Origin of the sequence: Lachnoclostridium phytofermentans ISDg, from assembly GCF_000018685.1 — a bacterium.
Classification (GTDB): Bacteria; Bacillota; Clostridia; order Lachnospirales; family Lachnospiraceae; genus Lachnoclostridium; species Lachnoclostridium phytofermentans.
The window spans coordinates 3843264-3958606 of record NC_010001.1; the positions used below are offsets into that span (position 1 = coordinate 3843264).

Here is a 115343-nt window from a genome sequence, read left to right on the forward strand (position 1 = left end):
AAGGAATTTAAAATTTCGGATTGCAAACACACTAACCACACGACTTTTATCTTTATTCACCGTTAACTTAAGCTTACCTTCAAGATAATTCGTGCTTGTCTCCAAAAGTCTCTTTGCGGCTCTCTCGCTCTTTGCTAACAGAACAATATCATCTGCATAACGTACAAACGGAACACCTCTCTTTTGGAACTCTTGGTCAAACTCATTGAGATAAACATTTGCCAATAGTGGTGACAGATTTCCGCCTTGTGGCGAACCTTCCTCTGTGTCCATGACTATACCGTTTTCCATGACACCGCTCTTAAGATACCTCTTTATCCATTGTATTACCCTTTCATCCTTCACATTTCTTCGAAGTATGTTCAGTAACAACTCATGATTTAAGGTATCGAAGTACTTTGAAAGGTCTAGTGATACCGCATAGCGATAACCCTCTTGTGCATACTCTTTTACCTTAATTATAGCCTCTTTCGCACTTCTTCCCGGGCGATAACCGTAAAAAGTAGTGTGCACATAAGTGCACATATTTACAAAACAAAAAATCCCTTGAAAAATCAAGGGATAAAGTAAGCACGAGACGGGATTCGAACCCGCGACCCTCGCCTTGGCAAGGCGATACTCCACCACTGAGCCACTCGTGCATTTCATATTCTATGTATTCGGTATTTGCCGAATGCAAGATATATAATACTATAGGTTTGTGGTTTTGTCAATGCTCTTTTCGAACTTTTTCATCTACCACTTTGTGGAATTTAATTGTGTAATTAAATTCCACCCCTAATAATCCTATAGACGAATTCTATCAATGCTAACAGTTAATTACTTATTCAAATTTCAGAAAAATATATACTATTATTAATTACTCCAATTGCTCTTTTAACAACCTAAAATCACTTCGATCAAAATCGATTAATCCTTCATCTTTTAACTTACTTAATTCATTTGACATGGCACTACGGTCAACACATAAGTAGTCTGCTAATTCCTGACGGTTAAATGGTACTTTAAATATTTTACTATTACTCTTAGCTGCCTGTTCCGATAAGTAAGATAATAGTTTCTCTCTTGTAGAGCGTTTTGTCATATGTTCCATCTTCTGTGTTAATAATACATTTTTTACAGCAAGAATTTTCATCATATTATGAATTAAGCTAGTATGAAAATAACAGGAACTAGAGCATGTCGTTACTATACGACGATAATCAAGAAACATTACAGTACAGTCTGTAATGGCTACAACCTGGAATGGTAACCGCTGTGCCCCTGCACAGGCAAAGGCCTCAGCAAACATATCACCAACCTCAAGATTTGATAAAATATTACGATTTCCCATAATATCTTCACGAATGATCTGTCCTCTACCAGTCAATATAATTCCAAGTTGAGAGATGACCTCTCCTGCTCTTAAAATAGTCTCATTTTTTAAAAATTTCTTTTTACTTGCTTGAAGGCAACCAAGCATACCTCCGATGTCATTCTGTTCAATTCCTTCAAATAAAGAAATATTAGTTAATAATTCGATATAGGAACTAACATCCATTGGAACAACATCTTTTATTCTGTCCTTATTCTCCATCAAAAACCTGTCCCCTTTCTGGTTAATAATCTAACTTTATATTTCTCTTTCATGTCGACTTTATATTTTCTCATTCATGTCGAGTTGACACAGCAAGATATCCTTACTACAATAATACAATAAGAATAACTTATAATTGTTGTTTTTACAACAGACATTTTTATTTTGTTAACTTATATTATATACATAACATATTTCAAGTTTACGTATAACGATTTATAGCATATATTTTGGGAGGAATATTATGATTAGAACAATCATTAGAATTGATGAAGATGCTTGCAACGGATGTGGATTATGTGCTAATGCCTGTAAAGAAGGCGCTATCGCTATTATAAATGGAAAGGCAAAGTTAATACGTGATGATTATTGTGATGGTCTTGGAAACTGTCTGCCAGTATGCCCTACCGGAGCTATAACATTTGAGGAAAGAGATACTTTAGCTTTTGATGAAGAAGCAGTGCAGAAACATATGGATACCTTATCAATGGGTAATAACCAATTAGAAAATGAGACTTCAAAAGAAGCAAAGCCATGTGGATGTCCTTCTAGTGCAGCAAAAGTTCTATCCCATAACACTGCAATGGATCATGATATCGAAATAGAGAGTAATTTACGCCAATGGCCAGTTCAAATTAAATTAGTTCCCGTAAATGCACCTTACTTTGAGCAAGCAAATCTATTAATTGCAGCAGACTGTACAGCTTATGCTTATGGAAATTTCCATAACAAGTTTATGAAGAATCGTATCACTTTGATTGGATGCCCAAAGCTTGATGGGGTAGATTATACCGAAAAACTTACTGCAATACTTGAAAATAATAATATTAAGAGTGTTCATGTAGTTCGTATGGAAGTTCCTTGCTGCAGAGGTATTGAAATGGCTGTAAAACAAGCTCTACAAGCAAGCGGAAAGTTTATTCCATGGCAAATAACTGTAATTGGAACAGACGGATCCATTTTAGAAGATTAATCAAATTTATTAGAATATTAAGATAAAACTTTCTTTCTCCTACAAGACAACAAGCTGTTATCAATCTCATTTCCTTTGATAACAGCTTGTTGTTTATACTTTTCTAAATACTTCTTCATAATAAATAGACCATGTGTCCCTAAGCCCAATATTATACACTTGAGCTTTGGTTCTATTTTGACTGTCCTCTTACTCCAACGGAGCTTTTATTAATTACTTGATTATTTCGTCCTTTACTATTACTATTCTTTCCATTGGCTCCTGTAAAGGAATTCGCATTTTTTGACTTAAATATCTGACTTAAATCCACTTGATTTTTATTCTTACTTCCCATACAAATACCTCCTCATATAGCTCATATTCATATAATTATAGAATAAATGGCTTCACCAATCTAGGTTCTCAGGTTCTATCTTCAGACGAAGAGACTTTATCTTGGCGAATACACTTCTCTCTGCCGTACCCACAGGGTGAGTGCGTATCCCTGATGGTTTTAATGTATAGCTAATTGCAGAGCAACTTCGCATATATTAAAAAAGCACTTCTGAAAATTACAGAAATGCTGTCGTTCCTCTTACATTCACTAATCCATCATCCCTTGTTAAGAATGGTTTATAGCAAAATGATATCCACTTGTGAACAACAAACATTCTGAGTCAATATATGTACGATTTTTTATCATGTTGTTCACCCCTTTCGACAAACGAGAAAAAGTACGCTTCACGAGCTTGTCCTTAATAATGTCATTTTTTACTACTATACTACCTTCATTTTTTGATGTCAAGTGTTTCTTCCTTGTCAAAAGAATTCCCTTTGAAATACAGGAAATTATGGTATAATGTCGATAGACATTATACTAGCCATGCAAAGTGAGCGCACAAAAATACCGCAAATTGAGTACACATAATAAGCGCAAAGCGCTGCTTACTATATGAGCTTACGAATATGGTATAATAGTAAATAAAAATAAGAAAGTAGAATTCATTCCGATAAAATAAAGAAGTATTCTGCGTTATTTACCAATCTACAAGATATTATGAAATCTTAGGAGGACCAAACATGAAACTCGGATTTATTGGCTGTGGCAATATGGCAACAGCTATGATTAGTGGCATGATAAATAATCATATCGTAGAGGCTACCGATATTATCGCATCAGACGCCTCATTACAATCACTTAAAAATGCGGAAGAAAAATTAGGTATTCTTACTACCTCAGATAACCTAACTGTAGCAACAAGTGTAGATGTACTTTTTCTTTCTGTGAAACCTCAATTTTATGAGACTGTGATCAAAGAAATTGCACAAGATATAAAGAAAAGTACCATTATAGTTACTATCGCAGCTGGACAAAGTTTAAAAAGGGTAGAGTCTTTATTTGAACGTACCTTAAAATTAATCCGTACTATGCCAAACACCCCTGCATTAGTTTCCGAAGGTATTACAGCAGTATGTCGAAATGATCAGGTGACGGAAGAAGAATTTACCCTTGTTATGAACCTTTTACGTGGTTTTGGTATTGCTGAAGAGGTTCCAGAACACCTAATGGACGCTGTAGTTGCAGTAAGCGGTAGTTCACCTGCATATGTCTTTATCTTAATAGAAGCAATGGCAGATGCTGCTGTTGCTGAAGGTATGCCAAGAGATAAAGCTTATCGTTTTGCTGCTCAGGCCGTACTCGGAAGTGCAAAGATGGTTCTTGAAACAGGTATGCATCCAGGCGCTCTAAAAGATATGGTATGTTCTCCTGGAGGAACTACAATTGATGCTGTCCAAAGTTTAGAAAAGACTGGATTCCGAAGCAGTATCATGGAGGCAATGAAAGTCTGCGCTGAGAAGTCTAGGAAATTATCCTAGTACAAGATATAATAACAATACCCCTCCATTTGCTACTAGGCTTTTATCTTTCAGCTTAGTCGTAAATGGAGGGGTTTGTTAAATGAAGACTTTCATCATATCACACAAGTTTCAAAATCGATAGGAATAAATCCAAATACGGTTTTTTTATATGAATACTAACAATTAAAACTTAGTCCCGACTACTCTACAAAAAGAGAAAATCCCATCATCTGCAAGAAGCATCTCAACATCCCCACTTCTCCTCAACATCCCAGCATCTTTTAATGTTTTATCCCATAATAGCCAATTTTCATATCCATTCGGCATCGTATCTGCTACCTCAACCTTTAATTGGTCAGAATGTTCCCATAATTTGCGCCACCATTCTGGTGTATGGTGCGTATACAGATAAGGTTCCCAATATGGCTTTATTGACTCCGGGATTTCATCATGGAATTCTTTCAATACAGACGGAACAACAATACCTATTTGCCCATTCGGTTTTAGATAAGATAAGATTTCTTCCAGATACATTTCATTCGTCCCAAAATAATGGTAAGCATCTAAACTCACAATAGCATCAAAGAATCCTCTAGCAAAAGGAAGTTTCATTGCATCCGCATGGATTGGAGTTACAAGATCTTCTACTTCCATTTCTTTTATACGAAGGAAATTATCTGTGGTATGAATCCATAAATCTGTAGCATACACATTAACCCCGAATTCTTTTGCTAAGAACACCGAACTTAACCCTTTTCCACAGCCCAAGTCAAGTACTTTCATTCCTTTACTAAACTGCATTTTCTCAGATAAAAACTCAGCTAACCACATAGCGTTAGGACCCATTTCATTTTCGCTGACCCATTCAATATCATAGGCAGACGATCGTGGAAATTGTTCTAAACTTAGCATTTGTTGCACTCTTGCTATCGTTTCATTCATAGATACCTCCATTCTAGGATGAAATAATCATCTTTCGGTTTATTCAAAGGAGACGTTATAATCTTTCATGAACTCAAAAAGCACACCAAGGCTTTGTGCCGGTGTGCTTTTTCCTAATTCATGCTGTGTTACAAATTCGTTACCAGTATTCACAATTTATAGTCAAAGCGGATATTCGCAATGCGGTGCAATACTAGTACAATTTATATCACTTATTTTTAAATGTTCCGGACATTTGTTTAAGAATATTATAATACATCCTCCTAATATGTCCACTTATTTTTACCTTTTTTTGGCGTTATTCTTAAAGAAAATTTTTATTCTCCGTCGACTACAACACCTTTTTGTAGAATTATGTTAGCATATAGGGCTTTTTCCCCAGTTGCAATAATGGCATAAGCTTTTTTCGCTTCTTCGTAAAATGCAAACCTTTCAATCGAACCAATCGCTTTTTCTCCTCGTTCGTCGAACTGGCCAACAATTTTCTTATATTCCTCCCAAATTGGAGTCTCCACCGTATCACCCGGAACTTTTTCCATTAGTAAAGCCGGTTTATCAACGTAGGTATCTAGAGGAAATACAGTTAAAATAGCACTTAAGAGACTTGGGACATCATGGCCATCGCATCGTATTACAATCGCATCTTTCCCAACGGATTGTGCAGGAAAATTACCATCCGCTATCACAATTCTGTCACTGTGTCCCATTTCACATAACACTTTTAATAATTCTGGAGATAAAATTTTAGGTATTTTATTTAACATAACTGCCCTCCAATTATTCTCGTAGTGAACACTAACACTTCTTATGAAATTTTTTTCTTATTATCATTATGTTCTTCTAACAACACATCTATTTAATGATGATACACCTATTCTTTTAATGAATATGTACCACCAATCGATATTACAATTACTTACAGAGAGTTAAAAATCTCTGATATACCTCCGACCACTTATCTATCTCTTGTGGCTCATAACATATCATATCTTCGGAGTTTCGAATACATTCTCTGGCTTTTGTTAAGTCACTTATTTCACCTAACGCAATCAATTGAAGCGCAACATTTCCATAAACAGTTGCTTCCGTTGGTCCTGCAACTACCTTCTTGTTACACGCATTTGCAGTCAACTGACAAAGCATACGGCTCTTTGTACCACCACCAACCAGATAAATCGTGTCATAGTTTTTCTGTGTGCAATCCTCAATTTGCTCCATCACATAACGATATTTCATTGCCAAACTTTCGTTGATACAACGAACAAATTCACCAATTTCTTTTGGGATGCTTTGATTTGTTCTCTTACAGTAATCACAGATTCTCTCAGGTATATTGCCAGGAGCAACAAATTCAGGTGCATCTGGATCAATAAAAGCTTGAAATGGAATCGCTTTCTGTGCTTCTTTCTCAAGCTCAGAAAAAGTATAATTTAATCCTTCTCTTTCCCACTGTCTTCTGCTTTCTTGAATCAACCAAAGTCCAATAATATTTTTTAAGAAAGAAATCTTCCCACCATAACCGCCTTCATTAGTCATGTTATACTGTTTAGACTTTTCAGAAATTATCGGTTCTGAAAGTTCTGTCCCGAATAAAGACCAAGTACCACAGCTGATGAATAAGAAATCTTCCTCGATAGCAGGAACGGCCACCATAGCGCACTGTGTATCGTGACCGGCAACTGCTACCACACTGGCAGGCTTGATCATTAATTCTTCTAGAATTTCTGGCCGAATCGGAGAAAGAACTGTTCCTGGTTCTATAACTTCTGTTAAAATGTCTTCTGGTAATCCTAGCGAATGAATTATTTCCTTTGACCAAACCTTCTCCCTAGCATCAAGCATCTGGGTGGTAGAGGCAATTGTATATTCGCTTGCTTTCACACCGGTTAAGAAATAATTCAGTAAATCAGGCATTAATAGAAGTGATTTCGCTTGTGACAATAACTTTTGTCTTGAATTTTTAAGAGAAAGCAATTGAAATACAGTATTAATCTCCATAAACTGATTTCCACTCAGTTCATAAAACCTTTCTTTATCGTATTTAGAAAACGCAAGTTCAAACATTCCTTCCGTTCTTTTATCGCGATAATGTACCGGATTTTCTAACAAGTTTCCATCTTCATCTAAAAGTCCAAAATCAACACCCCAAGTATCGACTCCAACGCTGTAAAAGTCAACCTGGGATGCTTTTTGAAGTCCAATTTTTATGTCATGCATCAAACGTAATACGTCCCAATATAACGTCTGATTTAACTGCACCGGCTCATTTAAAAACCGGTGCAGTTCCTCTAACTTAATTCGTTTACCATCAAAACTTCCGAGTATCGCTCTTCCGCTAGAGGCTCCAAGGTCAATGGCTAAGACATTTTTCCCTGTTTCCATGAATTAGCGATACATTGGACCATAAGTTGCGCAAGCTCTATAGTCCTGTCCTTCCTTATCCATTCCAAAAGCATTCCATGCAGCTGGGCGGAAAATCTTCTCCTCTGGGACATTATGCATTGCTACTGGAATTCTTAACATGGAACAAAGAGTAATTAAATCTGCTCCGATGTGTCCATAACTAATCGCGCCATGATTAGCACCCCAATTGTTCATAACATCATAAGCTGTCGTAAATGCACCTTCCCCTGTTGTTCTTGGAGCAAACCAAGTACATGGCCATGTATAATCTGTTCTCTTCCATAGAGTATCTGATACTTCGTCTGGAAGTTTCACTGTGTAACCTTCTGCAATCTGTAACATTGGACCAAGTCCTTTAACAAGATTTAATCTTATCATGGTACAAGGCATCTGCGCTGTAGTTAAGAATCTTGAAGAGTATCCGCCACCACGGAAATATCCATTATCAGCAGCATTCCATGTAGTTGCATTTAAGATTGCTTCTTGATCTTCTTCATTTACGTCATACCAAGGTTTCATCACGCCATTACCAGAAGCATCTTTTGCTTCACCACAAGCATCAAGGCAAGCAGCACCAGAGTTAATTAAGTGAATGATTCCACCAGATTCTTTCGCTACTCCCTCAAGGTCATAACCAGTTGCTTTCTTTACTGCCTCTGGGCTCCAGTAAGTACGAACATCGGCAAAAATTTGTGCTGTATTCGTTAATAGTTTACTAAATAGCATACCAAGACCGTTTAATACGTCATTTTCTGTTGCTAAAATATAAGGCTCTCTTGCACCATTCCAGTCAAAAGAGGTGTTAAGTAATGCTTCTGGGAAATCGCAGTTTGGATAGAAGTCAGTCCATTGACGCTGTCCCTGGAAACCTGCTGCTATTGCATTATGTCCGGACATCTCCTCTTCACAGCCTTCTGGCAGATTAGCATTACCGTTCATTAAATCCTTAATAATACACATCATCTTCACAACGAACTCCCAGTCTTTATCTTTCTGTTCTGGATTTTTTTGAACTTCACTTGGATTCTTATCAAATCCTTCCTTACATTTCTCCTTCGTCCATGCAAGTGCCTTTTCATATTCTTCTTTATCGTAAATCTCCTCTGTCATACGGCGGATAATCTCTACCTCATCGACAGACTCAACTCGCATTCCAAGGTACTCTTCAATAAATGCTGGGTCAATAATAGAACCACCAATACCCATACAGATAGAACCAATCTGAAGATAGGATTTTCCTCTCATGGTTGCTGCTGCTACTGCGGAACGTCCAAAACGAAGTAATTTTTCTTTAACATCCTCTGGAATTTCTTTGTTGTCCGCATCCTGAACATCATGGCCATAGATCCCAAAGGCAGGAAGACCTTTTTGAGCATGGGTTGCTAATACCGATGCAAGATAAACAGCACCTGGACGCTCCGTTCCATTAAATCCCCAAACACCTTTGATTGTCATTGGATCCATATCCATTGTCTCTGCACCATAACACCAGCAAGGTGTAACAGTTAAAGTGATATCAACTCCTGCTTTTTTAAATTGTTCAGCACAAGCTGCAGTCTCTCCTGCTCGTCCGATGGTGGTATCCGAAATAATAACTTTTACCGGTTCTCCATTCGAATAACGAAGATTCTCCTCAAATAATTTAGCTGCTGCTTTTGCCATTCCCATTGTCTGTTCCTCTAAGGATTCTCTCACCTTAAGATATCCTCTTCTACCATCAATGGTTGGTCTGATTCCGATAATCGGATACTCCCCAATTAATCTGTTTTTTGCCATATGTAACTTCCTCCTTTTTTATGATTTAAAATTTTTGTTTATGTATTTTAGTAGGCCATGCCTGCTTAGTAGTAGGCCGGAAGTTTGTGCCGAGGACGACGCAGGCACAAACTTCTAGTGTGAAGTCTTAGAATTTCTTAGGCGGCGTCTTTTGGCGCCTTAGAAATTCTCTTCACACTACCCTCATTATAATATTTTACGCAGAAGTAATCTTGTGTTATAATGGCATAAAAATATAACAATATTCACAGGAAGGGTTCTTATGCAGGACATCAGATATCATGAGTGCAGGCAACGAGGCACCGTAGATTTTCCAATAGAATATCACTATGTGGACCATACACATCCGCAGTATGAGATGCCTTTCCATTGGCATATCGAATATGAAATTATTCGGATTTTGGATGGAGAGTTTAGGCTGTTTCTTGAGGGAACAGAATATCTACTTAAAAAGGACGATGTTGCCTTTATTAAAGATGGTAAACTACACGGAGGTTCACCAAAAGACTGTACCTATGAATGTATTGTATTTGATTTTAATATCTTACGACAGAGAAGTTTTCTAACCGATACATTCCTTAGAAAAATAGCGCACCAAAAGATTAGTATTTATCCAGTACATAATAAGACATGCATTACATCTCCTTTAATTACGATGTTTGATGCAATCCGATCAGAAGAAGAAGGATATGAACTATCTATATTAGGTTCTTTGTTATTATTTTTTGCAGCCTTACAGAAAAACGAATATTACAGTAAGGAAGAGGAATACGATCTAAAATCTCAAAAAGCCATTGAGCAGTTAAAAGCCTCTTTAGAACTCATTGTGACCGATTATGCAAAGCCACTAACCTTACAGGAGCTATCGAGGGAATGTGGACTCTCCCCAAAATACTTCTGTCGATTTTTTCAGGAGTATACCAATCGAACTCCAATCGATTATCTGAATTATTATCGGATTGAACAAGCTTGCTATCAGATTAGTCAATCAGAAGATACGCTAACCGATATTGCATTTCGTTGTGGGTTTAATGACTTTAGTTACTTTATAAAAACATTTAAAAAATACAAAGGAATTACACCGAAAAAATATCAGATGATGTGGAAGGAATAAAGTATTTGCTTTACAGTTTAGCGGACTTAAGACATAAAAATAACCCCTTTCATTAGACATTGTCTTTTGGTCTAACAAAAGGGGTTCACTTCAAAATAGGGTTTCAAGACGAGAATTTTTGAATTCTTTATTCATGAAATTAATCATATTTTGTATTATCATAAGCTTCAGTCGTATCCAAAACTATTATTATTTCAGATTCAACTACCCTAATGGTATAGCAATAAGAAATTTGATGATGTTTTTTTATCACTTCCATCCACATCAAATGTCCAACATTCTTTCCAAAAGGATTCCTTATTATTTAGCTCTTCTTCAGAAATACGTTGCTCTATCTTAAGGCCATCATTAAAATCAGCGATACGGTTATAGTGTTTTTCTAAATCCACTTTCTGTGAGTAAATCCAGTCCCATATCCGTTGTGCATCATCCAAATTAGAATACGAAATAACATAGTCTATGGATGATAATTTAGCATCCTCATCTTCCGTCTTGTAAAGTAAGTTAAGGTATTCTGTCTGTAGGTCATTGTTAATCCGAATTTTCCCATTAGCTACCATTACTAGTTTACCTAAACTAGAATGTTCTTTAAACTTCTTTGATTCCGTACCTAGGACTTGATTCACTTCGCTCCTGGTTTTATCTAAAAGCGTCATGACTTCTGGTAAATTTGTTAGCTTAGTAAAAGATGAGCCCTTACATCCACTTAATGTTATTAACAATGAACTCAATAGCAATACAATACATGTAATTTTTTTCTTCATTACATCCTCCCTTATTCCCACAACGTTATACTTCATTTTATTACTACCACTGTAATATGTGATGTCACCGTTACTAGATCAAAATTTCATGGTTACAGATAATGATGATTTCTAAGTAATCAATATCGGAATTATGTATTGAAATGTTAGTAATTCTATCTTATTTACCGCAAATTGAGAAAATTGCTATAAGAATAAAACACATACACATGCACCCGAAAATTGTATTAACAGCGGTATCTTCATCTTTTTTGACTTTTTTTATTATTGTAACAGTATTAATATAGAGTACTATTGCTGCTAGTATACCTAAGTAAGCATAAACTGCTAAACCCATTATTAATCTCCCCTTCTGAATTTATATATCGTTTTGTATTATATATCTTATTAAATATAAAATCTAAATGCTTCTAGTGATTCACTTTGAATTCAATAATCTATTTTATAACTCTAGATAATGTTATTTTAATATTAGATAATGTCATTTTAATAATATAAGCAAAGGTAATTAGAAAATCCCAGCACTTTGGGGTAAAGAATAGTATATTAACTACCTTATATTTAAGCATATCATAGTTACATAAAATGTCAATATATTCATTTTTTTACTAATGAAAGAAAGTTATTTCTTTCATAAACTGCAAAAAAATATTAGCGGGTTTTATCCCACTAATATTTTTTTGTAAACCCTGTTAGTACAATATATTAATATAACTCCCTCCCCTTTTTATCCCCTATCGCTGTCTTCCTATAAAAATAAGAACAAATCACGTCTCTCCATTCCTTCGAATGTTCCAGCTGTTCCTGTAATCTATGCAATACCCTGTGATATGGTACTTCTTCCAACTTTCCTTTTAGTTCTTCCCATAACTTAACCATCTCTTCCACATCCTCTACTCCCTCAAAATGAGAATCATAGATATGTTGGATTAAGGTCTTACCTGTCTTTAACTGATAGGTATATGGAATGCGATGGAAGAATAAAAGCAACTCTTCTGGGCATGTTTCAGGTGTTCCATAGAGCTCTTGGTTTGGCTGATGATACTGTGTTGTGTATCCTGTTCCATTCTTGGTTCGGTCTACACCAATTGCTGTATGGTCTGCTTTATGATAGGTTCCCCAACGGTCGTATTCATACCCGTCAACATTAGGTCCGTAATGATGAGAAGGATTTACCATCCATCCAATACCAAGCGGAGAAGTATATTTCTCATATGCTGGCCAGGACATCATTAGGATTTTGGATATATAATCTATAACATGCTCCTTCATGCCAAATGTTAAGGTGATCCATTCTTTTGCTATCTCCTCTGATGTTAAATCAGGATCAAAACTCAGTCTACCATATCCATAGAGATTCGCTGCTGCCAAGTCATGACCAGTCCAGTTATCATCATTCCCTGTATTTGCAACTGCTGCCATTCCAGCGTTTTTATTGCCATAAGTGTTGCCACTAACGATATCGAATACCGTATCATTTTCTTCTTTACAATAAGTTCTAAACTTTAAGATTTCTTTAAACATCGGAATCAAGTAACAAACATGTCTTTGCTGACCTGTGTATTCCTGTGCTATCTGAACCTCAAGCATCAGATTTGTCTTCTTCATACCACCGAATAAAGGTGATATTGGTTCTCTAACCTGAAAATCCATCGGACCGTTTTTCACCTGTAGAATTACATTCTCTGCAAAATCACCATCTAATGATTGGAAGTTATCAAAGCTTGCTCTTGCTCTGTCGGTTTTCATATCTCTCCAATCCTGTTTGCAGTTATACACAAAACATCTCCAGATAATCAAACCTCCATAAGGTTTTACTGCCTCAGCTAACATATTGGCACCTTCTGCATGGGTTCTTTGATAAGTAAATGGCCCTGGTCTTCCTTCTGAATCCGCCTTAACTAAAAATCCGCCAAAGGATGGTATTTCTTTAAATAATAATTGCACTTCTTTCTTCCACCAAAGACGTACTTCCTCGTCGAGTGGGTCAGCAGAAGTTAAACCACCAAGTTCCATTGGAGCCGCAAAATTTAAAGAAAGATAAAGCTTAATTCCATAAGAAGCAAAAATTTCACCGATTTGTTTTAATTTATCTATGTAGCGATTTGTTATTAAATTAGTTGCTGTACCACGGACATTTACATTGTTTATCACAACTGCGTTTATACCAACGGAGGAAACAAGTCTTGCATAGGCCTTAGTACGTTCATTTACAATAACTTCACCATGTTCAAAAAAGAAAGAATTACCAGAATAACCTCTTTCAATACTACCGTCCATATTATCCCAATGATTTAACATTCGAAGAGGATTCTTTGGAAAGATAGTTCTATTGAAGGAATGCACATCTGCTCCAAGAATGGTGCTACGAATCAAATCAAAAGTTCCATAGAGAATACCATTTGAGGTGTAAGCCTCTATCAATAGCATCTCGTCTGCTAACGAAATACGATATCCCTCATTTTCTAGATCTTTATTATCACCAATCTGAAAATGAATCCCTTTTCTCGTTTTATCAACATCTGATTTCATATCACAAAGGCTGCTTTCGATATCGATTGAAAATAGCTCTTTTGCTGCTGTTGTTAATTCTAAGACCGCACTTTTTACAATAGAGTCGTCTTTATTGTATGTAACGACTGTAAAATAATCTCGCATCGCAAGATTATCACTCTTATAGTAATTTAACCAAGCTTTTTCAAACCCCATTGTTCCATCTCCTTTTTTTATATTAAAAGTTAATACTACTTCTTCTTCCATTCTTAATAAACCTTCTTTGTAAGCAGTTTCTTTGTACCAAGGTCGACGCAGGCACAAACTTCTGTGTGTAAGAAGTTTGTTCTTTCACACAGAACCCTAAACTCATTATCCTATACACATTATATATTTCGATTACTTATAAACCAACTATACTTCATGAACCATTAGCAAACTTCTTAATTTTTGCTCTATTTTCCTCAAATAATGCTATTATTTAATATGTTAAAATTTTTCTAATCAAATAATGCTATTACTATCCAATTTCTCTTTACAATATTTTTAGAATGCACTATACTTAATATATTAAATTGCACGATTTTTTCTTATATCAGAACTAATATTTGTACATAACTAATAGATTTTTTTCTATTTTACTTATCGCAACATATGATTAATTGAAGTTTATTAATATAATTAAGGAGGAGCATCTATGATAGCTATACTAAACGGAACCAGAGAAACAGTTTCATATGATGAGAATATCGGTATTCGACTTTATTTAAATGAAGAATACGAAGATTACCCGATTCATTGGCATACTGCTGCAGAAATTATTATGCCAATTGAAAATACATATGAGGTTGTTGTAAATAATATACGCCACGAATTAGAGGTAGGCGATATTATACTGCTACCTTCCGGTGAGCTTCACCAACTCTATGCTCCAACTAAGGGGAAACGTATTATCTTCCAATTTGATTATTCCTTACTTTATAACTTAACTGGATTTGACTCCGTATTTCATATGTTCCATCCATGTACCCTCATTACAAATGAGACAATGCCTGATATTCATGATAATCTTCATAGCCTTATGCTTAGAATTATGGATGAATATTTTGGAGACTCCCCATTAAAAGAGGCGGCAATCTATTCTATGCTCGTAAATTTCTTTGTTATCTTAGGTCGGAATTATATTACCTCAGAAAAGAAATTTCCGAATACAAAGAGTCCGAAGCGACATGAATATATCGATAAATTTCTCATGGTATGTACCCATATTAATGAACATTGTACCGAACCTATTAACGTGGATGATCTGGCACAATTAGCTGGCTTTAGCAAGTACCATTTTATGCGTTTGTTTAAAGAGTTTTCAGGTATCTCTTACTACGATTATTTAAATAAGCAACGAATCATGCATGCAGAAAAATTACTTATTGACCCTAACCTAACCATCACTGAAATTGCGATGCATTCTGGCTTTAACAGTCTAGCAACTTTCAACCGAATATTTAAGGAACAGAAGCAATGTACTCCAAGCGAATACAAGCGCCTTCATGGGCCAAATATCATACGTTTTAATGCTTCTCAAGCATAAAGTAATTTTATTTTTTACTTCCAATTGTAAAATAAACCGATATTATCAATTCATACTTCCAAGTATAAGTAACACATCATAATTTGCACAGGCTTTTAAATTATTATAAGAACTACATGTTTCGTATAGGATGTTACATTGTGGATGCAATGAAGATGAAATAAAATGAATCATAGAAATACATTGAAGTGATTTTAAAGGAATTCTAAAAAAATAATTATTTTACTACATAGAAAGGCGGAAGAAAATGAGCAGTCAAGTACATAACAATCGAAGATTAATGAATGATGGCTGGAGTTTTTCCAAACATCAGCTAGGCGCTACCTTACAACAAGTGTTAGATGCAAAAACAGAATGGCATCCCGTTGATTTGCCCCACGACTGGTTAATTTATAATACCCACGATTTGTATGAAACAGGAGAAGGTTGGTACAGACGTACGTTATCCATGGAACACCTGAAAAATAAGGAGCGATATATATTACGTTTCGAGGGCGTGTATATGAACTCGACCCTCTATGTCAATGGAAGGTTTGCTGGAGAGTGGAAATACGGTTACTCAACATTTGAATTCGATATAACCGAGTTTTTAACAGAAGGTGGCAATGAAATTGTGATGCAAGTTATCTACGAGTCACCGAACTCGAGATGGTATTCCGGTGCAGGTATTTATCGTAATGTCTGGTTCCATACCTATCCTGAAGTACATATTAACCCAGATGGAATTTATATTTCAACAGAAAAAGTGGATGAGGATTTTTACGTTTTCCTATCAACCGAAGTTTCCTCTTTACCGATCAGTATGGAACCTGAGCTTACAATACCAGAGGATTTTCATGGATTAGACAAGGATTCCACATCTACACTCGAACTTCGCCATACTGTATGGTCGCCAAGTCATGAATTAGTTTGCACCCATACTGTCGATGTTACAAGTGAGGTAGTAAAGAATGCCTTTTATGTACAAGATAGTAAACTACATATTATTTCACCTCTTCTTTGGGAGCTTTCGTCACCAAATTTATATCAAGTGCAAACTGATATTATCAAAGATAATATTATAATACAGTCCGTAACACAAAACATTGGTTTTCGCACCATAGAATACACCTGCGAAGAAGGCTTTTTCCTTAATGGTAAACATGTAAAGCTATATGGAGTATGTCAACACCACGACCTTGGTAGCCTTGGTGCTGCTATTAATCGTACTGCCCTTCGTAGACAACTAACGATTTTAAAAGAAATGGGTGTGAATGCTATTCGTACTTCACACAATATGCCAGCAGTAGAGTTAATGGAACTTGCAGATGAGATGGGATTTTTGATTAATTCGGAAGCCTTTGATATCTGGGAGCGTTCAAAAACAACCTATGATTATGCTCGTTTCTTCCCAAAATGGGCAGATAAAGATGTCGCTAGCTGGATTCGTAGAGACCGCAACCACCCTTCTCTCATCATGTGGAGTATTGGAAATGAAATCTATGATACACATGCAGACGAGCGTGGTCAGGAAGTTACTAGAATGTTATTAAGCTTTGTTCGAAAACATGATTCTCGCATCAATGCTCCTGTAACCATCGGCTCCAATTACATGGCATGGGAAAATGCTCAGAAGTGTGCTGATATCGTAAAACTAGCTGGATATAACTATGCAGAACGACTCTACGGGGAGCATCATGAATTACATCCAGATTGGATGATATACGGAAGTGAAACGGCATCTACCTTACAAAGCCGTGGAATCTATCATTTCCCATATTCAAAGGCAATCCTTGCAGACGATGATGAGCAATGCTCTTCCCTTGGTAATACGACTTCAAGCTGGGGAGCACGAAGCACAGAATACTGTATTACGAAAGACCGTGATGCCACATTTAGTGCCGGACAATTCATCTGGACTGGTTGGGACTACATCGGAGAGCCAACTCCATATTTTACGAAAAACTCTTATTTCGGTCAGGTAGATACCGCTGGTTTTAAGAAAGATACATTCTATATCTATCAGGCAGAGTGGACGGATTATAAAAAATCACCAATGGTACATTTATTCCCATACTGGGATTTCTCCAAAGATCAGGTGATTGACTTAAGGGTATGCTCCAATGCCCCAAGAGTGGAATTGTTTTTTAATGAAAACTCCCTAGGAACCTATGATATTGACCACAAACATGGTACACAGCTATGTGGCCATTGGCAGTTACCATATGAAGAAGGTACCTTAAAAGCGGTTGCATATGATGAATACGGAAATATTATAGCAACAGATACCCGTACCTCCTTTGGTGATGCCGCTAATATTAAATTATCACCGGATAAAACCACCATGCTTGTGAATTGCCAAGACCTTATTTTTGTTGAAATTAGCATGGAAGATTGTAATGGCAATCCAGTAGAAAATGCAAATAATCGTGTTACCGTAGAAGTTACGGGTGCTGGTCGTCTAATTGGACTAGATAATGGTGATAGTACCGATTATGATCAATATAAGGGAATCAGCCGAAGATTGTTCAGTGGAAAATTACTTGCAGTTATAGCATCAACCTTAACACCAGGTGAAATTACAATGAAGGTTACCTCAGAAACTTTACCAGCAAAGACTCTCTCCTTTACTTCCATTCCATGTGAGTATCCAGAAGGTCTTAGCGATAATATGAGGAATACGGATCACATCATTTATCCAGTACTGAATCCGAAAGTTATAATTCCTACTACGGATGAAGCCGAGATTCCGATTCGTAAACTCGAAATAGTTACACCGAATGGGACTACTCTTTCTAAAGATTTAAGTACAATTGAGGCATATGTAATCACTCATCCAGCAAATGCTACCTATCAAGATATCGATTGGAGAATAACCAATGGATCGGGTATAGATTCCAATCTAGCCAGATTAGAGAAGGATGGTACCAAGGTAAAGGTAATTGCCCTTGGTAGCGGTAAAGCTTATCTTCGTTGTACCTGTAGGAATGGTGCAGATAAGGTACGTATGATTTCTGAAATAGAGCTTAACTTCCATGACCTTGGAGAAGCTACCATGAATCCGTATGAATTTATATATGGTGGTTTATACTCTTGGTCCAATACAAACCTTACCAACGGAATTGAGCGCGGTATCTCCTCTCTGCTACCAATGGATACTTACATTTGTTTTAAAAATGTAGACTTTGGCTCCTATGGATCTGACGAGATTACTGTTCCAATCTACTGTCTTGATACTGAGCTTCCAACTTTTGAGATTTGGGAAGGTATCCCACATGAAGAAGGAAGTGAATTACTAGCAGACTGTTCATTTAGTAAAAAGCCAATATGGAATCACCATCAACCGGAAACCTATCGATTAAAGCGTAGAGTAAAAGGTATCGTAACAATTTCCTTCGTTGTATTTAAACGATTAAGCGTTCAAGGATTTCAGTTTACCAATCCACAAAAAGGATTTGCAAAATTATTCGCTACTGATTGTGACCTCATATATGGAGATACCTTTACAAAGAAAGCTCCTCGCATTGAAGGAATCGGGAATAACGTATCCTTGGAATTTTCAGAGATGGATTTCGGAGAACAGGGCATTACGAAACTCTCTATCTGTGGTCATTCTCCGATTGAGAAGAACACCATTCATGTAAAGTTTATTTCAGAAGAAGGTAGTATGCTCTATAATAGCATTGAAGAACTTGCAGAATTTACTTTTACGAATGAGTACGAAGTAAAAGAGTTTGAATTCTCTAAGAAGACAGGTAAATATACTGTTACCTTTATATTCCTACCGGGCAGTAATTTTGACTTTGAGTGGTTTAAGTTTGAATAAACTCTTGATGGCAAATTATAAAAAAATGTAGGAACATTAAATGATAATAAGCGGGGATAATGTTCTATGTAAGTGTGAGTGTTATTGTAAAACGATAGTAAGCGAGGACAATATTTTATGGAAAACGAGAATATCATAAAAAGATTACGACATATCAGCTATTTAGATATAGTATTATTGCTTATTGCCGGTTTCATAATAAAATCTTACCATAGCTATGTAATAGGTTTTCTAATTATAGCCTTCAGTTGTTTTAATCAGTGGAAATATTACAGATGCCCTCATTGTAAAGAATCACTCGATCTTCGCCTGAAATTAACCAAAGACACACACTGTCCTTCCTGCGGACATATTATCTCTCGCAAGAATTAATCATTAAGATAAACAGATATTGCTATGTTTAAAACATAAAAAATCTAACGTTATGTTTTGATTATTTTTTATTCTATCTCATTTAACAAAATCCATGAAACTTATTAAAGGCTTACCATTGCCTTAATGCGTTTCATGGATTTTTGTATCTTGATTTTAACGCTGTATCGTTCATCATTTTATTTTTCAAAAAACAGTATGCCTAACGTATTCGGACCACAATGGGAAGATACTACTCCACCTGCTCTGGTTATCAATATCTCCTTAAAGTAGTTCAGTTCCTTAAGAAACTGATATGTTTCTTGTTCAATCAATTGATTAATACCAGAGTGAGTTATAAACACGCGAGTCGGGTCTGCCTTAAGTAGTTGCTCCTTTAAATCATTAGCATAATTTAATATAACAGACTTTGGTTTGCCTCGATACTTTTTCTCTACACCCATCTTTCCGCTTTTCACAACTATCATTGGCTTTAAGCGTAGTGTATTGCCTAAAAGTGCAGTCACAGCACTACATCTTCCTCCACGATGAAGATAGGTTAATGTATCAACAACAAAGGATGCCCTAACCTTATCTGTATCTTCCTCAATTTTCTTAACAATCTCCTCTGCCATAAATCCCTTTCTCGCTAAATCTGCTGCAAGTAATACCAAAAGACCTATTCCAGTAGACAAACTCTTAGAATTGATAACAAAAAGCCTCTGATATTCCTGCTCCTGCGCTATCATTCTGACAACCTGACAGGTTACAGACATTTCTTCTGAAATACCGAAAAATATGATATCAAGCTTCTTCTCCATATATGGTTTTAAAATATCTAAGGCAACCCCTATTTCAGGTGCCGCTGTCTTTGGAGTTTCCCCTTCCTGATCTGACCATTCATAGATTTCTTGTGGAGTTATTTCCTTTCCATCTTGAAAACTTTTCATTCCCAATACAATATTAAGAGGAATAATAGTAATATCATATTTCTTTAACAATTCTTCCGATAAATCACAGGTACTATCTGCAAAAATTTTAATTTCACCCATCACTCTTCTCCTTATCTTCTATGTAAATTATGACCATTGTTCTTATGAAACAACCAAAAAAGAATGGATTTTTTCAATTATATGGTAACATAGCACTTTGAGTCAGAAAAATCAATCCCTTCTTACTACTACTAAACATCCTATTGTCATGAATAAAAGTGGATACAAACCATAGATTTATTCATAAGCTGTATCTTCAGCTTAAATCACAGGTTATATCCACATAACATTTATTCTATATTCAATTATAAATTGAAATTGACTTTACCATTTTTCCTATTATTTATTCCATTAATCCTAATTCCTGTAAAGAAGGCTGTACCTCCTCAAGCCAATACGCAGAACCATTCTCTGTTCGATTTATAAAGCGAAAGTTATACAATTCTCTTCTAATTAATGCTGCATCTTTAAAACAACAAACAGAGTTAATTATCTCATTCATTTCTTTTTCTTTGTATTCTCTTCCACTCTCAAACTCTTTTGAAATCCAAAACAGAGCTGCATTCTTAAGTTTTCTTTTTGCTGGATATTCAATTAGATGGTTTTCTTTATTCATTAAATTTTTTAATAATACGAGCACCTTTTCCTCTTGCTGTTTATAGTCCACGACTTAAACTCCTTTTCTTTTTATTTCTTAAAATCGTTTCGGTAAATTTATATATACTTCTTAATCTAGTCATCTTTTACCCTTCCGGCCCTATCTTTTCACACTTTGTAACTCTGCTTCACTTCAAATTCTGCTTTTATACATCAGACTATATTCTTTGAATTATAGAATTATAGATTTTAAATAAGTTTTATTCGTAATCTATAGTTGCAACTCCCACCAAATCAATGTGCATCGGGGCTTCATTAACACCGCCAAACATATGATTTGCACCAATTGCTATATGAACAGTTCCTTCCATCTTTTCATCTAAAACTGTGCATCCAGTAAGTCCTTTGATCTTTGGATTCAATCCGATACCAAACTCACAGACCACACAACCATTCTCAGGCAATTCCATCAAATAATTCTTAATCATATCATGACTACTATCCACAATCTTGCCTTCTTTTATAGTAAGTGTTACTTGTTCACATGCTGGTAAATCATCTAAGTAAAGAATCTCAAAATACATGGTTCCTTCTGTTTTATCCTCCAATGGAGCTATATAAATTTCACCGCATGGCAAATCCCCGTCCCCTGCATCGATATGCCAATCTCGATTCTCATATTCAAGTGTTAAGATCTCTTTCTCACCAGTATATAAGATAGCCTTTTTCGTTTTCTTTAGTTGCTCTATCTTCTCTTCTCCATGGAGGCGAATATTATCATAATCGACATCATAGGCATTTGTCATTTGTTCTATAAAGACCTGTGGTACCATGTTGAATTCTTTCGCATTTTCCTCGGTTGGAATTCTTAATTGAGTAAAGCGTTTCGCCTTCATTAATGTACCAAATAAACCAGACATATATCTGCGATAATTTTGCATTGCTTGTTCACTTAAACCGCTTCCAATTACTACTGGCTGATAGGCAAACAAATCAATCACTGCGTCAAATTCTTTAAAGATCTGAAAATAGCGTTCGTTAAAACAACAATCCTTTGCCCCAGAAAATAATTCACGGTTCACAGTTCTTGACTGAGTTACTTCAAAAGGTGTCGCTCCTAAAGCTGCTACTTGTGTTGCGAAATCATGTAAAATTTGTTTGTCCTTATCTTCTCCCCAAAAGTGTAGTAGGATTAACTCCCCCTCTTTTACTCCAGTCGCTTTCAATAATTTCTTTATTAATTTTTTCTCCATTCTCTTTCTCCTTCATATCATAGAAACATTATGTACTACGATGATACATGAATAACATACGTTATAATATTGGTCAAATTGCATCGTCTTATTTGTTATTATAGTAATCTATTTAATATATGTCAATATTGATTTTATATTTATCTAATTATATTTTAAATTTTCATTTTCTATAAAAATAATATTGACAAGGAAAATATATCAAGTTATGATATATCCATAATAGATATATCAAGTATGGATATATCGGAGAGGTGGAGATATGTCAAAAAATAATACCTTCGATACAGAACAATTAACTGATTCCGCGTACTATATTCTTTTAGCATTAGTCGAAGAACGACATGGATATGCAATTATGCAGTATATTAGTAATCTATCCTCGAACGAAGTTATCATTGGTCCTGCGACACTTTATACATTATTAAAGAAAATGAATACAAATGAATTAATTGAACAAATGGATAGTGATGATCCACGTCAAAAGAAATATAAGATTACTACTATGGGATTTGATTTACTAACAAAAGAGATTAATCGTCGTAAAAAAATGGTAGAACATGGTTTACAAGTTTTGAAAGAATTGGAGAGGTGATAGAATATGAAAAATACGAAAAAAGTATTATGTGGTGGGCTTGCTTTTTCTGACAAAGAAGATATGGAAAAATTAAATCGATATGCTAAAGAAGGTTGGATATTCAAAGAAATGAAGGGCTTGTACTATATACTATATAAAGAAGAGCCTCAAGATCTTATCTTTGACTATGACATCGCAACCGTAAGTGAAGAAGAACTTGATGATTATAATCAAATATTTACTAATGCAGGTTGGACACCACTTAAGCATAGCTATGATTATCACTTCTTTTCAGCTAAAAGTGGAACTCCAACAATTCATACGGATAAAAATTTGTTAGATCAAAAATATAAACCGATTGCAAAATGGTCGCTGGGTGTTTTTTTAGTTAGTTCTGGTATCACAATTGCAGGATTTCGTTTAGGATGGTTAAACCCTTCACACATGCCATACACTATTCTGCTATTGCTAAGCGGAGGATGTGCTGGTGGCAGTGGCGTAGGCTTTTTAGGATGTCATTTTAGGAGTAAGGGAAAACGCCTTTCTTTTAAAAATTTTACCTCTCATAATTAGGTATAAATCTATCCATAGAATAAACGCATTGATGTAAGTAAATTTAAATAAAATATATTCTTTAGTAATGCTAGAGAATTTATATTATAGTAGAACCAGTAATTTGTGTTTTCTAAAGGCGATAGAAAGCAAATCAATCATTCTTTCTATCGCCTTTTATATAAATTCAGAATTCATTTTTCAAAACTATCTAAATTATAACTATACTTAGAAAATAAATTGTATCAGAAGCATATAAACAATGGTACCTCCGCTTATACTTAATAATACATTGCTCTTTAAACGATGTAAAATCAGTATGACTCCAATTGCAATTAACTCTGGTAACCCGTGACTGCCTTTAATTATATTAACACCTTTCAGACAGTATACAACCAAAAGCCCCATCATTGCAGTTGGAAGCGCTCTTCCTAAAAATTGTATGTATTCTGGTATCTTCTTGTGTTCAGGAAATAATAGAAACGGAAGAAATCTCGTAATGATCGTTCCAAGTGCAACTGCCAGAATAATTCCTATCGTTTGAAGTGGGGTTAAATACATAACTTTTTCCTCCCCCCACTTAAACAAAGTACAATTAGTATCATAGCTGGAATTACCATTTGATTAGCTCCAAAGATAAGTATACTAAGTATGGAGCAAACAATACCGATAATGCCCATGATACGATTCTCTTTTTTCTTCCATTGCTCTATAAATAACACAACAAACAATGCAGTTAATACAAAATCTAAACCTTCTGTATTAAACGAAATAAAGTTTCCCGCAAGTCCGCCAAGTAAAGTACCAAATACCCAATAAAGATAATTTAGTAAAGAGATTGCAAAGTAAAAATACTTCCGCTCCACCCCTTCTGGTGGTTCAATCCCGTAAGTGATAGAAAACGTTTCATCGCAAAGTACATAGATTAGAAAATAACGAATCTTTCCAAGTCCACGATACTTGTTTAGCATGGAAATACCATAGAATAAATGCCTGGCATTTACCATAATACTAAGTAAAAATGCCTGTACGGGTTGAAAAACTGTTGTCAATAAGGTGATGGCAACAAACTGCATACTACCACAAAATGCTACCGCGCTCATCAAAACTGACCATACTGGCCCATAACCCTTTGTTTTCATTAAAACCCCATACGCCATACCTAAAAACAAGAAACCTGTTAAAATAGGTATTGTATGAGGAAATGCTTCCTTGAATGCTTTTTTCATTATGTTATCCTACTTATAATCCTCTACATCAAATTCTCGGTTCTTAAAATAGTACTTTCGATCTTCCTCTGTAATCTGACGTATCACACGACACGGATTCCCCACAGCAATCGAATTATCCGGTATGTCCTTCGTTACCACACTGCCAGAACCAATCACAACATTGTTACCGATATGAACATCTGGGTTTATAACAACATTTCCTCCTACCCAAACATTGTCCCCAATGGATACCGCGATACCGTATTCATATCCAGAATTTCTTGAATCCGGATGTATGGGATGTCCAGCAGTATAGATTGCTACATTCGGAGCAAACATCACATTATTTCCTATAGTCACCCTACCAACATCAAGAATAACGCAATTAAAGTTAGCATAAAAATTCTCTCCAACTTCAATATTGTAACCATAATCACAACGAAACGGTGCTTCAATATAGAAGTCCTTTCCCGTCTTTCCTAAAATTTCTCCCAATAATTTTTGCTGCTTATCATTTTCAGATGGTAAGCAATGATTAAACTCATGGATTTTCATTCTACAATTCAATCTCTCCTCACTTAAGCCATCCATCCAAGCTTTATAAGGAAGCCCTGCTAACATACGCTCTTTTTGATTCATAATAACTCCTATCTTACATGTTTTATTTTCGTAAAAGTGCAAGTTTTATTTTTAAGTACAGGCTTTACTATTCCTTCTCCCGCAAGTAAATACCAAAATTAGAATACCTCTTTAGCGAATTACAGTCAAGTTTTATAAAATCCCACGTCTCCTCATAATCACCCTTTACTGCTAAATCATCCTCTTGAAATAATCTCGCAAACTCCTCTGGTTTGTTATAATAGCGATTCTCAAATTCCTCCGCCAACCGTTCCTTTTCTTCACGTGTTAGATTTGGATTATTATGAAGAACATGGTCCATATTGGAAGAAAAGTAATACACATGATAAGGAATCGTTCTCCAAACCTTTGCAATCGATAACATTCTCTCAATGACATCTGACTTTTGTTCGTTACGATCTTTGATATTCTTAGGATCTGGTGTTAATATCTCTTCTTGCTCATATTTTATATGAGAAGAACCTTCCTCCTTAGTAGCCTCTTTGATATGCTCCTCTGGTATAAATGCACCATCCGTATCAATGATATGAACAACCTCGCAGAAATCTTTCGGTTTAAAGATACTCCCACTAAAATTTTTTACAATACCACCAATGCGTTCATTAATATTTTTCGGGCTGGTCCCGTATCGTGATGTAATATCTCCATGAGTCAATGCAAAGTGTACCGATGCTCCCTCAAGCAGTTCACTTAGACAAATGGAGAGACTTGTTTTATCATGGATTCCTTCTACAATAAATAATATGATTTTTTTACTTTGCATCGCTATCACCTGCCATCTTAAATGCTCTTCTTATCACATAAGGATTCGTCATCTCATAGATACATTCCTTCTGTCCTCCAAGAATGATGTCATGAAAATAAAAATCTCTTAAATTCTGATTCGCCCTTACATTTTGAAGCCTTAGATAGCGATGTTTTTCATTTGTTGTAGTAAATAAAATGTTTTTCTTATTCAGTACTTCAAGAGGTCGTAAATTATGAGAAGTAAAAATAAGTTGCCCTTTTCCTGACTCCTCAAAAATTTTCAATATCTCTCCCAGTAAGAACTCAAAAATTCCACTGTCAAGCTCATCAATTGCAACCGTTACCGATGCATCCCTATAAGCTAATATCACTGTGTAGAGAATAGAAATTAGTTTCTTGATACCATCGGATTCGTATTGAAGTAAGATTTCATTCTTCCCTCTTCTTGCAAGCAATTGAGTCTCTATCAGCTTTTCTCCATTCTCCCCTTTTTGTTCCCCTAACTCTACCAAACGAATGCTAAGACCTGGTACTAATTCTCCAAGTACTACATTAACTAACTCAATCTTTTGTTGAATTATTGGTGTTAAATCTTTTGGTAGCAAGGATGTTCCGTTTAGTTTTAAACTTCCATATAGCATTGATACTGATTTTTTATCTTCGAAGACAAAAGAAAATGGTAGTGCAATATTAGCATTGATCACACCGCTCTGGACATTGCTGATAATATGCAGCTGGTACATTGCATAGTAATTGAGAAGATGAATTATGGTGTGAAATTCATTGTTATCTGACTCAGTTACTGATAATATTTCTTTTGAAAAAAAATAAGAAATACTATTCTTATATGACTTACTTAGTAATTCCTCTATATCTTCTTTCTTCATTTCTTTTAAATAATCTGCAAGGAAATTGTTAGGGGAGACCTTTATATTAGGTACATCAACGTTATCAGATATCTCTGAAATCTTTACTGTTTTTGATTTTTCATATCGGTTTGATTGAAGCTTTGAAATAGTAAATCTTTCATTGGTTATAACTATACTTCTCTCGACTTGATTATCCTTGGATGCTTCTGACAGAGTGCTTAAGTTCTCTTTTTGTGATGAAGCTATTTCTTTCGTTAAATTAACTTCTTTTGTTAAAGTTACTTCATAAAGAACCTTATATTTTTCCTGTTCTTCTGTTATCACACTAAATTCAAACGAGCAGACTGCTGCCTGCTCGCCGCATTTTATCATATTACTAAAATTCATTGGTAATGCAGTACCGCTCATCAATCCCTTTAACAAAGATAATGCACAAATGAGTGTTGTTTTTCCAGAACCATTCTGACCATAAACACCAAGAACATCCGCCTTCCTTTCATAGATATCCTCCCATAGATTACAAGAAAAACGAATGTTTCCCAAAGCAACATTCTTTAAGTTTTGTATATTTATCTTTTGTAATCGAATGATTGATTTTGACATACTACATACCTCTCGTTATTTTCATCGCTAATGGTATATTAACTATTTAATACGATTTTATTCACGCTATTTACGAGAGCTAATGCGCTTGCTTTCATAACATCTCTTTCAATTGCTTTTCCGAAATAAAATTTTCCGTTATATTGTATCTGCACAACCACTTTTCCTAAGGATTCTTTTTCTGCACCAATATTTTGAATACGATAATCGATAAGATGAATTGGCATATCGACTGCTTTTAAAATCGCTGCATATAATGCTGAGATTGCACCATTTCCAGCTTCACTAACCACAGCCTCTTGCTTATTTCTTACTAATTTCACGGTTGCAGACGGTAGATTCATATTTACATTTATCTGAAAATCTTCTAGCATCCATAACTTCTTTTCTCCATTCTTTTGTACTCTTTCATCTCCGTCTAGTAAATCAATGACATCATTATCATAGACTTCCTTTTTCTCGTCTGCTATTTTTAAGAAATTAGCATGAATCTCATTTAATACCTCTGGTGCAATTTCATAACCAAGTTTTTTAGAGATATATTCAAATGCATGTTTTCCAGAACGAGCGGTAAGTACAATATCCATAGGAGGAGCACCGATATCCGAAGGTTCAAATATCTCATACACCTCCTTTGACTTTAAAAGACCATCCTGATGAATTCCGGAAGAATGCGCAAAGGCATTTTCCCCTACCAACGCTTTATTTACTTGAACGTCAAGGCCCATGGTACGACTTACGATTCGGGAGGTTTCATAAATAGCGGAATGATTGATGTCGGTATAACCGTCATAATATTCTGGATGAAGTTTTATCCCCATAACAACTTCTTCTAAGGAGGTATTGCCTGCTCTTTCTCCTATTCCATTAATCGTGCACTCCACTTTATTTGCACCATTTCGTACAGCTGCTAAAGTATTTGCTGTTGCAAGTCCAGAGTCATTATGGCAATGTACACTTAATAATACATGTGGTGCTACATTCTGAAGACGATCATAGATTTGATGGATTAAACCGCCGAATAACTCGGGAACTGCAAAACCTACCGTATCTGGTATATTTACGCAGGTAGCACCAGCCTTTACTACTGCCTCAATTGTTCTCCACATATACTCTAAGTCAGAACGACTCGCATCCTCTAGAGAGTATTCCACCTGTGAAGTATAGCGTTTTGCATATGTAACTGCATCTACCCCCATCTGTAAGATATCCTCTGGGTTCTTATTAAATTTTTTTGTGATATGAACATTAGAGGATCCTAACACAATATGAATCATTGGATTTGCTGCTTCTTTTAAGCTTTCATACATACGGTCAATATCAGATTTTACTGCCCTTCCTAAAGCAACCACGGAAGAATCCTTTATTTGTCTACTAATTTCTCGGACTGCCTCAAAATCACCTTGTGAGGAGGACGGAAATCCTGCTTCCATATAGTCTACTCTTAGCTTCTCTAATTGTTTTGCAATATACATCTTTTCTTCAAAATTAAGTTTTGCTCCTGGTACCTGTTCTCCATCTCGTAAGGTTGTGTCAAATACATAGATTTTTCGCATATTTACCCCTTTCTGCGCTCTTACGCAACGAAACATTCGTGCTATACTATAGCATGCCTACTTGTCTTAAGGTTAAAAAATCCCCCAATCGTCTTAAGATTAAGAGACGAATTGGGGGATTTCCGCGGTACCACTCTTTTTCATGCCAAAAGCATGCACTTTATCGATACATTCCATAAAAAAACTTCTGCCTCCAAAGAGACAGAAGTTACTCTGCTATACCACTCTTACGTGTTCCTTCGATACATCATTTATGGTCAATATCTATCCCTTATAACGGTGGGATTCCGGCTTAACCTACTGTAATTTTTCAGTCAGCTACTCCAAGGCGAGTTCACCCTATTTTGATTCTTGCTTCGCACCAACCAGCAAGTCTCTGAAAATCCTAGTACGGTTACTATTCCTTTTCCAAGTATTTTTCATATAAATTTTCATCATTCTACCAAAGTTTTTACACTCTGTCAAGCTAAATCGTTAAATTATTTTAATTAATGGTTCTGCTTTGCTTTGGCACTTAAAATAAAAGTAATTATAACGCAAATAGCCATAAGTATTGCAGAAACAACTTATTCCGGCTGTTTTGGTATTCCATCAAATCCTTCCTGTAAATCAGCGTCGGTTGGAATATAATCCGTCATTTCTCCGTTATGAAAACGCTCATAAGCAACCATATCAAAATATCCAGTACCAGTTAATCCAAATACAATCGTCTTTTCTTCCCCTGTTTCCTTACACTTTAATGCCTCATCGATTGCTACACGAATTGCATGACTACTCTCTGGCGCAGGTAAGATTCCTTCAATCCTAGCAAATTGTTCCGCTGCCTCAAATACTGCGGTCTGCTCTACTGCACGTGCTTCCATAAGACCATCTTCGTAAAGCTGGGATAATACGGAACTCATACCATGATAGCGAAGTCCTCCTGCGTGATTAGCAGATGGAATAAAGTTGCTTCCTAACGTGTACATCTTAGCAAGAGGGCAAACCATACCAGTATCACAAAAATCATAGGCAAATTTTCCTCTAGTTAAACTTGGGCAGGATGCTGGCTCGACCGCAATAAACTGATACTTCTTCTCACCACGCAATACTTCGCCCATAAAAGGTGAGATAAGACCGCCTAAATTCGAACCACCACCAGCACAACCAATAATAATATCTGGGGTGATACCATATTTATCAAGAGCTGACTTCGTTTCTAAGCCAATGATTGACTGGTGTAATAAAACTTGAGACAAAACACTGCCAAGTACATAACGATAACCTGGTGTTGATACTGCGGTTTCGACCGCTTCGGAGATTGCACAACCTAAACTTCCTGTGGTTCCAGGATGTGCTTCTAATATTCTTTTTCCTACTTCAGTAGACAACGATGGAGACGGGGTAACCTGAGCTCCATAAGTTCTCATAACTTCTCTACGGAAAGGTTTCTGCTCATAAGATACCTTAACCATAAATACTTTACAGTCTAAGCCAAAATAGGAACACGCCATTGAAAGGGCCGTCCCCCACTGACCAGCACCGGTTTCTGTTGTAACACCATGTAGACCTTGCTTTTTTGCATAATATGCTTGCGCAATTGCAGAGTTTAATTTGTGGCTGCCACTGGTATTATTTCCTTCGAATTTATAATAAATCTTAGCGGGAGTTTGTAACTTTTCTTCTAAACAATATGCTCGTACTAGCGGTGCTGGGCGATACATCTTATAAAAGTTTAGTATTTCTTCTGGGATATCAATATAAGCATTGGTATCATCCAGCTCCTGTTTTACAAGTTCATCGCAAAATACTTGCTTTAATTCATCAAATGTCATCGGCTTTAATGTTTGTGGATTTAACAATGGTGCTGGTTTGTTCTTCATATCTGCACGCACGTTATACCATTTTGTTGGCATCTCGCTTTCTTCAAGATAGATTTTGTAAGGTATTTCTTGCTTCATCATAATCCTTTCTCCTTTCAATCATCTGTAGAGCGAAAGATTTTCACTCTTTTTAATTGGTTCGTTATGTTTGCACTACAATCATAACCTTAATACTACGTATTATCTTTCATAAAAGCCAATGCACGGAGCAGTAATGAGGTAATTGACGAAACATAACTCTTGGGAAAAGGTACAAAAAAAATACCCTTATCCCATACAAATAAATCTGCAGGGACAAAAGTATCGAACTTCTGCGGTGCCACCCAGCTTGACGTTAAACGTCCACTCTATGCATACAAACATATGCTTATCTTTGATAACGGAGGTTATCTCCGGCTCACCTACTAAATTTCAGTTTGCCCTCCAAAGCCCATTCCTTTTAGCCTTTACCTACCACAATCTCACCATCTGTAGCTCTCTTTAAAGCAAGTTTCTAAAAGTACTTACTCTTCGTCAACGGTTTTAAATAAACTTACCACTTATTTCCATCCATGTCAATAGTTTTTATTTAAAGCGATGGCATCCACTTTACCTTCCTTAGATAAATCAATAATACAATCGCACTGCATGTCCATGTGATTGGATATGCCCAGTATACAATACGAATATCGTTTACATATCTTAAGGCTACTGTCATATAAATAACTCGTAAAATACACCAAAAACAAATCATTGTAATCATTGGTACTACAGATTTACCAGCACCTCGTAAAACACCAGCAATTCCGTGTGAGAGCGCTACTAGAAAATAAGCTGGTACGATATTTCGTGCCATTTCGCTTCCATAAGCAATCACCTCTGGATCTCGATTGAATAGAGCAATTAGATAAGGTGCAAAAATAAAGATAACTACACCTATTAATTCAGCAGTAACCATTCCTGCAAATAACGAAAAAATTGTTCCTTTTTTTACACGTTCGTGCTTTTTAGCACCAATATTTTGACTTACAAATGTTGTCACTGCCAGTGCAAAACTACTTGCTGGTAATAAAGCAAAACCATCTATTTTCCAATAGGCTCCACAACCTGCAATCGCTAATTCACCAAAAGAATTGATATTCGACTGAACGATAACATTTGATAGAGAAACGATAGAATTTTGTAGACCACCCGGTAATCCTATCCCGATAATTTGCTTTAATTCAAATTTATGAATTCTTAATTTTTTTAACTTTAATTGATATACAGATGTCTCCGAAATTAAGTTATAAAAAGTAAGAATACAGCTCACTGTCTGTGCAATTACTGTTGCAATTGCAGCACCTGCTATCCCCCAATGAAAGATGGCGATAAATATTAAATCTAATATAACATTTATAATTGTAGAAATAATTAGATAATAAAGAGGACGTTTGGAATCTCCAACCGCGCGAAATATTCCGCTTCCGATATTATACATAACTGTAGATGCTATTCCTGCAAAGAATATTCGAAAATACAAGACAGAATTTTGCATAACGCTATCTGGTGTACCCATCCAAACTAAAATATAAGGTGACAATACGATTCCAAGAATTGTTAATACAATACTACCGATGATTCCGAAAGTCACCATTGTATGAACTGCGCGCTCTACCCCGTCCTCATCCTTTGCACCATAGTACTTAGATATCACGACTCCTGCTCCAACTGATATACCCATAAAGGCACTTACTAATAGATTAATAACAGAACTGGAAGAACCTACTGCTGCTAGTGCGCTACTACCAAGAAAATTACCTACTATAATTGAGTCTGCAGCATTATACATCTGTTGAAATACATTACCTAATAGCAAAGGTATCGTAAATAAAATAATTTGCTTCCATATGGGGCCCTCAGTCAATGATACTTGATTCTTACTGTCGCTTAACATTTTTATTCTCTCCTTGTTTTTCTTTCGTAGTAGCATGGTATCAGCAAAGAGAAACATAAGGTCATAAATATGCCCTTATGTTTCTACATTTTTTTCTATCATTATTAATTTGATTTATGTTTTAATTTCATAATCTTTTACTACTATGCTACACACTGCTCTTATGCTATCTTTTTATTATAGACCTATTAAAAATAGAAAGCAACCTCTCGGATGTAGAACATTGTTTACATTTCATTAAGAACATTACTAATGATAGCAATGTATTATAGGGCAATACGTACTCTTTGTTTTGTACGTATCTTTACGAAAATCTTTTTAAAAACACTTTGTACTTATGTTAGCTATTATTATAAAAATCAGAGTACGAGAACTTTAAAAAAGTTTTGTGAATTGTGTTGACAAATAAAACAATATCTGGTATGATATCTCTTGTCTTCAGTAAGACACAATAAAATATCAGTTGCACGAGTGGCTCAGTGGTGGAGTATCGCCTTGCCAAGGCGAGGGTCGCGGGTTCGAATCCCGTCTCGTGCTTCATTGAAAAGTATCGCTAATCCTTATAAATCAAGGGTTAGCGATTTTTTGTTGCTTGAAAACTTGTGTGCGGGATGTGTGCAACATCCTTTTACATACGGAGACTACTATAATGCCTTGTCCATGTAGACACGATTCTTTTCGATTTCGTTGTAATTATGGATATAGCTTTTCGTTGTATCTATATCTTCATGGCCCATATACACACTGATTTCCCCTAAAGGCATGCCTTCTGCATACAACCGGCTAGCAAAAACCTTGGCTAGTACACACGCTTCCAGCTTCTACGAATGAGGAGCCAGCGCAGTCCTTTCCTTAAGCCATTCGTCTACATACTGCCTGCATTCGGAAAGCATCCTACATCCGTAACGCTCCTTACACCATTTAACAAAGTAGCAGGCATGTTTTTGATAATCTTGAAAGGTACTCCAGATATAAATCTTATGTATGTAATACGTTCTTGATAACTTAGCATTGCCTTAGAATCCTTATTCCGCTGTTACGAGCCATTTTTATCACGTCCTTTGATGAAAAAAAGACATGATAACCGTTTACTCGTAAATGGTACTAGTAAACGTTATCATGTCTTTTCGGAGAGGTGTACACTTTTGTAATGTGTAGAGAATACACTTTTCCCTATAGGAATATACACTTTTTCCCATAGTAGATTGACTTTCTAAATTAGGAAAAGTATAATTAAGCTAATTAAATTGGAGCGAATAAAATTCGCTATAGCTTTCAAGTGCGAACTGAAGAAAATATATATAATCTTCGGAACTAACTTCTAAATACTACAACCTACAAATTCTTGCAAAAATTATCGGGTATTAGTAAAAAAACTATATTATACTTATCTTGAAAGGAGAAGCATATGGATACGCTTGAGAATATGAAAAATGCGATTAATTATATTGAAGATAATCTTGAAGCTGAAATTGATTACGTAAAGGTTGCCCAAATAGCATTATGTTCCCAATATCACTTTCAACGCATGTTTGCTTTTCTTATCGGCGTACCGCTATCCGAGTATATACGCCGTCGCCGATTAACGCTTGCTGCCTTTGATTTGCAGAATAGTAATGAAAAAATTATCAATCTTGCTTTGAAGTATGGCTATAACTCGCCTGACTCGTTTTCTCGGGCATTTATGGCAATGCATGAAGTTACACCCTCAAAAGCAAGAGAAAAGGGCATATCGCTAAAAGCGTATCCTCGTGTAACGTTCTCCTTATCAATAAAAGGAGTGGTTGAGATGAACTACAGAATTGAGCAAAAAAATTCATTTACTGTTGTAGGTGTAAAACAGAGGTTTTCACATATTAATGGTTTAGGTGAAAGTATTGGTAAAATGTGGAGCGAGACACCACAAGAAACTATTTCACAAATTGCTGGACTTGGAAACGGGTTAGTAGGCGTGTACAGTGGAATGTATGAAGATAATACAACTGATTACTATATTGCCGCGATAACTGAAAGCGATTCCCCAGAAACTTTGTGCAAGCTTGAAATACCATCTCTTACATGGGCAATATTTGAAATAATCGGCCCTATGCCTACTGCAATGGCAGAAATATGGGGACGAATTTTTTCCGAATGGTTTCCTACATCTGGATATGAGCATGCAGAAGCACCAGAAGTAGAATGGTACTCAAACGGTGACTTGAGTTCGTCTGATTATAAAAGCGAAATATGGATACCCGTTATTAAAAAGTAATGTTCTGTGTCTAATAAGCATTATGCTAAGTAATTATGTGTTACATAATATTTCGCTAATGCAAATCAAAAGCAATAACTTCTAGAATAAAAAAGCACACATCCCATATAACAAGAATGTGTGCAACCATGTGTGCAGATAATAACAGAAGCCGCAAACCTCCTATTTATCAGTATTTGTGTGTGCGGGGATTTGTTCGAATCCCGTCTCGTGCTTACTTTTAAAATGATGGAAGCCTAGTAAATTGAACTGACCCCTGTCAAGTAGACAAGTAAAATAATTAAAAATGTATTAGATAATGCGATCACATTTGTGGTCGCATTTCTTATGCGATTCGTTCCTTTTTCTTTGCTTCTAATTCTGCTTTATAAGCAAGAATTCTTTTGTTTTCTGGTATTGGATATTTAACTGGAAACTCTGAGTTGATAGCCGCCTTCCGAACTTCCATTGGTGCTAAGTTACTAAAGCGTTCCTGATATCGTCCATTGTTATAGTATTCTATATATTCAGCGATTGCCTGACAAAGTTCGTTTTCATCAGCGAAATCTGATATATAATACATTTCAGATTTGATAATTCCCCAAAGACCTTCTGTTGGACCATTATCAATACAGCAACTAACACGAGACATAGATTGAGTCATTCCTTGATTCAAAAGTTTCTTCTGAAAAACTTTGTTTGTATTTTGAAATCCTCTATCACTATGAAAGAGGGGTGTGACATCTGGATTAGATTTAAGTGCTAAGTCATATGTATCAAAAACAAGCTTGTTATCATTGTGGTTGCTTAGTACATATGACACTACTGACTTATCATAAAAATCTAGAATGGCACTTAAATGTACTTTCCTATTACTCATAGGCACTTTGAATTCTGTAACATCTGTTCCCCATTTCTCATTAGGTTTTGAAGCCTCAAATTCCCTATGTAAAATATTTTCAGCAGTTGTTTCTGGTGTTGAATAACGATACGGTTTTCGCTGCTTTCTAATTACAGATTTGATGCCATATACACGCATAATACGTTGTATTCTACCTTTACTATAATGCTTGTTTTTATCTCGGTTAATGTAATTACGCATTCTACGATAGCCTAAAGTATGTTTGAACTTTTCATCGTATTCCTTGATCCATAGAGCTATCTTTTCGTTTTCAATCTCTTCTTTTGGCTGTTCACGATTCAACCACTTATAGTATCCTGTACGTGAAACATTTAATTGCTGACACATCCAGCTTATATCCCAATCTTTTTCTGTTTTGAAAAACTGAATAGTAAGATATTTAGGCTCCATTTTTCCCTTGGCTAGAATCGCCTCCTTTCGAATTCCTTCACTTTTTTTAACAGTTCTACAATCATATCTCTTTCTTCAAGCTGGCGTTTCAGACGTTTGTTTTCCCTCCGAAGTTTCTCTAGCTCATCAACTTCTTCATCAGATTTGTGATGACCACGTTTATCTGCCAAGCCCTCTTCACCACTAGCATTGTATTTGCGAACCCAGCTATAGACTTGACTATAAGAAACATCATATTGTTCAGCAGTATTCTTATAATCACATCCATGTTCGATACAGTATGCAACGATTTCCTTACGTTCTTCAATTGTTACTTTTCTTCTTGCTTCAGCCATATAGACCTCCTGTTTCGGATTATAATCCTTTAGTTCCATATCGCTATTATACACTGAAATCCATCTTGCTAAAGAAGAAACCGCACAAATATTATATTTAGCCATGAGTTCTGGGAGCGAGCCATTTCCAGCAATATATTCCTCGACAACCATGGTTTTAAATTCTTTTGTATAACTTTTATTCCCGCTAGTTGAAATAAACGCTTCTGCTCCTTGATTTTGAAATAATAGAACCCATTTACGTACAGTTTCTTTACTAGCAATTTTCAGTTCTGTACATATCTCTTGTAGGTTCTTTGATCCAGTTAAATAATCTTCAACAGCCTTTAATTTTTGAGCTGGTGAAGAAGGTGATTTAGACATAATAAAATCCCTCCAAAGTAGTTTTGGTTATTTACCATGTCTACTTTAGAGGGATCATATCAAATTGCTAGACTTCCTTATTTTTTGCTTTGCTATATCTTTAATTACACGTGATTACACTAACTACATAGTTTTTCTGTATACTCTTTGAAAGCTTCTTCCTCAATTCTCGGTTTTTCCTCTGTAAGAAATGCTTGAGTGATTCTGATTTCTTTTTCTGTGTCTTTGAAAATATCTTACCTGTTATCTTGATACGTTCAAATGGACTTTCTTTTATATAATCTTTATCTACAGCTAATTTACAAGAGACTTCAAACACGCTTCTCTCACATTCAATTTATTTTTCACCTAAAATCATGCCTTTTTCGATTTTTCTGCCGTTTACAAAATCTTTTGCGGACATTATTTTCCCGCCCTCTAACTGTAATTCTAAAATTATTATTGTATATCCTATTGCAAATACCTCTATGTTATTTCTGATATCTATAACTTCACCGCTTTTTTTATCTTTAATTGCAGACACATCTTTGTAATCCGAATAAATCGCTTTTAATATTTTCAACTTTTTGCCATTAAGCCACGTAAAAGCGGCCGGTGACGGTGAAAGTCCTCGAATTTTGTCATATATAACTTTTGCCGGTATATTCCAGTCAATTTCACACATATCATCATCTATTTTTTTTGCGTAAAAAGTGTCGCTTTCCGGCTGTTTTTCACGTTTTACCGTACCGTTTTGTATTTGATTTATAGCTTCAATCAATAATTTACCGCCGATTTCTGCCAATCTGTCATGAAGTTCGCCGAATGTTTCATGTTTGCCGATTCCGGTTGATTCTTTCAATATCATATCACCTGTGTCAATTCCCTCGTCCATGTACATAATAGTGATACCTGTGACTTTTTCACCGTTCATGATTGCGGCATTTATTGGCGAAGCTCCGCGATATTTCGGCAGAAGTGACCCATGAACATCCACACACCCATATTGGGGAAAATCTAATATATATTTCGGGATTAATTTGCCATATGCCGCAACTATGATAATATCCGGTGCAATTTCTTTTATCAGATCAAAAAATTCTGCACTTTTCAAAGTCTGCGGCTGGTATACAGGAATATTTTCACTCAACGCATATTCTTTCACCGGAGGCGGGGTCAAAGTCATCTTACGCCCGACAGGTTTATCCGGCTGGGTGACAATGCCAATGACTTCGCACTTGTTTTTTATCAGATATTCAAGAGAAACCCTCGCAAATTCAGGAGTACCCATAAACAATATTTTCATGAATATCCTCCTTTCCGTTTTCTTCATTTTTCTCATTTCATTCGTAAAATATAAATAACCTACACTACAACTTCAAATTTGTCGTTCGTAATTGCTAACGATCATGTACTATCGCTTGATTAAACAAAATATACTCTAACCTATGAATCATATCACTTATAAATAATAACATCAATATTTCAAACAAAAATTTTCCAAAAAAAGTTGTAAACAGGCTGTAGACACTTTGTGGACAGTGTATTTTCCTCCTTATTATATAGTGATTACGGAAAGGGGTAAAGTTCTAATCCCATCTCGTGCTTAACTTAAAAGTATCGCAAATTCTTATAAATCAAGGGTTTGCGATTTTTTTTGCTTGAAAAACACGTGTGCAGGATATGTGCAACATCCTTTTACGGACTCAAACCATTATAGTTCTTTGTTCATAAAGGAGCGGTTCTGCTCGATTTCATGGTAATTATAGATATAACCCCGAATAGTTTCCCCATAGTGGATTGACTTTCTAAATTAAGGAAATTATAATTAGTTAAACTATTAGGAGTAAATAACATAATCTATAGTTTTCAAAGGTGAACTGCAGATTATTTATATTTTGAGCAGGAGGAAAAATAATGCTAAGAACAATGTTTCAGATGTATCTCAAGAATAGTGTTGAAGCAGTCGAAATGTATCAAAAGGCTTTTGATGCTAAGTTATTATATGAGAGTAAGAACGAAGATGGAAGCTATCTTCATGCTGAATTAGACGCTTGTGGGCAAGTATTAGCTATATCAGAGGCACTTGATGAGAGGAAAATCGGTAATACTATGCAATTTTGCTTCCACTTTGGTGAAGGCAATGAAGAAATTGTAAAGAGAGCATATGAAGTTTTAAAAGATGGTGCAAAAATTAATCAACCATTGGGACCATGTTTTTTTAGTTCTTGTATGTTTGGTATTGTAGATAAATTTGGAGTTGATTGGTGTATTTTTGTTTAACGAATCTACGTACAAATTATATATCCATATTACTAAGTTCGTTGGTGTTATATATTACGAATCAAAATTTTTTATATAATGGAGAGATAGGATTATGAAAGATACTAAAGTATTAGCTCAAAATAAGACAAGTTGGGATTTCATAGCCGATGAATGGTTTGGATCAACTTCACTACCTACATACGGTCCAACTTTACCTAATGAAGGTACATTGAATTTGTTTGATTCATTAGATAATAAAAAAGTTTTAGAGATTGGTTGCGGCAGTGGACATTCTTTGCTATATACAGCTAAACAGGGGGCTAAAGAGTTATGGGGTTTAGATTTATCTTCAAAACAGATAGAGAATGCTGAAAAACTGCTATCAGAAAATAACGTAATTGCAAATTTATTTGTGTCACCTATGGAAGATAACCCAGGAATACCAGAAAATTACTTTGATTTTGTTTACTCGATATATGCATTTGGGTGGACTACCGATTTAAAACAATCCATAGATTTAGTTCATAAATACTTAAAGAAATCTGGTGTTTTTATATTGTCTTGGGATAATCCATTGATGCAATGTATAGAAGCTGAAGGGAATAAGTATACAATTTTCAGGTCGTATTTGGATGAAGCTACGATTGATTTATCAAAGGGTAATCAAGCTATGAAAATAAAGAACTGGAAATTATCTTCATATATCAATGAACTGGCATCTGCAGGATTTAAAATTGACAAGTTGATTGAAGAAACTGATAAGGATATTCTTGCCCAGGAATATGATTTTACACTAAAATACTATTCAAAGCATAAAGCTAAATTAATTAATACATCGTTTATTATCAAAGCAATTAAATTATAATCGACAAACAGGAAGTTGTAGTATAGATTATTTATATTTTAGGAGGTATTAGCGTTATGGATGATGAATTAAAAATCAAAATGTACTCATTTACGGTGGATTGCAAAGACCCTCATGAATTAGCAAAATTTTATGCAGCGTTGCTCAAGTGGGAAATAATGTTTATCAATGAAGAATGGGCATGTGTATACGCCCCAGGAACCAATCAGGGGACATATCCTTGTATATTGTTTCAACAAAATCCTGAGTATAAACCTCCTGTGTGGCCGGAAGAGCCTGAAGCTCAACAGCAAATGGCACATATAGACTTCGCCGTTAATGATTTAGAAAAAGCAGTTCAATATGCAATCCATTGTGGAGCTACAATCGCAGATGAGCAATTTTCTAATAATTGGAGAGTTATGCTTGACCCCGCCGGACACCCTTTTTGCTTATGCCAAATGAAATCAATTGTCGAGAGTGCCGATTTTGCGTTGTTATAGAAAATCATAAATTGGTTATGTAGACTAAATGCGGCACAAAAAGTCGAGTGAATATAATTCTAATAATATATTATATCAATAGGGGAAGAGAATGGATTGGATTAAAAAATTTAATGAGGTTATAAAATATATAGAAGATAATCTTAAAGGTGAAATTTCATATGACACTATATCCCAAATTGCAGGATGTTCCATTTATAATTTTCAAAGAATGTTTTCATATATTGCTGACAAGCCACTATCGGAATACATTAGAAACAGACGTTTAACACTGGCAGCCTTTGATATTATGAACAGCAAAGACCGAATCATTGATATTTCATTTAAATATGGATATGAGTCTCAAGATGCCTTTTCTCGTGCTTTTCGAAGTTTTCATGGTGTCTTGCCTTCCGCTGCAAGAAATGAAACCGTCCAATTAAAATCCTGTCCAAAACTCTCCTTCCAAATCAATATTAAAGGAGAGAATTATATGAATTATCAAATTGTACAGTTTCCTGCATTCAAGGTAGTGGGAATAACTAACCGTATAAACACTTCAGAAGCATTTAAAATTGTACCGCAGATTTGGGAGAACGCTTGGAAAGATGGAACAATGAACCGCTTTATTGAACTTTTAAAAAAAACAGATTATCGTCCTGCTGGCTTTTTAGGCATATGTGCAGATGGAAAATGGGGAAACTCAGAAGAAATGGATTATATTCTTGCTATCACAAACCATGTAGATGTTCCAGAATGCAACTATGTTTCTCCTCCTGATGGGATGAAAGAATTCTGCTATCCAGCATCTACTTGGGTTGTCTTTGATGCTGATGGGGAACTTCCAAGTGCTGTTCAGAAAATTCATAAGCAGTTTTATTCAGAGTGGTTACCCAATTCAGGATATGAACTAGCAGATCTTCCTGTTATTGAATCTTATATGCAAAACAATCATCAAGAAGTTTGGATAGGAATTAACAAAAATAAATGAGAAAGAAGGTAATTATCATATACTCATTTAAATCAACGTTATTTAAAGAATGTAATCGAGTGTATATAAATATACCTTTTAATGTTTGGGATGTTTGTGGACAAAAGGGACAAATACCAGTTGAGGTAGAAATTTCAGGATTGGCTTTTGAATGCAAATTAGTACCTAAAGGTAATGGTAGCTATTATATTCCAATCCTAAAAGAAGTGTATAAGAGTATAGACTTTTTTAAAGAAATAGAAGTGCATTTTAAAGTGATTAGCGGACTTAGCAGAATAAGTTCTAATAGTCCATATAGTAAAGAAAATCCTATTAGAATTATAGACAGTATTAACTATTTAAGGCAACCTCAAAAATGGATACTGCGAACAAACGTGCCTTGCCATGCTTGCCGGAATTTCTGTTAATGAAGTAATAGAAATAATAAAAAGTAGAAAATGGCAGGCAAGTTTAAGCAAAGTAATTGAAACGTTAGACTATTTTGGATTTTTACATAAGAAACCCATTTATACAAAAGGTAGAAATATTAATATGCCAAAGTGCTGTATTGTGAATTTAGAGGCGAAAAGAAAAGTCACCTTATGATTTATTATGATGGGACTTACTATGACCCAACCTCTGGCGTTTTGCAGAACTTTGAGTTTGAGAATATCATTTGCTATATAGAGGTTGGTACATAAAATAAAATGTTAAACTAATACATAATCCAAGAAATAAAAAATACTCATATCCCGTCTCATGCTTACGAAATCTCTTGATTTTCATAATAGTTCTGCTCTTGCCTTTGGTTTTATTCCGTGGAAGGATATAGATGATATTTTTATTGCTAGTGTTATGGGTAATCAGTTTATAGAACTTGTTCTTAATAATGAAGATCTCGCGATGCTTTTCAATAGGAATTTATAGGAGGTATGCTTGTGGAAGGAGTAGAAAGAAATAAAGTAAGATTGCTTTCGCATAATAAAGAGTGGGAAAACGAGTTCCTTCAAGTAAAAAGCCAGATTGAAACAATCTGGAACAATAACATTCTTGATATACAGCATGTTGGAAGTACAGCAATATCTAATATCTGTGCTAAACCGATATTAGATATTGCTGTTCGTGTGCAGTCAATAAAAGACATGGATGTAGATTCGATGAGATCAATAGGGTACGATTATTGCGGTCCTCAGTTAGGACAGGATACATATCACCTATATGTATTACGAGGTGCTAGATTGTAAGCCATCTCATCTCGAAATGTCCGCAATTTGGATAAACGACTTGAACCCTTGGAAGTATCCAACGCCTTGTCAATATCATTACAGCGATGCTTGGACTGAGCATTATAAAAATATGTTGAGTGGTAATATAAAAGAAAGTTTCATAGTTGACGAAGATTTTTGTGATGCGGATATAGCTTGTCATGCTCATCTCACAAATCAAAGTGGTATTTGTGTTTATGGAAAACCTATTAAAGATGTATTTCCAGCTATACCTGACAAAGATTTTTGGAATTCTATTAGTAGTGATATTGTTGAATATGATTTTCACTCATATAATCCAAGATATTTTGCGAGTAATATCTTAATTTTAGGACGTATTCTATCATTCAAAATTGAAAAACGTATTTTGTCTAAATATGAAGGTGGAATATGGACGCTTAATTATGTGCCTGAAAAGTTTCAATACATTATTGATAATGCTATGAAAGAATGGTATTCAGAAGAAACAGGTCTAGAATATAAAAAAGAAGACTTAGACGAACTTAGGCATTTGTTAATAAACGAAATACAGGACTGTTGAACATATCAAGTAATCAACTTGTAGAATTTGAAAAATAGAGAGAATACATCCCATGTGTGCAAGGCGTTATGCAAAAAACAACAGACGCCACATCTCTCCTATTTATCATTATTTTTGTACGAATATTTGTCTCACACCTACGAGATCCCTTGATTTTCAAGGGATTTTTGTTGTTTGGATATATACATCATATATGCACCGCATAATTGCACTTACTTTTTCTTATTTTTTGTCACTCATTTTCAAAGCTTCTTTCATAAATTTAGGTTCTCTATTTACTATCTATAAGCTGTAGTAGTTACACAAGAAAGACAAGTGTACACAATACTCAGCATAAGTGTACACCATACTCTGCAAATTATGTTTACTTGTCCAGTTTATTAATATATAATCATTAATATTAATTACATATTTTAACAGTATATGGAGGTTCTAAAAATGAAAAAATCTTCAATTATCTTTTTAATTTTCATCTTTTTGTTAACTGCATGTTCACAAAATGTAACAAGAGTTTCTTTGAATAACCTATCTGACAATTATGGCCTTGATGATGCAAAGTCCGATAACTGTGTTATCTTTGAAGATGGAGCTATAACATCTGGTCAGTCTGTATGGGACTCTTTTATTAAAAAAACAATAAATAGTAAACCCGCAACTGTCCGTTTAGGATTTTATTATACACTAGGTGACCCTTCGCAATACTCAGAGGAGTATTATGAAAAAATAAAAGATGATTATCCTATTCTTTATATCGATGATTTAAGCTTTGATGGGAAAAAATATATTATTGAGTCAATTGAGGATGATGAACTGATTTCAAAAGAATATAAATATTTATTAAAATATAATGGTAAACCTAACAGTTTAAATGCTTTGTTTTCCGAGTATACCTATTATGTTTTAGTCAATGATAATACTCTTACTTGGGCTGATATTGAACATGGAATGCTCAGCTCTCAATCTGGTGATTCGATTGACCATTATCTAGTATATTCAGACCTTGTAATGAAATGATTCATTTTCATAATACTGTTGAAATCCCTTTCTTTATTTTCAGTATAGGATTTTGGTTCGAATCCCGTAGCACGCTTACTTATTAAGTGGAGAAAACCTAGAATTTATCTGGATTTTCTCTTTTTTTATAATCAAAAATCATATATGTAAGTACATTTTGGAAAGTATAGATAATACACTTTTTGATTGACTGGATTATATTGATAGTGGTAAAATTTACCTAATCACTTTAATTAGAGAAATAAGCTAAATCAGAATTTCAATGAAAGGAATGATTATTATACAAAAGGTGCGTTTAATATCTTGGGGCATTTTAATTATACTGATTCTTGTAATTTTATCAAAGGTAGATATTGGTGTTAATAGTGATTTTAATAATTCGTTTTTTGTGATAACAAAAAATGAAGTTACAAATGTTTCTAATTATTATGAACTCAATGATAAAGGGAAACGCAGAAAAGCAGAAAAGTTTGAACCTGATAAGATGGAAGAATTCACTATTAATAATTGTTATAAATCATATATAAGCGGCAATAAAGTATTAAACAAATTAACTTTAGATACTTGCGTAATCAAAGATGATACAGGAAATTCCATAGAAATTGCGGAAGAATTCAGAAAAATAATTGAAAAAGTTTCTGATTTAAAGCATAGCATTATTAAGAATAAAATATTAAAAATAAATAATGAATATTATGTTGTTGTTGAGCTTAATGTAAAAAAGCTGATAACGAATGCGGAAGTTGTGGTTGTGAATTTGACCCACTATACAAGAGAGCATTGGTATTATTACGAGGCATTTAGGGGGAATGATTCAGTATGAATACTGTGAAAGAACAAGCAGATAAGCTTTTATATGACTTAGGATTATTTAATGAATTGAAAAAGTATGGAACACCACATATTATTGGAAGTTATGCCATGAACGTTATGGCATGTAATGATTTGGATATTGATGTTACTAACGATGATATGGATATAGAAAAATTATATTAATTGACATCAGTTATATTGAAGAATTATAAACCTATTTGGTATGAAGCTAAACAAGAATGGACAAGTGATGGAAAACAAGTATGGTTTCATGGATTTGAAACTATGATTTTGGGTGATTTGTGGAATGTAGATATATGGTTTTTTGATAAGGATACGATTTCTAATGCAGAAAGTTTTTGTGACAATGTCAAAAAGCAAATAGATTCGGATGAAAACAAACGAAATGCTATTATTCAAATTAAAAAAGGACTTATTGAGAAAGAATTATATTCTTTTGACAAATATACGAGCATGGATGTGTATAAAGCTGTTCTACAGGATGATATTTTATCACTGGATGAATTTTTGATTCGTAGTAAATACTTGGGAGGTCAATAAGTTATGAATGAGCTAATAAAGCCAAAAGCATTAAAATCAGGGGATACTATCGCTCTCATTTCTATCTCTGGCGGTAGAGGTGGGGATGCTGATATGATTGCCCGATTTGAAGAAGGAAAAAGACGTTTAGAAAGTTTATACAAAGTAAATGTTATCGCTACTCCTAATGCACTACAGGGTAATGACAATATATATCAACATCCTGAAGCACGTGGGGCCGATTTGATGTGGGCGTTAAAAAACAAAGATATCAATGGAATTATATGTATTATGGGAGGTGATGACTCCTATCGTGTATTCCCTTTTATTGATATTAATGTAATACATGATAATCCAAAAGTTTTTATGGGATATTCTGATATAGCATCATGGACTACATTATTTGCAGTCGCTGGTGTTATGTCATATTACGGTCCAAATCTTCTTACACCAATTGCTCAACCTATAAAACTTGATGATTATACAATGGAGGCCATTAAAAAATGCTTATTTAGCACGGATACAATTGGAGAAATTAAGCCATGCGATTCCTATACCAAAATTGAATGGAGAAATGTAACCGAAGATGAAATTTCATGGACCAAGAATACCGGCTATAAGTTACTTCAAGGTAGGGGAAAAGTTCAAGGACGATTATTTGGTGGTTGCGGAGGTCCTATAAGGCAGATTATGGGTACTGAATACTTCCCTACACCAGAATTTTTCAATGATTGCATTCTATTTTTTGAGGTTGGTTCACCATATGGCAGTTTATTGGCTGGTCTGCATGATCTCCGTGAATTGGATGCAGCTGGACTTTTTAAAAATGCAAATGGACTGATCACAGGTCATTTGAATGAAGAAGAAGAAAAAATGTTACTAAAATTTCTTAAATATGAAGCTAATAGAGAAGATCTTGTAGTATTGGAGAATGTTGATTTTGCACATCGTACACCAATGACAGTAATCCCAGTTGGAGCAATGGCAGAAATTGATTGCGATAGGATATCTTTTAGCATTATAGAATCGGGTGTATGCTAATTTCTATTATAGTATGTGGAGATATATGAGGAACACGTTTGTCTTAAGTATACAAAGATTTTCTAGGTTAATTATTATTACTATTTTTAAAATAGTGATAAAAATTAGAAATTAAATAGAAAGTATTAAGTACTAATGGAGAACAAAGATGAAAATTGAGACAAATGACTTAATTATCCGCAATTATGAATTAAAAGATGAGAATGATTTATGTGAATACATGTTACAGCGAGTAAATGCTGAATTTGAGGGATATCCAGATTTTACTTGTGAGAAAGCGAAAGAAGAGATTGAATATAGAATGCAAAGCGATGAATTCTATGCTATTGAGTTAAAAAATGACCGTAAGGTTATTGGAAATATCTATCTAGGGAAAAGGGATTTTAATACAAGAGAACTCGGCTATGTATTAAATGAGAACTATCAGCATAGGGGCTATGGTAGTGATGCCAGCAAAGCAATGATTGAATATATGTTTAATCAAGGCGTTCATAGAATTTATGCAGAATGTGCTCCTCAGAATACACCTTCCTGGAAGTTGATGGAAAAGATTGGAATGAAGCGTGAGGCGTATTTTAGAAAAAACGTTTCTTTTCATAAAGATAAGAACGGTAACCCTATCTATTGGGATACATATGTTTATGCAATATTAAATCCAGATGAAGAAATATAAAGGAAGGATATTAAAATGGCAGAACAATTGTTAAAAAGATTAAATGTTAAAAAGAAAGAATTAGAGTGGCTATATGTACCAGATGTGCAATATTATGAATATGAAAATTGTAAACGGTATTTGCAGTTAATTATACCTTATAAACAACACTGGGAAGAAAATAAAAAATATCCTTTGATTCTATTTATACCAGGTTCAGCGTGGCACAGACAGGAAATGTATAATAGCATACCTGCTCGTGCTGAATTGGCTAAAAGAGGTTTTGCAGTAGCTGAGGTGCAATATAGAGAATCAGAGCTAGATATTTTTCCTGCACAAGTAATTGATGCTAAGAACGCTATTCGTTTTATTCCTTCATTAGCAGAACAATTCCACATTGACACAGATAATATTTTTATAAGTGGAGATTCCTCAGGAGGTCATATTGCACTTTTAACAGGGTTAACGGCTGCTTTTGGAGAACTTGATTTAGACGTGGAAAATAATAATTCTTGTGAGGTCAAGGGAATTATTAGCTATTGCGCGCCAACTGATATGTTTCTTTCAGAAGGAATGGGACCAATAGAGGATTTACTTGGGACAGATAAAGTGACAAATGTCCCCGATCTCGCGAAAAGCGCTTCCTGTGCAACATATCTTTCGAGTGAAAGAGATATTCCTCCCATATTGATGTTTCATGGTTTAGAGGATGGTCTGGTTTCTATAAATCATAGTCGTAATTTCTTTGATAAGTTAAAACAGTTTGATAAAGAGGTAGAATACTATGAATTAGAAAATGAAGATCATTGCTGTCCTACTTTTTGGGGAAATGATGTATTAGATATAGTAGAAAAATTCGTGAAACGAAACTGTAAATAAACACTTTATTTGAAGATTTTAATAAAACGAAACAAGTCATCTTCAATACCCCACACTTAATTTAAAAGTCGCTAATCCTAGTAGTCAGGGTTAGCGACTTTGTTTCTAAAAACAAGTGGTAAATCCGTTTGCCTTTATCTCACATGACATATAGGTTTCGTGCTATGAATTTTATGGTAATTTTTGTTTAATATTTTCTATCGATATGCTACTATTAATAATAGGATCAACAAATTGTATTTTTAAGAGAGGCAAATAATCTTATTAAGGAGAAGCTTAATGAAAACTATATTAGAGGAAGATAGATTCCGCATTATATCAGATGAAAACAAAGCGTTTATTTTAGCATTTAATGATGAGATTACAAAGCTTGGGTACGATTTTGGTGGTAATATTGGAAGCGGCTTTTGTTGGGGTAAATACATGATTATTTATTCAAAAAGTGGAGTTAAGAGTAAACAAGTTGCCTCTAGAATATACATAAGAGAAAACAGTATTGTTCTTCGACTTTTCTTAAATAAAATTGATAAGCATCGTGAATACATTGAAAATTCAAAGGATTATATTAAAAATGCTTTTATCAATGATTATGGCAAATGTAATCATTGTCATAATGAAAAAGATGGAATATGCAAATTCAGAAAGTCTTATAGCTTAGATAATAAATTTATTGAAAAATGCAATGGTATTACCTTCGAATTTTGGGAACCAAACCTAGATAAATTATCAGACTATATTGACTTACTAAAAGAATTTTACCCTGTAAGGCGAACACGCTCCATATCTTAATACAGGATTGTAAAATAGTTATCACAGCTGTGAACAGAGGAACTCTTAGGGTATTCAAACTAAGATATTTTGCATTAAGCTGTACATACACTTCTAATATAAGAGTATGTACAGCTTGTAATTATACCATTTAATGCCCGTGATTCTGTTCGATTTAAATGGAGGAAATAATATGGTTATTTTAATTTCAGGTAGCTCTCATACCGGAAAGACCGCACTTGCTCAAAAATTATTAAAGAAATACGAATTCCCGTATTTATCACAAGATCATTTAAAAATGGGACTAATCAGAAGTGGATTTAGCACATTAACACCAGAAGATGATATCGATGATATCATCCATGTTCTTTGGCCCATAACCAGAGAAATAATTAAAACATGTATCGAAAATAAACAAAATTTAATCATTGAAGGATGCTATATTCCGTTTGATTATAAAAATGATTTTAAAGACGATTATTTAAAATATATTAAATATAATTGTCTTATATTTAGTTCAAAGTATATCAAAGAACACTACGAAGATATTATGAAACATGCAAGTACAATAGAATATAGAGATGAAAATGATGCAAAATATTGTACAAAAGAAATGCTGCTTAGAGAGAATTTACTCAATCTAGAGAGATGCATAGAAACGAATAGTGAATATACTTTAATTGATGATAGATATGCTGTTGATATAGAATTATAGATTTGTATTTGTGAAAATAAAACAGGTGATGAACTTGCCTATTGAAAGAAGGTTATATATGGACCCATCAGATATTAGATTCGAACAACTAAAAGAAAGGGACTATCCTATTGCACGAGAAATTCTACAACAGGATATTGATTCAGGGGAAGATCTTCTACGAGAACTCTCCAATGAACCAGAATCGCTCACTGCAACGTTTTTAGGTGAAAAGCTTGTTGCATTAGCTCAAATTGAAAAGACTATACCGCAATCTTATTTGGTTGTATATGTAGCTCCTAATTTTCGTGGACAAGGTATTGGATCCGCAATCGATAAGTATGCGGAAAATATTCTACAGGAAAGTGGCACAGCATCAATCATGAGTGCAATTCATGCGAATTATGATTCCTCTCTCTCTTTTGCCAGAAAGCACGGATATGACCACTACTATTCTTCTGCATTTATGGTGCGCACTGGAGAACCTTTTCCTTTAGAAATGCTCCATGTGAGACCTTATACTGACGAAGATTACCTTGCTAGTCAAGCTCTCTACGCAAAAGCATTTCACGAAATGCGTGTCCGCGTCGGTAGCTTTCCTAATTCAGTAATTGCCATGCCTAACGAGAATAACCGAAAATCATGGAAAGAGGATTCTAAAAACCGTTTTGTTTACATGGAAGATGGTGAAATTGCTGCTCATGGACATCTGCATGGTAATGAGCTCGGCAGTATTTCCGTTCGTACAGACTTACAAGGTCGCGGAATTGGTAAGAAGTTTATCATGTATTTATGTAATGAACTATATCAGCGTGGGTATGAAACTATTGAACTTTGGTGCGTTGTAGGCAATTATGCCAGAAATATTTACGATAGTTTTGGTTTCAAAGAAAAATATATAGTAGAATTTCAGCATAAAACACTGCACAAATGAATCTAGTGATGCTGTCCTCCTTGTTCCCATTCCTTCCAATCGATATATCTCAATACTTAGCAAGTGAAAACCCTAGCATTTTTAAAATTACTTAATCGTACGAATTGACTTCCCAAAATTAGAAAAGTATAATAAGATTTAGCTTTAAATTCCCAATTATTAGTTTTGTTATTTCTTAAAAAGGAGAAAATATATGCATAATGATTCTTCGACAAAATGCTGGAGTGAAGCAGGACTGGAGTGGTGTGAAATTGCTCAAAAGAATGATTTTCGAATGTTCTTTATCATGCCATATACTTTACAACAGCTTGGTAATGTCTCAGGGAAAAGAATTTTAGATCTTGGTTGTGGTGAAGGAGGCTATTCAAGAGAATTAGCGCAGCGAGGAGCTTTGGTAACAGCAATTGATTGCTCCGAATTTTTTATAAATTATTCCACTAATAAAGCTAAGGAACAAGGCTTACATATTACGCACTTTATCCGCAACAGCTGTGACTTATATGATATACAAGACAACTATTTTGACATTGTTCTTTGTTCTATGATGTTAATGGATTGTGAAAACTTAGATGGAACAGTGAATGAAATAGCAAGAGTTTTGAAAAGTGGCGGTAAAGTTTTTGCCAGTGTTCTCCATCCATGCTTTAAAGGAAAAGATATAAATTGGACTGGCGAGGGTAATGAATCAATGGTAGTTTTTGTGAAGAATTATTTTTTCCCAAAGGAGTGGGAAATGCCACCAACCAATGGATTGAAAGGTAATGTTGTATGGAGACATCGAACATTGGAAGAATACGTAAAATTATTTGTCAAAAATAATTTAAGAATTACTGATTTGAACGAACCAATGCCTACCGAGGAACAGATAAAAATGTCACCACGGATTGGATGGCTAACCAAAATACCTATGTTTTTATTCTGGGAACTTGAAAAATAATCTACAGTATCTTTTTGCTATTATGTTCAAAGCTCATTAGGAAGCTGCCAAAACAATAATATTAACAAGAAAAAGCGTGTTTTTCGGTATCTTCCTAGTAAGGAAAAAGGTGAGGTTCAAAGAACCTCACCTTTTTAACTTAATTCTAAACTAAATATTGATCATCAGCATCTTTCATAAAGCCAAAAATAATTCTAAATAAATCGATAAAATAACCAAATCCTAATAATCCACCCGTAAAAAAGTATAATAGAAACATATTATAACGTTTTAAATATAAATAATGAAAACCTACAATTCCCGTAAATAAACAAAGGCATAAGGCTATCCACTGTTTCTTTCGAGGTACTATAATCTTATCGGATGATATATGTATAGTTCTTTGTGACGTTTGGCTTTGAACCATTCTATTATAAGATGTTTGGGTTTGAGATGAATAGTTTTGATATGCTTGATTTTGATGTGCTTGATTTTGATACGCTTGATTTTGATACGCTTGATTTTGATACGCTTGATTTTGATACGCTTGATTTTGTAACGCTTGCTGCTCCTGTTTTTCTCTAAAGCTAGAACCACAATATAAACATTGATTATTCTCTAAACTTGCACCGCAATTTGGACACTTATCCAACCTAATTTCCCCCTAGTAACAATAAATTATATTATATTTGTTGTTACTTTATTTTACCATAAATCAATAATACAAGCAATCGGGACTAACTCAGCATATCAAACAAGCTATTTTTAAAATACCTTCTTCTTTCACAATCGACATATTATTAATTCCATATTCTTTAATTTCCTTACCACTGATTCTATAGCATTTTTCGTATTCACTGCTTACCAGCATACCAATATCATTTTCTATAATTTTTACGCTTACTTGTTTTTCTTGAAATCCCTTCTCAAAGCACTCCGGATGAAATTTTATTAGTGAGGTAAACTCTGAAACATATTCTTCAATAGTTTTTCTATGATAAATTCCATCTTTATATTCGAATAAAATCGCATTTCTTACAAAAAAATCACGAAGTGCTTCTTCCTTCCATTCTTCTACCCTATCAAATGATATTGTATTATAATAATCTTTTATAAAAGTATGTAACATGTCGTATCCCCTTTACATTCTTTATGAAACAATGTATTCTACCCAAACATATTACATGAATATTCTTTATCTCATTATCGATTTTTGATACCAATTTTGGTAAATCTTAATTTGCTCATTAAAATAATTGTCATTATACCAGCAGCAGCCTGCATTTCTCTCCATTACATCGGCATGAAGCCCCATTAGCCATAACTGCCTTAATGCAATAAATGCCTCTAATGATTGAACTTCTTTCATATCAAGTATACGAATCTCTTCATACCCCTCAAGCAATGCTCGCCATTCCTTACCTTCCAAATAGTCACTATTTTGATACGATTCATTCCAAGCATAGACACAGAGATCATAAGACCGGTATCCATACCCCATACAATCAAAATCAAATATTATAGGTGTCATTTCATCAAAAAAGATATTACCACTATGCAAATCACCATGGCAGAATCCGTAATATGGTTCTTTCATCTGTAGTTTATCTTCAATCATCTTTCCAAGCCTTTCACTTGATTCTACTAGAAACTCATAATCCTTCTCACGATGCTTTAGATATGGCCGAATCTGCTCTAGAGGTTTACGAGTTAATGCTACCAAATCTATTGGTTGCCTACTACAAGTATAATGTTTCTCGTCTGCTCTTTGATGCATTTTAGCAATGTTTCTGCCCAGATTTCGAAAACTAGTTTTCTTATCTTCAGAAGGTTCATTCTTGACCTCCCTAAAAAGCACACCATAACGAGTTCCTTCCGGAGCATTGATTTTCCAAAGAAAAGTACCATCCTTTGCTCTAACTGGACGTACAACAGGTAATTCTATATGTAATAAATCGAGAAGAATATCAATCTCTTCCTCATAATCTTTCTCCTCATGCATCCCTGTTTGTGAAAATCGTAAATAGAAACATTCGTTTGTAGTTTTTACACGGTAGATATCATTCATTCCGCTATCAAAAAATTCACATTGTATAGGCTCTAGAACATCATAGCGCTTCGGTAATTCATCCTTTATTGCAGTTGGTGATAACTGAGAATATCGAACTTTAAATACGGAATCCATAGCATTTAATCCTTTCATTATATTAATCTTTTCATATTAATCTTTTCATATTAATCTTTTCATATTAATTTTTCATATTGATTTTTTCATATTGATTTTTTAAAATTGATTTTGTCATATTGATTTTTTCATATTAATCTTTTCCTATTCTACATATCTTCGATATTATCCGATATCAAAAATGTAGATAATCTTACCTTTAAAATACCATAAAATATATTTTATATCCACTTATTACTATTACTCTATGTAAATAAGATTTAAAGTATAGTATAGCGTCTTTCATAAAAAGGGATATATTTTTAATGAGGAGTGATTTGACACTCCTCATTACATAAAGATTAAGATAATTTTCTAAAAATACGATAATGTGGTCTTTCTTCTCCAAATAACCAATATCTTAAGTAATCATCCAATATGATGGCGAAACTAGATAAAATACACCAAATCATAGAAAAAGGTAAGCAAACCTGCCCTAATATTTGAAAAGCTTGATTTGAATAATCCCACACATCTAATTGAAATACTATATTTATTAGTATACCTGAGATTAATTCAACAATAGTTACGATAACTCCTCCAATTAATGCTTGTAACCAAAGAGGAGATCTTGGAAGGAATTTGTCTATCATTCCAATTAATACGAAACAAATTCCACCTACAATACCCATAGTCCAGTGAGTAAAACCACCTCTTGAAATAATTTCGATTAACAGATATAATGTTCCGCCAATAAAAAATAATGTCAAATATTTATTAATCAAAGTTTTCATAACATTCCTCCTAATTATAGTTTCTCCTATGATTAGGTTTCAATGCTGAGAATAACTTCTAAAGACTATAGTATATGGAAAGTTTGATTTTTTATACAATTCTTGAAAATATATGGTGAGCTTTTGTCATAAAAATCTACAGCCTCCCATAAAGCAAATAATTATTAGAAAAAAAACTAGGTTATCCTACACTATAGAAAGCATAAATGATAACCTAGTCTTTTTTGATATTTCTATCATAGTCATTAACTCATACTGAATATCCTATTCATTTTTAACGATACCAGAGATTGAATTAATCTGTTTTATGTAAAAATAATAATGTAAATCCTTAAAAATTATTTGAATACAATTTTAATTTGAACTAACTAAAGTAACATTTGATGGTGGATCAACAGACGGTGTATCATGTGAAGCAATAAAACCAAATGTTATACTTTGCCCTGGATCTAGATTCGTAGCCCATGCTGGTCCCTTCACTGTAATGGTACCCGAATTTTGACTAACCAAATCTGCACTCCACATTTGGTCTATATACCCTTTATAAGTAAATGATACAACAAAATTCTTTAGTGCTGTATTAGAGGTATTGGTTAATGTAATATTCGCCTGTGTATGCTTATCCCAAGTATTCGTTACTTCGTATTTTAATGTAACTGGACCTGTTCCTGGGATTGGAGTAGGAGTTGGTGTTACTGTCGGTGTTATTGTTGGTTTTGGCGTTACTGTTGGTGTCGGCGTTACTGTTGGGGTTATTGTTGGTTTTGGTGTTACGGTTGGTGTTGGCGTCGCTGTTGGTGTTGGTGTCGCCGTTGGTGTTGGTGTAGGGGTTACTGCTGCTGCAGTTCCTGTTATGTTACCATTTGATTTATTAAGATTATATTTTAACTTTTGTCCATCATAAAACTCCATCTCAAATGATATATTTCCATCATAAACAGAACCATCCTTAAAGAAATCAGGCTTAATGGTTAAAATATTGTTCGTATAGTTCGCCACAAAAGTTGCACCATACTCTAAATACATCCACCAGCTTTGATTCGGGCCAACTCGATTAGAACCTATATAAGCTGTAGAACGACGGAGTTTACTTCCGTTAAATTGAACTGGAATATTAATTCCATTGGAAACAGTTCCATTCGCATTTTGAAATACTGGTGCTTTGTATTTCACTAAATACTCATGCCAATCAGCTCCACTTGAAAACTTAAGTACCAAATCAGCTACCGTACCATAATTACTTCCCATTGCATCATAAACCTTCTTCACGTAGGATGATTTTAATGTTAGTGTTGCATTGGATTGGTTATACGTAAAATCGGTACCACTGGTTAATCCTGTAACTCCAACAAAGGTGTTACCGTTTAGAGTAAGCGGGATATTAATATCATTAAATGAGCTGCCGTTTAGGTAAATGGTATCAAGGCCTGTTGCATAAGAGGAACGTCCTGTCATAGATACTTCTAACATCTTTCCAACTATAGGTTTTTTCCAACTATACTTAGAGTCGTTACGATTAATTCCAGATCCGTTATCCCAAAACATAAGGCACATTTTCTTTTGTCTAGCTACATAATTCATATACTCATAATATTTTAATTCTTCGCCTGGTTGATTATTTTCAAAATCAGAGTCATAACCTAAAAGACCAAATTCTCCGATAACAACACCGATTTTTTTTGCTGTAAATGCATTGGAAATGGTATCAAACGCCTTATTTACCGCATCACGAGGAGTGTAATCACCATTTCCCCATAAATCTTCATCAAAGCTTGTCTTACCAAGGTTAGCACTAAATACCCATTCACTATAATAATGAACGGTTGCAATGATATTAGAATCATTCAATTTAGTTATGAAATCAGCTAATGGTACACTATTATCATGGTTCGTATTTAGTGATGGTAAAACAATCATTCTCTTTGCATTTGATCCACCAGAGGCACGAATTATATTGTAAGCCGCTTGGTTAAGCATATCTAATTTATTCTGTGCAGTAACGTTTCCAGAGTTTTGAAAGTTCGGCTCATTTATCGTTTCAAAACATACTTGTAACGGATAATCTTTAAATGCCTTCGCAAGTTGATCCCACATCTGAGTAAATCTTACATATTGCACAGAACTCTTATTTCCATCCCATGAAGATAACCATATCCAGGAATCATGGTGAATGTTTATCATAACGTATAAACCTTCTGCAACTGCATAATCTACTACTTCTTTGTAACGTGCTATCCATGCGCTATCGATAGTGCATACACCATTGCTCTCCGTATATCTACGATATAGGGTCATTGGTATGCGGATACTACTATAGCCTTTTTGTTTGACTGCATGGATTAGCTCTTTTGTAACCTTAGGATTTCCCCAAGCGGTCTCGCCTTGATCTGGTTTTGAAGTATCAGAATCAAAACCATCAAAGGAATTTCCTAAGTTCCAGCCTTCGCCCATTGCCTCAACATACTGTTGAGAGGTAAGACCGTCTGCTGTTACTGCTTGTACTGGCACTCTCCCCCATTGCAACGAAGCTATCATCGTTGCAACTGCCACTAAAACAGCACATCTTTGTTTCAGTTTTCTTTTCATTTGCTATTCCTCCTTATAATTATTTGATAGGACTGTTTGTCCTATATAAAAATAATATACCATTTATTTACAATTTTCAACCTATGATATTATACTTGTTTTGTATTATTTTATACGTTTTTTATAAACGATTTTTTTGCTAAGAGCAAAAAAGAGATAAAGACTATGCTTTTACATAACATAGTCGCTATCTCTTTTCGTCTTTGTACCTAATTTAATGTTGGTTACAATTTTACCTATCTACTCTCTAGCTCAACCATTAACTCAATAATCTGAGTTTCTAATTCATCAATTTTCTTATCTTTTTCTTCTAGCTTCATTTCTAATAATTGTTTCTCTTTATGAAGCTTTTCATCATTGATTGTATCATGTTCTCTTTCTGCAGCATGTTCTTTTACTGCATCATGTTCTTTTCCTACGTCAATTTCTCTTTTTGCCGCATCCATCTTTTTTAACTCTGTGATTTCGGTAGTTAATATTATATATTTTTGTTGAAGTTCCTCATTATTATCAACCAATTGCTGTATCACTTTGGTCTGCTCTTCTATTCTGTCTTTATGTTTCGCTAGATTTATCGTTTGTTCAATAGAGATATCCCGTTGCTTTTCTAATGCAAGCTTAGCTGAGTTCATTATTAAATCTTTCTGGTCTAATGTACTTAACAAAGTATTCTTCTCAGATTCACCCTCGTTTAATTTTTCTTCTAGCTGGCTAATGATTTCTTGTGCTCTCTTCACCTCATTTGAAAGTACTTCTTGGTCAGAAATTAGTCGATCCAATTGCTCCTGCTTTTCCGTAATATCATTCGCTTTTGTTACGTCTTCTTGATTAATCTTACATAATTTTTGCTCTAATTGATAAATCTGCTCTTTTCTTTGACCTAGAAGCTTATCCTTTTCATTTATTAGTAATTCATAATCAAGAACTTTTTGTTCGGATGCTTTTAAGCTATCAATCTCTTTCTCATACTTCTCTTCAAGTAAATTTAACTTATTATTCGCTTGTTCTTGCAACAACTGATTTTCTTCTCTTAAATCTTTATTTTCAAACTCAGATTGATTTAGTTTCTCATTAAGATTAATAAGCTCTTCATTCGTTAACTCTATATGATCCTCTAACTCACTAAGCTTAGATTTTAGGCATTTCTCTTCGTTATTTTGACTCTCAAAAAGTTCTCGTAATTGCTCTTTTTCTAGGAATCCACTCGCTACTTGTTCTTCTAAAAGTTTCTTCTCTTTTTTAGCAGTTTCTATTATCTCTTCTGCCTCAATTGCTACAAGTTTCTTGATTTCTTCAAGTTCCTGAACAGCTTGCTCTATTATTTCATTTTTCTCCTGTTCTGCTTCTTTCTTTTGTTCCTCTAACTCTTGTTCTGCGTTTGCTTTAATTTCTTCCTTCTCTTTTTCTACAAGCTTTTTATATAATTCTAGCTCTTGCGCTGTTTGGAATTTAATATTTTCTTTTTCTTGTTCTGCTAGCTTCTTATATTTTTCCAACTCTTGTGCTGCTTGGAACTTATTATCTTCTTTTTCTTGTTCTGCTAGCTTCTTATATTTTTCCAACTCTTGTTCTACTTGGAACTTATTATATTCTTTTTCTTGTTCTAGTAGCTTCTTATATTCCTCTTGCCCATCTTCTGCTAGCTTTTTATATTCCTCGATCACTCGATCTGCTTCTGATTTTATATCTTCTTTCTCTTTTTCTGTCTGTTTCTTATATGCTTCTAGTTCTGACTCTGAGTTTACTTTGATAGCCTCTTTTTCCTCTTCAGATTGTTTTAATTTCTCAGAAATTTCTGAAACTTCTCCCTCAGATAGCTCTAAGAGTTCTTCTAATTCACGAATTCTTGATTCAAAGTTGGTTTCTTTTTCTCTAGAATTCTCAATCTGTTTTTTCAAATGTTCTTTTTCTTGAACTTCTGCTACTATCTGCTCTTCTAAGAGTTTTTGCCCCTTTCTAGCATTTTCCTGTAATTCTTCTTGTTTAAGAGACACAAGCTTCGCATGTTCCTCGAATTCTTGCTCTGATTGCGCTATTATAGCTTCCTTCTCTTTCTCTGCAAGAGCAATATATTCTTCTAACTCTTGTTCCGCTTTCACTTTAATTTCTTCTTTTTCTTTATTTGCAAGCTTCTTATATTCCTCGATTTCTTGCTCTGCTTGCTTTCTTATATCTTCTTTCTCTTTCTCTGCAAGAGCAATATATTCTTCTAACTCTTGTTCCGCTTTTACTTTTAACTCTACTTTTTCTTGCTTTACAAGTTCCTTATACTCTTCTAATTCTAACTCTGCTTGCTTTCTTATTTCATCTTTTTCTTTCTCTGCAAGAGTCATGTATTCTTCTAACTCTTGTTCCGCTTTTACCTTTATATCTTCTTTATCTTGCATTGCAAGATTTTTATATTCTTCGATCTCTCGCTCTGCTTGCGTTTTTATATCATCTTTTTCTTTCTCTGCAAGAGTCATGTATTCTTCTAACTCTTGTTCCGCTTTTACCTTTATATCTTCTTTATCTTGCATTGCAAGATTTTTATATTCCTCGATCTCTTGCTCTGCTTGCGTTTTTATATCTTCTTTTTCTTTCTCTGCAAGAGTCATATATTCTTCTAACTCTTGCTCCGCTTTTACCCTTAACTCTTCTTTTTCTTGCTTTACAAGGTTCTTATATTCTTCTAGCTCTAGCTCTGCTTTTGATCTTATTTCATCTTTTGCTTTCTCAGCAAAAGAAATATATTCTTCTAATTCTTGTTCCGCTTTTACCTTTATTTTTTCTTTTTCTTGATTCTCCTGCTCTTTCAGTGATAAGATTTCATGCTCAAACTTATCCTCTATCTCTAATTTTTCTTCATTGAATTTCTCTTTTAGAGTTTCTATCTCACTGTAAGCTTGCTTTATAACTGTATCCTTTTCCTCTAGTAGTTTATTGCTTTCTTCAATTGCCTGCTTTAATTTTTCAGATACTTGAACAGCGTCTTCCCCTGATAACTCCAAGAGTTCTTCAAGATCATTAACTTTAGAGGTTAGATTTTCAGCTTCTATTCTTAAACTTTCTAATCGTTTCGTTAATTGCTCTTTCTCATTATTAGAATTATTTAATAAACTTTCAATTTTCTCCTTATCAGTAAATAACTTTTCTTTTTCCATTGATAAGCTATCCTGTTTTTGTGATAGAATATTGAATTCTTCTAACAAAGTTTTTTGCTTTTCATTTAATTCTTCTATAAGATTAGAACATTCCCCAATCTCATGTACTTTTAATAGATTTTCTGAAGAGGCTTTCTCCAGTTCTTGTTTCATATGGTGACTTTGCGTCTTTAACTCTTCCAAAGAATTATTTAATCCTTGATTCTTTCCCGTTTCTTCCTCTAGCCTATTAATTAAATCATTATGTCCTTCGGTAAGAATTTCTTTTTCTTTCTCTAATTCTTGGATATGACTCTTACTTTGTAGTAGTTCCTTCTTTATGTTCTCATGATTATCTACGCTTTGATTTAATTTATTTTGAAGATTTTTTATGTTCTCTAATAATTTGTTATGTTCTAACTCTTTATTTTTTAGCTGCTCCTTTAGCGTTCTGATTTCATTTTTCCCCTGCTCATATTTCGCTTCGGTATCTTTAAATTGCACAGCTAGTTCTTCTTGACTTTTCTTTGCTCTCTCGCACTCAAGTTTTAATTTCTCAATAAGGGCTTTGTTTTGTATTAGCTCTTCCTTTTGCTTTTTTTCTTCATTTTCTAATCCATGAATTAGATCAACCTTATTTTTAACAATAGAAGTCTTTTCCTCAAGTTCTAACTCTAAAATCTTCACATTCTCACTAAGTTTAGATATTTCACCCTCTTTTTCCGTAAAAATAGTTTCGGATTCTTCTAGTAGCTTTGCTAGCTCTTTTATCTGATTTTCATTCGCTTCTAACTTTTCTTTCTCAGCTGATCGTTCCTCTTCAATTGCTTTTAATTTGTCTTCTAATTCATAATAAGCTTTCTGCTTTTCTTTTATTGTACTAGAGAGACTGTCTTTATCAAGACGAAGTATTTTTAGTTTCGACTCATAATCTCCAATATCACTGTTTAATCTTGAAATCTGATCTTCTCTTTCTTTCACATAAGCTTCTACTTCAGTGGTAATCTCATTATACTTTGCAATCTCACTTTGAAAATAAGAAACTTTTTGTAAAAGCTGCTTCATTTCCTGCTCTCGTTTTTCTAAAAGTGCTCTGTTTTCTTTATAACTTTTGCTTAATTCTTCTATCGTTAACAGGCTATTTTCATATCCCTGTTCCATTTCTAACATACGTTGTTTTTCCTGCTTGGACAATAGCATTTCTCGTACTCCCTTTCATCTGCCTCAATTTGATAATTCTACTGAGGTAATTGTAAATAAATCTATCTATAAGATAATTTCAACAAAATATCCAATTTTTAATAAATAACTAGGCTTTATTATACTTGTTTTTGTTAGAAAAATCCATGCTTTCATGGTTTCCTTTTTTTCTCATAAAATTGGTAACAATGCATTGCGAACTTTTTGTAAGAAAAAAGAGATACCGTATTAGGTATCCCCGCCTTCTTTATTCCTTTTTTGTTTGGTTCATTTTATTAACAAATGCCATACTTTTTGCGGTCATTTCAATCCAAGCTGGGCGAAATCCACTACTTATTGCATTACGTACAGACTTTATGTTAGACCATGCAGCACAATAAAACGGTACCTTACCTAGTTGCAATATTTCAAGTGCTAACCGACTTGTTAATGCCGATGCGATACCTTTTCTTCGATACTCTGGAAGTACATCAATTCCAATCTGCCACATCGTATCACAGTCTGCGGAACACCCAGCTAATCCAATAATTTTATCGCCATCATAAGCTGCTACAGCTAAGACATCCAGTTCCTTTCTTTGTTCACATAAGGCATTCGTCCACTCCCCAGTGTAAAGAGACTCAAAATCTTGTTTTTTTAATACTCTTAACTCATATTCACATGGAAGCTCCCTTAAACTATTGACATCAGGCAGAAAATACTCTGCCATGAAACAGATGCGCATATCACTTTTCTGTAGTTCGTCATTTAAGATATGCAGATTTGGTGTTTCAAAACAACGTTCTACCGGATAATTGTCAATGTACTCCTTCACGATATCCTCTATCTCTTTATTGACTGACGCAATTATATTGGAACCATAAGAAACAAGGTTGCAGTAGAATGGAAGCGTTAAATATTTCCTTGCATTCTGATTTAGTTTTGAAGCTACGACCTTATTCTTGATTGATAAAAAATCGGTACTATTACAATTTAAATCATATGCAGATTGCTCCATTGCAATCTGCAAGATATCACTATTGTTTAACATAATATTCCCCCTTCATTTTTTATTACTGCCACCTATCGATCGTCCTAATCTTTTCTAAAAGTCCCTCCCTATTGAAATTCGCTCTTGATAGTTCTTGTAAATAGACCATTCAGAGTTTCCCAAGCATCCTTCCCAAGGTATAAAATCTCGTAAACAGCCATACAAATCGGTAATTCTACTCCGTAGTTTTTCCCAAGACTTACAATCGCTTTCACGGTATAATACCCTTCTGCTAATTTGTCAAACTCTTCTTTCTTAACAAATGCTTCACCATAACGACGATTATGACTATGCATAGAGAAAATAGTAGCTTCATAATCTCCTAAATGACACAATCCATAAGCCGATAATTCATTTCCGCCCATTGCCTTAATTAATCTTGCAATTTCCCTCGTTCCTCTAGACATTAAAGCACCTTTTAATGAAGATAAGCCTAATCCATCCAGCATTCCTGCCGCTATTCCGATAACATTCTTAGCTGCTGCACCAATTTCATTACCAATTAGATCTTGACCGTAGTAAAAGCGAATTAAATCACTCGAAAATGATTCGACCAACATCTTTTTCACCTGTTCGTTCTTACTGTCAATTACCATACAATTTGGAACTCCACGGTAGAATTCCTGCACATGACCAGGTCCAAGCCATACTGCTACTTCATTAGAGAAATCCATATTATCATTCACTATTTGAGTTAATCTTCTTCCGGATGAAATTTCAATTCCTTTCATACATAAGACGATAATTTTATTTTGAAGATGAAGTGAATTTAACTCCTCCATTAGCTTTTGAAGTCCTTGAGAATTTATTGAAATAACAATAATATCCGACTGCTTCACAGAATCTAGCTCATTCGTTAGTTGTATAGATAGAGGTAATTCCAGTAAATCATTTTTTCTCTCACGCATAAACCTTTGCATATGTTCAGAATCTTTGCGACCATATAATGTAACATCTTGTCCAATCTTATCTAAATACCATGTAATTAAAGAACCCCAACGTCCACAACCTATCACTGTAATTTTCATTCCAAAACCTCCAGACATAAACCTATGTTGTCATTTAAAAAAGAAATACTCTGAATATCTAAGGTATCACTTCTAAACAAACAACACCGCATAAACTTCCCTTTCGATACACCGCATATAGCTTATCTGTTTCATTTTCTATTACTCTCTCAAATTTTGTTTTCATCTCGGTAATTGTATTATATAAGGGATAACTATTTGTGTTTGGTAATCGTGTAAGCCTCCAAAAGAATTCTAAATATTTTTCTAACTCATTCGATAATATTTCACATATCATAACCTGCACCACCCATTATTACAAAATGCATATTCATAGATATCTAATCAAATCGGATTCCATATCTATAGTACTTTTAGTAGTCTTCTAGATGTTTCGCTACATAATCCTATTGTTGTAAATTATAACATTTAACACCTTGTCAATCAATTACCCATACCAATCAAAATATATTTTTGAAAAGAGCAATAAAAAATAAAAATAAACAATAGAAAATATACAATAGAAAATAAGCAATAGAAAATATACAAGCGCTCTTCTCGAACTTATCCTTGTCATGAATAATACAGAAATGATTATAATTAGTATTATTAACATTCAGAAAACTATTACGCTAATATATATAATAAATTCTCACCCAAAACTAAAGTATCCTCGGAACCCTTGATTTCATCAAGCATTCCGAGGACAATATGTTCGCTATTCAATTTTAAATAGTCGTATCGCTTGAGTCAGAGAAATTGCCTCTTTCTCAAGTTCTTCTGCTTCTCGCTTTAAAGACTCTACCGCATTTAACTGACTATCTGCGGTCGTAACAAGTTGGACGGAAGCCGCTGCTGTTTCTTCTGATGTTGCAGAGATAGTTTCCAACGCTTCTAGTGTTATGTTCTTCTTATTTGTAATCACTGTAATCCGTTCGCTAATGGATAAAATGCTAGCAACGAGTTTTTCAACTTGATTTCCGATTAACATAAATGTGCCTATCGTATCTTCCATTGCATGTTCTTGTATTTCAAGCATTTTTTCTGCTTGATAAGCACTTTCCATAGTAGAATCCGAGAGGTTTTGAATATAATGAACTATCTTACTTATCTCAGCAGCAGATGCCCTAGATTGTTCTGCTAGTTTTCTTATTTCATCTGCTACCACTGAAAATCCTCTTCCTGCATCTCCAGCCCTCGCTGCTTCAATCGAGGCATTGAGTGATAATAGATTCGTCTGACTCGCTATATCATCGATGGAATTAACAATATTCGATATTGTTTTTGATTCCATTCCAAGTCTTTGTACCTGCTCAATAACCAGTTTAGTTATATCTGCAGTATTTCTTGCATTTTCTCCAAGCTCTTTTACCGTTTCAGTGTTATCAGCCAAAATTAGTTTCGTATCATCGGACACCTTTACCATCTCATTCATACTGTGATGCACGTTCACAATCTGGTCTGCCAAATCATTCATATGTAAATAACACTGTTCAATCTCTCTGGCCTGATCTCCCGTTCCAACTTCAATATCTGATATCGATGTATGAATGCCTTTTGAAGTATCAAATAACACTTGCGATGTTTTCGTTACTTCCTTCGAAGATAAAGTAACTACTTCACCTATTTTTACAGTTTTACGGATAAGGCCTCTCATGTTTTCATTCATCTTGTTAATTGCCATGCCCAGATGCAAAAACTCATCTTTTCTATTTAAATCAATCTGATTTGTTAACTTACCTTCTGCTGTTGCTGCTAATACGTGATTCATTTTCTTAATGACACCTGAAATACTTCTTGCAAATAAAATACCACAGAGACACGCAATCGTACTCGCGCAAATAACTATGATGACTGTTACATACTTAACCGAATCAACTTGCTTTATTACTGCCTCTCTTGGAACTAAAGCACACGCATAAGCACCACTCGTTTCCAACTGAGAATGCAAAACTAAGTAATTTTTCCCCTTATAATCTACATAGGAGTACCCGTGTTGCTCTAAATCTTTCTCAGGTAGAAATAAATTATTTTCTAATAATGATATGTAATTCTCACCTTTTGAAGCAATAATTTCTTTTCCATCACTCGTAATAAATGCAACCATGCTACCTTCTGGTAGATTACTCTCTGTAAGAGTATTCTCAATAAAATCATAAGAAATATCAAGTATCATGATTCCAACTTTCTTACCAGATGGACTTAGGATATATCGAATACAAGAAATCCCGTAATCCTTTGGCTTTTGCACAGCTTCATCGAGCAACTTATGGGAACCAATCCATGCAACTGTTTTACCAGAATCTAAAAATTCTCTAATTTCTCCCTCACCACTAATCGATTGATAAGTTTCAGCGCTATAGATTTCCGCTCCAATAATTGACTTGTGACCATTTCCAAAGAAATATATATTGTTTACATCTTCATCTAAACTAATTACATTTCCAAAGGTTGATGATAATTTCTTTACCAGTTCTAATTCTTCTACAGCATCACTTTGACTGTTACCATAATAATCACGAACTGTATTATTCATGATGTATTCTAATGTTTTTGATTCTTGCTTTTTTAGTCCATAAGAATAATACTTACTCATCATATCAAGTGAATTTAGTGTGGCTTGTTCATAATTCTTTACAATACCTTTTGAAGCTACTAGATAAGAAGTTATCCCTAAAATAATTAGGAAAATCACTGGAATAAAATAAATGACAACCATCTTAAAACCAATACTGATAAAACCTTTTTTTCTATATACATTCTCGTTCTTATTTTTTAACTCAGACTTATTCTTTAACTCAGACGTATTCTTTATTTTCAACTTTATCTCATTTTCTTTGTCTACTTTAAATTTAGTTTCATTCGTATTCCTTTTTAGATCCGTTAATTTATTTTCTTTCTCCTTCATATCCATCTCCACCTCTATGCATGCTCCCTTAAGGCACTATTTTGTTGCAAAAGAAACCTGTGATCTCACCCCGAAGTTTTGATTTACATCCCACTATTTAATTGATATTCTGCAGTTTTATTAATATTTTCTCATTCCACTTTCTTATTTGTATCCTACAAGTTTATTAATATTTTCTTATTCCACTGTTTCAATTGATATCCTATAACTTTATATATCTGTTACATCCACATACGATACTTTCCACTTAAAGCTAAGAGTGCAAACATATACAAGCAATTGTCGTAATATCTTCTATCGCCAGTCCTTAATTCTGTATGATAAAACTTGTCGACACATTCTTTCGCAAAGGGACCATTTGCTGCTAAAGATGCTTGCGCATTGGTAGCGATTATTGCAACAGGGTGTAAAGCCTCGCCCTTGATTATCGTTCCATCTACTTGATAAATACCACTTGCATGCTCTTTTACTGTCTCACAAAAGAATTGCTGTAAATGATTAGCGCATGTTACTTGCCATTCATCAGCTGCAAACCAGAGATAATCAAGACCAATGTTTGCAATGGTTCGATAAGCATCGCTGTAATACCAATCATGGCGTCCAAATATTTCTTGATCTCCACTATGAGCAGTTCCATCGTACTCTGTGTATTCTGCGCAAAGCCCAGTCTTTTCATGACATGCAAGTTTTAGATACGAACGACTCGCTTCCGCTGCCTTTTTAAAGAATTCTCTATCTTCTTCATATGCCCAAAGTGCAAATAACCCGTAAAAGTGTGGTAAATGATACGATGGATCTGTAAAATTGCAATTAGGTATGAATTTTATCAGGTAGTTCGATGGCTCCCACATAGGTTCTCCGATTCCATCCTCTTCTCCTTTATGGATACATTCATGAAGAAGTTCTCTCGCTTGTTTACTATATTCGAAAATTCCATTTCCATCACCCCAGCGGTTGGAAGCAAAGAATAATGCTAAAGCAAAATACTCCTCACCATCCGGTGCTGGTCCATAGGAATTTTTCGTACCATCTGTTTTACATGACCAAGCAAAATAGCCTTTGTTAACACCAGAATCCATAAACATATATGTCTTAGCCCATTTCCATAAGCGATCAAATTCCTCTTTTTTATCTAATTGCAAACACATCATCATTCCATAAGACATTCCTTCTGTTCGAACATCATGATTTCCGGTATCCACGATATATCCTAAATCTTCACCCACAGGATAATATATGCGTTCTTCTGGTAGACCATAGAACAAGGTCTGAAAGCTGTCCTCAACTTTCTTAGTTACGTCCTCTTCTTTATAGCCTAATTCGGTAAACACATTCCGGTAATACCCACTTTTTATTGCACCATTCATCAGCTTCCTCCATCTCACCCAAAGATAAATGTTTCTTCAATGCTTTTATCTTATAATATTTAGCACCTACAATTTTATCTAGTTCTTGTATTCCACTTAATGATCTAATATTCCGTATCATTAACTAATTCCCTAATGATTAATTAATCCTCTTAGTCCCCGTACCATTAATTAAATCCCCTAATAATTGAACTATTCCTTCACCCCGCCAATCGTTAGTCCTGTTACAAAGTATCTTTGTAAAAATGGATACAGACAGACAATCGGCAATGATGTAATGATTGTTGCTGCTGCTCTTATCGAGGCCGGAGTTACTTGATTTGATGCTTGTTTCATAGTCTCTGCATTGGAACTATTGTTTGTAACCGATGATAATAGCTTCATCAATTCATATTGAAGTGTGGTAAATTCCCCTCTCATTCGGTTATATAACATCGTATCAAACCAGGAGTTCCATTGATAAACTGCAATAAATAAAGCAATTGTTGCAAATACAGGTTTACACAAAGGCACGATAATTCTTAAGAATATTGTAAAGTGCCCTGCACCATCAATTTCCGCAGATTCCTGTAAACTATCTGGTAATCCAACCATATAAGTACGTATAACTAGCATATTAAAGGCACTTACCATACCTGGAATAATATAAACCCAGAAACTGTTCGTTAACCCTAAGCTCTTATAAAGCATAAAAGTTGGAATCAGTCCTCCATTCACGTACATCGTTAGAACATATAATAGAGATATTTGCTTTCGGAATATAAAATTTTTACGACTTAATACATAAGACAATAGTGCGGTTACAAATAATTGCACTACCGTTGCTATCACAGTCCTTAAAATTGAAATCTCTGTTGCTGTTAAGAGATTTTGCTTATGTATAATGGTCTGATAATTTTTCCAAGTAAATAACCGTGGCCATAGATAGATACCACCTCTTAAAGCATCAGTTCCATCATTAAAAGAAATTGCTAATGTATTTAGAATAGGGTACAAAGTTATTATTACAAATATTGTTAATATCACGGTATTTACAATTGTAAAAACTTTATCACCCACACTACTTTTCTTTTTTCTTGTCCAAACGAATTTTTTCATCTTTACCCTCATTTCTGCGCTACTTATTGTCTAACTTACAAGACAATGCAAATCAATTACCGCGTGAATATTTTTATCACTTACATCCTTGCTAGAATAAACGTTCTTCACCCGCCATTTTCGCTGCCTTATTCGCTAAAAAGATGATAACAATACTTACTAAGCTCTTGAATATACCTGCTGCAGTACCAATAGAATAATCACCCATACTGATACCATACTTTAAAACATAGATATCAATTGTTTGGGATACGCTTTGAACAAGGCCATTCCCTAATAAGTATTGAACTTCAAATCCTGCATTTAGAACATTTCCAACATTGATTAATAATAAGATAAAAATCGTAGGTTTAATACCTGGTAAAGTGATATGAAAAATCTTTTGCAATCTGCCAGCACCATCAATGGATGCTGCCTCATAAAGGTCAGGATTTATTGAAGTGATCGACGCTAAATAAATAATAGATCCCCATCCTGTCTCCTTCCATACATTTGCAAAACCAACAATAAGCCAAAAGAATTTTGGATAAGCAAGCCAATTGATTGGCTTATTTAAAATATGTAATGCTACTAACGCTTGATTTATAATTCCAGTTTCTAACGACAATACATCTAGCACAATTCCTGTTACAATAATCCAAGATAAAAAATGAGGTAAATAGGAAACTGTCTGTACAAACTTCTTTCCTCTTTTATTTCGAACCTCATTTAATAGGATTGCAAGACCAATAGAAAATACAAAACTTAATACAAGATTGATAACCCCCATACATAACGTATTACGAATTACCCGAATAAACACATCATTTGAAAAAAGTGTTTTAAATTTTGCTAATCCCACGAACTGAGAGTGTAGTAACCCTCCCTTTGGCTTATAATTTTGAAAAGCCATGATCCAACCACCAAGAGGTGCATAATAAAAGACTAGAGCATAGATTACAAATGGAATTGATAAAAGAATCAGTTCCTTCTGTTTTCTTATCTCTCTCCAGCTTATTTTAGGGCCTTTATCATTAATAACATTTTGTTTGCGCTTTTTCGTTACTTCCATTTTGTTCACTCCCATTTGCTGCAATATTGATGATCACTCTCTGATTGCCATAGTTGTCTGTAATACCTATACTAAGAAAAGTTTGATAAAAAAGAGGACGGTTGCCCCCAAACTTGTGCATAAAACCGCCCTCTTTCCACTTAAACAAGTCAGCAAGCTGCCACACCTATCATGAATTATTTGCCTTCTGCAACAGCTATTCTTCTTTCAACTTCAGTTTTTATAGCTTTTAAGTAAGCATCAATATTTACTCTATCGCTGTAAACTTTCATGTAATCCTGCCAAGCAGCTTCAAAGTCTTTCGCCATAACAGCCTTTGGTAAATACTCGTGTTTAACTTCATCCATATTTACCTTTGCCATACCATGATCTGTATCTGAGGTAAATGTATTAGAATAAGACCACATTGGGAACCAAGGTGAATTTTCTCCTGCTGGATTTAACAACTGAACATAGGTTTCTGCACCATATGCCTTTAAGCATTCCTGAACCTCTGGCTTAAGAGCATCAAAGAACTCTCCTGGCTGACTGCCTGGTTCCCATGCATTAATACCATCACGATTCATACCTTCTAATTGTGGGAAATATGAGTATTTACATAAATTAGCTACCTGATAATCCTGACTTACTGCATTATTACGTTGTTCGTCTGTACGATAGAAAACTCCACCGTCGCCAACCATATAATCTTGCCCTTCAATACCCCAGAAACGAAGTGTTAATGCTTCCTGTGATAATAAATCATCCATAAACTTCATTGCACCTTCAACATCTTTACAGCTTACTGTAATTCCTAAACCGTTAGAAACATCGAGAGCACTTGCTGAATGGTAACGATCTTTTGTTCCTTCATTCATAACAATTCCTAATGGTATATAAGTACAATCATCTAAGCCCTGTGTCTTGATTGCATCTTCTGCCTGCTGGAAGTTCCAATGTTGGTCAACCATACCTAATACACGACCGGAAGATAGCTTTGCTATATACTGGTCATAAGACATTGTAAAAGTTTCAGGATCGATAATTTCCTTCTTAAACTCTTCATTAAGTTTTGCAAAGTACTTCTTTGCAGTATCTGTTGTATTATAATCAGAAACCTCTAAAGTTACTGGATCTACTATACAGCAACCATCATTAGGATAACCATCTAAGAAAAATGGTGCATTCTCTAAGCAGAAATATCTCCAGTCATCAGTTAAGATTTCATATCCAATATTTGCAGTTCCATCAGGCATAGTAGGATTTGCTGCAATATATCTTTCTATCAAGTCAAAATACTGATCAAGAGTTGTAATCTTAGGGTAATTATCCCACTTTAATACTCTTGTTTGAATCCAAAATGCTTCGTCATTATGTACACATTCGGTATCTTTTTCATTAATAATACCAAATTGAGGAATGATATACACATGTCCATCCTCTGCTCTAACTTTATTCCACTCTTCCTCTGATAAGTAATTCTTAATATTAGGGTATTTATCCCAATACTGATCAATTGCAATATAGGCACCTGCTTCTAATAACTGAGCATGACCTGTAGAACCGCAAATAAAATCTGGGTATTCACCACCAGCAATTAATGTACCAACTGCTTCTTCTGCTGTCTGACCAGTTAACCAAGTCTCTTTACACTTAGCTCCTGTTAACTCAGCTAATTTCTCCATAGCAACATTATTGTTGTTGATTTCAGTTCCAGGTACTGCGAAAAATGCAGTGAATTCTTTAATTTCTTGCTTATCTGGTGCTTTTGTATTTTCCGGTTTTTTTGTTGCTTCAACTTTAGAATTGTCTACATCTTTCGTATCGTCCACCTTTTTACTGCATCCTGCTGCTAAAGAAGCCATTAGCATTAGTACTAAAAACAGTGACAAAAATCTTTTTTTCATAGCTTATCCTCCCTACTCTTATTGTTTCATCACCTCTAAGTGATTAGTTAAATCGTACCATTATTGTGCATTTTCAACAACCATACAAACTATAGATTATATCCATATGAACTGTATATACAAAAAATATCTTTCATATATAATTTATATATGCATAATATACAATACCAAAGGAGCATTTTCCCATATTACCTACTTTGATTTCGATATCTTGTCGGGGTACAACCCTTCACGGAGACAAAACGATTGATGAAGTAATCTAGGTTATGATAACCAACCAATTCAGCTACGATATACACCTTTTCGTCCGTACGCAGCAATAACTCCGCTGCCCGGTCGATACGATGATTATTCAAATAATCTTTAAATGGTAGGCCAAATTGTTTCTTGAATACCTGGCCCAAGTAAGCACTATTAATGAAATACTTTTCACTCAAAGATTTTAAACTTATATTCTCAGCATAGTTCTCCTCAATTTCCCTTTCAATACTAGCCAGAATACCTTTCGAGACATTTTTACGAAGTTGTTGCAAATAATCTGAAAAATCATAAGCAAATAACTTAAAATGCTTTCGGCTTCCACGCATAGCATCTCTATGGAAGGCATTTTTACTAATATATTGTAGGATTTCTTCTTGATTAATATTATCATCCTGTTTCGTTGCCAAATAAATCAGTTGATATAATATGTAACTAATGTTTAGATTTATAAGGTTATAATCCATATTAGACTGATTAATATCATCATAAATACTATCCACCATTGAGGAAATTTCCTCTTTATTGTTTTCTTCCACTGCTTGAATTAAGATATCTAATTTTCTTCTTTCTAATAAGGAGGCTCCATTTAAATTCATATTTTCTTCATAAAAGGTAATATCCTTATCATTTCGAAACATCTGTAAAGTCTTTGCAATCATTGCGGTTTGATACGACTCTGATAGCCTTGCTATCGAATCAACCTTATTCCCTACAAATAGCATAATTTTGCAGTTGATTCCTTCGCTTAATAGTTGGCTGAATTGTTTTAAATATTCCCCCTCGGTTACCCCCGCTTCATTTGCAAGATAATCACAATAAATAAAACCAATATCATAAGAGGAATCTTGTTTACCGACATCAAATATAACGTGGTATTCATCAACTTTTAGTAGCTCTCTTGCCTGCATATAGAGATTCTTCTGAATATTACGTTTATCTGATTCTGTTAGATTTTCCTGATTTGTAAAATCAAGATTAATAGTTATGTACTTTATTTCTTTTGATAGCATTAAATGTTTTGTTACATATTCGATATTGTAATTATCGAATTTTCCCCAGATGAGTGCTAAAAGATTGCGGTCAAAGAGTGCTCTTTCCTTTTCTCTATTTTCTATTTGCCGATTATTAAGCTCTTTGCTTTTTTGTGAAACTCTACGAAGTACCTCTAGTAATTCATCTTTTTGTACAGGCTTTAAAAGATAATCACAACAGTTGTGTTGGATTGCAGACCTAGCATATTGAAAGTCATAATATCCACTAAGAATAATATAGGATGCATCGGATAATTTTTCTTTTTTTATGTACTCTAATAGCTCGATACCATTCATCTCAGGCATTTTAATATCTGCAATGATAAGATCTACTTTCGTTTTCTGTAAAAATCGTATCGCTTCTTTTCCGTTCGCTGCTTCACCAATGATTGTAAACCCTTCTGCCATCCAATTGATAAGCATTGCTAACCCTTGTTTGATATATGGCTCATCATCCACTACTAAGACTCTTAACATGTTAATCCTCCATTCTGCCGCAATCCCGTGAATTTGGACGACAGTACAATATTCGTAACGTGTCATTCTGACACACTACCTTCTACTTTTCAATGGCTTACTGTCCTTAACAAGTGATAATCGGTAATTTTATAACTATTGTTGTACCAACCTTTTCTTCGCTATCAATTTTTATATCAAACATTTCATCACAAAACATTCTAAGCCTTACGCAAGCATTTAAGATACCAATCGATTCACTATTTTCAATCGTTTCAATATTGGAAGCGTTCATATGCTCCTGAAGCGTCTTTGCTTGCTCTTCTGACATTCCAATACCGGTATCCTCCACTTCAATCGTAACACTACCCTCATTTTCTGTAATATAGATAAATATCCATCCCTCGTTACTCATACTCTCGATTCCGTGCACGCAAGAATTTTCAACGAAAGTCAGGATTGTTAACTTAGGAATCTTATATCGTAAACATGCTTCATCGACTTGGATTTGATATAATAATTTGTTACCAAATCGATATCTTTGAAGTTGCAGATAAGCTTCTACAAAATCCATCTCTTCTTTAATGGTTATAGTATCTGCTCCCCAATCCACAGACTTTCTCATTAGGATAGCTAATTTCCCAATAATGTGAGCCGTTTCATCCTCATTCTTAATCAAGCTTCTCATACGAATACTCTCAAGGGCATTAAACATAAAATGAGGGTTAATCTGACTATGAAGCGCCAAAAGCTCCGCTTGCTGCTTTGCTAAGTTTAACTCTTGTCTCTCAAGCTTATCCTTATATACAACCTGAATTAAGTCCTCCATCTTTAAAACCATTAAGTTATAGTTTTTAATTAAATCTCCTATTTCATCTACACTAGCTTCCTCAGTTATCATATCAAACTTCTCTTCTTTTACCTTGTCTAGGTACTCTCCAAGAAGAAAGATTCTCCGAGTATTGGACTGATTGACTAGATACATAATCGTGATTGGCAGTAGTAAGTTAGCTAATATTAAAATAAAAAAGATTGGTATATTGTTTTTTAAACCTTCTATCATATTCGACTGGTAACCAACGATATAAATATCCCAGTCCCTACTATAAAGATGCATTTGTCTTTCTGCGTGTTCTCCCTTTAATTTGCCTACGTCCCATTTTGAAAATTCTTTACTTCCAGAGGTTATCCCATCATTGGAAAAGATGATATTATCACCATCACATACATAAACCTTTGCATCGTATTTTGTGTTCGTAATATCTTTTTGAATAATACTATAGTCTACATCAAGTTTTACAATCTTCTCTAGGCTACTCTTACCATAATAATCTAACCTTCTAACAATAGAAATTGTCCTGCCCGTATCGTTGGTATATAAATTATTCTTATTATAGTCGTAATATGGGAAAATGATTAAATTTCTTCCACTAGAGGATAGATAATGATACCATTCTGTATTGACAATCTCACTGATTTTAGCAAATTTTCCTCCATTGGTAATCGTGTCATTATCCGCAAATAGTATGACATTACTAATCTTTAATCCAAGACTTTGATGTAAGATATAATTTCTTTTTAAGGAGTCATAAGCACTGTAATAATCGTATGGAGAAGTATATACTGTATCTAAGAATTTACTGATGATTCGATTTGTGTACATATCATTTGTAATCGTAACCGCATTGCTAAAAGAGGAGGTAATATTATATTCCACTGCTTCAGCTATGTTTTCTAAGTTTCTTTTTCTGGATGCTTTTTCTGCATCATATACAATTTTTAAAATCAACCCATTTGTTACAATTACAGGAATCGCCACACAAAATATGTATAGAAAATAAAGCTTTTTTTTCAAAGTATAATTATCAAGCTTTTTTATTTGTTTCTTAAAAAATTTAGTTAGTAAGTCACTATTCATGAGCCCCCATTTCCTGCATAGAATACGCACTTAACATTAATAATTTCATTTCATTGCTACTTCTTTGTCTTACCCCCACTACCCCTATATAAACTATAGCATGCTTCACTTACCAAATCTTGTCATTTATTGCTCAAAACTATCTATTCGTTGCTATTTTTGCCGATAGGACTAAAAATAGTATTAATTTAGGACAGTTTACAGGTTAATGCCCTTACGGCGTCTGGTATAATAGCATTATGAATGTTCTAGAGATCGAAATTCTCTTACAAAATCTACTAAATTTAGATTGTATTACTATAGTCTATGTTACTATAGATTTAGTTTATAAAAAAGGGGTGGTCGGCTATGAAATTAAGAAAATTAAAGAAAATAGTAAGTTGCCTTATTGTATCTCTAATATTAGCAGCTTGTAGCAGTCAGAAACCTGTTGAAGAAACAATTAAAATCAGTGCTGACTATCCTTCTTATAAAAGCGCATCTGATATTTGTGATAAGGCAGATTTAGCTGTGAAGGTCAAATTAAAAGAAGTAACACCAAATGTTATAATTAATTTTTCGTTAGGGCAAGAACCAGCAAATTTCCCAGTATCTCTATATTCTTTTGAAGTGTTAGATACGTTGAAAGGAAGCTATACCGAAGATGAAATATCCATTCCTGTTATAGGTGGTATAATGGACGGAAAATATTATGAGACAAGTGATGCTGAGATCAAATTCATGAATGATAAGGAATATCTTTTATTATTAGAATCCTTTGAGGAAGAAGGAGTCTATCCAGTTTTACTAAATGATACGCAGTCAGTTTTTGAATATGATGCACAACGAGTAGAATCAACCGTTGCTAGCACTAACCCATTTTCATTATCTGATATTTTAAATGAATTAAATGCACAGTAGTCTTATGTCATTGACAGTTAAAAAAGAAGAGTATGTTCCTCATCATGAACTGACCCCTGTCAAGTAGACAAGTAAAATAATTAAAAATGTATTAGATAATGCGATCACATTTGTGGTCGCATTTCTTATGCGATTCGTTCCTTTTTCTTTGCTTCTAATTCTGCTTTATAAGCAAGAATTCTTTTGTTTTCTGGTATTGGATATTTAACTGGAAACTCTGAGTTGATAGCCGCCTTCCGAACTTCCATTGGTGCTAAGTTACTAAAGCGTTCCTGATATCGTCCATTGTTATAGTATTCTATATATTCAGCGATTGCCTGACAAAGTTCGTTTTCATCAGCGAAATCTGATATATAATACATTTCAGATTTGATAATTCCCCAAAGACCTTCTGTTGGACCATTATCAATACAGCAACTAACACGAGACATAGATTGAGTCATTCCTTGATTCAAAAGTTTCTTCTGAAAAACTTTGTTTGTATATTGAAATCCTCTATCACTATGAAAGAGGGTGTGACATCTGGATTAGATTTAAGTGCTAAGTCATATGTATCAAAAACAAGCTTGTTATCATTGTGGTTGCTTAGTACATATGACACTACTGACTTATCATAAAAATCTAGAATGGCACTTAAATATACTTTCCTATTACTCATAGGCACTTTGAATTCTGTAACATCTGTTCCCCATTTCTCATTAGGTTTTGAAGCCTCAAATTCCCTATGTAAAATATTTTCAGCAGTTGTTTCTGGTGTTGAATAACGATACGGTTTTCGCTGCTTTCTAATTACAGATTTGATGCCATATACACGCATAATACGTTGTATTCTACCTTTACTATAATGCTTGTTTTTATCTCGGTTAATGTAATTACGCATTCTACGATAGCCTAAAGTATGTTTGAACTTTTCATCGTATTCCTTGATCCATAGAGCTATCTTTTCGTTTTCAATCTCTTCTTTTGGCTGTTCACGATTCAACCACTTATAGTATCCTGTACGTGAAACATTTAATTGCTGACACATCCAGCTTATATCCCAATCTTTTTCTGTTTTGAAAAACTGAATAGTAAGATATTTAGGCTCCATTTTTCCCTTGGCTAGAATCGCCTCCTTTCGAATTCCTTCACTTTTTTTAACAGTTCTACAATCATATCTCTTTCTTCAAGCTGGCGTTTCAGACGTTTGTTTTCCCTCCGAAGTTTCTCTAGCTCATCAACTTCTTCATCAGATTTGTGATGACCACGTTTATCTGCCAAGCCCTCTTCACCACTAGCATTGTATTTGCGAACCCAGCTATAGACTTGACTATAAGAAACATCATATTGTTCAGCAGTATTCTTATAATCACATCCATGTTCGATACAGTATGCAACGATTTCCTTACGTTCTTCAATTGTTACTTTTCTTCTTGCTTCAGCCATATAGACCTCCTGTTTCGGATTATAATCCTTTAGTTCCATATCGCTATTATACACTGAAATCCATCTTGCTAAAGAAGAAACCGCACAAATATTATATTTAGCCATGAGTTCTGGGAGCGAGCCATTTCCAGCAATATATTCCTCGACAACCATGGTTTTAAATTCTTTTGTATAACTTTTCCGCTAGTTGAAATAAACGCTTCTGCTCCTTGATTTTGAAATAATAGAACCCATTTACGTACAGTTTCTTTACTAGCAATTTTCAGTTCTGTACATATCTCTTGTAGGTTCTTTGATCCAGTTAAATAATCTTCAACAGCCTTTAATTTTTGAGCTGGTGAAGAAGGTGATTTAGACATAATAAAATCCCTCCAAAGTAGTTTTGGTTATTTACCATGTCTACTTTAGAGGGATCATATCATCAGATGATGAATTTATACTCTTCTTCTTTTTTTATCTGGTTATCTTTCTATAAGATGTTATCTCACTATAAGACGTTATCTCTCTTTAAGATTAACTTCTTCCATGGTACAATCCTCAGACTCATATAATTTATTCTTAGAGATGTGATATGGCCCTTCATAACGAACTCTGCCACTAACACGAAGCCCATCAACACTCCTAGCGTAAACAGCTGGAATACTATGAGGATATACATGACGGAGGGATGGTTGTTCATCAAAAAAGCCAGAATTTTGAGTTCCTTGACTGCACATTGTAACCTCAAGATTAGAGATCGTAATATTTTCAATCCTTGCATCCTCTTCTCCTGCTAAGAATACACTGGATTCTGCCTTCATATATATATGGTCAAAGGTTATATTTCTTATCTTTCCTGGATAGTTACGATTTTCATTTCGGTAAGTTGCATTAATAAAGATAGGCTCTCCATTCCCCCACCACATGGTAGGGCCTTCTGAGCGTTCTCCATCTGCATACTTTAAGACGCTTCCAGTAACATGATGCACGTGTATGTCTTCTATTGTAGCCCCATCTCTTACCCAGATACCAACACCTCTAGAGCACTCCTTAATTACACAGTCACTAAGCATAACATTTCGGATATCTCCATGAGTCTCTGTTCCAATCTTTAATCCCGAATCACGTGAATATAGAATACAGTTATTAATCACTATATTTTCACAAGCTCCATACTTTTGAGACATCGGTTTCGTCGCTTTAACTACGATTGCATCATCCCCTGTCTTTACTAAGCATCCGCTAATCATAACATCCTGACAGCAATCTGGATCAATGCCATCATTATTAGCACCACGAATATCATTTAATATCTTAATATCTTTTACAAGAACGTGGCGGCAACCAGCCATATGTAAGGTCCAGAAAGCTGCATCTCTGATTGTAATATCCTTTACCGTTAGATTTGTAACGTCTTCTAAAAACGTTGTTCTTGGACGAAAGGCCGATACATTTAATGGGCATTCATGTGCACCATTATCTGCATTGTCATCAAAGAATACCTTATCTCCCTGTCCGTAGATAGTTCCTTGTCCCGATATTGTAATATTTTCTTCATGACAAGCGAATATAAAACATCCTCCATCCCATCCAGTCGTTTGATTATCATCTTCAAATAGCTTTGCAAAATCTAGGATATCTTCTTCCTTCAGACTACTAATTAATACAGCTCCCATCTCCAAATGAAAATCTATATTACTTTTTAAGATAATTGTTCCACTTAAGTAATTACCCGCAGGAACAACTACTTGTCCTCCATGGATTGTTGCTTCATCAATAGCCTTTTGAATTGTAGCCGCATTGTTAGTTACACCGTCTGCTACAGCTCCATAATCTAATATATTATAGACTTTTCTAACCATATCACTCTCTCCTTCTAAAGTAGATTTTCTACTCCGACACTCGCAATATAATTTGGCATAAACATCATCAGAGTAAGCTTTATCTCTTGTATAATATTTTCCGTATATCTTTAACAGTATTATAAACGACATTTCCAAATACTTCAATTCACTGTTTATCTTTTCTCAACACTTTCTCCAGGATCAATACAAAACGGCTCTGTGCGACATCTGTTTTTCTACAATAACGAGTTGCATTAGTTATGCTCCATATAAGTCGTATTTGTATCATCCATACAAGTCGTATTAGTCGTATAGTCGTATTAGATTCCTCCTTTTGGTTGTTTGAATTAATAAATGGGTGTATAATGAAACTTACTAAAAATATTGTAAAATAGTTATAATAAATTATATTAGATAATATTTACAGAAAGGGATAATGATTGGACAGTTATAAACGTAAAATATTAACAATTTCTTTTCTATCAATCCCTCTATCGGCTGGGATTGCATTAGTACCTGTATTATCAAATATTGCGGCTGCATTTCCAAACCAAGAAGGATGGATACAACTACTCATAACAGTTCCATCTTTATTTATGATGTTTTCGTCGCTCTTAACCGATAAGCTATCAGAAAAAATATCACTGAAAACCACTACCATAATCAGTATTATCATCATTCTTTTTTCTGGAATATCGCCATATTGGATAAACAATTTTGCCTATCTATTATGCACACGTGCTTTTATGGGTATCGGGTTAGGACTGTTGAATACTGCCATTGCAAGTTTGCCAGCACTTTACTTTTCTGATAATAAAGCAAGAGATAGCGCAGTAGGTATTCAATCAGCTTTCGTGTGTGCTGGGGGAATATTATTTAATATTTTAAGTGGTAGCTTTGCAAAATATAATTGGAAATTTGTATTTCTTGTTCAGCTTTTAAATATCGTTCCTTTGATAGTAGCAATCATCTTAATGCCAAAGACAGAGAATAAAAAGGTTGAAACAGATATTCCTAACAAGAAAAATATTTTCGTTAGGAGTGCTATACCAGTAGCCGCTATTAGCTTTATTTGTATAATCTTAACATGTACTTATCCGCTAAACGTCTCCTTATTCGTCCAGAAAAGTGGTCTTGGCAACTCACAATTTGTAGGCCTATTAGCAAGTATTAATTCTGCGATTGGATTTTTTATCGGTTTAGTTTTCGGTAAAGTGTATTCTAAAATCAAAGGTAAAACTCTTACACTAGGGTTGATACTAACAGCTACAGCCTTGTTGATTGTCAGATTTTCACCTAATCAAGCTATTTTGCTAATAGGTAGTGTTTGCTTTGGAGTTGGCACCAGCTTTATATCTCCAACACTGTATTCAATGCTTTATAAGAGAGTGAAGCAAGAAGAAATCGTATTATCTGTAGCATTGTTAGGAATAGCCAGCAACGTATCACAATTTGTTTCGCCTTTTTTAATTAATCCTATTGCTAAAGCAGTAGATAGCAATAATATTGAGGGGACTAGAATTTTAGTCGCTAGCATTCTTATTATAATTTTGATACTTATACTGAAACTACAGAAAAAAGAAAAACAGGAAGTATGAAATCTTTAAAACGCCTCAAGGATAATGAGTTGAAAAGCCGATGAATCCTTGAAGTTAAAGATAATTGGGGCACAACGGCATAGTAGTGGTTTATTATTGTACCTAGATACAACAAAACAGCGATATACACCCCCGTTAGGTGGGCTGCAAATCGCTGTTTTTTATTGTCGTTTCCAAAGGAACTTCCCGCTTGGTACACGACCTTTTGATGCAAGTTGTTTAATGTTTATACGCTCTAAATTATTCGCTATTTCTTCACTGGTCTAATCGGAACCCATACTTCACAGACATAATCCGGAGCATCTACATCTCCAATTGGGTAAAATTCGATTTCAGGCCCTTCTTCATGCTCATAACCAGAAGTTAAAAACCATTCTGTATTCATACGCTTAAACGTTTCTTGAATCCCCGTAACTCCGTTACATTCAAACTTCACCCAGGTAAACTCAGGTACTTCTAATACTTCATAGCCCTCTGCTATCTGATCTTCTGATTTTATTGCTATCATATAGCGGAATCTTTCTTCCGCAAAATGAAAGTCATAGCAAACCCCATACATTGCTTCCTGTTTCCTGCCATTTATATTAACAATCTTATCGCAGGTACCATCCGAGTTAAACTCTTCCCACATCTTTGGTATCAGTTTAAAGTTTTCTCTATTATTAATTGTAATTTCTCTTGAGATTCCAGCCAAACGAAATCCATCCATCTTTTCAATTCGATATTTCATAGCTTCTGCTCCTTTTATTGATATTTGAAAGGTGATTCTTGGATAAAGCTTTAACTTTACTCCTGGGATGCGCGCTTCCTGTGGAGTAATAACATCCTCTGAAAATTATAAGAAGAACATAATGCCTTAGCTGCTATTCTTTCATAATCTACTTTGATACTTAGATTCTCTTCGATATAATCAAGCGAAGCATTCATATACTCAAGCCAATCCATAACACCGCTCCTTTCATATTCATGATAGAACAACTTAAGATTAAAGTCGCAACTTTTTGTGCACGGAATTATTATCTGGTATGTATTTGTAATTTTAGATTTATTATATCACAGAACTATATTTTCTCACTAGTAATAACCTCTGTTCTTTTCACTCATGGTTTGAATCCAACAAATGACATAGCGATCTTCATTTTTCTATATCATATAAAAATAACTTTTACTGTCTAATCTACTATGTTATAATATTTATATATCCAGAATATTCTGGTAGTCAAGAATAGAATATCCAATGAGATGAAACCTGCGGTCAGGCTGAAAAAACAATACTTTTTTCAACCTTATTAAAAAGGTGTGAAAGCGCCGGAGAAGAGGTTACAATGAACGAGGACATCCGTAATTACATAAGCAGTTTCGATTTAAAAACTATGCAACGATTTGATGAACTTTATGATTTAATTGAGCAATGTGCACCGAACGGCTCCTATGAAAAATTATGGGCTAAGATTCCTTCTTTTTATTATAAGGAACAATTTATACGACTTATACCGTTCAAAGATCATATTAATATTGAAGCAATAGCAGTTCTATCCTTTAAAGATCAATTACTAGGTTATAATATAACTCCAAAAGGAATGCTTCAAATCTATCATAGTGAACCAATCCCTTATGAAGTTCTGAAAAAAATATTTACAGAAAGTTTTAATTCATAGGCAAGTGAGCTTTTACAAAATAGATGAGTAATCAATCTATGGAGTAAAAGCTCTTTTTTGATTTAACGACAAGAGAGCGTCACTCCATAGCTGAATTAGATATGTTACGACGCTCCCTTTGTCATGAATATGGAATTTCTCTACTGCAAATCGTCAAAATCAAATACCGCTGCTTTTGTATAATTCGTTACTTTTGCTTCGAAAAAGTCAGTCTTCGTACTATTGATGTTAGAGAATGACTCTATCCATTCCATTGGATGTTTCGTAATTTCCGGATAAAGTATTTCTAAACCAACTGCCCGTAATCTTTGATTGGATAAATACTTAATATATTGATCAATTAGTTCATTATTGATGCCAAGTATCTGGTTATCCGTAACATATTGGCCCCAAGCAATTTCGTGCTCAACACCAGTTCTCATCATCTCACGAAGTTCCTCCTCTAAGCCTTTGGTAAACATCTCTTTCTGTTCAACACGAAGCTCTTTCATGATATTTTGAAATAGTACCAAATGAGTAATTTCATCTCGGTTGATATATTTAAAAATTGTACTGGTAGCTGTCATCTTTCCTTGCCTTGCTAGTGTATAGAAAAAACTAAACCCGGAATAAAAATAAATTCCCTCAAGAATATAATTTGCAAATACTACACGTACAAAATTTTCATCACTAGGTTCATCACTAAATCTCTGATAAATATTTGCAATAAATTTATTACGTTCCAAAAGATACTTATCCTCTCTCCATATATCATATATTCGATCTCTCGTCACTGGATTTGTCACGGTATCTAAGATATAGGAGTAACTTTGTGCATGAATTTCCTCTTGAAATGCTTGGACATTTAGCAAGGAGGATACTTCTGGAGCTGTAATATACCTTGATATATTCGGTAGATTTTCACTTTGTATCGAATCTAAGAAGTTGAGGAATGCGATGATTTTATCGAAGGCATTCCGTTCTCCATCTGTTAAGTAAGGAAATTGTTTTACATCCTCTTGCAGTGAAATTTCTTCTGGTATCCAAAAGTTATTAAGCATTGTACGATAAATCAAACGAGCCCAGTCGTATTTGATACGATTCCACTCTCTTAGATTCGTTGTATTTCCCTTAATTAAACAATCGGTACCACGATCTCCATACTCATTAAAAATTTTCTTCTTCTCCATGATTTACCTCCACTTTAACTAGAACAGCTTGTACATTCATCCATCTCAAGCGACTGATTTCTAACATAGTAAATCGTCTTTAGACCTTTTCTCCAAGCTTCCATATATAAATTTAAAATATCAATTGCCTTATATTCTGGCGTGATATATAGATTAAACGACTGAGACTGATCAATGTGGCGTTGGCGTATTCCACATGCACGAATACTAAATTGCTGATCAATCGTATGTGCTTCTTTGTATAGCCAGAAATTCGATGTATTTAAATCTGGAGCAGTTTTTGGTATAAAACTTCCCTTCTTTTCTTCAATAAAATATCTCTTAAAGATAGGATCAATACCCGCTGAGGTATTTGCAATGTTAGAGGTACTTCCCGTAGGCGCAACTGCTGTAATGTAGCCATTTCTCATACCATGCTCTGCTACCTCTTTACTTAGTGCTAACCAACGGTCACTGGTATAATCTCTGCGCTTAAAATACTCACCTGTTTCCCACTCGGAGCCATGAAAAGCTTCATATTTTCCCTTTTCCTTTGCAAGTTCCATCGAGGCTTTGATGGCTTGATATGCTATTTCTTCAAATAAGTCATCCGCTTCCTCAAGATGTTTTTGTGTCTCCCAGCCAATACCGTGATTTACAAGGTAATGATGGTATCCACTTGTCCCAAGTCCGATTGCACGGTATTTATCACTGGTAATACGGGCTTCTGCTACCGGTGTCTGATTTAAAGTAATGACATTATCAAGCATACGAATTTGTAACGGAATATTAACTGCTAAATCTTTTTTTTCAATCCTACCAAGACTAATTGAATTTAGATTACAGGTTACCATATCCCCTGGCTTAATCTTTGTAATAATCACTTTAGCACCAGATTCATCTTGAATCAATTCTTCTCGTAGCTCACTTTCGCTCATGTTTTGTGTTATCTCCTGACATAGGTTCGAGGAATAAATCATTCCAGCGTGTTTATTCGGATTTGCCTGATTTACCGTATCACGGAAGAAGATAAATGGTGCTCCCGTCTCAACGGCACTCTTCATAATCCGTTTCATCACTTCAAGTGCAGGAACTGTAATCCTTGGTAACTCTTTACATTCTTCACATGCAAGATAGCGCTTTGTAAACTCGTTCTCTGCCACTTCATCATAGCTATCCTCCAAAGAAAATCCCATTACCTTATTTACCAGATAAGGATCAAATAATGACCATTCTTCTCGTCGCTCTAACCGTTCCATGAATAGGTTCGGTACACTAAGTGCGGTAAATATATCATGAGCCTTTCTTCGATCATCTCCATTGTTTGTTTTAAGGTCAAGAAAATCATATAGGTCAGCATGCCAAATATCAAGAGTAATGGTAGCTCCTCCCTTTCTCCTTCCTAATTGATCCACTGCAATTGCAGTATCATTATAGAGTCGTACCCATGGAATTACTCCTCCGGAAGCATTTTTGTTACCTCGTATCTCACTATTTAAAGCACGGATTTTGCCTACATAGATACCAAGCGCACCCCCATGCTTACTCACACTAGAAAACTTCTGATTTACATCATAAATAGACCATAGATTATCTCCTACTACCGAGATAAAACAGCTGCTTAGCTGATAAAAAGGAGTACCTGCATTGGCAAGAGTAGGGGTCGCAACCGTCATCTGAAGACTACTAAGTAAATCATAAAACTTCTTCGCGTATTCCATACGCTTTGCCTTTTCTTCCGGAATAGCAAGATGCATCGCAATTACCATAAATCTCTCTTGAGGAAGTTCAAAAACTTCCTTTTTAAGTCCCTTCACCAGATAACGATCAGATAACAGTTTTACACCTTCATAATTAAACAAATAATCTCTTTCTGGCTTAATATATGCTCCTAACTCTTTTATCTCTAATTGAGTATACGCATCGGTTAGATATGATCCGTAAAGTTCTTCCTCCACCAACGAATTTACAAGATTTAAAAAATCCCCATATCCAAAATGCTTATAATGACGTTCTATTGCTGCTTCTTTATACAAATCAAATACAAACAATCTCGCTGCAACATACTGCCAATTGGTATGTGTTTCACGCATGATATTACCAAATTCATCTTTCTTAGTATGAATTACTTTTTCAATCGCTGTTTGAACTAACATCTTTTGAATTTCTTTCGTACTCATTCCGTCCACAAACTGGATCCTCGCATCCAGTTCCAGCTCAATTGGGTCACACCCTTCCAAACCCTCACAAGCAAATGCAATCATTCTCTTCGTCTTTTCCACACATAACGGCTCATAGGTTTGATTACGCTTTTTAATCATAATATCCATAGTTTTTACTCACCCTATCTTTTTTATTGGCTACAATATATAGTGTCAACTTTAGACTTATCATTAAGTTTAATACTATATAATGTCATAGTAATAATTATCATTATTAGTTATATATTATAACGACACAAAAAAATAATCAAGAGTGAATTACGTTTTTTACTTATTTCCAGAATTTTTTTTGGATGTAATATTACTAAAAAGGATATAAGAAAGGGAAGAACAGACTGTAAGACTGTTCTTCCTTCGGTATACTAAGAATATTAAGATAATAACTATTTTAATATCTTGCGATCAATTCTTTTCTTTTTGTTACATACTCTTCCTGGCTAACCAATCCTTTTTGAAGTAAATCTTGTAATTCTAGAATTTCATTTTCAAGTCTGCTATTAGGTTTAAGTACTATATTATTGAAAAATAGTATAAGCAATGCTATTAGAAATGGAATTTCCCATAAGTTGATTATTATATAATATAATCTTTGCGTAAAATCCTCATAATAATTTAGTTTTAATATATTATCTAATTTATTATAGATGCTATATGATAAAATTATAGAAAGCATCACAATTGCTAAATAACTTAACTTCTTTTGGAATACCCAAATAATTACACATACTAATATAATGATAAGTATAATTACATTAAATACTGCATTAGTCCTATCATTCCTAAAATCCCATTCCCATAAAGTAAAGCTGGTTTTTGACAAGGTAAAATAACTGACTGCATATAATATTAATGGAATATTAAGAAGCTTTTTAAACTTAATATTATCAAGTAATGTAAAACCTACAAATACTAATGCCATAATTATTAGGGACAAAAAGTATGTTATTTTCATACTACTTGATAAATACTCTAATATTTTTTTATTTAAAAAAATTATACAAAATTGCAAGAATGCGAACACAAAAGCTATAAGTAAAAATACAAAAATAGATTTCGTTTTTTTATTTTCCATTTGATTCACCCATTATGACTTTCTTCTTTTCTTCATATTCACTCTTTGTTATAATGCCTTTCTCTGCAAGTGCTTTTAACTCATTTAATTTCCCAGATATTTCTCTCTCACTTTTTATTCTTTGTATAAAATTTACCTCTTTTATTTCAGATAAATTATCGTATGAACATGCAATTTTAAGAACACCCATGAACATGATAGCAGCCACTATGAGGCACGCCCCTGAGATAGCCATATAACCAGCAAAATAAGTACCATTAATTATGAAGTTATAAGCATCTCCATTTACATATACATTGGTTGATTCCTGTTTATTATCATACGTGTTTTTCTTATTCAATCCTAGTCCAAAAAAGATTACTGCTAATAAAGCAAATGTAATTGATAGAGCGACTAGATACTGAAATGCTTTTTTCTTTTCCATCCTAAACCCCCATTAATTTATTTTTTCGTAAGTAATATGATCATTATACCATAATTTTCTATGAAATCCATACATTTACATAAATTATGACAATTAGATTTATATTTAGATACATAAACTCATACTATGAATTATAGAAATTTGTATATAAAAAACAAGCACATATGTTATGATAGGATGTTTGTTATTTTAGAAAACTTATCACTCTTAAAAATATGCCTGCAATTAGTCAATCTTAGTTTTTTCGTATATTTTACTACATACTCCTTTTTTGCATACTATTTATCAAATTACTATAAATAACATTATTTGTAATCTTTTTTATCAAAAGGCTTTAGATGAAAAAGTATCATTAGTAGTGTCCCATCGCCGGTTTATCCTTTGTCCTATGCTTTCTCTCGTTATCATACTTTTGCCAATAAACTGCTTTTTCATTATATCTGCATCTCGCTGGTTCTTCATATGTACCATGCCCTATATACACCATTCCAAGAGGTTTTACATGTTTAGGTAAATCAATTAGCTTTTGCATCGTTGCCATTCTTGACGGTACTGGATAAATCCCAATCCAAACACTTGCCAGACCTATGTCCGTAGCAGCTAGTAACATATTTTGAATAGCTGCACTACAATCACATATCCACAAGTCTTTATCTTGGCTTTTCAGTGCATATTTCATATTTCCACACACTACGATTCCAAGTGGAGCATTAAATCTAGCAAATATCATTTTATCTCTAATTTTATCTAATACCTCTTTTTCATTTATAACCACAAACTCCCACGGTTGTGCATTCACTGCGGTCGGTGCACAAAAAGCTGCCCTTAATAATATATCTATTTCTTCGTTCGTTACAGCTTCCTCCGTATAATTTCTTATACTTCTGCGTTTAAGTATAGCATCTAATGTTTCCACGAATTTTTCTCACCGTTCTTTCTATTATATATGAGAAGAGTCCGCAGTTAGATCTACTACGAACTTCCTCTTCTTATTTATTTACTTCAGCTTACTATCCGCTATACATATACACCACTATTCGATTCCTATTGCCTTTTTAATTCTTTGTACATCTAGCTCTAATGTTTTATTATCCTCCCAATACGTTGATACAATAGCCCACCCACCTTTTTTCACTGTATTAGAAATTTGTTTCCTCTTTTCGTACTTTATATGTTTTTATTTAGCTAATCATAATAAAATAAAGTAAAGTATTTGATTTAATCTCCTCCCCCTATATTAGAAAAATTATGTTATTATATATTTATAGAAATAGATTTACAAAATATCATAATTTCTTTTTAATACGCAGGAATCTATTTACTTAGCTAATTTACTGGACGTGACTATAATAAAACACATACTACCACTATATTATTTATAAATAGACAAAATAATTGTATACCAGATATATCCAATGTTCAAGAATAAAGAAAATTACTGCGTTTTATTTAACTCTTGCATTCATAGGGTGATTCTCATTGAATTGTACCAAATCCCATAGGTTACCATATAAATCTTTAAATACAGCAACTTTTCCGTAATCCTGAACTTTAGGTTCTCTAATAAATTCGATCCCTAGCTCTATCATTTCTTGATAATCTCTATCAAAATTATCAGTTCCTAAAAACAAAAACACTCTTCCCCCAGCTTGATTACCAATAAATGTCTCCTGCTCTGGTTTAGAAGCTCTGGCTAGCAATATTGTTGTTCCATTAGAACCTGGAGGTGACACTACCACCCACCTTTTATCTTGTTCCACTTGATAAGTATCTTCTACCAAATTAAAATGTAATTTGTTTGTATAGAAATCTATTGCTTCATCATAATCTTTTACAACTAATGCTATATGAATAATTGATTGAATCATAATTAATTCCTCCTTTATGTATTTATTATCTTGATTTTATCCATAACCTTAATATTTTAAAGTTAGCTATTACCAATAGACGGTAGATTAGTAACCTTTTCGACAAAAGAATTTGCCCAGATTTCAGTCCAACAAAACGCATAAGGTACACCATATTCTTTTCTTAGGCGCTCATATCTTTCATTATATCCCTTAGCTTTGATAAAAGATAATATAACTCAGTATAATATAAACAAAATCTGAATAATTATGGCAAACAATTGCTGCATAAATACTTTCCGTTTTTATATAGGTATAGGCATAAAAAATGCCCAAGGCAAAAGCCAAAATTAATTGATTCCAACTATATGACATAGCCAATGGATACCACGATATAACATAGATATGGCCATAGACAAAACATAGAGAAGATAGCAAAACAACTCCAATTCTTGTCTTTTTATCACCATTCTTCCTCTCTTTAAATATGGTAAGTAATAAAAATTGGACTACAAATACTCGAAATAAAGGTTCTTCTCCGATACCTGGTAATAAACCATAGGATAATATATCAATAATAATATCATGAATCGGTTTCTCTACTCTGCCATTTATTAATATTTCTCGCCCCATGACTTTATATAGAACCAAACATGCGCCAATATATATAATTGGATATATAATAAAAAAGATTTTAATGTATTGGTTTCCTAGTTTTTTATTTCTAAAATTAAAGCCCAATTCCTTTAATGGTTTACGGATTATACATTTAAGTATTAAAACAGTAAAAACAATCTGAAGTACATACCATAGCAGAAATAATATATTTTCTTCACGTATCCCTATCTTAGATATATACTTCACTAATGATTGTAAAGGTCCTTGGTAATATGATAAATAATTAATCAGGTGCTGTATGATATATAAGATAGCCAATAAGATAATAAACCATATAAACTTTTTCACATAATTAATGAAGATACGCATACCTTTTCACATCCTCCTGATTAGGAACCTACTCCATGCCTCTTATTTAGATTATTTTCCTCGCATCATGCTGACTTTATAGATCAAATTAATCATCTGATATCATACTAAAAAGTGTGTTGACCATGCTACCATAACCATAGATTTCAGATACATACTTTAGCCCCTCTGCTATTTCCTTTTTAGAATAATCATGTTCTATCAAAAAATCATCATCCTTATCATTTAAATAAGCGTAAAATGTAAGTGCTTTCTTATAATATTGATTATCCTTAGGATTTAGCTCTTCTATCAACTTATTTTCTGCCTCATTAATCTGTCCTTTATCTATAAGATTAAGTAACTCATCATACTTATCTTCTGTTTCATTTAAAATAAAATTCAGTTCTTCCTTCTTTTCTGTGTCTATATTAAATAGCAACTTTAATAGAGTTCTGATTACTTGATTAATCAGGCGCATAATATAATCTTCTTCAAACATACATTCTCCTTTTTCATTCTAAATGATATATCATATCAGTTACCCCATTTCTTATGACAATTGTCTTTAGATTAGTATATACTGTACATTCCTCAAAATCAGCATTATCTAATAATGTGTAGTCTTTTAGATTTGGGGCATGAACATACACTTTCATTAAACTAAAATTGTTTTCTAAGAAAGAAAGATTACTTACTTGATATCCAATATATAATGACTCAAGTTTATTTAATTCGTTTATAAAAGACGCATCTGAAATAATATTATTCGTCCATATTTTTAACTGTTTTAATGAACTTAACTTTCTTAAATGCTCCAGTTCATCAACCTTAATATCAGCTATATCTAAACCCTCTAGATTATTTAATGATTCAAGCTCTTTCATACATGGCAAATCTTTAATATCTAGACATAGCGATTTTAAATTTTTAAGATTACTCAATGCATTTAATGCTTCAAGCTTATTACATGAAATCGCTAACTCCTGTAATTTAGTTAGTTTTTTAATTGGCTCAATACTCGTTATATTAGGACATTCCAAAGATAATGTTTCTAGATTAATCAATGAATCTAACGGTTTTATATTTTCTAGATTTGAATTTAAAATCTTTAAATTCTTTAATTTTTTTAACTGCTGTAATGGTTCAATGGATAGAAAATTATGACCAGAAATCTCTAATGTTTCTATATTGTTTAGATAACTTAATGGCTCTAAGTTATCCGTATTAACACTTAATACACATTCTTTTAAAGCTTTTAGTTTTGTAAACGGAGATATATCAGTAATTTCAGTGCTATTTACCCGAAGTTTTTCAATATTAGTTAAGGTTGAAATTCCACTGATATCATTTAATTGAAACGTACTTAAATATAGATTTTTAAGCCCCGTACATTGACTTAAAAAGTTGATATCCTTTATTAAGTGATTCGTAAATTCTAATGTTTGAATCTGAGTTAACTGTTCAAATCCCTTAAATTCACTTTCTTTATAACTAGACAATTTAATAGCTCTTAATTTGGGAAGCGTCGAAAAAACAGTAACATCTTGTATTTCAGATGTCACAATATTCAATTCCTCTAATTTGTTACAGCCTTGCAAAAAATTGAATTTTTCTATGTAATCCGTATGCAAGTATAGTTCCTTTAAATTATTAATTTTGCTAATAACACTAAAATCTTTTAATTTCTCATTTGAAAGTGCTGTAAAAATTGAAAGTTTTTGTAGATTTGATAAATTTTTTAATGCAGAAATATCATTAAGTTCTGGCATGGAGATTATATTTAATTCCTTTAGGTGTGGTAACTTTTCAATCCCTTTCAGAGACTTTATACTACTGCCGCTAATACTTAACTTTTCAAGGCTTGGCATATCATATAGAAAAGTAAGATTTTTTTCATCCTTTTTTGAGATGGTTATTTCTAACTCTTTCAAGTTTGTTAAAACATTTAATTTTTCTAACCGATCACTTACTGATGTTATTGAAAGTACCTCTAGATTCTTTGACTGCAATATTGGTGATATATCCTCAATTACCGATAAACCAATATCATTAAACTTTAGTATTTTCAAATTTTTAAAATACTTTAAGTCATCGAGAGAATCCATGCAATGAGAACCCCATGCATCTTTTGTATTTTCCACTAAAAGCTCTGTAATAGAATTGACTTCTCCCATTGTGACGGGACCTTTATATTTACCTAAACTTCCTCTTGCCGCAGTTTCAATCTGAGCATCCTTCCATATGATTATCTTATTGAGTGGTACCTCATCTTTATTCTCATCTGCTAGTCCTATATCCACATAACAAGCAGAAATCTTACCACTTTTTCTATCTTTTGCAGTAACTTTAATTTTTCCGGGATTTTTAGCGATAAAATATCCCGTATAATAATTAATGGAAGCCAACTCTTTATTAGAAACCCACCATACAATATCTGTACTCTCCAAACCAACAGATTTAGCAGTAAACTGATAGGTTTTTCCTTCCGTTATATCGGATATTTTATTACTAATTAATATATATGGCTGTTTAACAGAGGTTATCTTACTATCTGTTACCTTCGATACTGTAGCAGCTGATGCATCTTTTGTAATAGAGAAAAAAGTAAATAATGCAAAAAATAGTATACTGATTGAATGCTTTATCAATTTCTTCTTTCTATTATTCATTTATTCACTCCTATATTTTTATAAAAACACATCCAGTTTTTCATTTCTTGATTATCTAGAGAGCTTTTGCCATGAACATCTCAAGTGGCTGTTCAAAACCCGGAATATCAAGTACTACACATCCACAATCTTTATAGCCAAGCTTTCGATAGAAATGTTGTGCATCCTCATCGACTTGGGTAGATGTCATAATCATTTTGTAACCTTGCTTAATCATTTCTTTTTCCCAAAATTCCATAGCTTTTCTGCCATATCCCTTTTTATGATAAGCGAAATCAATATAAATTAATGTTAAGAAAGGGGTATTATCCCAAAACATATTAAAGCGTAATACGCCAATAGGGTTCTCATCCTCTAGAATGACGTACCCTCTTTTATCATTTACTTTTTTCAAGAATTCTACTTCTGGCAAGTGTTTATCAAGCGTATACCAAAATTCCTTGTCCTTTTCCTCTAGGTACCTTATCTGAAACATGTAGACCCTCCTCATTAATAAATCCGTCCGTTCTCACCAGAGCTTCCCCATATTTATCGTTTATGGTAAAATACTCCTTTTTATCACCTTTACGCAATTATACTTTTCCTATTAGAGGAAGTCAATTGTGATAAGAAAAAGTTTAATATCTCTCTGATAAGGTTTCAATCACCGTGATCTGCTAACTAACAATTTCTCACCAATCAGCATAGCACAATAAATTGGTATCATAGCTAATAAAATAGCATAAAAATCACGAATAGCATTATAAGAAGAGGTAGAAAAACCCTTGATGCAAATATGCCCCAAAAGATACGAGATTGATAAAGTAAAAAATTTAAGAATGATCGCCTTTGCTTTTTTATTATTGCGAAATAAAAACAAGACAATCCCCAATATGACTGCTAAAACAGCAGCTATTGTAGCATAATAAGCTAAAACCAAACGAGGTAACGTAATTGTTCCACCATTCGGACTCCGGTCTTTTCCATATATTAAGATATCTTCCGTACCATCATTTGAGCTATAATATACACTGGATATTACTTCACCTCTTGGATTTAAAATAAAATCGTCGACAGCATCTTTATATATACTTCTATTCCATATACTGCTCCACATAGAAATATTATAGATATATCCAGAATTATCGTTTTCTCTATATTGGCTAATCTGGTACATAGCACCAGGAATATTAAAATGTACTATAAATAATTCATTGTTTGTTTTTGTAATAGTAACTGGATTTTCAGTATAAGGTATGTATTCCGGGGCTGTTAAATATTCATTTACTATAATCAATACTAATAATGTAAACATAACTGAGAATAGGATAGTGAGATATTTTCTTTTGCATAAGGTGTACTGCAATTTTTTTAGGGGTAATGTATTCGTGCCAAATGAACATTCTTCTTGCGCTTGAAATTTATCAAGTTCTTTTTTGCAACTATCACAAGAATCGATATGTTCTTCAACGACGATACGTGTATTAGCACTTGAAATGTTTTCAACGTACAATGGTAATAAGTCCTTTATCACATCACAGGTCAGTTCCATTCATAAGCCGAAATGAAATAGCTCATTTCTAGTATTTTTTTAAAATCAATAATCCGTGTATGCTATATCCCAATAAATATTTGTTTTCACATGTTTTCAAATGAAATTGAATGTATTTTTCAAAATCTTCCTTACTAGCGGAATTAAGAGTTCGGAGGGATTAAATCTTTGAAATAATGCATAGTGGTAATCCACTCAATATTATGGCTATTATCTCTGAAAAGGCGCCTCTCCTCATCATATCCGTTATAATATTCGGCTAAATTATTCTCCATATCAATAAACCCTCTCTAATGAATTTTTCATATTATAACATTTGCAGGATTTAAATTCAAATTTTTGGAAATAGATGCATGCTACACGGTAAGATCAAAAAATCGCTAACCCGTAATTTAGGGATTAGCGATGCTTATTTATATTCCTATTCTAAGTATTGGTTTTATAATTCAAAAAGTAAAAGTTTAATAAAAAAATGCCCCACATTGAAAGCATTTATCATTCATTTAACATACATTTATATATTGTAGTAATTTGCTTTAACACATATCCAAATTCAGTTGCGATATGTTCCGATATAGGATTTGCACAATCCCACCAAGGGTATAAATCTCTTTTTTTGCATTCTAAGATAAATTCCGCACCTAATATACGTGCTAGATGCTGGCCTCTATATTCAGGTTTTACAGCAATTTGCACTTCTACTCCCTCTTTGTATCTTGCAAAAGAAGATATCCCTGCAATAATTTCTGAACCATCTAGTATAAAAAATCCGAATCCTTCTTTCTCAAAATCTTTATAATTGCTAAATAACTTTATAAAATTATTTAAATACTTATCGCCACTTATCGCAGTATAGAATAACTCTTCATTGATAGGCTTTAATTGATATTTTACTGGCAAATCGTTAATAAAACTCATTAATTTATCATGATTTATATTATTCATATCAATGTCCATTAAGTGACGCTCTGATTTTATTATTGAATATTTATATTTTACTTGATTGAAGTACTCATCGAAATATGCAATCATATCATTATTTTGAGGTATTATGTAGTAAAGAGATATCTCTTTTCTCAGAATCTGTTCAAAGAGAAATTCAATCAATTCTTTATCAATAGAATGTCCACCAATATAAAATGTGTTTTCTACAAAAATTATACCATTTTTATTTATTAATTTATCGTTTATCCATGTTTCACCAATATTAGTATATAATGATGCTAATATGATTGCACTTGATGGATTATTAAATAATTCAATAAGGTATTTTCTTTCAGTAAATTCTAATTTGCGCATTCCTATCTATCACATCCCTTCAAATAATTTAAGCGTGAGTCGGTGCAAACTTTAAAATATTCACTGTTAACCTCTTTTTATGTAATCATTTTTCTCCTAAATCTAATATAAATCCCGCTTCACAATTATAAGCAATAACGATTCAAATCAAGTTGCAGAAAATTACTTTACTCTTTAAGAATCGCTTTATAATATTCTGATATAACCCAATCCTTCATTTTTTCAACAAGGATCTTACCCTTTTCTGCGGATGCTGATTTTGGATATCCTAAACAACCAATATATCCGTCTGGTTTTTCACAATTCTCATGAAAAAGATACTCACGAAAATCATCAAATACTATATCACTTTCCTCCATTAACATAGTTCTAACCTTTTCAGGGTATAGCCATAAAGCAACTGATGTCTCGGCTTCACAAGCATGCCTCATAGTAGATTGCTTATCTAAAATACCAGTATAGTCAATTTCATAGGCTTCTATCAGATAGACATTCTCCGAAATATTACATAGGGTATCAATATGGAACGGGTCTCCGTGAAAAGTTATAATGAAAAAATTTTCAAATCCTTGTTTTTTCCACCAATCAACTATTTCCGTTATAATATTTTTTAAAGTATCTTTAGAAATTGTTGTTGTCCCTGTAAAGGAAATGTCACATGGAAGATTCACACCATAGTTTATTGTTGGGGCAACTAGACAACCAGTTGCATTCGATAATTCTTCAGCAAAATATTCAGCACATAATGTATCATTATTTAAAGGTAAATGGGGTCCATGTTGCTCGCATGTCCCTACAGGAATAATCAAATTTTTATTTGTATATAAATAATCTTTTACTTCTTTATATGTTCTATCCGATAGTTTCATTTTTTACCTCCTTGCTAGTTATATCTACTCCCGTATCATATCTGAATTATCATAATCATTCCCTTAGAGAAGTTTTAAAAGTTCAATAAACCCATTTCATAACCTTTTCTCATATTTAATTTGACCATCTATAACTTCACTAGTTTTAGTAAATCCACAGCTCTCATACAATTTGACAGCTACATGATTTTCAGGTTCAACAAACAACACTATCGTATCAGCCGTCCCGGCAAAGCCCCCCTTAGCAAGCTCAATTGCCTCATTAACAGCAATTCTTCCATAACCATTTTTTCATATTTAAGCATTTTTCAGCATTCTCATGTGTGAGTTTTTCTAATAACATAATGTCTCCTAATTCTCAGTTATTTAGCTATGTACCAATACACACCATATTTATCTACTACATCCGCACAACAAGTACTCCAAGGAAGCGCCCCCAAAGGACTCAGCACTTTTCCACCTTGTATCAACATGGAGTATGCCTTGTTTACTTCATCTTCGCTATCAAATTGAATCCCATAGCTCATAGTCGGACGTGATTCTTTTAATGAGGATGTCAGCATAATATCGACAAAAGCATCGTTTCGTGATTCACTTATAGAAAATATCTCTTGTCCATCTTTAAGCAATTCCGCATGCATAAATGTTCCGTCTGGAAATTTCTCGTTATAACCCAATGTCATTCCAAAAACTTCTTCATAAAACTCTACAGCTTCAATTGTGTCTTTTATATATAACGTCGCTCCAAGTTTCATATGTATACTCCTTTTATGTGCTCTACCTTATCCTTTTGAAAACTAAATATCTATTTGTAATAATAGTACCAATTACTTTTGAAGTTCTTATCAAAATTTTCCTTGCTATCAATATAAATACAGAAGTTTTCTTTATTTATATAGTCGAATTCATCATATGGTTTTAATAAATTAAAGTACGCTTCTTTAAATATATCCAATGACCCATCCTTACTATGTTCTTTTACTTGATCATCCGTATAAAAGAAAAAAGTAGTAGAAGAAAAGCATCTTGAAATCAACCATAAATCTTCATTTAACTTATTCTTTAATTTCTGTATTTTTTCTTCTGGTATACGATTGTTTGCTTCTTCCCTTGCAATAGGTTCAAATGAGTTAAAAGATACAAAGATATCTTTCGTATCGTATTTCATGGATGACTCTTTTTTTAACCATTTGAATAGGAAATTGGCTTTAGATTTATTATCATTTAAAGTTAATATTTCGCTGAATTTTTCTGAGATAGCTAATTGCTTTTTATGATCATAATTGTAATTGTCACTATAAAATATTCTTTCGTAAGTTTTAAATTCTAAGATAATTCCAAGTCTCGGTCTTTCGTTTTGAATATAATCATAATGAATATTAATAACATTAACATTAAATTCTTTGTTTATCCATTCCGCTAAATCTCTTAAAGGTGACTCTAATACTTTTCCTCCCTGCTTTATCAATTTAGTTTCTAGATAATCTATATCACTAGATGTTATCATGATTGTTCCCCCAAAAAAATTCGTACTTTATATTGGAAATTCTCGAAATACAAAATTAATTATATCACTCTTTTTTTGGTCTGCCAACTAATTCCAATAGCTAAACGCTTTCTGGAATGAACGGAATTGACATATTCAATGGTAATCAACACTCCAGAATTGAAAAAATACACAAAAGCAAGGATTTTTAATACAATTTTATGAGAAAACGTAATTAAGCAGAGCATAATGTAATGCTCTGCTTAATTATTATAACATTATTGATGTAATACATCATAGATACTGTGAACGCTTATAAACATTATTTCAGTAATTTTAGCAGTGAATGTTTTCATGAACAATACGGAATCAAAAATTCCTGAATACCACTGGAATATGGTGCAATATCATACTGCTGAAAAAATACGACAATTCCATTCGGTGTCATATAGAAATTACCTTCGTGAAACGTATTGTGTACATCCTGCTTGTAAGTATCAAAATAGGTTCCCTGTAGATTAGGGTTTTTTAGTCGTTCTGAGATATCATCAATAATAAAGGTAATGATATCATCTTTGAAGTTTGGATTGTGCGGAAAGAAATCACTTAATTGCATGATACATCCTTTACATACATCCCAAGTATCTGAAAAACGTGTTGTATTGCCATGAGCACCACCAGTGAAAATATACTTATCAAAATACAAGCTAATGTAGCAATCCGTTAGATATGTAATATTGTAGTTCATTACTGCTTCATATGGAATAATAGGATAATTATTTTCTTTGGCATATTTATATTGCTCTACTGTTTCTGGAAATAAGGTATCTCTGCAATATTTCTCGAATTTTAAAGCATTTTCTTTATAGTAATTATTCAATTTCCCAATAAAACTTGTACAGTTGCTTGTAATAAACTGAGGGTAATTGATTTTATAGGACAGAACCTGTTCATTGTTATAAAAAAGAGTATCCGACAGTAGAATATTCGTTGCTTGCATAATTCATCACCTCAATATTAACATATGCCGAGGAATCTAATTATAAAATAACAATTATTTACTTTAAAGTAAATAACTGTTATACTAGAATAATCACCATATAGTATTAAAGAAAGGTTTATGGATATTTCGTAAAATTCTTAAAATGTACAGATAATACATTACATAAAGAATACATTTACTCTTACTCTTGGGCAGATAACTAAATTAAGGAGAATGATATGAAAAAATTTATAGGTTCATTAACAATGATGACATTGATAATTCTTATGTTTTCATCATGTGGTACAAAATCAGAATTTCAAAAAGAAATAAATGCCACATCTAAACAGAGTAAATCTATCGAAAATATTCTAAACCAATTAGATATTAATTATAATTCAGATACTGTTATTAACACATCAAATAATGATATAGTGGATGGAATGGATAAAGCATGGGAAGCATATGACTTAACTAACAAAGATGGAAGTAAGTATCTTCTTATACTTAGAAAATCTGATAAAGATTTTACAGCAGTTTTAGATAGTGAGAATAAATTACTTTCTGGAATAATAGATAATGGTATTCTTCCGAAACTTTTTGACTAATATCTATAAAAAGGGAGAAGGATACAATAACTTGTCTATTGTGACACAAAGAAAACTCTCAAGAGGTTCAGACCCCTTGGGAGTTTTTATTTAACAATTAGTGATGAGAAAGCAGATTCTGAGTTACAATATCTTTGTATTTGTTATAAGCTAAATACGGTCCTTCTGGATATCCGCCAAGTTCATATGGTAAAATTGTTTCCTCTAACTCTTCAACTTTTAAAATATCACCAGTTATATAGTCTTCCAATCGATATTTTACCGTATCAATTCTGCTCATTAAACCACCAAGTCTAACATCAATAACTTCAAAGCCATGTCCCTTACTTTCATTGAACCACACCTTTGTATATTCCTTTTTAAAGTTTTCCACATCTTCTTTTAGAACCGGCAATATCTGTTCACAGATTGTCTTTAATGTATCTTTATCTTTTAATTGATATGCCTTTCTTATTTTAATTCCAAGCTTCACCTTTTTCTCTAGAACCGTTGCAAGCTTTGCATACATAACAAAAAGTTGTTCAAACTTACCTGCAGTTTTTGAGATCGTATATAGCTCTTCTTTTACTTTCGCATAATGTTCCTCAAGTCCTTCTCTATCAAAATAGGTATCAAAGGCACCTAGTAGCAAGTCTTGAAATAAAATATGTTTGGATGGATTTCTAGTCTTGATATTTTGTGCTTCACATCCTGGAATAATATCAATTTCTTCAATTTTCATAAAGTCAAATAAAGAAACACCAGTTAAGAATTTACACTTACTACTAATCGCATCCATAGAAGTATCCTGTCCATAACCGTGCTCACCAAAAAGAATTAGACCTGGTATAATGGTTTCGATTGGTGTTTCCGCTCCGTCATCGCCCCAACAAGTGGACATAATTTCTTTTACTTTATGATGCTTGCATCGGTCGAGTGCTGCATTTGTTGTTGCAAATGTTTTTGTATACCCTGGAACATAACCCATCCAACGCCAGATTCCTCCTGCAAAGATAATATCATTTGGAAAACGGTCTCTCATCGTAAGTAAGGTCTCATAATCCTCTTTATTATTATGATAATAATCCCAATATACCAATCCAATATTGCTAGGGACCTTTTTTATATGCTCGTCTGTAAGAGGAATTGTTGTATCATAATACTCATGATCTTTATTTAAGGAACGGTAAAACATATCATCCCAAATCAACGGCTTGATACCATGTTTTATCGCAATCTCATTGACCTTAGCTAAATGTTCTGTCATTAAATCATATTGAACGCGGTAACCATTTTCTCTTAGATATTTACCACTACCAAGATCCATAGCCTCATCCATACCTATATGGATGGTTCTAGAACGGAAGGTCTGCTTCAGGGAGACAAACATCGCCTCAATAAATTGATAAGTTTTTTCTTCTCCCACAAGTAGGATATCCGCAGTATCTTTCATTGATAAAGCATAATTCCATTTTAACGTTGTCTTCAAATGTGCTAATGTTTGAATACATGGGATTGCCTCGATTCCTAAAGCATATGCAAAATCATCGATTTCCTTCATCTCTGCGATGGAATATCTACCTCTTAAATAACCGAAATAAGGATAGTCTGGTAGCTCATATGTATCTTCCATATATAAATAGCATTTGTTATGCCCAGTAAGTGCAAGGTAACATAGCATTCTTTTCATTTCATCCACAGTGTAGACAGCGTTTCTTGAAAGGTCAATCATATTAGAGCAACCTTCAAAAAGTGCTGTTTCCGTCGTTTCAAAGGATGTATTCTCAATGTTTTCAATAAGGATACCAAGGGCGCGGAAAAAATGTACCGTTTCCTTATATTGAATGTGCCAACCAACCTTTCCCGATACAATAAGAGAAGTATTCCCCTCTAATATCTTTTCTACGGTTATCTCGATTTCTCTCTGGTCCTGATTTACAAACGAATGCACCTGTAATAGTAGATTTAGTCCTTCTTTTATCTCATCTGTAAATCCCTTTAATATTATGTTCATATTTATAACCATACTCCTTTCAAAGTCAAAGCTTGAAATATTTCTTTCAACCCTTTTACATTTCTTAAAATATTATAGTTAAAAGAAATGAACTTTAAAAAACATCTAAGCCCATTTCTTTCTCCTATTTTATGTTTATTTTATTATGAATAGCTCTTTATGTCTATCTCTTTAAGTATATTTCTTTATGCCTATTTCTTTATCATCTTGTCAGCAAGACTAGGTCCTTCAACTGCCCACCATTCATTTACAATATTATTAATACTCTCAAGACCTGCATCATTTAATTCTTTGATAAAGTTATCCCAATCTGACATTGGTCTTGTTCCAGTAATAAACTGCTTGAAGCCATCTTCACAGAGCTGATTTACTTTACCAATTAATTTTGCATATTCTTTATTTGGCTGCATATAGCTTGTAGGATCATAGTATAAAGTTGCTTTTGCAGCGGTTTCCTGAATAGAGCTAAACTCTGCATAAAGGATTGGATCCTTTTTTACACGAGTACTTTCCCAATACTTGCTATATGCTTTGGTATCAGAGCCCATCATAAAGTAATGCGCATTGTTCTTGTCATCAAAGAATTTTGGAAGAATCGGCTCATAAGAGTCACCTGCTACTTTATAATGAACATTTTCTTCACCCATGGAAGCCATTTTAAAGATATCATCACTTAATTTCGTATTGATGTAATCCAATGCATATTCTTTATTTTTTGAAACTTTAGGAATTACAGTAACTCGATTCACACCACGACCCATAGGAAGTCCTGCAGTGCCATCTGTACTCTTTAATGCCTGTAAGTAAGCAAGTTCCGCTTCTGGTGCTTTTTCCATAATAGTATTAGAAGCAGTTGGCTCATTCCACCAAGCTGTCTGGTACATTGCTGCTTTATTGCTGAAAAACTTTTCTTTCATCATATCGCCACTGTTTTGAGCATACTCATTATCAAGAAGGCCTTCTTCAAAGAGCTTTCTCATAAATTCTACATAATCTTTTGCTCCTGGTACCAAAGCTTGATATAACACTTGATTGTCAACCACATTAAACTTAGTATACATACCAAATGCAGAAGCGATTTCTGGAATTACTGCATAAGAAGCAGTGATAGGAATGATGCCAAATTGATCTTTCATTGCTTTACATGCATTATAAAACTCATCTGTCGTTTCTGGCATTTTATCAATTCCAGCTTTTTTTAGAAAGTCTAATCTTACACGATAAACCAAACCATAATTTTCATTTGCAAGACCCTCAGGAATACCCTTAACTTCTCCTCCAATGGTTACATTGGTCCAAAGTCCTTCTGATGTTTTTTCACGAACATTTGGAGCATACTGATCTAATAAATCGTTTAGTGGTTGGTAAGCACCTGTATCAACTGTATTATCAAAATCATTCTTATTAAGTACCATAATATCATATTCTTCCTTAGAAGCAATAATCGTATTTAATTTTGATATAGAATCTTCACTTGGAAGCATATAATACTCTACTTTATAGCCCGTCGCTTCCTCCAAATAAACTGCAGTGAAATCAGTTTGTGGATCAATACCTGTATACGGAAGTAAGACCTTTAACACTGGCTTCTTTGTAAGATCAAGCTCCTTTTTTTGTCCCCCCTGTTCTCCATTTGCTGAAGAATTAGTACTACCTGGTGTTTGAGTCTGATTAGTCACATTATCCTTTTTGCCCCCACAACCTGTAAGGATACTTGCTACCATAATAGTAGAAATAGCGACATTTAGAAATTTTTTCATTTTTCTCATTTTTCCCTCTCCTTTTTAAATATTTGCTTTATTATACCTAACCTAAATTACAGGTATCAGCCTTTTACTGCGCCTGTCATAACACCCTTTGTAAAGTGCTTTTGCAGGAATGGATATACTAAAAGAATTGGTACGGTTGCCACTACAACACAAGCAGCAACGGTTGATTGCGCCGTTACTTCACCAGCTGACTGTCCCCCATATAAGTTTAAGAATATATCACTAACTGAAAAAATGATTTCTTTCAACACAAGCTGAAGGGTTTTTAACTGTGGCTTTGATGTATAAATTAAAGATGTGAAAAAGTTATTCCAGTAACCTACGGCAGAGAATAATGTAATGACCGCTAACGTTGCCTTCGTAAGTGGAAGGTAAATCTTAAAAAATATGGTCAGATGCCCCGCACCGTCAATCATTGCAGACTCTTCTAATTCACTTGAGATACTTTCAAAATTACTCTTTAAAATTAGCATATTGTAAACATTGAATACACCTAATATCCATAAAACTGTAAACGTATTGGTAAGTCTTAACTTGTCAACTACCATATAGGTAGGAATTAGTCCACCTGAAAAAATCATGATAAAAATGCATAGTACAATCAGTACTTTTCTCGCCCTTAAGTATTCCTTTGATAATGCATAGGCTGCACAAGCGGTAACAAACAAGGAAGAAAAGGAACCAAGAATCGTAACCAAAACTGTGTTTTTAAGACCAATAATAAAACTTTTGTTTTCAATAACGATACGATATGTATCAAACTGTAATTTCTTAAAATTAGGCAGTAACCCAACCTCACCAGATAATACGGCTGCCTCGCTACTTACTGATTTGGCAATCAGGTTTAAGATCGGAGCCAGCATGGCAAACGCTAAAATTGCAAAGAAAGTATAATTGAAGAAACAAAATATTCTTCTTCCAAGAGAAGCTTTGATCTTATTCTTTTTTCTTGCTGCCATTACCATAACCCCCTCTTAAATACTTTTGAACTAAAGGTATTTGCTGTCATAATTAGAATGAAGGAAGCAATGGAATTAAATAATCCAACAGCAGTTGCAAATCCATATTGTGCATTTCCAATACCTTCTCTATAAACAAGAGTACCGATAATATCCGCAGTATCATATACCGAGGAATTGTACATAACAAGAATCTGTTCGGTCCCTGCATCAAGGATATTACCGACCCTTAAGGTAAGCATTAGTGCAATAATCGGAATTATGGAAGGAAGTGTTATACTAATCATTTGCCTTAACTTACCCGCTCCATCCACCTCTGCTGCCTCATAAAGCTGTGGATCTACACCAGCCAAAGCTGCTAAGTATACAATCGTTCCCCATCCCACTTCTTTAAATCCTTCTGTAAGTAAGATTACAAAACGGAACCAAGAATTTGAGTAGAAATTAATTGGCCCAATTCCAATCGCTTGTAATAATTCATTCACCATACCTCCTTGTGTTGAAAGGAAATTCGTAAACAATCCGTGAATTATTACGAAAGACAAGAAATGAGGTAAGTAAATTAGTGTCTGAACCGTTTTTTTATAGTGGCGATTACGCATCTCATTTAACATAATAGCCAGTATAATAGGCAGCGGGAATAAAATAAGTATCTTTAAAAAGCTAATTTCTAAGGTGTTTGACAATACTTTAAGAAAACGTGGCTGTGTAAAAAGCGCCTTAAAATGATCAAGTCCAACCCACTCACTTGCAAAAAAACCTTCGAATATATTAAAATCTTTAAAAGCGATCGCAATTCCTGGCAAAGGAAATAACTTAAATAACAAAATATATATAAATGCTGGTAAAAATAAAAGATACAATGTCCAATCCTTGCGAAACGGCCTCTTTTTTAAATTGATAGTTGTACTTTTCTTCCCCTTAAAAGTCAAGTTTACTCCTCCTTTGCCACAATACAGTTGTTATTCACTAAAATTTCTTTTAATTTTTTAACATCTACCTTGGAAAATGATTCAATCCCCATGCGGATTGCTAGAGCTGCTGCTGTACCTGCTGCTTCGCCAAGCGCCATAGCCGTTGGCGATACTCTTGCCGATGCCATGGATTCATGAGAAGTATCAATACACCTTCCTGTCACAATTAGATTATCAAATTGCTTTAATAACATACAACGGTAAGGAATGGTATAGTAGCTATCTTTATTTGTTCTTATCCAGCTAAGCTCACTTCCATTCGGATCATGAAGGTCAATTGGAAAAGCACAGGCAGCAACGCCATCTTCGAAATCTTTCCCTTCTAAAACATCTTCCATCGTTAACGAATACTGACAGTGGAAACGTCTAGATTCACGAACACCCACGGTTGATGCTGTTTGTACAAGAAAACTATGTTCAAACCCTTCCACATATTTTTTCAGAAAATGAACGATTTCATCAATCTGCTTGTGTCCAATCACTTCCGCTTTTGTCATATCACTTCCGTTGGTTCCTTGAAGTTTAATAATTCTTGACATATTAATGAAAGCCTCTCCTGGATTAATTCCTTGGAACATAAGCACCCTGTCTCGATTTATCGTAAATTCCTCTTCTTCTTTTGCTACATTTATGCTATCGAAATAACCTGAAACCGCCACATACTGATCTAAATTATCTTCCTCACTTAGTATAAACTGCTCTGGGTTTTTCCGAATATAATTTCTAATTTTATCAAAATTGATGCCGCCCATCTTAAACATCAACGTCATGGGCTGCGCTAAGTTGTCTGATTTTCTTCCTTCTTCATATTTCGCTTTTGCTAATGCGGCTACATCCCCATCACCAGTCGCATCTATAAATAATTTTGCCTCAACCGTGAAGATACCACTTTTATTTACACAAGAAATATTCTTAACCGATCTTCCTGTTTTCCCTACACCCGAAACAAAGGTATGTAGTAATAGAGAAATATTTTTTTCTTCTGTTACCATTTCAAAATACAGCTGCTTTAGTTGCTCAGGCTCAAATGGTGTAATTGTAGATACTACACCAATCGGATCTGGAATGTGACCAAGACATCCTCCCCTTTTCATAAGGCGCTCTACGATTTCTTCTGCGATTCCCTTCACTACTTGTTTCTCTCCAGAGTGAAAGGTCATAAATGGCCCAACCATTCCTGCCGTATTCATTCCACCAAGGTAACCATTCTTTTCTATGAGTAAAACCTTTGCTCCATTTCTTGCAGCTGCCAGAGCCGCTGTCATTCCACTCGGACCTGAACCAGCAACAATTACATCATATATCATTACTTACACCACTTTCTTTATCAGAATATTTGCCTCAAAAATTCTTGCCCAAGGAAGCTCGCAAGAAAGTTCCAATTGCTTCCCCTGAAAAATGGGGTCTTTCTTCACAAATACTTCCATTAACTGAGATAGTATCTTATCTGACACTTTCTTTTCTTTTAGGTTTAAAGTATCCTCACCTTTTGCGTCTAACTCCGTTTTTAACTGCTGTCTTACAATTCCTTGATATGCAAAATCATCTAAGAACCTTTCCAGTGTAAAGCGTCGATTCTCTTCCTCCTCTGCTTCTGTTGCTAGTACTACCTGAGAAAGTATTGTCCCAAGTGCATTGGAGGCTGTATTCCACGCTGAATATCCCCATAGCTTTGTTACATCTCCAAGCTTATGAATTCTATGGAGAATATCGCCCTGACCGCCATTGGCATACGCTACATCTAAAAAGTAAACTCTTTTTCCTGCATCGATAAGTTCTACTACCCTTTTTGCAAATGCATTAAGTGTCTCCGGGGAGTAATCACATGGTGGTGTACCATTACCTACACTTGCTTCATACTGCCTATTAACTGGCGTATAAATTACCAACACATCCTCTAACGATAAACCCCCGTCCACCAGCTCGATTCCAGCAAACTTGCTTTGGCTAAGAAGATTCTCATGAAATAATCGATCTTCATAGGAAGCTACGAAGGAATCACGATTATCATTTAAATAAACATAGGAAAGTTTTGTTTTTATCCCTTTATAATCCGCAATCGCTTTTGCCATGCAAAGGCAGCCAGCTTCATCTGTTCCATTATGTAAACTAATTTTTTCTTGTAACCCATAATTACGAATAAGCTCTGATAATTCCACTTGCTCTTTTTTCTGCATTCCATACGGAGTAGAATCCTCTTGTAAAATGGATAGACAGTGGAAAATACCTTCGTTTACAAATTCAACACTCATCTTATTAACCAGTGCATTCTTTTTTCTAGAGTATAAATAAGTTTCTAAGACCTTACTTGGTATTAAAGCTTCTAGTTCTGAGATTCTTAACCTATCTTCCTCCCTATGATATAGTTCTGCCTTATGAACAAGCTGGGAATATTCATTAACATAGTTCCAATTCTCAATAGAAGCAGTGCTTAATGTACTAATGGAGGTACGCATCAACACATTGAAGGCATATATCTTCATACCTGGATATTTGCTTTTTAGTTCCTTCACTTCATCCATACGTTCCATGCAAGTTTCTATGGATACTGAATTACACCTAGAATTGAGCAAGGAACCCATCGTAAAATTATCCACGGAAAGGATAAGTACTGTGTCGTCTGAGCAAGTTTCATAAAGCCACTTTTTCAAACTGTCATAATTAGACGGAATCATAAAATCATCCATAATCTCTTTTGAAGGAATCGTTACTTCAATCCCTTGGAGTTTTGCTAATTGCATTGGAAATAGGTTATTGCATGCCCTAGAGTCAATCGGTACGTATACAAAATTCATTTTGCCTACCACTACCTTTCTTCTTAATTTTCCTATGTGATATACTCCTGATTCAAATTACAACTTAAGGATTGCTTCTTTAAAATCACATACTGTACGTTTTATACTTTCTATTTCTTTTCCAGTTACAATAGCGCCAATCATAATACCACTTACGCCCACTTCATCTAAAATGGACAGTTCACTTGGTTTAATCTTTCTTTGTGTAGGAATTACTACAGGTAAGCCGCTTTCCTTACAAAGAATACGGTAATTTAAGATATCTCTACTATTAAGATCATCTCCATATCCTTCTGGATGGACAATGGATGCCTCTAATACATCTACTCCTATTTCTTTGAACATTTTAATTTCTTCCAAGCGATAGCTATAATCACAAGCCATCATACGGTACACATCTTTACTTTGTAAAACAGAGATAGGCATATGGTGTCCATAAAGAGATATAAATTTAAATCCCATCGCTGCTGCCTTGTCAAAATCATTATTCGCAACTACAGTTTCTCCACCGAGTACAATTCCCATTGGCCCTTTGGCGTTCGAAAGCATTTCCTCGAATTTCTCTTTTTCCGCATCGATGCTTCCAAAATGTGTTTTACTTGCACGGTGCTCTACATTGATGTGAACTTTCACAACATCTGCACCATACTCGAATGCTACCTTCGCAAGTTCTGGATCATTTGATGGCAAACTCATTATAAGAGTCATTGCCTTATTTTTTAATAAATCAATATAATCAGCCATTTTATCCCCTGTTCTGGCGCTTTAGCGCCTTTTTATTACGATTATCATCTTCTTTAACCTTTACATCTGAAAATAAATTGATTCAAACCAGTTCTTCTCAGCCATCAGCGCAGCTGCCCTTGGGAAATAACCGTCTTTTATCTCTACCGGCTTAATATGAGGTTTATTATTAAAATCCTCTTTGGTGTTGTTATATCCATAAAGGATTGTATCTAGAGATAAAAAGTTCCTAATATTCTCAAGCATCTCTTGATCTGCTTCAAAGCCTCGCATTGTTCCCGCAAGGTTACATTCCCCTCTTAGAATTTTACCATCGCTATAGATTCCTGCTTTATTCTTGTAGAAGTCACAGAGAAACATAAAATTATTCAATCCCACTGCATTGCCTAATAAACTCTCAAACAAAGTAGCATTATTCATCTTGTGGTCTATGTAGGTAGGTAGAAAAAATTTTCTCTCTACCAATTCCTTTAGATGAACATTGTGCCAGTTAATTTCACTGCTTGTCGAAATAACCCCGGAATGATAATCAATTTTCCCCGTTGCTGAAAAACCAATCCCTAGCATGTTCTTACCAGAAAATTCATGCAGTATCTTCTCAATTGTTTCGTAAACAAGAATAATCATCGGTTTTGATTCCAATGGTAATAACTCATAATTTTTTACTACATTCCCGCAAAAATCCACAACGTTTGCTTCCACACCATTTTTGTCTATACATAGACCAATAAAACAGCCATATTCTGCATTGATCGAATAAATAGATGGACATCTTCCGCCGATAGACTCTTCTACTCCATTCGTTCTAACAACGTTGATTTCACAAAGCTTATTAATACTTTCTGAAAGAGTAGAATTTGATAAATTTGTATAATTGGCCAAATCCATCTTAGTCCCCTTCCCCATCGAGAGCAGACTAATCAAAATCCTATTTAAATTATTTACTTTTAATTGTTTTACGTTTGTGATATCCATCTCTTTATTCCTTTTCTTTTTACAGACCTCGTAATAAGTGTTACGCTTATATTAAACTTATTTCCCAGTAATGTCAACATATTTTCTGAAATATTTTATATTTTGTTGTGCAATTATCCTAAATAATATATTTCACAGCTACAATACATTTGTCTTTTTTTTATTTTATTCCTCTTTTTTCACTCTTTGTAAGAAGTTTTGAAGATATAAAAAAAAGAGTTTGCTTCTGCAAACTCTTTTTTTTGGGACTTACCGTTTCACGAAATTACTCTCTTTTTCGGTTGTTCGCCTAACTATTTATAAAGTTTTTTTCACTATTTCTTTGCAACGTTCATTCACCAACTGAATCAATCCTCATGCAAAACTGTTACAAAATAATGGTTATTCATCTATATTACTTGAAGTCAGGGGGCATGGTAATAGTGGTGGAAATAAAATATGCTTAGGATATGATGAGATACTGGATGTAAAAGCAACAATATAAAGAGTGAAAATGAATATAAAAATATCCCGATTGTTATTCAAGGTGTGTCTATGGGTGGCGCAGTTACTATAAATGCATTTGGTCAATACAATGAAATCAATGCATTGATAGCTATGTCTGCTTATACTACATTTGAGGATGTAGTAATTGACAATTTAAAATATTTTAAAGTACCAAAATTCATATGCACAATAGAAAAGCCTATTTTTAAACTAGCTCTTGAAGCGAACTTCGGTGTCGATAAGGTTAATAAAATGAACCCCATCACACAGATACAAAATTCAAATAATAGGCCTATCTTATTAATTGCATCAAGCAAAGATACCAATGTTCCGGCTGATAATACAAAAAAACTCTATTCAGTATCAAAAAATGCAGATTTGTGGATTCGTGATTCTTGGGAACACTTTATTGTGAAAGATTGTATCTTAATCAAAGTTGCTGATGACAAAGAATATTGTGACAAAATATTAGGATTTTAAAAAATGTCTGTGATGAATATCATATCCAATAATTTATTAAATATTATAATTAGTGTATGTTGAAGTGGCGTATATAAGAGCGAAAAAAAGAATAGAAAAAATAAGCATATATTATGCTCTCCACATATGTTCATATCTCCGGATAACAAAAAATCCCTTGAAAAAATCAAGGGATTTTTTATCACTATACAGTGTTCGAACATACGCTGTCCTCCACAGACTACATGGAAAGAAGATTTCCAACACTATTTCTTCTACGTACACCAATTACATACTCAAAAATAAATCTATTTTCTTTCTACAGAAGATATTGTAAAGTCTATACCCGTTTCATCACATTTGAATTCAACTGTATAATCTTTTACAACATCTTTTACTGCGTTTCTAAGTGATAACGTTACGATTCCATCACCCTGGTAGACTAAGTTGCTGTCATCAGCGATATAAGACGAATTATCTGCGTCCAAACCAATCGGACAGCTTACTGAATCTTTAACAAATGCCAAACAGCTCGGATTACCATCTTTGTCTGTGTATTGAACGATACCATTTAATCCGTATGCTGAATCCTTTGTTACAACACAGTCCGTTACAGTGCAGTTCCTATTCTTTTCCTCACTGGTAAAAATGGAAATTACATTTTCTTTAGACATGGACTGTTCTTGAATTGTTGGTAAAACACTTTCGGTACTGTTTTCTGATGGTTTTTCTACAATATTATTACTACAAGCCACTATAAATAGACATCCATTTACGAGGAGTAATAGAGCTAAAAACTTTTTTTTCACTTTCTACACCTACTTTCAACAAGCTTAACGCTAAAATTTTCTTTTTTATTTTTTGAGATGATTGTAAATAAATACTTAGCCAAATTATCTGCTCTTTTCTTTAGAAATATTAATATAACTCATTATAGTATCGTTGTTTTGAAATATTGCTAATTCTTATACTGCACAGTTAACATTATTCTCCATCAAGATAATTTACTTCTGATTCAATTTTGTAAGATTTTTGCGTATTACCAGCCATAACGCGTACATTCCCTGAATCCGGATATATAATCACTTCCGGCGAACTTATTGTATGAACATCAAGATAGACAAGTGGTTCAGCAGAATGGTTAGTCAGCATATGTGCGCCATTTTCATTTGGCGGGAAAACAATAACATCACCCTCAGTAACTATTACATCGCCCTTGGGTGTCTTTAGCGTAGCAGTCCCACAAATAATATAGAAAACTTCCTCTGTTCCAGTGTGTTGATGATATTGGTAATTGCTTTTTCCCGGTTGCAGCGTATAAAATGTAACAGTCAACTTTCCCTCTCCAGATACATACGGCTGCGTTACATAACTTTTCTGAAATTCGTAACAACGCTTATGGTGTTTGTCAGGATCAAATATTTTGTTCAAATTAACATCTTTATATTGCGTTGTCCTTACATTTGTAATGACCAGTTCTTGCATGATATTCATACCCCATTTATATAATAATCTTCAGTTCATACTTATAAGCAATTGCGAGAATCTTGATTCTACATTATCTGTAAAATCAATTACTTAGGTTACTAGCTCTCTGGATTTTTCAACTACTTCACTATTATAACATTCTATTTAAAATCTTACAATATATTCCAGAACGGTTATCCCTAGAAATATGCCTTTCCATTGTCTGATTGAACGAACATTTGCTATTTTTTTATATTGTCTGGTGTATCAATTACTTTTGATTTATCAGAAGTCGAAATGAGAAACAAACAAATTGTAAATATTCTTTGAATGTAAGTGAAATATTGGGTACTCAAATATCGTAAAACAAAAAATCCCCAGAAACATTGAATTTTGAAGTTTCTGAGGAAAATATTCTGTCATCTAATTAATCTAATTAATCTAATTAAAGCAATTATAGGATAGTAACTATGCATTAATCTCTAATTCATATTTATAGTCCGAAAACTCTATATTTGTCCCACTCTTTTTATAGGAACTTTCTCCAACTGTCGTAAATCCAAGTTTTTTTACAATTGCATTTGACGCTGCATTTTCCTTATTAACAACAACTGTTATTTTTTTAGCACCTTGTTGTTTGGCATAATCTATCATTCCTTGTGCCATTTCTGTTGCATAGCCATTTCTCCAGTATTTCTTATGTACACAATATGCAATATCATATGCATTTCCATCTTTACTTGGTATAAAACTACATGTTCCAATTCTATCGCCAGTATTTTTTGATTCAGATATTAGATAACAACATGTCTCATCATCCCCCAAAGTTTCCAATGAATTACGATATTCCTCATCCATATTTTCCAAGGATGGGTCTGGTAAATACTCTCCCATTTCAGGGTCATTCCAAACACTCATTGCAAATCCAACATCCGTTTTTTCAAACCCTCTCAAATATAATCTTGGAGTATTTATCTTTTCGATCTTCATACCTGTAACCTCCTTAAATCCTGATATTCTATATTTTGAAACAATATAACTAAAAAATAACTTCCAATATTGTTTACCAACGTTTCATATTTGTTTCATGTTTTTCTAAATATACTTCCTCGAATTCTTTCGGAGAAATGCCATAACAAAGCATAACATCATTAAAATACATTAGTGTGTCACACATTTCTTCAATAAAATGCTTTCTAACTTCGATATCCTCCATAATCATGTTATCCCCCTTTTTCTTGATAACATCTGCTATTTCCCCTGCTTCTATCATCATCCATAACAGTTTGTCTCTTCCAGTTTTGGGAGATATAGCCTGCCACTTATCTTTATATTTTTCTTGTAATTCTTTTTGAATCTTTTGCATTTTATCAAAATCGAGACTATCCACAATTAATCCTCCGCTACTATTTACTTTTATCATATCTATCCGAAGTCAAATTCTTATTTGTAAGTTTTAAACCATAATATCATATTGAGCAAAATAAAAAAACAAGATTTCCTATTAAGTTGTGTACACCTTTCATAAAAGTTAGGTGTATCTTGACAACTTAATGATACGAAGCAGTAATATTTGTCTATAATTGGAAAATTATGTGTTATAATTATTGTAAAATAAGACTATTTAATTAACCCAGCTGAAATTATAGTAATCAACTTACTAATCATTAATCATTAATTATTTCATTACTTCAAAATTAAATTGTGACCTTATTTCTTTATGAATTGTCTTATATTTGAAAGGAGAAATTGCAGTAACCTTAGCCAAAGATCCGTTAGGCGATTGTAGCCGCTCCTTATATACCCGATCCTAATCGTCATGAAAATGCTCGAATTAGCGGTGACAAAGCGTTTGCAGAAATTGGATATCCTAATTTAATACCGAACTATATATATAAAAATTATTTACTTGGTACGGAGGGCTTTGTATATACTGAGTACTATGAGTTCCAGGAGCTCCCTAGTAAGATGATTATGGTAAATTTTTTAACAGATGCTTATGATGGTGGAAATTTTCATGAAGAACAAATTTGGATAACATTTCATCCAATTAAAACTTCTGCTAAAGATCACAAAAGTATTTATATGCAAAATACTGATAAAGATAATAATATAGTCTCCAGCTATGTAACGAAGGGAGGTATCCTTTGTTCTGTTCTTGAGTATAACAATACTAACAATGTAGTAGTTAATATTGATTTTGATAGTGAATCAATAGGAAATGGCTATATGATGATCGAGTTTATAGGAATTAAGTGGGATAAAATAACAGAGATTCTCGATACACTTCCGTTTACAGAAGATAATACTGATTCTCAGCCATAGAATGATAGAAAAAGGGTGGATTAATAAAAAGAATTTCATATTCAATAATTTCGCCTATAGTAATATACGTAATACTTAAATTGAAAAAAGCTTCTTCTGGGACGAAGAAGCTTTTTATTTTCAAGCAACAAAAAATTGCTAACCCTTGATTGTA

At 33.9% G+C, this 115343-nt stretch carries 109 protein-coding genes, 2 tRNA genes, 2 pseudogenes and 2 other annotated features (1 of these 115 only partly in view); of the genes and pseudogenes, 33 read left to right on the plus strand and 80 right to left on the minus strand.

From position 1 onward, the window contains the following. The 3 genes and pseudogenes from CPHY_RS16320 to CPHY_RS16330 form a co-directional block, all read right to left on the minus strand. Positions 1-498 (minus strand): annotated as a pseudogene (locus CPHY_RS16320) (reverse transcriptase domain-containing protein); its annotated part reaches 458 nt to the left of the window's first position; the annotation flags it as partial. Between the two features lie 71 nt (positions 499-569). Further along, a tRNA-Gly gene (locus CPHY_RS16325) sits at positions 570-641 on the minus strand. A 218-nt stretch (positions 642-859) separates the two neighbouring features. After that, positions 860-1576, minus strand: coding sequence for a Crp/Fnr family transcriptional regulator (locus CPHY_RS16330; protein ID WP_012201155.1), 717 nt, complete (start codon positions 1574-1576; stop codon positions 860-862). Positions 1577-1820: 244 nt separating this feature from the next. Here CPHY_RS16330 and CPHY_RS16335 point away from each other — a divergent pair, with 244 nt between their 5' ends. Continuing rightward, positions 1821-2549 carry an ATP-binding protein gene (locus tag CPHY_RS16335; protein ID WP_012201156.1) on the plus strand — a complete coding sequence of 243 codons (729 nt, stop codon included), beginning with the start codon at positions 1821-1823 and terminating at the stop codon, positions 2547-2549. Positions 2550-2721: 172 nt separating this feature from the next. On the opposite strand, the gene CPHY_RS21860 is transcribed toward CPHY_RS16335, so the two are convergent. After that, entirely contained in the window at positions 2722-2883 is a 162-nt protein-coding gene (locus tag CPHY_RS21860; protein ID WP_157668745.1) for a hypothetical protein, read from the minus strand. 725 nt (positions 2884-3608) lie between these two features. On the opposite strand from CPHY_RS21860, the gene proC reads away from it, so the two are divergent. Continuing rightward, positions 3609-4406: a pyrroline-5-carboxylate reductase gene (gene proC, locus CPHY_RS16340; protein WP_012201157.1), complete on the plus strand. Its 798-nt coding sequence runs from the start codon at positions 3609-3611 to the stop codon at positions 4404-4406. 165 nt (positions 4407-4571) lie between these two features. Here the strand turns inward: proC and CPHY_RS16345 are convergent, their stop codons facing one another. The 4 genes from CPHY_RS16345 to CPHY_RS16360 form a co-directional block, all read right to left on the minus strand. Further along, positions 4572-5330, minus strand: coding sequence for an SAM-dependent methyltransferase (locus tag CPHY_RS16345; protein WP_012201158.1), 759 nt, complete (start codon positions 5328-5330; stop codon positions 4572-4574). A gap of 317 nt (positions 5331-5647) precedes the next feature. Beyond that, positions 5648-6094, minus strand: coding sequence for an RbsD/FucU family protein (locus tag CPHY_RS16350; RefSeq protein ID WP_012201159.1), 447 nt, complete (start codon positions 6092-6094; stop codon positions 5648-5650). 148 nt (positions 6095-6242) lie between these two features. Beyond that, complete coding sequence (locus tag CPHY_RS16355; RefSeq protein ID WP_012201160.1) at positions 6243-7712, minus strand: rhamnulokinase; 1470 nt, start codon at positions 7710-7712, stop codon at positions 6243-6245. Between the two features lie 3 nt (positions 7713-7715). Next, positions 7716-9509 (minus strand): L-fucose isomerase, encoded by a 1794-nt coding sequence (locus tag CPHY_RS16360; protein WP_012201161.1) that lies wholly within the window; start codon positions 9507-9509, stop codon positions 7716-7718. Positions 9510-9771: 262 nt separating this feature from the next. Between CPHY_RS16360 and CPHY_RS16365 the strand changes: the two genes are divergently transcribed. Beyond that, positions 9772-10623: a helix-turn-helix transcriptional regulator gene (locus CPHY_RS16365; protein WP_012201162.1), complete on the plus strand. Its 852-nt coding sequence runs from the start codon at positions 9772-9774 to the stop codon at positions 10621-10623. A gap of 209 nt (positions 10624-10832) precedes the next feature. Here the strand turns inward: CPHY_RS16365 and CPHY_RS16370 are convergent, their stop codons facing one another. From CPHY_RS16370 to CPHY_RS16375, 3 genes are all read right to left on the minus strand, one after another. Next, positions 10833-11387, minus strand: coding sequence for a hypothetical protein (locus tag CPHY_RS16370; protein ID WP_012201163.1), 555 nt, complete (start codon positions 11385-11387; stop codon positions 10833-10835). A gap of 160 nt (positions 11388-11547) precedes the next feature. Further along, entirely contained in the window at positions 11548-11724 is a 177-nt protein-coding gene (locus CPHY_RS21865; RefSeq protein WP_157668746.1) for a hypothetical protein, read from the minus strand. Positions 11725-12092: 368 nt separating this feature from the next. Next, a complete protein-coding gene (locus CPHY_RS16375) occupies positions 12093-14147 on the minus strand; it encodes an alpha-glucuronidase family glycosyl hydrolase (RefSeq protein ID WP_012201164.1) in 2055 nt (684 codons plus the stop codon). Between the two features lie 430 nt (positions 14148-14577). Between CPHY_RS16375 and CPHY_RS16380 the strand changes: the two genes are divergently transcribed. Together CPHY_RS16380 and CPHY_RS16385 are read left to right on the plus strand one after the other, a co-directional pair. Then, complete coding sequence (locus CPHY_RS16380; protein WP_012201165.1) at positions 14578-15468, plus strand: AraC family transcriptional regulator; 891 nt, start codon at positions 14578-14580, stop codon at positions 15466-15468. A 247-nt stretch (positions 15469-15715) separates the two neighbouring features. Then, a complete protein-coding gene (locus tag CPHY_RS16385; protein WP_012201166.1) occupies positions 15716-19273 on the plus strand; it encodes a glycoside hydrolase family 2 TIM barrel-domain containing protein in 3558 nt (1185 codons plus the stop codon). 551 nt (positions 19274-19824) lie between these two features. Here CPHY_RS16385 and CPHY_RS16390 read toward each other — a convergent pair. From CPHY_RS16390 to CPHY_RS16400, 3 genes are all read right to left on the minus strand, one after another. After that, a complete protein-coding gene (locus tag CPHY_RS16390) occupies positions 19825-20676 on the minus strand; it encodes a DegV family protein (RefSeq protein ID WP_012201167.1) in 852 nt (283 codons plus the stop codon). Positions 20677-20959: 283 nt separating this feature from the next. Then, on the minus strand, positions 20960-21283 hold the full coding sequence (locus tag CPHY_RS16395; protein WP_012201168.1) for a DUF2087 domain-containing protein: 324 nt from the start codon (positions 21281-21283) through the stop codon (positions 20960-20962). Positions 21284-21473: 190 nt separating this feature from the next. After that, a complete protein-coding gene (locus CPHY_RS16400; protein ID WP_012201169.1) occupies positions 21474-22466 on the minus strand; it encodes an aminopeptidase in 993 nt (330 codons plus the stop codon). A 262-nt stretch (positions 22467-22728) separates the two neighbouring features. On the opposite strand from CPHY_RS16400, the gene CPHY_RS16405 reads away from it, so the two are divergent. Next, positions 22729-23061 (plus strand): PadR family transcriptional regulator, encoded by a 333-nt coding sequence (locus CPHY_RS16405; RefSeq protein WP_012201170.1) that lies wholly within the window; start codon positions 22729-22731, stop codon positions 23059-23061. Between the two features lie 6 nt (positions 23062-23067). Continuing rightward, positions 23068-23616: a DUF2812 domain-containing protein gene (locus CPHY_RS20995; protein ID WP_012201171.1), complete on the plus strand. Its 549-nt coding sequence runs from the start codon at positions 23068-23070 to the stop codon at positions 23614-23616. 207 nt (positions 23617-23823) lie between these two features. Here the strand turns inward: CPHY_RS20995 and CPHY_RS16415 are convergent, their stop codons facing one another. The 8 genes from CPHY_RS16415 to CPHY_RS16450 all read right to left on the minus strand — a co-directional run bounded on the left by CPHY_RS16415 (position 23824) and on the right by CPHY_RS16450 (position 32997). Next, positions 23824-24156 (minus strand): branched-chain amino acid transporter permease, encoded by a 333-nt coding sequence (locus CPHY_RS16415; protein ID WP_012201172.1) that lies wholly within the window; start codon positions 24154-24156, stop codon positions 23824-23826. Next, positions 24147-24824, minus strand: a complete 678-nt coding sequence (locus CPHY_RS16420; protein ID WP_012201173.1) for an AzlC family ABC transporter permease — start codon at positions 24822-24824, stop codon at positions 24147-24149. Before CPHY_RS16420 ends, CPHY_RS16415 begins: the two co-directional genes overlap by 10 nt. A 9-nt stretch (positions 24825-24833) precedes the next feature. Beyond that, positions 24834-25445 (minus strand): sugar O-acetyltransferase, encoded by a 612-nt coding sequence (locus CPHY_RS16425; protein ID WP_012201174.1) that lies wholly within the window; start codon positions 25443-25445, stop codon positions 24834-24836. Between the two features lie 67 nt (positions 25446-25512). Continuing rightward, positions 25513-26208: a hypothetical protein gene (locus CPHY_RS16430; protein ID WP_012201175.1), complete on the minus strand. Its 696-nt coding sequence runs from the start codon at positions 26206-26208 to the stop codon at positions 25513-25515. Beyond that, on the minus strand, positions 26198-27664 hold the full coding sequence (locus CPHY_RS16435; protein WP_012201176.1) for an AAA family ATPase: 1467 nt from the start codon (positions 27662-27664) through the stop codon (positions 26198-26200). Before CPHY_RS16435 ends, CPHY_RS16430 begins: the two co-directional genes overlap by 11 nt. Positions 27665-27702: 38 nt before the next feature. After that, on the minus strand, positions 27703-29220 hold the full coding sequence (locus CPHY_RS16440; protein ID WP_012201177.1) for a 2-isopropylmalate synthase: 1518 nt from the start codon (positions 29218-29220) through the stop codon (positions 27703-27705). Between the two features lie 99 nt (positions 29221-29319). Then, positions 29320-29640 (minus strand) — a binding site (T-box leader). Positions 29641-29786: 146 nt separating this feature from the next. Continuing rightward, the gene (locus CPHY_RS16445; RefSeq protein ID WP_012201178.1) at positions 29787-31163 is read right to left on the minus strand and encodes a TrpB-like pyridoxal phosphate-dependent enzyme; all 1377 of its coding nucleotides are present in this window, start codon (positions 31161-31163) and stop codon (positions 29787-29789) included. A gap of 206 nt (positions 31164-31369) precedes the next feature. Further along, positions 31370-31608, minus strand: a binding site (T-box leader). Positions 31609-31650: 42 nt separating this feature from the next. Continuing rightward, positions 31651-32997, minus strand: a complete 1347-nt coding sequence (locus CPHY_RS16450) for an MATE family efflux transporter (protein WP_012201179.1) — start codon at positions 32995-32997, stop codon at positions 31651-31653. Positions 32998-33462: 465 nt separating this feature from the next. Between CPHY_RS16450 and CPHY_RS16455 the strand changes: the two genes are divergently transcribed. Then, positions 33463-33534, plus strand: a tRNA-Gly gene (locus tag CPHY_RS16455). A gap of 107 nt (positions 33535-33641) precedes the next feature. Here the strand turns inward: CPHY_RS16455 and CPHY_RS22700 are convergent. Beyond that, the gene (locus tag CPHY_RS22700) at positions 33642-33815 is read right to left on the minus strand and encodes a tyrosine-type recombinase/integrase (protein WP_408611178.1); all 174 of its coding nucleotides are present in this window, start codon (positions 33813-33815) and stop codon (positions 33642-33644) included. Positions 33816-34405: 590 nt separating this feature from the next. Here CPHY_RS22700 and CPHY_RS16460 point away from each other — a divergent pair. Next, entirely contained in the window at positions 34406-35248 is an 843-nt protein-coding gene (locus CPHY_RS16460; RefSeq protein WP_012201180.1) for an AraC family transcriptional regulator, read from the plus strand. A gap of 325 nt (positions 35249-35573) precedes the next feature. Here CPHY_RS16460 and CPHY_RS16465 read toward each other — a convergent pair whose 3' ends face one another. The 3 genes from CPHY_RS16465 to fmt form a co-directional block, all read right to left on the minus strand. Further along, entirely contained in the window at positions 35574-36539 is a 966-nt protein-coding gene (locus CPHY_RS16465; protein WP_041703741.1) for an IS3 family transposase, read from the minus strand. Between the two features lie 11 nt (positions 36540-36550). Next, positions 36551-37237, minus strand: coding sequence for a helix-turn-helix domain-containing protein (locus CPHY_RS16470; RefSeq protein ID WP_012200193.1), 687 nt, complete (start codon positions 37235-37237; stop codon positions 36551-36553). Between the two features lie 337 nt (positions 37238-37574). Next, complete coding sequence (gene fmt / locus CPHY_RS16480; RefSeq protein ID WP_012201182.1) at positions 37575-38522, minus strand: methionyl-tRNA formyltransferase; 948 nt, start codon at positions 38520-38522, stop codon at positions 37575-37577. A gap of 611 nt (positions 38523-39133) precedes the next feature. Between fmt and CPHY_RS16485 the strand changes: the two genes are divergently transcribed. The 18 genes from CPHY_RS16485 (at position 39134) to CPHY_RS16565 (ending at position 51855) form a co-directional block, all read left to right on the plus strand. After that, positions 39134-39499, plus strand: a complete 366-nt coding sequence (locus CPHY_RS16485) for a VOC family protein (RefSeq protein ID WP_012201183.1) — start codon at positions 39134-39136, stop codon at positions 39497-39499. A 94-nt stretch (positions 39500-39593) separates the two neighbouring features. Next, positions 39594-40346, plus strand: a complete 753-nt coding sequence (locus CPHY_RS16490) for a class I SAM-dependent methyltransferase (protein WP_012201184.1) — start codon at positions 39594-39596, stop codon at positions 40344-40346. Positions 40347-40402: 56 nt separating this feature from the next. Beyond that, positions 40403-40828, plus strand: a complete 426-nt coding sequence (locus CPHY_RS16495) for a VOC family protein (protein ID WP_012201185.1) — start codon at positions 40403-40405, stop codon at positions 40826-40828. Positions 40829-40919: 91 nt separating this feature from the next. Further along, a complete protein-coding gene (locus tag CPHY_RS16500; protein WP_012201186.1) occupies positions 40920-41798 on the plus strand; it encodes an AraC family transcriptional regulator in 879 nt (292 codons plus the stop codon). Beyond that, on the plus strand, positions 41795-42205 hold the full coding sequence (locus CPHY_RS22210; RefSeq protein WP_012201187.1) for a DUF1905 domain-containing protein: 411 nt from the start codon (positions 41795-41797) through the stop codon (positions 42203-42205). Before CPHY_RS16500 ends, CPHY_RS22210 begins: the two co-directional genes overlap by 4 nt. Positions 42206-42715: 510 nt before the next feature. Next, complete coding sequence (locus tag CPHY_RS16510) at positions 42716-43021, plus strand: GrpB family protein (protein ID WP_049762408.1); 306 nt, start codon at positions 42716-42718, stop codon at positions 43019-43021. A gap of 40 nt (positions 43022-43061) precedes the next feature. Next, entirely contained in the window at positions 43062-43583 is a 522-nt protein-coding gene (locus CPHY_RS16515; RefSeq protein ID WP_157668747.1) for a DUF4111 domain-containing protein, read from the plus strand. A gap of 438 nt (positions 43584-44021) precedes the next feature. Beyond that, the gene (locus CPHY_RS16520; protein ID WP_012201191.1) at positions 44022-44597 is read left to right on the plus strand and encodes a hypothetical protein; all 576 of its coding nucleotides are present in this window, start codon (positions 44022-44024) and stop codon (positions 44595-44597) included. A 262-nt stretch (positions 44598-44859) separates the two neighbouring features. Further along, complete coding sequence (locus CPHY_RS16525) at positions 44860-45420, plus strand: hypothetical protein (protein WP_012201192.1); 561 nt, start codon at positions 44860-44862, stop codon at positions 45418-45420. Further along, positions 45417-45593, plus strand: a complete 177-nt coding sequence (locus CPHY_RS22215) for a hypothetical protein (protein WP_012201193.1) — start codon at positions 45417-45419, stop codon at positions 45591-45593. Before CPHY_RS16525 ends, CPHY_RS22215 begins: the two co-directional genes overlap by 4 nt. 15 nt (positions 45594-45608) lie before the next feature. Next, positions 45609-45971: a hypothetical protein gene (locus CPHY_RS16530; protein ID WP_242657956.1), complete on the plus strand. Its 363-nt coding sequence runs from the start codon at positions 45609-45611 to the stop codon at positions 45969-45971. A gap of 3 nt (positions 45972-45974) precedes the next feature. Beyond that, positions 45975-46991 carry a S66 family peptidase gene (locus CPHY_RS16535; protein WP_012201195.1) on the plus strand — a complete coding sequence of 339 codons (1017 nt, stop codon included), beginning with the start codon at positions 45975-45977 and terminating at the stop codon, positions 46989-46991. 148 nt (positions 46992-47139) lie between these two features. After that, positions 47140-47664, plus strand: coding sequence for a GNAT family N-acetyltransferase (locus CPHY_RS16540; RefSeq protein WP_012201196.1), 525 nt, complete (start codon positions 47140-47142; stop codon positions 47662-47664). 15 nt (positions 47665-47679) lie between these two features. Further along, positions 47680-48522 carry an alpha/beta hydrolase gene (locus tag CPHY_RS16545; protein WP_012201197.1) on the plus strand — a complete coding sequence of 281 codons (843 nt, stop codon included), beginning with the start codon at positions 47680-47682 and terminating at the stop codon, positions 48520-48522. A gap of 279 nt (positions 48523-48801) precedes the next feature. Beyond that, positions 48802-49311 carry a hypothetical protein gene (locus CPHY_RS16550; protein ID WP_012201198.1) on the plus strand — a complete coding sequence of 170 codons (510 nt, stop codon included), beginning with the start codon at positions 48802-48804 and terminating at the stop codon, positions 49309-49311. A 172-nt stretch (positions 49312-49483) separates the two neighbouring features. After that, positions 49484-50005 (plus strand): adenylate kinase, encoded by a 522-nt coding sequence (locus tag CPHY_RS16555; protein WP_012201199.1) that lies wholly within the window; start codon positions 49484-49486, stop codon positions 50003-50005. Positions 50006-50063: 58 nt separating this feature from the next. Further along, complete coding sequence (locus CPHY_RS16560) at positions 50064-50918, plus strand: GNAT family N-acetyltransferase (protein ID WP_012201200.1); 855 nt, start codon at positions 50064-50066, stop codon at positions 50916-50918. A gap of 193 nt (positions 50919-51111) precedes the next feature. Beyond that, on the plus strand, positions 51112-51855 hold the full coding sequence (locus tag CPHY_RS16565; protein WP_012201201.1) for a class I SAM-dependent methyltransferase: 744 nt from the start codon (positions 51112-51114) through the stop codon (positions 51853-51855). Positions 51856-52000: 145 nt separating this feature from the next. Here the strand turns inward: CPHY_RS16565 and CPHY_RS16570 are convergent, their stop codons facing one another. The 18 genes from CPHY_RS16570 to CPHY_RS16650 form a co-directional block, all read right to left on the minus strand. Then, a complete protein-coding gene (locus CPHY_RS16570; protein WP_012201202.1) occupies positions 52001-52486 on the minus strand; it encodes a TM2 domain-containing protein in 486 nt (161 codons plus the stop codon). A 90-nt stretch (positions 52487-52576) separates the two neighbouring features. Further along, positions 52577-52963 (minus strand): hypothetical protein, encoded by a 387-nt coding sequence (locus CPHY_RS16575; RefSeq protein ID WP_012201203.1) that lies wholly within the window; start codon positions 52961-52963, stop codon positions 52577-52579. Positions 52964-53029: 66 nt separating this feature from the next. After that, entirely contained in the window at positions 53030-54037 is a 1008-nt protein-coding gene (locus CPHY_RS16580; protein WP_157668748.1) for a phosphotransferase enzyme family protein, read from the minus strand. A gap of 323 nt (positions 54038-54360) precedes the next feature. After that, the gene (locus CPHY_RS16585; protein WP_012201205.1) at positions 54361-54792 is read right to left on the minus strand and encodes a putative ABC transporter permease; all 432 of its coding nucleotides are present in this window, start codon (positions 54790-54792) and stop codon (positions 54361-54363) included. A gap of 354 nt (positions 54793-55146) precedes the next feature. Further along, a complete protein-coding gene (locus tag CPHY_RS16590) occupies positions 55147-57378 on the minus strand; it encodes a cellulase family glycosylhydrolase (RefSeq protein WP_012201206.1) in 2232 nt (743 codons plus the stop codon). Positions 57379-57614: 236 nt separating this feature from the next. Then, on the minus strand, positions 57615-61700 hold the full coding sequence (locus CPHY_RS16595; protein ID WP_012201207.1) for a hypothetical protein: 4086 nt from the start codon (positions 61698-61700) through the stop codon (positions 57615-57617). Positions 61701-61947: 247 nt separating this feature from the next. Beyond that, entirely contained in the window at positions 61948-62730 is a 783-nt protein-coding gene (locus CPHY_RS16600) for a GNAT family N-acetyltransferase (protein WP_012201208.1), read from the minus strand. A gap of 68 nt (positions 62731-62798) precedes the next feature. Continuing rightward, positions 62799-63758, minus strand: a complete 960-nt coding sequence (locus tag CPHY_RS16605; RefSeq protein ID WP_012201209.1) for an NAD(P)H-dependent glycerol-3-phosphate dehydrogenase — start codon at positions 63756-63758, stop codon at positions 62799-62801. A 58-nt stretch (positions 63759-63816) separates the two neighbouring features. Further along, positions 63817-64035 (minus strand): hypothetical protein, encoded by a 219-nt coding sequence (locus CPHY_RS16610; protein ID WP_041703744.1) that lies wholly within the window; start codon positions 64033-64035, stop codon positions 63817-63819. A gap of 420 nt (positions 64036-64455) precedes the next feature. Next, positions 64456-66645 carry a methyl-accepting chemotaxis protein gene (locus tag CPHY_RS16615; RefSeq protein ID WP_012201210.1) on the minus strand — a complete coding sequence of 730 codons (2190 nt, stop codon included), beginning with the start codon at positions 66643-66645 and terminating at the stop codon, positions 64456-64458. A gap of 221 nt (positions 66646-66866) precedes the next feature. After that, positions 66867-68012, minus strand: a complete 1146-nt coding sequence (locus CPHY_RS16620; protein WP_012201211.1) for a glycosyl hydrolase family 8 — start codon at positions 68010-68012, stop codon at positions 66867-66869. After that, positions 67954-68133 (minus strand): hypothetical protein, encoded by a 180-nt coding sequence (locus CPHY_RS21995; RefSeq protein WP_198301322.1) that lies wholly within the window; start codon positions 68131-68133, stop codon positions 67954-67956. The genes CPHY_RS16620 and CPHY_RS21995 overlap by 59 nt, the downstream gene beginning before the upstream one ends. A gap of 71 nt (positions 68134-68204) precedes the next feature. Next, the gene (locus tag CPHY_RS16625; RefSeq protein WP_012201212.1) at positions 68205-69110 is read right to left on the minus strand and encodes a carbohydrate ABC transporter permease; all 906 of its coding nucleotides are present in this window, start codon (positions 69108-69110) and stop codon (positions 68205-68207) included. Positions 69111-69201: 91 nt separating this feature from the next. Continuing rightward, positions 69202-70161 (minus strand): ABC transporter permease, encoded by a 960-nt coding sequence (locus CPHY_RS16630; RefSeq protein ID WP_012201213.1) that lies wholly within the window; start codon positions 70159-70161, stop codon positions 69202-69204. Beyond that, positions 70124-70282: a hypothetical protein gene (locus CPHY_RS22000; RefSeq protein ID WP_198301323.1), complete on the minus strand. Its 159-nt coding sequence runs from the start codon at positions 70280-70282 to the stop codon at positions 70124-70126. Before CPHY_RS22000 ends, CPHY_RS16630 begins: the two co-directional genes overlap by 38 nt. Before the next feature lie 55 nt (positions 70283-70337). Further along, positions 70338-72047 carry an extracellular solute-binding protein gene (locus CPHY_RS16640; protein ID WP_012201214.1) on the minus strand — a complete coding sequence of 570 codons (1710 nt, stop codon included), beginning with the start codon at positions 72045-72047 and terminating at the stop codon, positions 70338-70340. Positions 72048-72235: 188 nt separating this feature from the next. Next, a complete protein-coding gene (locus CPHY_RS16645) occupies positions 72236-73816 on the minus strand; it encodes a response regulator transcription factor (protein WP_041703747.1) in 1581 nt (526 codons plus the stop codon). Positions 73817-73922: 106 nt separating this feature from the next. Next, entirely contained in the window at positions 73923-75713 is a 1791-nt protein-coding gene (locus CPHY_RS16650; RefSeq protein WP_012201216.1) for a sensor histidine kinase, read from the minus strand. A gap of 348 nt (positions 75714-76061) precedes the next feature. Between CPHY_RS16650 and CPHY_RS16655 the strand changes: the two genes are divergently transcribed. Continuing rightward, a complete protein-coding gene (locus CPHY_RS16655) occupies positions 76062-76613 on the plus strand; it encodes a hypothetical protein (RefSeq protein WP_012201217.1) in 552 nt (183 codons plus the stop codon). A 125-nt stretch (positions 76614-76738) separates the two neighbouring features. Here the strand turns inward: CPHY_RS16655 and CPHY_RS21530 are convergent, their stop codons facing one another. From CPHY_RS21530 to CPHY_RS16670, 5 genes are all read right to left on the minus strand, one after another. Further along, positions 76739-77068: an IS3 family transposase gene (locus CPHY_RS21530; protein ID WP_095206822.1), complete on the minus strand. Its 330-nt coding sequence runs from the start codon at positions 77066-77068 to the stop codon at positions 76739-76741. After that, entirely contained in the window at positions 77065-77703 is a 639-nt protein-coding gene (locus tag CPHY_RS21535) for a DDE-type integrase/transposase/recombinase (RefSeq protein WP_012201219.1), read from the minus strand. The genes CPHY_RS21530 and CPHY_RS21535 overlap by 4 nt, the downstream gene beginning before the upstream one ends. 11 nt (positions 77704-77714) lie before the next feature. Next, positions 77715-78038 carry a helix-turn-helix domain-containing protein gene (locus CPHY_RS22490; RefSeq protein ID WP_330370843.1) on the minus strand — a complete coding sequence of 108 codons (324 nt, stop codon included), beginning with the start codon at positions 78036-78038 and terminating at the stop codon, positions 77715-77717. 68 nt (positions 78039-78106) lie between these two features. Beyond that, a complete protein-coding gene (locus CPHY_RS22495; RefSeq protein WP_330370844.1) occupies positions 78107-78397 on the minus strand; it encodes a helix-turn-helix domain-containing protein in 291 nt (96 codons plus the stop codon). Between the two features lie 138 nt (positions 78398-78535). Continuing rightward, positions 78536-79879: a glycoside hydrolase family 28 protein gene (locus tag CPHY_RS16670; protein WP_041703748.1), complete on the minus strand. Its 1344-nt coding sequence runs from the start codon at positions 79877-79879 to the stop codon at positions 78536-78538. A 422-nt stretch (positions 79880-80301) separates the two neighbouring features. Here CPHY_RS16670 and CPHY_RS16675 point away from each other — a divergent pair, with 422 nt between their 5' ends. Then, a complete protein-coding gene (locus tag CPHY_RS16675; RefSeq protein ID WP_012201222.1) occupies positions 80302-81459 on the plus strand; it encodes an MFS transporter in 1158 nt (385 codons plus the stop codon). 247 nt (positions 81460-81706) lie between these two features. Here CPHY_RS16675 and CPHY_RS16680 read toward each other — a convergent pair whose 3' ends face one another. Together CPHY_RS16680 and CPHY_RS21870 are read right to left on the minus strand one after the other, a co-directional pair. Next, positions 81707-82189, minus strand: a complete 483-nt coding sequence (locus CPHY_RS16680; RefSeq protein ID WP_012201223.1) for a GyrI-like domain-containing protein — start codon at positions 82187-82189, stop codon at positions 81707-81709. Between the two features lie 56 nt (positions 82190-82245). After that, positions 82246-82404 (minus strand): hypothetical protein, encoded by a 159-nt coding sequence (locus CPHY_RS21870; protein ID WP_157668749.1) that lies wholly within the window; start codon positions 82402-82404, stop codon positions 82246-82248. 380 nt (positions 82405-82784) lie between these two features. On the opposite strand from CPHY_RS21870, the gene CPHY_RS16690 reads away from it, so the two are divergent. Beyond that, the gene (locus CPHY_RS16690; RefSeq protein ID WP_012201225.1) at positions 82785-83117 is read left to right on the plus strand and encodes a DUF1801 domain-containing protein; all 333 of its coding nucleotides are present in this window, start codon (positions 82785-82787) and stop codon (positions 83115-83117) included. A 140-nt stretch (positions 83118-83257) separates the two neighbouring features. Here the strand turns inward: CPHY_RS16690 and CPHY_RS16695 are convergent, their stop codons facing one another. The 17 genes and pseudogenes from CPHY_RS16695 to CPHY_RS16770 all read right to left on the minus strand — a co-directional run bounded on the left by CPHY_RS16695 (position 83258) and on the right by CPHY_RS16770 (position 99653). After that, positions 83258-84286 (minus strand): ribonucleotide-diphosphate reductase subunit beta, encoded by a 1029-nt coding sequence (locus CPHY_RS16695; RefSeq protein ID WP_012201226.1) that lies wholly within the window; start codon positions 84284-84286, stop codon positions 83258-83260. Positions 84287-84300: 14 nt separating this feature from the next. Next, positions 84301-86595, minus strand: coding sequence for a ribonucleoside-diphosphate reductase subunit alpha (locus tag CPHY_RS16700; RefSeq protein WP_012201227.1), 2295 nt, complete (start codon positions 86593-86595; stop codon positions 84301-84303). A gap of 280 nt (positions 86596-86875) precedes the next feature. Further along, entirely contained in the window at positions 86876-87559 is a 684-nt protein-coding gene (locus CPHY_RS16705; RefSeq protein ID WP_012201228.1) for a hypothetical protein, read from the minus strand. Next, on the minus strand, positions 87549-87983 hold the full coding sequence (locus CPHY_RS16710; RefSeq protein WP_012201229.1) for an SHOCT domain-containing protein: 435 nt from the start codon (positions 87981-87983) through the stop codon (positions 87549-87551). Before CPHY_RS16710 ends, CPHY_RS16705 begins: the two co-directional genes overlap by 11 nt. A 352-nt stretch (positions 87984-88335) precedes the next feature. After that, a complete protein-coding gene (locus tag CPHY_RS16715) occupies positions 88336-88899 on the minus strand; it encodes a nitroreductase family protein (protein WP_012201230.1) in 564 nt (187 codons plus the stop codon). Between the two features lie 529 nt (positions 88900-89428). Continuing rightward, a complete protein-coding gene (locus CPHY_RS16720; RefSeq protein ID WP_012201231.1) occupies positions 89429-89851 on the minus strand; it encodes a VOC family protein in 423 nt (140 codons plus the stop codon). A 192-nt stretch (positions 89852-90043) separates the two neighbouring features. Beyond that, positions 90044-90817: a CPBP family intramembrane glutamic endopeptidase gene (locus CPHY_RS16725; RefSeq protein WP_012201232.1), complete on the minus strand. Its 774-nt coding sequence runs from the start codon at positions 90815-90817 to the stop codon at positions 90044-90046. 88 nt (positions 90818-90905) lie between these two features. Next, positions 90906-91298 (minus strand): DUF6483 family protein, encoded by a 393-nt coding sequence (locus CPHY_RS16730; protein ID WP_012201233.1) that lies wholly within the window; start codon positions 91296-91298, stop codon positions 90906-90908. A 13-nt stretch (positions 91299-91311) separates the two neighbouring features. Beyond that, positions 91312-93468, minus strand: a complete 2157-nt coding sequence (locus CPHY_RS16735) for a leucine-rich repeat domain-containing protein (RefSeq protein ID WP_012201234.1) — start codon at positions 93466-93468, stop codon at positions 91312-91314. A 55-nt stretch (positions 93469-93523) separates the two neighbouring features. After that, complete coding sequence (locus CPHY_RS16740) at positions 93524-93943, minus strand: GNAT family N-acetyltransferase (RefSeq protein ID WP_012201235.1); 420 nt, start codon at positions 93941-93943, stop codon at positions 93524-93526. A 168-nt stretch (positions 93944-94111) separates the two neighbouring features. Next, positions 94112-94999 carry a zf-HC2 domain-containing protein gene (locus tag CPHY_RS16745; protein ID WP_012201236.1) on the minus strand — a complete coding sequence of 296 codons (888 nt, stop codon included), beginning with the start codon at positions 94997-94999 and terminating at the stop codon, positions 94112-94114. A gap of 495 nt (positions 95000-95494) precedes the next feature. Beyond that, the gene (locus tag CPHY_RS16750) at positions 95495-96298 is read right to left on the minus strand and encodes a GNAT family N-acetyltransferase (RefSeq protein ID WP_012201237.1); all 804 of its coding nucleotides are present in this window, start codon (positions 96296-96298) and stop codon (positions 95495-95497) included. A 167-nt stretch (positions 96299-96465) separates the two neighbouring features. Next, positions 96466-97167: a creatininase family protein gene (locus CPHY_RS16755; RefSeq protein WP_012201238.1), complete on the minus strand. Its 702-nt coding sequence runs from the start codon at positions 97165-97167 to the stop codon at positions 96466-96468. Between the two features lie 96 nt (positions 97168-97263). Next, a pseudogene (locus CPHY_RS22705) lies at positions 97264-97443 on the minus strand (GNAT family N-acetyltransferase); the annotation flags it as partial. Positions 97444-97529: 86 nt separating this feature from the next. Further along, the gene (locus tag CPHY_RS16760; protein WP_012201239.1) at positions 97530-97922 is read right to left on the minus strand and encodes a VOC family protein; all 393 of its coding nucleotides are present in this window, start codon (positions 97920-97922) and stop codon (positions 97530-97532) included. 50 nt (positions 97923-97972) lie between these two features. After that, positions 97973-98674, minus strand: coding sequence for a hypothetical protein (locus tag CPHY_RS16765; RefSeq protein ID WP_012201240.1), 702 nt, complete (start codon positions 98672-98674; stop codon positions 97973-97975). A 331-nt stretch (positions 98675-99005) separates the two neighbouring features. Further along, on the minus strand, positions 99006-99653 hold the full coding sequence (locus tag CPHY_RS16770; RefSeq protein ID WP_012201241.1) for a DUF3298 and DUF4163 domain-containing protein: 648 nt from the start codon (positions 99651-99653) through the stop codon (positions 99006-99008). 221 nt (positions 99654-99874) lie between these two features. Between CPHY_RS16770 and CPHY_RS16775 the strand changes: the two genes are divergently transcribed. After that, a complete protein-coding gene (locus tag CPHY_RS16775) occupies positions 99875-100243 on the plus strand; it encodes a hypothetical protein (RefSeq protein ID WP_012201242.1) in 369 nt (122 codons plus the stop codon). 97 nt (positions 100244-100340) lie between these two features. Here the strand turns inward: CPHY_RS16775 and CPHY_RS16780 are convergent, their stop codons facing one another. The 8 genes from CPHY_RS16780 to CPHY_RS16815 all read right to left on the minus strand — a co-directional run bounded on the left by CPHY_RS16780 (position 100341) and on the right by CPHY_RS16815 (position 110452). Next, positions 100341-102236, minus strand: coding sequence for a beta-N-acetylhexosaminidase (locus CPHY_RS16780; RefSeq protein ID WP_041703749.1), 1896 nt, complete (start codon positions 102234-102236; stop codon positions 100341-100343). A gap of 191 nt (positions 102237-102427) precedes the next feature. After that, complete coding sequence (locus CPHY_RS16785; protein WP_041703750.1) at positions 102428-104005, minus strand: extracellular solute-binding protein; 1578 nt, start codon at positions 104003-104005, stop codon at positions 102428-102430. Between the two features lie 56 nt (positions 104006-104061). Further along, entirely contained in the window at positions 104062-104964 is a 903-nt protein-coding gene (locus CPHY_RS16790; RefSeq protein ID WP_012201245.1) for a carbohydrate ABC transporter permease, read from the minus strand. Further along, entirely contained in the window at positions 104964-105896 is a 933-nt protein-coding gene (locus tag CPHY_RS16795) for an ABC transporter permease (RefSeq protein WP_012201246.1), read from the minus strand. The genes CPHY_RS16790 and CPHY_RS16795 overlap by 1 nt, the downstream gene beginning before the upstream one ends. A 2-nt stretch (positions 105897-105898) precedes the next feature. After that, on the minus strand, positions 105899-107245 hold the full coding sequence (locus tag CPHY_RS16800; RefSeq protein ID WP_012201247.1) for an FAD-dependent oxidoreductase: 1347 nt from the start codon (positions 107243-107245) through the stop codon (positions 105899-105901). A gap of 3 nt (positions 107246-107248) precedes the next feature. Continuing rightward, positions 107249-108733, minus strand: a complete 1485-nt coding sequence (locus CPHY_RS16805; protein ID WP_012201248.1) for a DUF4127 family protein — start codon at positions 108731-108733, stop codon at positions 107249-107251. A gap of 57 nt (positions 108734-108790) precedes the next feature. Next, positions 108791-109477 (minus strand): hypothetical protein, encoded by a 687-nt coding sequence (locus CPHY_RS16810; RefSeq protein ID WP_012201249.1) that lies wholly within the window; start codon positions 109475-109477, stop codon positions 108791-108793. Positions 109478-109537: 60 nt separating this feature from the next. Continuing rightward, a complete protein-coding gene (locus tag CPHY_RS16815; protein WP_012201250.1) occupies positions 109538-110452 on the minus strand; it encodes an ROK family protein in 915 nt (304 codons plus the stop codon). Positions 110453-110971: 519 nt separating this feature from the next. Here CPHY_RS16815 and CPHY_RS16820 point away from each other — a divergent pair. Next, on the plus strand, positions 110972-111418 hold the full coding sequence (locus CPHY_RS16820; RefSeq protein ID WP_278184003.1) for an alpha/beta hydrolase family protein: 447 nt from the start codon (positions 110972-110974) through the stop codon (positions 111416-111418). Between the two features lie 287 nt (positions 111419-111705). On the opposite strand, the gene CPHY_RS16830 is transcribed toward CPHY_RS16820, so the two are convergent. The 4 genes from CPHY_RS16830 to CPHY_RS16845 all read right to left on the minus strand — a co-directional run bounded on the left by CPHY_RS16830 (position 111706) and on the right by CPHY_RS16845 (position 114254). Beyond that, positions 111706-112206, minus strand: a complete 501-nt coding sequence (locus CPHY_RS16830) for a hypothetical protein (protein WP_012201252.1) — start codon at positions 112204-112206, stop codon at positions 111706-111708. 175 nt (positions 112207-112381) lie between these two features. Further along, positions 112382-112882 (minus strand): cupin domain-containing protein, encoded by a 501-nt coding sequence (locus CPHY_RS16835; RefSeq protein ID WP_012201253.1) that lies wholly within the window; start codon positions 112880-112882, stop codon positions 112382-112384. 450 nt (positions 112883-113332) lie between these two features. Then, the gene (locus CPHY_RS16840; RefSeq protein WP_012201254.1) at positions 113333-113854 is read right to left on the minus strand and encodes a GNAT family N-acetyltransferase; all 522 of its coding nucleotides are present in this window, start codon (positions 113852-113854) and stop codon (positions 113333-113335) included. Positions 113855-113927: 73 nt separating this feature from the next. Further along, on the minus strand, positions 113928-114254 hold the full coding sequence (locus CPHY_RS16845) for a hypothetical protein (protein ID WP_330370846.1): 327 nt from the start codon (positions 114252-114254) through the stop codon (positions 113928-113930). A 578-nt stretch (positions 114255-114832) separates the two neighbouring features. On the opposite strand from CPHY_RS16845, the gene CPHY_RS16850 reads away from it, so the two are divergent. Then, entirely contained in the window at positions 114833-115189 is a 357-nt protein-coding gene (locus tag CPHY_RS16850; protein ID WP_012201256.1) for a hypothetical protein, read from the plus strand. Positions 115190-115343 lie beyond the last annotated feature (154 nt).

What these genes read in the sequence shown, in the direction of transcription:
- CPHY_RS16610 (WP_041703744.1), bottom strand. Translation starts at nt 64,035, where the DNA reads ATGATATGTGAAATATTATCGAATGAGTTAGAAAAATATTTAGAATTC.
- CPHY_RS16615 (WP_012201210.1), bottom strand. Translation starts at nt 66,645, where the DNA reads ATGAAGGAGAAAGAAAATAAATTAACGGATCTAAAAAGGAATACGAAT.
- CPHY_RS16720 (WP_012201231.1), bottom strand. Translation starts at nt 89,851, where the DNA reads ATGATTCAATCAATTATTCATATAGCATTAGTTGTAAAAGATTATGAT.
- CPHY_RS16390 (WP_012201167.1), bottom strand. Translation starts at nt 20,676, where the DNA reads ATGGGTGAAATTAAAATTTTTGCAGATAGTACCTGTGATTTATCGGAA.
- CPHY_RS16745 (WP_012201236.1), bottom strand. Translation starts at nt 94,999, where the DNA reads ATGGAACTGACCTGTGATGTGATAAAGGACTTATTACCATTGTACGTT.
- CPHY_RS16640 (WP_012201214.1), bottom strand. Translation starts at nt 72,047, where the DNA reads ATGAAAAAAAGATTTTTGTCACTGTTTTTAGTACTAATGCTAATGGCT.
- CPHY_RS16780 (WP_041703749.1), bottom strand. Translation starts at nt 102,236, where the DNA reads ATGAACATAATATTAAAGGGATTTACAGATGAGATAAAAGAAGGACTA.
- CPHY_RS16350 (WP_012201159.1), bottom strand. Translation starts at nt 6,094, where the DNA reads ATGTTAAATAAAATACCTAAAATTTTATCTCCAGAATTATTAAAAGTG.
- CPHY_RS16725 (WP_012201232.1), bottom strand. Translation starts at nt 90,817, where the DNA reads ATGCGTATCTTCATTAATTATGTGAAAAAGTTTATATGGTTTATTATC.
- CPHY_RS16490 (WP_012201184.1), top strand. Translation starts at nt 39,594, where the DNA reads ATGAAAGATACTAAAGTATTAGCTCAAAATAAGACAAGTTGGGATTTC.
- CPHY_RS16755 (WP_012201238.1), bottom strand. Translation starts at nt 97,167, where the DNA reads ATGAAACTATCGGATAGAACATATAAAGAAGTAAAAGATTATTTATAT.
- CPHY_RS20995 (WP_012201171.1), top strand. Translation starts at nt 23,068, where the DNA reads ATGAAAAATACGAAAAAAGTATTATGTGGTGGGCTTGCTTTTTCTGAC.
- CPHY_RS16645 (WP_041703747.1), bottom strand. Translation starts at nt 73,816, where the DNA reads ATGTTAAGAGTCTTAGTAGTGGATGATGAGCCATATATCAAACAAGGG.
- CPHY_RS16540 (WP_012201196.1), top strand. Translation starts at nt 47,140, where the DNA reads ATGAAAATTGAGACAAATGACTTAATTATCCGCAATTATGAATTAAAA.
- CPHY_RS16380 (WP_012201165.1), top strand. Translation starts at nt 14,578, where the DNA reads ATGATAGCTATACTAAACGGAACCAGAGAAACAGTTTCATATGATGAG.
- CPHY_RS16765 (WP_012201240.1), bottom strand. Translation starts at nt 98,674, where the DNA reads ATGATAACATCTAGTGATATAGATTATCTAGAAACTAAATTGATAAAG.
- CPHY_RS16550 (WP_012201198.1), top strand. Translation starts at nt 48,802, where the DNA reads ATGAAAACTATATTAGAGGAAGATAGATTCCGCATTATATCAGATGAA.
- CPHY_RS16345 (WP_012201158.1), bottom strand. Translation starts at nt 5,330, where the DNA reads ATGAATGAAACGATAGCAAGAGTGCAACAAATGCTAAGTTTAGAACAA.
- CPHY_RS16840 (WP_012201254.1), bottom strand. Translation starts at nt 113,854, where the DNA reads ATGAAGATCGAAAAGATAAATACTCCAAGATTATATTTGAGAGGGTTT.
- fmt (WP_012201182.1), bottom strand. Translation starts at nt 38,522, where the DNA reads ATGAAAATATTGTTTATGGGTACTCCTGAATTTGCGAGGGTTTCTCTT.
- CPHY_RS16525 (WP_012201192.1), top strand. Translation starts at nt 44,860, where the DNA reads ATGAAAGGAATGATTATTATACAAAAGGTGCGTTTAATATCTTGGGGC.
- CPHY_RS16835 (WP_012201253.1), bottom strand. Translation starts at nt 112,882, where the DNA reads ATGCAAGAACTGGTCATTACAAATGTAAGGACAACGCAATATAAAGAT.
- CPHY_RS16580 (WP_157668748.1), bottom strand. Translation starts at nt 54,037, where the DNA reads ATGAAAGGATTAAATGCTATGGATTCCGTATTTAAAGTTCGATATTCT.
- CPHY_RS16450 (WP_012201179.1), bottom strand. Translation starts at nt 32,997, where the DNA reads ATGTTAAGCGACAGTAAGAATCAAGTATCATTGACTGAGGGCCCCATA.
- CPHY_RS16670 (WP_041703748.1), bottom strand. Translation starts at nt 79,879, where the DNA reads ATGGTTAGAAAAGTCTATAATATATTAGATTATGGAGCTGTAGCAGAC.
- CPHY_RS16435 (WP_012201176.1), bottom strand. Translation starts at nt 27,664, where the DNA reads ATGTCAAAATCAATCATTCGATTACAAAAGATAAATATACAAAACTTA.
- CPHY_RS22210 (WP_012201187.1), top strand. Translation starts at nt 41,795, where the DNA reads ATGAGAAAGAAGGTAATTATCATATACTCATTTAAATCAACGTTATTT.
- CPHY_RS16735 (WP_012201234.1), bottom strand. Translation starts at nt 93,468, where the DNA reads ATGAATAATAGAAAGAAGAAATTGATAAAGCATTCAATCAGTATACTA.
- CPHY_RS16425 (WP_012201174.1), bottom strand. Translation starts at nt 25,445, where the DNA reads ATGAATCAAAAAGAGCGTATGTTAGCAGGGCTTCCTTATAAAGCTTGG.
- CPHY_RS16445 (WP_012201178.1), bottom strand. Translation starts at nt 31,163, where the DNA reads ATGATGAAGCAAGAAATACCTTACAAAATCTATCTTGAAGAAAGCGAG.
- CPHY_RS16335 (WP_012201156.1), top strand. Translation starts at nt 1,821, where the DNA reads ATGATTAGAACAATCATTAGAATTGATGAAGATGCTTGCAACGGATGT.
- CPHY_RS16650 (WP_012201216.1), bottom strand. Translation starts at nt 75,713, where the DNA reads ATGAATAGTGACTTACTAACTAAATTTTTTAAGAAACAAATAAAAAAG.
- CPHY_RS16810 (WP_012201249.1), bottom strand. Translation starts at nt 109,477, where the DNA reads ATGGCTGATTATATTGATTTATTAAAAAATAAGGCAATGACTCTTATA.
- CPHY_RS16355 (WP_012201160.1), bottom strand. Translation starts at nt 7,712, where the DNA reads ATGGAAACAGGGAAAAATGTCTTAGCCATTGACCTTGGAGCCTCTAGC.
- CPHY_RS16565 (WP_012201201.1), top strand. Translation starts at nt 51,112, where the DNA reads ATGCATAATGATTCTTCGACAAAATGCTGGAGTGAAGCAGGACTGGAG.
- CPHY_RS16430 (WP_012201175.1), bottom strand. Translation starts at nt 26,208, where the DNA reads ATGCAAAGTAAAAAAATCATATTATTTATTGTAGAAGGAATCCATGAT.
- CPHY_RS16750 (WP_012201237.1), bottom strand. Translation starts at nt 96,298, where the DNA reads ATGCGCAAATTAGAATTTACTGAAAGAAAATACCTTATTGAATTATTT.
- CPHY_RS16400 (WP_012201169.1), bottom strand. Translation starts at nt 22,466, where the DNA reads ATGGAGAAAAAATTAATAAAGAAATTATTGAAAGCGACTGGAGTAAAA.
- CPHY_RS16775 (WP_012201242.1), top strand. Translation starts at nt 99,875, where the DNA reads ATGAAAAAATTTATAGGTTCATTAACAATGATGACATTGATAATTCTT.
- CPHY_RS21995 (WP_198301322.1), bottom strand. Translation starts at nt 68,133, where the DNA reads ATGATACGGAATATTAGATCATTAAGTGGAATACAAGAACTAGATAAA.
- CPHY_RS16790 (WP_012201245.1), bottom strand. Translation starts at nt 104,964, where the DNA reads ATGGCAGCAAGAAAAAAGAATAAGATCAAAGCTTCTCTTGGAAGAAGA.
- CPHY_RS21535 (WP_012201219.1), bottom strand. Translation starts at nt 77,703, where the DNA reads ATGGAGCCTAAATATCTTACTATTCAGTTTTTCAAAACAGAAAAAGAT.
- CPHY_RS22215 (WP_012201193.1), top strand. Translation starts at nt 45,417, where the DNA reads ATGAATACTGTGAAAGAACAAGCAGATAAGCTTTTATATGACTTAGGA.
- CPHY_RS16545 (WP_012201197.1), top strand. Translation starts at nt 47,680, where the DNA reads ATGGCAGAACAATTGTTAAAAAGATTAAATGTTAAAAAGAAAGAATTA.
- CPHY_RS16460 (WP_012201180.1), top strand. Translation starts at nt 34,406, where the DNA reads ATGGATACGCTTGAGAATATGAAAAATGCGATTAATTATATTGAAGAT.
- CPHY_RS16630 (WP_012201213.1), bottom strand. Translation starts at nt 70,161, where the DNA reads ATGGAAGTAACGAAAAAGCGCAAACAAAATGTTATTAATGATAAAGGC.
- CPHY_RS16730 (WP_012201233.1), bottom strand. Translation starts at nt 91,298, where the DNA reads ATGTTTGAAGAAGATTATATTATGCGCCTGATTAATCAAGTAATCAGA.
- CPHY_RS16690 (WP_012201225.1), top strand. Translation starts at nt 82,785, where the DNA reads ATGAACGAGGACATCCGTAATTACATAAGCAGTTTCGATTTAAAAACT.
- CPHY_RS16365 (WP_012201162.1), top strand. Translation starts at nt 9,772, where the DNA reads ATGCAGGACATCAGATATCATGAGTGCAGGCAACGAGGCACCGTAGAT.
- CPHY_RS16575 (WP_012201203.1), bottom strand. Translation starts at nt 52,963, where the DNA reads ATGTTACATACTTTTATAAAAGATTATTATAATACAATATCATTTGAT.
- CPHY_RS16585 (WP_012201205.1), bottom strand. Translation starts at nt 54,792, where the DNA reads ATGAAAACTTTGATTAATAAATATTTGACATTATTTTTTATTGGCGGA.
- CPHY_RS16555 (WP_012201199.1), top strand. Translation starts at nt 49,484, where the DNA reads ATGGTTATTTTAATTTCAGGTAGCTCTCATACCGGAAAGACCGCACTT.
- CPHY_RS16620 (WP_012201211.1), bottom strand. Translation starts at nt 68,012, where the DNA reads ATGAATGGTGCAATAAAAAGTGGGTATTACCGGAATGTGTTTACCGAA.
- CPHY_RS16420 (WP_012201173.1), bottom strand. Translation starts at nt 24,824, where the DNA reads ATGAAAAAAGCATTCAAGGAAGCATTTCCTCATACAATACCTATTTTA.
- CPHY_RS16360 (WP_012201161.1), bottom strand. Translation starts at nt 9,509, where the DNA reads ATGGCAAAAAACAGATTAATTGGGGAGTATCCGATTATCGGAATCAGA.
- CPHY_RS16600 (WP_012201208.1), bottom strand. Translation starts at nt 62,730, where the DNA reads ATGTTAAACAATAGTGATATCTTGCAGATTGCAATGGAGCAATCTGCA.
- CPHY_RS21860 (WP_157668745.1), bottom strand. Translation starts at nt 2,883, where the DNA reads ATGGGAAGTAAGAATAAAAATCAAGTGGATTTAAGTCAGATATTTAAG.
- CPHY_RS16785 (WP_041703750.1), bottom strand. Translation starts at nt 104,005, where the DNA reads ATGAGAAAAATGAAAAAATTTCTAAATGTCGCTATTTCTACTATTATG.
- CPHY_RS16520 (WP_012201191.1), top strand. Translation starts at nt 44,022, where the DNA reads ATGAAAAAATCTTCAATTATCTTTTTAATTTTCATCTTTTTGTTAACT.
- CPHY_RS22495 (WP_330370844.1), bottom strand. Translation starts at nt 78,397, where the DNA reads ATGTCTAAATCACCTTCTTCACCAGCTCAAAAATTAAAGGCTGTTGAA.
- CPHY_RS16415 (WP_012201172.1), bottom strand. Translation starts at nt 24,156, where the DNA reads ATGTATTTAACCCCACTTCAAACGATAGGAATTATTCTGGCAGTTGCA.
- CPHY_RS16470 (WP_012200193.1), bottom strand. Translation starts at nt 37,237, where the DNA reads ATGTCTAAATCACCTTCTTCACCAGCTCAAAAATTAAAGGCTGTTGAA.
- CPHY_RS16700 (WP_012201227.1), bottom strand. Translation starts at nt 86,595, where the DNA reads ATGGATATTATGATTAAAAAGCGTAATCAAACCTATGAGCCGTTATGT.
- CPHY_RS16655 (WP_012201217.1), top strand. Translation starts at nt 76,062, where the DNA reads ATGAAATTAAGAAAATTAAAGAAAATAGTAAGTTGCCTTATTGTATCT.
- CPHY_RS16560 (WP_012201200.1), top strand. Translation starts at nt 50,064, where the DNA reads ATGGACCCATCAGATATTAGATTCGAACAACTAAAAGAAAGGGACTAT.
- CPHY_RS16440 (WP_012201177.1), bottom strand. Translation starts at nt 29,220, where the DNA reads ATGCGAAAAATCTATGTATTTGACACAACCTTACGAGATGGAGAACAG.
- CPHY_RS16710 (WP_012201229.1), bottom strand. Translation starts at nt 87,983, where the DNA reads ATGGAAAAGAAAAAAGCATTTCAGTATCTAGTCGCTCTATCAATTACA.
- CPHY_RS21870 (WP_157668749.1), bottom strand. Translation starts at nt 82,404, where the DNA reads ATGGATTGGCTTGAGTATATGAATGCTTCGCTTGATTATATCGAAGAG.
- CPHY_RS16850 (WP_012201256.1), top strand. Translation starts at nt 114,833, where the DNA reads ATGATTATGGTAAATTTTTTAACAGATGCTTATGATGGTGGAAATTTT.
- CPHY_RS16680 (WP_012201223.1), bottom strand. Translation starts at nt 82,189, where the DNA reads ATGAAATATCGAATTGAAAAGATGGATGGATTTCGTTTGGCTGGAATC.
- CPHY_RS16800 (WP_012201247.1), bottom strand. Translation starts at nt 107,245, where the DNA reads ATGATATATGATGTAATTGTTGCTGGTTCAGGTCCGAGTGGAATGACA.
- CPHY_RS16500 (WP_012201186.1), top strand. Translation starts at nt 40,920, where the DNA reads ATGGATTGGATTAAAAAATTTAATGAGGTTATAAAATATATAGAAGAT.
- CPHY_RS16695 (WP_012201226.1), bottom strand. Translation starts at nt 84,286, where the DNA reads ATGGAGAAGAAGAAAATTTTTAATGAGTATGGAGATCGTGGTACCGAT.
- CPHY_RS16805 (WP_012201248.1), bottom strand. Translation starts at nt 108,733, where the DNA reads ATGAATTTTGTATACGTACCGATTGACTCTAGGGCATGCAATAACCTA.
- CPHY_RS16595 (WP_012201207.1), bottom strand. Translation starts at nt 61,700, where the DNA reads ATGCTATTGTCCAAGCAGGAAAAACAACGTATGTTAGAAATGGAACAG.
- CPHY_RS16705 (WP_012201228.1), bottom strand. Translation starts at nt 87,559, where the DNA reads ATGGAAAATAAAAAAACGAAATCTATTTTTGTATTTTTACTTATAGCT.
- CPHY_RS16495 (WP_012201185.1), top strand. Translation starts at nt 40,403, where the DNA reads ATGGATGATGAATTAAAAATCAAAATGTACTCATTTACGGTGGATTGC.
- CPHY_RS16770 (WP_012201241.1), bottom strand. Translation starts at nt 99,653, where the DNA reads ATGCAAGCAACGAATATTCTACTGTCGGATACTCTTTTTTATAACAAT.
- proC (WP_012201157.1), top strand. Translation starts at nt 3,609, where the DNA reads ATGAAACTCGGATTTATTGGCTGTGGCAATATGGCAACAGCTATGATT.
- CPHY_RS16760 (WP_012201239.1), bottom strand. Translation starts at nt 97,922, where the DNA reads ATGAAACTTGGAGCGACGTTATATATAAAAGACACAATTGAAGCTGTA.
- CPHY_RS16605 (WP_012201209.1), bottom strand. Translation starts at nt 63,758, where the DNA reads ATGAAAATTACAGTGATAGGTTGTGGACGTTGGGGTTCTTTAATTACA.
- CPHY_RS16740 (WP_012201235.1), bottom strand. Translation starts at nt 93,943, where the DNA reads ATGTTTCAGATAAGGTACCTAGAGGAAAAGGACAAGGAATTTTGGTAT.
- CPHY_RS16535 (WP_012201195.1), top strand. Translation starts at nt 45,975, where the DNA reads ATGAATGAGCTAATAAAGCCAAAAGCATTAAAATCAGGGGATACTATC.
- CPHY_RS16385 (WP_012201166.1), top strand. Translation starts at nt 15,716, where the DNA reads ATGAGCAGTCAAGTACATAACAATCGAAGATTAATGAATGATGGCTGG.
- CPHY_RS16405 (WP_012201170.1), top strand. Translation starts at nt 22,729, where the DNA reads ATGTCAAAAAATAATACCTTCGATACAGAACAATTAACTGATTCCGCG.
- CPHY_RS22490 (WP_330370843.1), bottom strand. Translation starts at nt 78,038, where the DNA reads ATGGCTGAAGCAAGAAGAAAAGTAACAATTGAAGAACGTAAGGAAATC.
- CPHY_RS16375 (WP_012201164.1), bottom strand. Translation starts at nt 14,147, where the DNA reads ATGGAAGAAGAAGTAGTATTAACTTTTAATATAAAAAAAGGAGATGGA.
- CPHY_RS16815 (WP_012201250.1), bottom strand. Translation starts at nt 110,452, where the DNA reads ATGGATATCACAAACGTAAAACAATTAAAAGTAAATAATTTAAATAGG.
- CPHY_RS21865 (WP_157668746.1), bottom strand. Translation starts at nt 11,724, where the DNA reads ATGGGTTTAGCAGTTTATGCTTACTTAGGTATACTAGCAGCAATAGTA.
- CPHY_RS22000 (WP_198301323.1), bottom strand. Translation starts at nt 70,282, where the DNA reads ATGCACAAGTTTGGGGGCAACCGTCCTCTTTTTTATCAAACTTTTCTT.
- CPHY_RS16465 (WP_041703741.1), bottom strand. Translation starts at nt 36,539, where the DNA reads ATGGAGCCTAAATATCTTACTATTCAGTTTTTCAAAACAGAAAAAGAT.
- CPHY_RS16625 (WP_012201212.1), bottom strand. Translation starts at nt 69,110, where the DNA reads ATGAAAAAATTCGTTTGGACAAGAAAAAAGAAAAGTAGTGTGGGTGAT.
- CPHY_RS16370 (WP_012201163.1), bottom strand. Translation starts at nt 11,387, where the DNA reads ATGAAGAAAAAAATTACATGTATTGTATTGCTATTGAGTTCATTGTTA.
- CPHY_RS16485 (WP_012201183.1), top strand. Translation starts at nt 39,134, where the DNA reads ATGCTAAGAACAATGTTTCAGATGTATCTCAAGAATAGTGTTGAAGCA.
- CPHY_RS16330 (WP_012201155.1), bottom strand. Translation starts at nt 1,576, where the DNA reads ATGGAGAATAAGGACAGAATAAAAGATGTTGTTCCAATGGATGTTAGT.
- CPHY_RS16590 (WP_012201206.1), bottom strand. Translation starts at nt 57,378, where the DNA reads ATGAAAAGAAAACTGAAACAAAGATGTGCTGTTTTAGTGGCAGTTGCA.